Genomic DNA, 115,343 nt, shown 5'->3' on the forward strand with positions numbered 1-115,343 from the left:
TCAAAGGGATCGAGGTGCTGGTGACGAAGAAAGAGTTTGTGCTCGGATCCGCGCAGGTCGTCAATATGCCGCCGATGATTAAACCGCTCATCGCTCGGGGCTACGATCCCGCGGTAGGCGTTGCCTACGAGTTGGCGGACCTCGGCTTTTCACTCGATCCGGAAAATCGCAGTATCAGTGAAATGGTGGACTATCATCTGCCGCGAATCGGTGCCCATTTAAAATCGCTGTTGGCAATGATTCCCCCAGAACTGCGTGCGACGCTGCGCAAGGATGTGAGCGTGGAACAAATCGATTCCGATCACGCGGTGGTGCACCTGCCCGTCAACCAGCAGCCACAAACCCCGGGCGACAACCCGCTCACGGTCAATCCCGTCCCGGAGGAAGTCCGCATGGTTCGTGTCGCCCAACGCTGGGTGCCCGAAGGGCTTGTTGACGCGTGGAACGATTTGAAAGTTAAGCTTGAATCGGGAAGCATTGACGAGACGGTCGAACAGGTTCAATCTGACAACGCTGACCAAACGCAGGGTGCCACCATGATGATGGGCATGTTCAAAGGCATGATGGAAGCCAAGCTGGATTTGATGTTGGCAGCGAAAACGCAAACGCAATTCGATACCGTTCTGGCGCAGGAAGCATCGCCGCCAGACGCTAATTTTGGAGAGCTGGAGTGATTTTGGAGAACTGAAGTTTTCCGATGACTCCACAAGGCAATTCGAAATGAATGCCAGCGATATGCGGGGCGGCAACGAACCGATTCCCAGAGCATCAGGGCCCGTCCCCGAAGCACCGGGGCCCGTCCCCGAAGCACCGGGGCCCGTCCCCGAAGCACCGGGGCCCGTCCCCGGAGCACCGGGGCCCGTCCCCGCAGGATAGCCCCTGGAAGTCGACGCGATCAACATTCCTGAAATATCGGCGTTCGGCTACTTTGGGGGGCCGAAGGGGTCAAGATCGCCACGGCCTCGATCGAAAATCACATTCTGTATTTCTGCGACAGCGGTGCGCACCACTATCAGCCTCCCGAGTACCCCTATCAGCTCTCTCCAAAGCAAGACAGCGTCCAGTGACCTCGAACACAATATTCAGGTGCGTGGGGCCCGCGTCCACAATCTCAAAGATGTCGACGTCGATCTGCCACGCAATTCGCTCGTTGTTTTCACGGGCGTCTCTGGCTCGGGAAAATCCTCACTAGCCTTCGGGACGTTGTTTGCCGAATCGCAGCGACGTTACCTCGACTCGGTGTCACCCTACGCTCGGCGATTGATCGACCAGGTGGGCGAACCCGATGTGGATTCCATTGACGGTTTGCCGCCTGCGGTGGCCTTGCAGCAGCAGCGTGGTACACCGTCGGCACGCTCCTCGGTGGGAAGCGTGACGACAATCTCCAATAGCCTCCGGATGCTCTATTCGCGAGCGGGAACCTATCCCCGTGGTCAGAAAATACTCTATGCGGACGCGTTTTCGCCCAATACGCCCGAGGGTGCGTGCCCTCGCTGCCATGGCATCGGTCGCGTGTTCGAGGTCACCGAAAAGTTGCTGGTTCCCGATAATTCGCTGACGATCCGCGAGGGCGCGATTGCCGCCTGGCCGCCGGCATGGCAGGGAAAAAACCTGCGTGGCATTCTGGTCTCGCTTGGTCACGACATCGATAAACCATGGAAAAAACTGCCCCGTAAAACTCGCGATTGGATTCTGTATACCGACGAGACGCCAGAGGTGCCCGTCTATCCGGGCCTGAACTGCGAGCAGGTTCGCGAGGCAATCAAGCGAAACGAATCGCCCAGCTACCAGGGGACGTTCGCGAGTGCCCGGCGGTACGTGCTGCACTCCTTTGCGACCACGCAAAGCCAGCGGACAAAGCAGCGAGTATCGCGATACATGCAGATTTCTCAGTGCCCTGAATGTCTTGGTAAAAAGCTGAAACGAGAATCGTTATCGGTGAAATTTGCCGGGTTGGACATTGGGGAATTGTCCCAGTTGACGCTGACGGAACTCGCTGGAAAGCTGAAAGCCGCGGTCCATGGACCATCTAGCGAAAGTGACTTGCATCGCGAAAAAACGATCGTTGCCGAGCGTATCACCCGAGACGTTCTCGCCCGGGTAGAAACACTCACCACACTGGGCCTAGGTTACCTGTCACTGGCGCGTAGTACGCCCACGTTGTCGCCAGGTGAACTGCAGCGATTGCGACTGGCGACGCAACTTCGCTCTCAACTCTTTGGCGTTGTTTATGTTCTCGACGAACCGTCAGCAGGCTTGCATCCCGCCGACACGCAGGCGCTGCTCGGAGCGTTCGACGAGCTCAAACGAGTAGGCAATTCCATCTTTGTTGTTGAGCACGACGTCCGCGTCATCGAACATGCCGATTGGATTGTCGACATCGGGCCGGATGCGGGACAACATGGTGGCGAAGTGATTTACAGCGGCCCCATCGCTGGACTGCGGGGTGTCGAAAATTCGCACACGGCCGCATATCTCTTTGCCGACGAGGATGCCACGAAGACGGCAGTGAATGGCGATCTGCGCCAACCAACAGGCTGGTTGAAACTCGAAGAGCTGACGCGAAACAACCTCGATGAATTGAACATTGAGTTCCCACTCGGGGTGCTGACCACCGTGACGGGCGTGTCCGGATCGGGCAAATCGAGTTTAGTCAGCCAGGCGTTGGTCGAGCTCGTTCGCCAATCGCTGGGTCAGAAGCAGGAAGTCGAACTGCCCAGCAGTAGTGAGACCGACCTGCTCGAGCAATCGACTGAGGCGCCCACCGCTGGGCGCATCATCGCCGGCATGCACCTCGTTCGACGCATCGTCACCGTCGACCAGAAGCCAATTGGTCGCACGCCGCGATCAAATCTAGCAACCTATACGGGCTTGTTCGATCACGTCCGCAAGCTGTTCGCGGCAACCCGCAAAGCGAAGGCGCGTCGTTACGATGCCGGCCGCTTTTCGTTCAACGTTGCGAAAGGGCGATGCGAGAATTGTGAGGGAGCCGGTTTTGTCAGTGTTGAGTTGCTGTTCCTTCCCAGCGTGTATAGCCCTTGTCCCGTATGCCACGGCCAGCGATATAACGACCAGACGCTGGAGGTCACCTACCGCGATAAGAACATCGCCGAAGTGCTCGACATGACCGTCGAAACCGCGTCCAAGTTCTTCGCCGACGATACGCCGGTACTTCGCGCCCTCGACGCGTTGCTGCAGGTCGGGCTCGGCTACCTCCGTCTCGGCCAACCTGCCACCGAACTGTCCGGCGGCGAAGCCCAGCGGATTAAACTGGCCACCGAACTGCAACGCGCCCAGCGAGGGGACACGCTCTATGTTTTGGATGAGCCAACGACCGGTCTCCACCCGGCAGACGTGTCCCGGTTGATGTCGCAATTGAATGGCTTGGTCGACGCGGGCAATACCGTCATTGTCGTCGAGCACGATATGCAGGTAGCCCGCAACAGTGACTGGATGATCGACATGGGGCCCGGTGCGGGCGATCTCGGTGGACGTGTCGTCGCACAGGGAACACCCGCAAAGGTCGCCAAGTCCAAGGCGAGTCGCACCGCTGAGTTCTTACGCCGCTAGTCATTGTCAATCTTCCGTGGGATGGAAATGCAATTCCATCACACTGTGCCGGCGGGGCCTACCGCTGGCACGAGCGAAAAAATCTCACCGAAAGTTTTTGTGTGGGAGCAACCTATTCGGGTACGCTGTATGTGGAGAAGGGCTCGATTCCACTCAACCTATTCACGAGATGAAATGATGAGATTTTTCACGGCATTTCTTGCGGTTTCCACACTAGTGTTCGTCTGCCCACCCCTGCGTGCAGCAGACAACGATTACGGCACAATCACGGGTTGGGGCCAGCTGATTGATCCCGACGGAGATTGTCATTTTACGATCGGTCAGGACGTGATGACCATCGGTTTCAGCGGCGCCCTGCATGGCTTGGATGCTGAGGCCGGTCGCATGAACGCCCCGCGTATCGTCCGCTCAATCAAGGGCGACTTCTCCGTTGAGGTCACTGTCGATGGAAACCTGCCGCTTCCTGAGGATGACGGTGTAAGAGCGTATGTCAGTGGCGGGCTGGTACTTTTGAAAGACGATCGGAGCTACCTCCGTTTTGAACGAGCCAGTTTTACATTGGCGGGCCAAGTCAACCACTACGCCAATTTTGAGCAGCGCATCGATGCTGAGCGGACCCGGATGGGACGGTTTGCCGATTTCCCGCTGCAGAATGACCAGCCTGTCGACTTGCGTCTGGAAAAAAAAGCCGGCAACGTCCGGGCCCTGATCCGACATGCGGGCCAGCAGTGGCATCAGATGGGCACGGCAACTGTCGATGAATCGGCGACTTTCCTGGTCGGCGTTTCAGGCGTGAACACCTCACAAAAGCCGGTCGATGTCACGTTTCGGCGATTCCAAGTCCAGCAGATGGACGGTCACGTAACAGCAGCGTCCCGTTCCGAATTGCGACTTTCGACGCCTGTGGAAATGCCAGCAGGGGCCGACGATGATGACCATGCGAAAGCGGATGCCCTCGACGCCCAGAAACAATTGCGCGAGTTCATGATGGCGACGATGGCGATTCAGCGACGCGCCAATGAGATTGAAAAGATGGATGACGCAGCACGCCAGAAATTGATCGAGGATGCGACGAAGTTGGTGGCTGAGGATGAGGGTCAAGCCAGCAGGCGATTGGTACCCATGTTGGCGATGGGCTTGAGCCGCGCCTTTCAAAGTGCCGGTGACGACGACCGATCGATCGAGGTTGTCGATCGCATGATTGCGATCCTGGAAACCAGCGACGACGACGGCATGAAAAAAATGGTCGAGCAATTGAAAGCCAAGCGTGACGACGCCCAATTCAAACGGGACATGATCGGCAAACCACTTCCCCTCGAAGGCAAGACCTTGCTTGCAGATGACTTCGATTGGAGCAAATACAAGGGTAACGTCGTCTTGGTCGACTTCTGGGCGTCGTGGTGTGAACCTTGTCGCCGCGAAATCCCCAACGTCCTCTCGCAATACAAAAAGTATCACGATCAGGGATTCGACGTCGTGGGTATCTGTCTGGATACCGACCGCGAGAAAGCCGAGAGCTATATCGCTGATGCTGAGATAAAATGGCCTTCGTTGTTTGAGAAGGACGCGGGATGGCGGCACCCGATGGCTGAACGCTTCAAAATCCATGCGATCCCGACCGCAATTCTGGTCGATCGGGAGGGCAACGTTGTCTCGCTCGCCGCCCGCGGCAAAAATTTGCAGAGCCTGCTAGCCAAGCAGTTTCCCGACACCGCCGACGGCGTCGAAGAAGAGCCAGCGGAACCATTGGAAGAAGAACCCGGTGACGCTTCCTAACCATATCAAGGGAGATCATTCGGCATGACTCGTCTCAGAGCGCGTCCCTCGGGCCGCGTTTCGCGAACGCGTGCGGGGCGATGCTCACACGGTCAAACTGAAAGACTTGATCGCAGATACTTAGAGGAACGAGCAGAAACAAGTGGCCGAACGCTCCGCGGTCGGAATAGCCGAACGCGGAGCGTTCGGCCACAATATCAGACAGTAACTTTCCGCTCGTTCCTCAGCATCTGCGTCGTTCTAAGCCACGCTCGTGGATTCTTCCACCGATACGAATAGCACGCGGCCACCGACGATGGTGTGGGTGACGCGACCGAACAGTTCGCGGTCTTCCATGGGGCTGCTCTGACAGCGGGACAGGAATTCGCTCGCCCGCACGGTCCACGTCGCGTCTGGGTCGATCAGTGTCACATCGGCGGGGGCGCCGATGCTCAACGTACCCGCATCAAGCTTGGCGATTCGAGCCGGGTTGGTCGACAGGCACTCGATCGCACGTGACCAGCTTAGGATATCCGTGCGGACCATATCGGTCAGGACGGCCGCGAGAGTGGTTTCGAGCGTCGCCGCACCGAACGGGGCGAGTTCAAGATCGTTGCCCTTCTTCTCGCGTGCTCGGGGCATGTGGCCGGACTGGATCGCGTCAATCGTGCCGTCGGCGACAGCTTGTTGCAAGGATTCGACGTGCGCGGGGCTGCGCATCGGCGGATGGACTTTGAAGCGTGAATCGAACGACCGCAGCAGCGCGTCGCTGCCATGCAAATTCTGTGGACAGACCGAAGCGGAGATCGGCACGCCACGAACCTTAACACGGCCGATCATGTCGATCGCACCCATCGTACTGACCGGCCCGACATGCAGTCGCCCCTTCGTTGCTTCGGCCAGGCGAACATCGCGAGCCACCGCGAGATCCTCGGCTTCGGTGGGTAGGCCCTTGAGTCCCAGCACTAAAGAAACCTGGCCGTCGTGCATCACGCCGCCTTCGGCGAGGCCCGGAACTTCTGGGCGATCGAAAATCGGCAGATCGAACATCCGGCAATAGTCGAGCGCTCGCTTGAGCAAGGCGTCATTGGGCATCGATCGCGGCGAGTCACTGAATCCGATGGCCCCCGCTTCGGCGAGTATCGCCAGTTCCGCCATCTGCTTCGCATCGCGTCCCCTGCTCAAACATCCAATCGGATAAACCCGTACGCCGCCGAGGCGCTGGGCGATTTGAGTGACGAGTTCGACCGCGGCGGCAGAGTCAATGACGGGGTTCGTGTTGCTGCAGCAGAGCACCGATGTGTACCCACCGGCCAGGGCCGCGTTGCTGCCCGTTTGTATAGTTTCGTCTTCCTCGCGCCCGGGTTGACGCAGCTCCGCGCCGAGATCGACCAGCCCCGGTGCCACGATTCGCTGCCGCGCGTCGATCCAGTGCGCATCACCCGGGCAATCCCCGTCACTCGGATCCAGGGCGGCAATGCGTCCCTCGGTGATTAACAAGCGGCCGATTCGATCGATGCCGTTGGCGGGGTCAACAATGTGACCGCCCTCGATCACGATTGGCTGGAGGGGTGATGGTGTGGGGAAGGCCATGACGAGCGTACTTCAACTTCAACTAGGTAGGTTGGATTCTGATAAGGCCATATCGCAGGCGCCCGATAACAGCCACAACGCCGCCATTCGCACGGCGATGCCGTTGGTGACTTGCTCCAGGATCACCGAGTGCGGTCCATCGGCGACTTCGGGTGTGATCTCGACGCCACGATTGATCGGTCCGGGTGCCATGATCAAGATGTCCGACTTGGCCCGCCGCATGCGGTCACCGTTCATCGCATAGAGCGCCGCGTATTCACGCACGCTCGGGAAAGGACGAGTGTGTTGACGCTCGAACTGGATTCGCAACAGGTTCAACACATCGCAGCGTTGCACGATATCGTCGAGCCGATGGGCGACCTCGAATCCGATCTCTTCCCACCGCGGGCTGACGAGTGTCGGTGGGCCGCAAATAATCACGTGTGCACCGAGTGCTTTGAGTCCCCAGATATTGCTGCGGGCCGTGCGACTGTGAGCGATATCACCGACCATCGCGACCGTCATTCCCGCCAACAGCTGACTGGCATCGAGTGACGAATTCTGCCAGTCGCGCGGGCCCCGATGCTGCACGATGGTGAGAATGTCGAGCAACCCCTGTGTGGGGTGTTCGTGCGGCCCGTCGCCCGCATTGAGAACGCTGCAGCCAAGTTCGCGAGCGAGCAGGTGTGGCGTCCCCGGTGTCTGGTGCCGCGTCACGACCCAGTCCACTCCCATCGCCTCGATGGTTTTCGCTGTATCAACAAACGTTTCGCCCTTGGCCACACTGCTGCCGGCACTACTGAACTCGACCGTGTCTGCCCCCAGTCGTTTCGCAGCGAGTGAGAAACTATTTCGAGTCCGTGTACTGTTTTCGAAAAAAAGGTTCGCACATGTCTTGCCTGACAGCAGCGACAATTTCCGGCGACAGCCGTTGGTCAGTTCCTTCAATCGCTCGGCTGTACTCAGAATTGCAAACAGCTCTGCTGCTTGGAGTCGCTCGAGATCCAATAGATGGCGGTGACGCCAGATTGATGGGAAGGGGAGCGGAGTGGATTCAGTCATCGTGGCCATGCTCGAAATTGTAGGGCCCAATCAGGCATTGCGGGAGGAGGGTTGAAGGAAGGCGATCAATATCCACGCAACGATCCAGCACCCGCCACCGATGGGCGTGATCGCACCCAACCACGGCGTATTGGTCAATACGAGTAGGTATAGACTGCCGGAAAAAAACAGGATGCCTGCGACGAAAAACCGAAAGCTCCACCGCAGTGCGGCACCCGGTTGCACAGGGAGAGCAATCAATGCCAACAGCACGATCGCGTGGGCGAGATGATAGCGAGCCCCCGTGTCGAACTGGGCTAAACGTCGCGGCAGTGTCGCGGCATCGACGCCGGCTTCCGCCAACCAATCAGGCAGCCCGTGGGCGCCAAATGCGCCGATCAATACCGCCAGTGCGCCCGCAATTGCCGCGAGAATGAGTGGAGTACGAGGGGGATTCATCATTTCACCGCCAGCATCCGTTCCAACGCGATCAAACTCCACTGCATCGTCTCGTCATCAACGCGAATCGGGTTCACGATATTCCCGTCACGCAGGTTTTCGAGTATCCAGCACAGATGCGGCAGGTCAATTCGGTACATCGTCGCGCACATGCACACGACCGGGCTGAGGAAGTGGATCTCTTGCTCGGGATGCTCAGCCTTGAGTCGGTTGACGAGGTGCAGTTCGGTGCCGATCGCCCACTTCGTACCTGGCGCAGCGGCTTGGACGGTGTTGATAATCTTGCCCGTGCTGCCACTGATATCAGCGATATCATTGACCTCGCGGGGGCATTCTGGGTGTACCAGAATCTTGATACCCGGGTGTTCGGCGCGAAATTGGGCCACGTGTTCCGGGCGGAACATCTGATGAACGCTGCAATGTCCTTTCCACAAAATGACGCGGCTGTTTTCGATTTGCTCCTCTGTGTTGCCGCCCAGTTCGAGTGCATAGGGATCCCAAACCGGCATTTGCTCTTCGCTGATATTCATCGTCAGCGCGGTATTGCGTCCGAGGTGTTGGTCGGGGAAGAACAACACGCGTTGGCCGCGTTCAAAGGCCCACTTGAGTACCGCCTGTGCGTTGCTGCTGGTGCATACGATGCCGCCGTGACGGCCACAGAACGCTTTTAAACTCGCGGCGCTATTAATGTACGTCACCGGGATCACTTGCTCGGTATCGATCAACTCGCCCATGTCGTCCCAGGCCGCTTCGACTTGCCGGATGCCCGCCATATCCGCCATGGAACAGCCTGCCGCCATATCGGGCAGCAGCACGTCCACGCGCTCGCCACCGCGCGCGGCAACGCGGTCGGGTGTGTTGGCGAGAATGTCAGCGGTTTCGGCCATGAAATGGACGCCGCAGAATACGATCGTGCGGCACTCGCCGCTCGATGCGGCCATCTCGGACAATTGGTAGCTGTCGCCGCGAAGGTCTGTGTGGGCGATCACGTCGTCTTGCTGATAATGATGCCCCAGAATGAGCAAACGTTTCCCGAACTCCTGACGTACAGACTCAATCCGCTCTCGCAATTCAGGCTCGCCCAGTGTTTTGTAGGACGCTAACGCTCGTATTGACTCTGCGTCACGAGCACACCCCACTGTAGAACCGCTGATTGAATTCGTGCTCGGCAAACTTTGGCGAGGTGACGTGGACGATGTGAATTCAGCCATGGTGATTGCTCAGGTTTACTGCAGCAGAAGGGGAGTGTCGGTTGACGACCTTGATTCTACCCGCCATAGCCCATTTCAGAAACTCCTGCCTCGCCAGACAAGCTCGCCCCCCGGACCGGCGACTCGACCGGCGACTCGACCGGCGACTCGACCGGCGACTCGTCCGGCGACTCGTCCGGCGACTCGTCCGGCGACTCGACCGGCGACCGGATCTCGCATTGCCGAAATGCGTTTTGCAACATCTCGCTCGGTATGGTTACAATAAGTCGTTCCTGCAGCTTCCCTCTCCTCCACTCTCCCACCTGCCCTCCATGGCCCAATCACGCTCTCACTTCTGCGGCCGCACCCGTCGCGAGTTCATCTGGGAATCCGGAGCCGGATTCGGTGCTGCTGCCCTGAGCAGCATGTTTTGCGATGACGGCTTCTTTCCATCCGCATCCGCCGCGTCGGTTGATGGAGGCGCGACGGCAGGACCGATGGCGGTCAAACCACCGCATTTTGCGCCCAAAGCCAAATCAGTGATCTTCCTGTTCATGTACGGGGGGCCGAGTCACATCGACACGTTCGATTACAAACCTGCCATGAAGGGCATGGATGGAAAGACAGTCGACGTCAAGACATTTGGTCGCGGTGGGCACAAGGCGGGCGGCCGAATCGTCGAGCCACGCTGGGATTTCAAACAATACGGTGAGTGCGGGAAATACGTCAGTTCCCTGTTTCCGAATGTCGCTGAACATGTCGATGACATCGCGTTCTTGCATTCGATGACGGCTGACTCGCCGATTCACGGCTCGGCCATGCTGATGATGAACAGCGGCAAATTGCTGTCTGGAAATCCCGCGATGGGGTCGTGGGTGACCTATGGACTGGGCAGCGAAAACCAGAACATGCCCGGGTTCGTCGTGATGCTCGACCCGAGCGGTGGGCCGATCAGCGGTGCCAAGAACTGGAGCAGCGGGTACATGCCGGCTACCTATCAAGGCACCGTCTTCCGCACCAAAGGCGCCCCCATCCTCGATTTAGCCCCACCGAAAGATTTGCCGCCGGGTGTCCAACGTCAACTGATCGATTCGATTCAATCGGCTAACCAGCGACATCTCGTCGGCCACGGCTACGAAGAAGCACTCGCATCGCGGATCAGCAGCTACGAACTGGCGTACAACATGCAGACCGCCGCCCCCGAGGCCGTCGACCTGTCCGATGAAACAGCCGAGACGCTGGCACTCTACGGGGTCGAAGACCCCAAAACAGCGGACTTCGGCCGTCGCTGCTTATTGGCCCGCCGGCTCGTCCAACGCGGTGTGCGGTTTATCCAGCTGTACAGCGGCGGCGCCCATAACGATGCGAACTGGGATGCCCACGGGAACTTGGAATCCAACCATAATCTACACGCCGGCGCAACCGATCAGCCCGTTGCCGCACTGCTGGCCGATCTCAAACGAACCGGATTGCTCGATGAGACGCTCGTCGTCTGGGGCGGCGAATTCGGACGCCAGCCTACGGCCGAATATGCCGAGGGGACCGGCCGTGACCACAATTCATTCGGTTTCACCATGTGGATGGCCGGAGGCGGAATCAAAGGAGGCGTCAGCTATGGCACCACCGATGAACTCGGCTCCGTCGCGGTCGAAAATCCAATGCACGTGAAGAACCTGCACGCGACAATCCTGCATCAGATGGGACTCGATCCCAACCATCTGTCGTACTTTTACAGTGGACTCGATCAAAAACTCGTGGGGGTCGAACATGTCGAGCCCATTCACGCGATTATCTAACCCGGCCTACTCGTCCTGATGCTGGAAGCGACCGGGAGGGCTGGTCGCTTCGATGGCCACCACGGCTTCGATAATCCGGTAGTGATGCGGAGCACCGGCGGGGACGAGCCACGAGTCGCCCGGGTTTATCGTCGCAAACTGCCCGTTAATCTCAATTTCCATTTGGCCGCTGATGAGATAGCCCACTGTCTCGTATTGACGGCAGGTCGATTGACAGGCGTTACCGGCAGACTCATCCCAGCGTCTCAGGCCCACGTGCTTCCCAGTGACGAGGTACTCTTGCCCCATGTCACCGAGGCTGGCGTCGTGCGTGTTGACGACGTGAGGAATGTCCATTTCGTTGCTCTTCGTTTGAGGCGCGATCGGCAGCCCCGATAATGCGGCGGGAATCTCCAGTGATTCCCGATCGCCTATTCGTGCTGCTCATCAAAGATGCGATTGCCGGTCGACAACAGCCTCGCAAATCCTGTTCCACTGATGCCCACGAAATCGGCGAGCGGGCCGCGGCGATCGCCGGCTAGCCCTTGATGCGGTAGCCCAGATCAGCAAGGCACTTGCTCGCCGTCGCGATGTGGTCACCTTGCAGTTCGATAAGATCTTCTTTGCGTTTGACCGTACCGCCAGTGCCGCAGGTGGTTTGCAGCTGAGAGAGCAAAGCGGGCAAATCGTTGGCGGCGGCCGTCAAGCCATTGATGACGGTGACTGTCCGTCCGCCTTTGCGACGTTCGTTACGAACCGTCGCAGTTTGATTTTCGGGAGCGATTCGCTCGGATTCCGACCGCCGTCGGGATTCCGCCTTGTCTTTCTCCGCGGGAGTGCAGGCGCACTCCGCCTCGAGTTGCCCGCACAAGTCGCAGGTCGGCGGGATGTCAAATGGGGTGCCAGCAAAAAGTCGAGACATTTTATTCTTTCTTGATGATCCCTTTCTTCTTGACCGCTTTTTTGGCTGCCTTTTTCTTGGTCGCCTTCTTCTTGACGGCTTTCTTCTTCGCAGCCTTCTTCTTGACCGCCTTCTTCTTTTTCTTCGAAGGTCCCTTGGCGGCGCGTTCTGCGAGCAGGTTCAGTGCGGCTTCAAAGGTGACTTCTTTGGCGTCGGTTCCACGTGGAATCGATGCGTTGGATTCACCGTCGGTCGCATAGGGGCCAAAGCGCCCCTCGAGGATCTTGACCTCTTGGTCGGTGACCGGGCTCTTCTTTTCGAAAGCGACAATCGGCTCTTTGGGTGCGGCGCGGCCGCGTTTCTTGGGTTCCTTCAACAGCTTGATCGCTTCGTCAAAGGTGACTTCGATCGGTGAAACCCCCGGAGGCAAGGAACGCGTTTCTTTCCCGCATTTGACGTAGGGGCCATATCGCCCGTCGTGCGCCAACACGGGCTCGTCGTTCTCTGGGTTCTTGCCGAGATCACGCGGCAAAGTGAGCAGCTGACACGCGATTTCAAACGTCAGGTCTTCGGGAGCGACGCTCTTGGGAATCGATTGATTGCGTTTTTCTTCGTCGTCCTTCTCGCCGAGCTGGATGTATTGCCCGAACCGGCCCGCCTTGATGTAGACGTTTTTGCCGGTTTCCGGATGGACACCGAGCGGTTCGTCTTCGCGAGCGGAGGCGTCGAAGAGCTCCATCGCTTTGGCGAGCGTCATCTCATCGGGCGGTGTGCCTTCGAGGATCGCCGCCTTGCGATCGCCTTGCTCAAGAAACGGGCCGTACTTCCCGACGCGGACGAACACCTCTTCGGAATGATCGCCTTGCTCCGGTGTTCCGAGCGAGAACATTGCCGACACGCGGGGATCAATCTCTTCGATTTTTTCAGCGAGTCGCTTCTTCAGACCCACGGCGGCCTTTTGATTGGGGGCGAGCTCAACGCCTTCTTCATCGCCAAAATAGAAGCCTTTGAGATACGCAAGCGATTCGGCTTCTTGCCGACTGATCGTATCGAGGAAGTCTTCCATCTGCGCGGTGAAGTCGTAGTCGACCAAGGCCTCGAAATGCGTCTCCATCAAGCGAATCACACTGAAGGCGGTCCAGCTCGGCACCAGGGCGCTGCCTTTCTTATAGACATAATCGCGCTTTTGGATCGTATCGATGATCGATGCGTACGTACTCGGCCGGCCGATGCCTTTCTCTTCGAGCGTGCGGGTCAGCGATGCTTCACTGAATCGCGCCGGCGGCTGGGTGGTGTGGCTCTTGGGGTCCATTTCGGCGACCTGCAACGGATCGCTCTCGGACACCGTTGGCAGCAGGCGCTCTTTGTCAGCGAGTTCGGCTTCGGGATCGTCACTGCCCTCGACGTAGGCTCTCAAAAATCCTTCGAAGAGGATGCTGGTGCCTGATGCTGTGAACGTGCACTCGCCACCGCTAACGGTGACGGCAATGCGTTGTTTCTGCGCATCGGCCATCTGGCAGGCGACAGTACGCTTCCAAATCAGTTCGAACAACCGAAATTGGTCAATATCGAGTTCGCCTTGGACCGCCGCGGGAACGCGGAAGGGAGTCCCCGCCGGCCGAATCGCTTCGTGAGCCTCTTGTGCGTTTTTAACTTTGCCTTTGTAGGTTCGCACGCTCTCGTGCAGGAACTTCTCACCGTACTCGCTCCGCACCAATTCACGGGCCGCATTGACCGCTTCGGTCGACAGTGTCGTCGAGTCGGTCCGCATGTAGGTGATGTAACCGTTTTCGTAGAGCCTCTGGGCCGCCTGCATGCAGCGCCGGGCGGTCATGCCGAGCTTGCGGTTGGCCTCCTGCTGCAGCGTGCTGGTCGTGAACGGGGCTTTGGGGCGTTCGACGAACGGTTTGACCTCGACTTTCGTGACCTGGAAATCCCCATTCCGCAATCGCTCGGCAAGCTCTTTGGACTCGACCTCGTCCATCTGCAGGAGTTGCGTATTGATCAGTTTCCCGGTATCCGAATCAAAGTCTTTGCCGGACGGGATTTTACGTCCCGAAACCGTGCTCAGCGTCGCGGGCAGGGAATCACCATTTGCCGTCGTGAAGATCGCTTCGAGATCCCAATATGTCGCGTTGTGAAACGCGATGCGTTCACGTTCTCGCTCGACAATCAGCCGGACCGCGACACTCTGCACGCGGCCCGCCGAGAGGCCGCGGCCGACCTTGCGCCACAGCAACTGAGAGACGTCGTAGCCGTAGAGTCGATCGAGAATCCGGCGGGTTTCTTGGGCCCGGACCAGCCCATCGTCGATCTGGCGGGGCGTATCGAGGGCGTGCTGGATCGCGTCCTTCGTAATTTCGTGAAAGACGAGCCGATGGACGGGCACGGTCGGTTTGAGCAACTCGAACAAGTGCCAACTGATCGCTTCCCCCTCGCGATCCTCGTCCGTCGCCAGATAGAGGCTGTCGGCGTCTTTGAGTGCCTCTTTGAGCTTGTCCACCTGCTTTTTTTTGTCAGCGGGGACAATGTAAACAGGCTCAAAATCCTTGTCGACGTTCACGCCAAGGTAAGCCCATGGCTCTTTCTTATACTTTTTCGGGATATCCTTCGTCCCCCCCGGCAAGTCACGGACGTGCCCCACGCTGGCCTCGACCTGGTATCCACTGCCGAGAAATTTCGAGATCGTGCGGGCTTTGGCAGGTGATTCGACGATCACCAAACTTTTGCTGGTCGGTTTAGCCATGAAGGAACGGGGCGTGGGAGAGAGGAAAACGGCGATAAATCTCGGACACGAATGTTGGCGTTGTGACGGAAACGGCGCCAGACGTCAACATGAGCTAATGAACCAGACGGCAGATTCCACACTCAACGCAACCCCCGACCGCGCAGATATTGAGTTGAAAACGAAGCGATGGCAGCATGCGGCAGGCGACCGCCCTCGCCGTCATGGCACCCTGCCGTTCAGATTGATCATCGACGCGCGATCTCTTGCCACTGACCATCAATGAGGCGCTGCTGAGGCATAAAGCGAGATTTGTAGTTCAGGTGCGGATTACTGCGGACGTACAATCCCAAGTAGATCCATTTTCGCTGTTGCTCAGTGGCCCATTGAATCTGTTTGAGCACAGCGAGCGTGCCGGGGCTGTATCGCGATGCGGCGGGATCGAAATGGGTGTACACCGCGCTGACACTCGTGCGGCCCACGTCCATAATCGAAATCCCAATCAGCTGATCGCCCTTGCGAATCTCCAGTTCGAGCGTCGGCCAGCACGAATCGGTCAAGAAGGAGCGATAGTCCGCCGCGTCGATCGGCGGACTGTCTCCCAGATCCCGTCCGGCGCGGTGGGCGTTATATAGGCGGACTCGCGCGGCATCGACGATGGGAGTTTGCCAGGTCAAGGTGAGCTCCCTCTCTGCCCGGCGGAGCACGCGTTTGTACGAACTGCTGAGATGAAACTCCGAAACGTCCACGCGTGTTGGCTCGCACGCGTGGCAGGGTGCGCATCGGGTGTAATACAACAGCGAACCACTGCGGCGGAAACCGCCCGCCAACAGCCGATCGACGTCTGCTCCGTCGAGCGGTGTGGCGGGGTAGAACAGTGGCATCCGGGCCGTCACGGAATCGATGTAGGGACAGGCCGACGGGCTGTCCTGAATCGGCAACAATCGATCGCGAATCGGCAAGACTTGGGAAGGAAAATCGTCAGCAGAACGTGGCATCGAATTACTGTACCAGCCCCTCGGTGACCTGTAGGAAGACATCTTCGAGACTTTTGCGATGGGAGGCGATTTCCGCGACCGCAAAATGGTGCTCGACCAACCAAGCCACCAATTCCGACTGATCTCGCACATCACCAGCAAACCCGAACCGTAGGAGTTCCCCGTCAACGATGGGCTCACCGAGAACATGGGATGCGGGGGAACCGGCCCCCTGCTCGGCGCCACTGAGCAGCGCGGCCGCTTCGGTGGCCCGGTCGAGAATCCGCACGGTCAGCTCGCGGGTCTGGTTCCGCTGGAGTTGGATCTCATCAACGCTGCCGGTGGCCAGCAGTTGGCCTTGTTCGATAATTCCAACGGCATCGCACATCTCGGCCAGTTCGGTGAGGATATGACTGCTGATCAAAATCGTTTTGCCGCGATCCGCTAACTCGCGAATCATCTTGCGCAGTTGAATCCGAGCCCGTGGATCGAGCCCCGCGGCGGGTTCGTCGAGGATCATCACGGCGGGGTCGTGTACGAGCGCACGGCCCAAACACAGCCGCTGTTTCATGCCTTTGGACAACCCCCGAATCGGCTTATCCTTCATGCCGATTGTGCCCGTGAACTCCAACACCCACTTCAGTCGCTGCGTCCGCTGCCGGCCCACCAAACCATACGCACGGGCGAAAAAGTCCAGGTATTCTTCGCAATTGACGTCCCGATAGGTACCGAACGAATCGGGCATGAAACCGAGTCGTCTGCGCACCAACTCGGGATCGTTGACGACGGAGAACCCGTCGACAAATGCGTCGCCGTAGCTCGGCAGGTCGAGCGTCGAAAGAATTCGCATCGACGTCGTCTTGCCCGCGCCGTTGGGGCCGATAAACCCAAACACATGGCCGCGGGCGACACTGAAGGAGATGTCGTGAACCGCCTTCGTCTTCCCAAAATAACGATAGAGACGCCGCAGCTCGATACAGTCATTGCCGTTGGTGTGAACATTCATGGCAACGTTCCAAATACGTAGTGAATACTGTCGGTGACCTCTGCGGTCGAGATCGCCACAGCGTCGCTGGTCAGATCCGTCAGGCCGAGGAAACTGTTGGCGGGCAAGTCCGCCCGGAGCTGCATTCGCTCTTGCAGTTCGTATTCGAACGCTCCTTCGTTTGGTTTGCTCACACTATCGAGTGTCGATAACTGCTGCGTGAGCAGATCGGTGGTATCGTTCTGGCGGCGCACATTTCGCCGGGTCGCCGCGTTCCCCTGGCCGACAACGCTGCTGATCAACCATTGTCGTTTATACATCTCGCCCATCCGTTTCGAGGCCATCTCCCGACTGATCCGAGTTGCCTGGGCGGTGGCGCCTGCGGCGAGTTTCTCGATGTAGAAATACCGTTTTTGAGCGTCACAGATCAGCAACTCATCCAGCGCGTTCGCTGTCTCACTCGATACCATGACCGACTCCGGACCGGTGTAATCCGTACCGTCTTCAAACTGCTTCGTCGATGTCGTCGCCGATCCGCCGGGAACCGGTTGCAGGCGGATACGGCCCCATCCGTTGCTGGGCCGATGGACAACGAACTGTCGCTGTTGACGGCTGGGCAAAAAGTCACGGTCGAAACGAACCGCTTCGGATGTGGCGGTCACGAGCCCCCGGGTTTCGAAACGCTCATCTTGACGGGACTCCCAACTGCGATTTTGGTTATCCGGATAAAGAGTGATCTCGGCGTCAGCAGCAAACGTCAGCCCATCGGCGGGCCGAATGCCAGCAAAATACGTGCTGCGAGTGCGTGTGAACGCGTCGCCGGTGGCGCCGTCAACCCACGTGATCTGTCGCGTTCGCACGCGGGTGCCAAAACCATCGGCAACGACGCCGTAGCCCAACATGGCACCGGTGGTGGCCAACGCCAGAACCGGGGCAATGGCAAACATCAGATAGCTGCGCCCCGCCCGCGCGGTTTTTCGATAAGCGACCGGCCCCACCAAAATCACGAACAGACCAAGTAGTCCCATGAACGTGTACACCGGTGGCTGCGCCACACCGGGAATCACCCACTGGAAAAAACGCTGACTGCCGAGAATCGGCTCGGCACCGTTCCGGGTCAACCGCGGACGATGCCAACTCATCAAATGATAGACAGCCGCCCACTGCAGGATCTGCACGGGTTCATCGTCTATCCGCGGTCCCAAGAAGATCACCATCCCCGCCAGATCGTCATGGCGACGCACGCCTGACGGTCCGGTTGCCCGCGATACCGGATACTGCTTGAGAGACTGCCGAATCATCTGGGCGCCCGTCGGGAACCAGGCCTGCCACTCTTTGATTCGTTCTGGGGTGAGATCGGCGTACGGGGCTTGGTTCAGAAACATCTGCTCGTCCATCCTGGCATAGGCCTCAAACCTCGCGGCCGTCCCCCCGTTGGCGACCACCTCGAGTGGCTCCTGCGCAGGAGCGATATCCGCTGGCACTCCACTCGCAGCGACCGATTTCGGCGACGCGTCGCGGACGATCACCACCCCGCCGGCGTGCATCCAATCACGAAACGCGACCGCCGCTGGGGAACTGGACGTTTCGACAGCCTCCCAATCCGTGCGGTGAATCATGATCGCGTCAAAGGGACGCAACGCCCGCCAATCCAGCGGCATGTCCTGCATCTTCACCGTGGGGAATCGATTGGGATGCTCTGCCCCGCGGGCGCGTGGTCCGGGAATGCGGCTCCCACCGATTTCAGCCCACTGCTGCGGCGTGCTGGCAACGACAAATGGAGCGGCATTGTTTAACAGTGACCAGAGCTGCAGCGATTCCTGCCGGACCGCTTGATCGACATCTGACTCGATCCATAAAACTCGCCACGCGTTCTGTTGCGCCTCGTCGACATAGGCCGCATACCCAGGATCCGCAATGGGTTCTCCCATGACGACCCTGCCATCGGGAACCTCACGGCCATCCTCTCGCAATTCAACCTGATAGAGATTGCCAAACGAAGTCTTGGGGACATGGCGGCTCCATCGCATTCGGCTTGTGCCCTGCGGAATCGGCAGCGGCAGGGAAATACCGACGCTCGATTGAGGCGGCGAATGCCCCGATGCCAGCGGTGTTAGTCGCACTTCCAATTGCCGTTCCGCGGTCGTCGGGCCGCCCGTGGTTGCGAATTCCATTTCCACCCGCATCGTGTCGGCCGTAGCGAGGGTTGCAGTTCGGATACGGACGGTCCAACCCGTTCGATTCGTAACCGTGGGCAGACGCACCTCTTGACTGGTCTCGTCGTCGAGAAACCGCGGCACCACTGGGGGAACACTCTGCGATGGCGTCTGGGCGTGCACCGTCTCGCTCGCGAGGGCTGCCACCAGGAACGTTGCCACCACCAGGAGACAGCCCAGAGAAAGCAAGGACCTAAGGATGCCATGAACAATAAGTGACGGGTTTACTGTAGTGGATCTTGTTAAAGATCCTGTTCTGGATGGATCTTTAACAAGATCCACTACGCCAGTTATTGATCCCGCGTTCCTAACGGTCTTGCCCGAATTCGCGTAGGCCTGGGTCATCACTGTTCCCGTTCACGTGGTTTGAGCAATTGCGGCGGTAGCTGGTCTTTGGCAAACGGATTCCCTTCGCGGGCGTTGTCGAACTCACCAATCACCAACCGCGCCGTCAGCCACGCCAGCAAGAAAGCGCCTGCGGCGATCAGGAAGAAGAAGCCCAACATTGCCGCGGCGACCACAACGGCTTTGGCCAACGTGGCTCCATCGCCGGCGGCGCGAGCAATGGCCGCGATCAATGCTGCCACCCCGGTCCACAGCATCATGGCGCGAAACGAAATACGTGGCAGCACGCGACTGCGAACAATCGGCTGCATCGACGACGGGGCCGGCGGCGGCGAGGAGGAGGTCGTTGGCATGCTGGTGCTGTCTGGGTAGGTGGATCACGACCGAGCCCGAAACGAAACCGCGAAATGCGGCTATTCGCGCGGTCGATGGGTCTCGAACATCGTTTGTGTGCTCTGTTGCAGCTCCTGAATATCCTTCAGTGCCTTAACCGTCTTTCGATACAAACTTTCCTGCGCTCGAATCCGCTTTTGTTTTTTGCCCGCGACCACCCGCTCGTAAGAACCGTCGCTACGCATGGCCCACGCATTCTGATTGTCACGGAAATACAACTGTAACGTTTCTCGCAGGCGTTTGCGAATTGCGGGATCGATAACCGGCACCAACAGTTCGATACGACGGTCCAGATTTCGAGGCATCCAATCCGCGCTGCTGATGAAAAGCTGCGGATCACCTCCATGGCGAAAGTAGATCACGCGTGCATGTTCCAAAAACCGATCCACGATCGAAACCACTTCGATCGATTCACTGAGCCCCTCGATCCCCGGTCGCAGGCAACACACACCACGAACGTTAAGCTGAATTTTCACTCCCGCTTGGCTGGCCTCGTAGAGCGTATCAATGACTTCCTTGTCCACGAGCGCATTGAGCTTGACCATGATCTGAGCCTTTTGGCCTTGCCGTGATCGCTCGGTCTCGCCGCGAATGAGTCCGAGAATCGTGCGGCGGAGGGTGAGTGGCGCGATCGCGAGCTGTTGCAGTGGCTGCGGATGGCTCGCACCGGTCACCGCGTTGAAAAACATCGTTGCGTCGGAACCGAGCGTTTCGTCTTTGGTGAGGATCGAAATGTCACCATAGAGATTGGCGGTGACCTCGTTGTAATTGCCGGTTCCGAAATGCATGTATCGCACCAACCCGTGTGGTTCGCGGCGGACGATAATGCAGACCTTCGCGTGAGTTTTCAACCCCCGAATTCCGTAGATCACCTGCACACCGGACTGCTCCATCTCACGCGCCCATTCGATGTTGCGCGCCTCATCAAAACGAGCCTTCAGTTCCACGATCGCAGTGACGTATTTGCCACGCTCGGCCGCCCGCTTGAGGGCCGCGACGATGGGGCTGTCGCGACTGGTCCTGTACAAGATCTGCTTCACCGCCAAGACATCTGGATCCGTTGCCGCTTCTTCGATCAATCGGACAACGGGATCGAAAGTCTCGTAGGGATGCATCAGCATGATGTCCCCAGCGGCGATCGATGCGAACATGGGCTCGGCAGGATTCACCGCGGGGCTACGCTGCGGTGGCCAAGCCTCGTCACGCAGTGAATCAAAGCCTTTGGCGCCGTGCAGCCCAAACAGGTAGGTCAAATCCAAGGGCCCGTCGATCCGGAAAACGTAATCGGGATCCACGTAAAAACTCTCCGTCAGGTAGTTGCGGATCTCGTCGCTCGCGGTGGCGTCCATTTCCAGTCGCACCACATCAGAGAGTCGTCTGCTCTCGAGCACCTCCTCCATCCCGCCCAGCAAATCGCCCGCCCCGTCTTCACGTAACTCCACGTCGGCATTGCGTGTAATCCGGAATGGTTTGCACTGCACCACTTCTCGGCCAGGAAAAAACTCGTCAACAAAATGCGACACGAGATCCTCGAGCAGCACGTAGCTGAAACTCGATTCGTGGGCCTCAGAAGGTCCATCGCTGAAGACGTCTGCCGATAAATCCGTCGCGTGCTTGTCGATCGGCAACGGCACGATCCTGGGTAACGTCCGGCCGAGCGGAATGACCGCGAACTGCGGTTCGTCCCGATTCGATTCCGGGTCAGTATGTGGCGCAGTACTCGGCTCATTCGCGGGCAGAATCTGAGGCATGTTCTGGGGCGCCAACTCCGCGGCACCTCGGAGCTGGACGCAGAGGTGGATGCCCAGTCCCGGCAGCATCGGAAACCGACGATCGTGCAACGCCTGCGGTGACAAGACGGCGACGACATCGCCGCGAAAGTGCTGCTCGGCAACCGTTCGCAGTCGTTCGCTGCAACGTTCCAAGTCGACCCGAGTGATTCGGTGCTCGGCGAGTCGGGGCTGCAGATCCTCGAGCAGGATTTTGTATTGGCGGCTAACGTGTCGATGACAACGCGTCGCGACCGCCTGCAATTGCTCGCTCGCGGTCAATCCCGCTGGATCGCGACGCCCACTCGCGCCCTGACCCTGCAGCTTCAAACTGCCGACTCGCACCATCACAAACTCGTCGAGATTCGACGCCGTGATCGCCAGAAACTTTGCTCGCTCGAGCAAGTCCACGCGCCCATCATCCGCCTGATCAAGAACCCGAGAATTGAACTCGAGCCAGGCAAGCTCGCGGTTGAGGTAACGTGGCTCAGCTGCGGCAGTGGACGATGACACGTAGCTATCTCAATTCAAAAGGACGTAAAGGGACAGAGGATCGGCGGGACAGTTGCCGCAGCTATTTTTCTTGCGGCTCCGACGGCGCCGTAGGATCGGGTTCGGTTCCTGGCGATGCCTCCGCAGAGCCTTCCTCAGGTGCCTGATCCGATTCGAGTGGGTGACCAAGCAAAATGCTGATCGCTTTGGGGTAAAACTCCTTGCCGTAGGTCAACTCGCCGCCTTGATGCCCGACGGCACCCACCAGCACCGCGACCAATAATAACCCCGCCTTCCAAGTCGTGGTCAAGCGTTGCGAGCGATTTCGAATTGAAAAATAGGCCACAATGGCGAAAAAACACGATGCGACGGTGACAATGACAGCCGTCCAACGATGCCAAAAAATCTCCGCATCGAAGTCCAACCGATTCCACGAACCGTAGCCCTTCTCGACGCTGAAAGACCATCCCATCAACGTCGCGACGAGCGCCGAAGCAGCACCGATCCACAAGCACGCCAAAGGGATCTGCGTTCCCACCGCAGGCCACTTCCATCCCAACACGACAAACAACGCTCCGATCACCAATAAAGCAATCGGAAAATGAACGGTGGCGGGATGCAAGAAACCCTGGAAGGACCACACACGCGAGGCCAAGCCTCGGTTGTGAGCCAAAATCTCGTCGACAGCGGGCAGCGGGACTCCCGATCCATCGAGCATCGCATCTTCCGGCCAATCAGCACCCTCGTCGATCCACAGCCGAACGATCGCCAGCTCGCCAGGACTGAGTGGCCCCCCATGACTTCGCGGCGGCATCAGCATGTCATCGTCTTGGGTAGTCAGATAGTCCGTGAACAGACTGCTCGAGAGAGCATCATCCGCGGTAACGTAGTCAAACATCAAATCGGGATCATCGACGCGAAAATCATTCTTGGCCTCATCGGGGCCGTGACACTGCATGCAATGTTTCCGCAGGATCGGGATCATGTCACGCTCGAAATTCACGACGCGTCCCTCCTCGTCGACGGGCTGCCGGATGACCGGCTCAACGGCAACGTCTTCCATCATTTCAGTCGTGGACTTCCCCACGATTTCGTCTTCGCTCGCTACCGCGGTGGGGCACCAGAGCGTCAACGCCCCAATGCTGAACGCAACGGCAGCGACCATGGTTTTCGAGAGGTGATAGCGAGGTGGGATATGCATGGTAAATCCGTGCCGTAGAGGCAACCAAGGTGGGAGGCGGGAGAGGTCGGTGGGAGAGTAGGCCAGGAAAGGCAGCAATCGAGCTACATTGTAGTGTGATTTCCACCGCTCTACCAACCACCAGCAACCGACACCGCCGCAGCCGCACGCCCAGTGCCCGCGGTGAGCGATCGCTGCGGTGGGTCGGGTGCCCCACTGGCCCATTGACCATGAGCAGGCGATGGCCTTCAATTGGAACTCCTGCCGTCTCGGGACGCCTGCTAAGATGTGGGAGGATTTCCAGATGTGTGCTGGCGAGCGGCCACGCCACCGCAGGACCGCACAGGACCCGCAACAACGCGGCGGTGGTGAATCTCCTAGTTTCCACTGAGCAGCTTCCACTGAGCATCCGTGAACGTTTGCGAACCCGACTATCAACCTAGACTGCGTGTGAACGTCGTTGAGCCGCTCGCCATCGCCTGCGTCATCATCGTGCTGGTCATCAGCGGCGTCGTCGCGCTGGGGAATATCCATGAACTACAGGAAAACCGCCTGCTGGTCCGGCACACCAATCAAGAACTCTCGGCACTGCGGGAAATCGAATCCTCCGTCATGGATGCTGAAAGTGCACAACGAGGATACTTGATCACCGCCAACGAAGCCTACCTGGCGTCCTTCCACTCAGCGATCATCAACGCGGAAACGTCACTTGATCTCTATGCTCAGCTAACACGCGATAGCCCGAGCCAACAACGTGCCGGAGCCGAACTCCGCAAATTGGTGGAGGATCGTATCGCCGAACTTCGATTCCTCCTCGCCGTGCAAGATCACGACGGGCCCGAGGAAGCCCGCCTGACCGTTGCCACTGACGTTGGGAAACGCACGATGATCCGTATCGCCGAAAATGCGGATCGGATGAGGCAAAGGGTAGCGGATCTGTTGTCCGAGCGAGAGCAACTCGCATCTCACTCCTACCAGAGCGGCCGAACGACCTCGGTGCTATCAACTCTGATCGGACTGATCCTCGTCGGCGGCGTGCTGTATCTCCTCCAGCGAAATCGACGCAAAGCCGAGCAGGCCGCGACCGTGCTCGCCAAGACCCGGGAACGATTGCAGATGGCCCTCGACGCGGCGGAAATGGGATCATGGAATATCGCCCCGGCGACCAATGAACTCATTGGGGATGCCCAGTTCGAAAAGATCTTTGGTTTTCAACCAGGCGGTGTGACCTACCAACGTGCCATCGATGCACTCCATCCCGACGATCGAAGCCGCGTCGAAGCAGCGATTGACGCGGCGATTCGCACCGTTAATCCGCAGCCGTATGCCTCCGAATATCGGGTGGTGCACCCTGACGGGGCCGTGCGTTGGGTACTGGCCAAAGGCGCGGCCCATTTCACGGGGCACGGCCGCGAACGCGTTGTGTCGAGCTTTGATGGGACGATCACGGATATCACGCAGCGCAAAGAGCAGGAAGAACGACTGCGTCAGAGCGAGCGTTCTGCCCTGGCGGCCAGCCAAGCCAAAAGCGAGTTCTTGGCCAACATGAGCCATGAAATCCGCACACCGATGGCGGCGATCCTCGGCTACGCCGACGTCTTGCTGGGCCACCTCCAAGACCCCGATAACCGAAATTGCGTACTCGTCATGAAACGCAATGGACAACACTTGCTGGAATTGATCAACGATATCCTGGACCTCTCGCGAATCGAGGCCGGCAGACTAGACATCGATGTCGATGTGGTCTCGTTGCCGCAGCTCGTTGCTGACGTGCAATCATTAATGCACGTCCGCGCCGCTCAAAAAAAACTCCCCTTTCACGCGCAATTCGACAGCAGCGTCCCTGAAACCATTCGCACCGACGCGACGCGACTGCGGCAGGTGCTGATAAACCTGATTGGTAACGCAATCAAGTTCACCGAGCAGGGCGGCGTTACCCTCGCCGTCGCGTACGATCCCGCCCAACGGCTGTTAATGTTCTCCGTCGAGGACACAGGGATCGGCATCAGCTCCGATCAGCAACGACGCCTATTCCAACCTTTCTCTCAAGGCGACTCGTCCGTCACTCGGTCCTACGGTGGCAGCGGTCTGGGGTTGGCGATCAGCCAACGACTCGTGCACATGCTCGGCGGGGAACTCTCCATGCACAGTCAATTGGGAGAGGGGGCAACGTTCACCGTGAAACTTCCGGTTTCCGCAACGGATGACGTGAACCTCATCCAACCGGATTTGGTGTCCCTGGCGCCCGAACACGACGATGCCCCCGCCCCTGATCCCGTCTTGACGTGCCGCGTCTTGGTCGTTGACGACCGCCGCGACGTTCGACATATCAGTCAGCATTTTCTCGAAAAGGCAGGCGCCGTCGTCTGCACCGCCGAAGACGGACGGCAGGGCGTTGAGACCGCCATGACAGCCCGCGATGCTGGGCGGCCGTTTAACTTGATCGTCATGGACATGCAGATGCCCAACGTCGATGGACTGCAAGCCACCGCGATGCTGCGGTCCGCTGGCGTGCTCGATCCGATCATTGCGCTGACGGCCGACGCGATGAAAGGCGATCGGGAAAAATGCCTTGCCGGTGGTTGCGATGACTACCTCTCCAAACCGATCAACCACGCACAATTGGTTCGCATGGTCGCACGCTACACACAGGACGTTTCTCGAGACGAACTGCAGCAACTCCGACGCGACCGGGCACGCGAAGTGCCATCGCCCCTGCCATCGCCCCTGCCATCACCCCTGCCATCACCCCTGCCATCACCCCTGCCCAAATAGCTCTCCGTCCCAGTGTTGCCCCCCCCCCAGCTTCATCACCCCCCAACACCGAGCAGCGCCACCGCGACGTGACAACTCAGCCCCCCCCCTAGACCGGAGGGCGTCTACGCGTCACTGCCGTTATCAGCTATGTTGTGCAATTCCTTTCCCGAGTCGGGACGAACGCAACAGGTTTTCTGCCGAACGATGAAACTCATCATTGCCATTATTCAACCCTCCCGGCTCGATGCCGTTAAAGAGGCCTTGACTCGCGTCGAAGTCCATCGCTTGACCGTCGTAGACTGCCAGGGGTTTGGCCGCCAACGAGGACAAACCGGTGGCATGCGAGGCCGGGATTACGGCGTCAATCTGCTGCGAAAAGTCCAGTTGCAAATCGGCGTCAACGAAGAATTCGTGCAACCGACGATCGACGCCATACTCGCCGGTGGACGCAGTAGCGAACAAGGCGAACTCGGCGACGGCAAAATTTTCGTGCTGCCCATCGACGACTGCATCCGCATCCGCACCGGCGAACGTGGCAGCGACGCGATCTAAAGTGCCCTCACCGGCCGCGCCTCATTCGAAAACGCCCCCACCCGCTGGACCGCCCGCCTCGCGTTAGCTAAAATCCAGGCTCAGACACTTGGGGTTGTAGCTCAGCTGGGAGAGCGCTGCGTTCGCAATGCAGAGGTCGAGAGTTCAAATCTCTTCAGCTCCACTTTTTAAGTCCTTTCCCGATAAGGACTTGCGTCTTAGTGTCGGTGATACCTTTTTGGCCAACTCACTGTTGATACCTTTCGTGATACCTTGGGGAGGACGGAGGGTAGCTGGGCGACCCTGAAACTGCCTTTCAGCCCAAGCTGCTGAGGCGTCTCGCCACGGCCTGAGCTTCACCGCTTCAACTACGCTCTCGCTATGGCTTGAGACCGCCGTCCTTTCAAGCTTAGCGCCCGGTTAATTGACGGACAGCTCCGAGCCCACATCGGTCCCAACGGGGCAAAGCCCTGCTCCTTTTGCTACGCCAGGACCACCGTCGTAGCCGCCTTCGCCCAGCCGATCTTTGACGGGGTTCCTGACCCGCTCGCAACTCACGATCCGCTCGCAGGCTATATCGTTAGGTTTCAGGAACCCGACTCCGCCGTTTTGGTGAGCACGCGTGCAGTTCTGCACGCACCTTCTTGACCTGCCCGTGCCCGGCGGAAATCACCAGGTACGTCCTGAGGATACTAGCGGCGGATTCCGTGCTTGGACTCAGGGGCTGACTCCCATGGATCTGGGCTTGTTGATGCGGATCTTCGCAATGCAATTCGGTTCTTGTCGGATGAAGTCACTCCCTGCCGCCCGCTTCTCCGCGATTCAGCTCCCACGCTTTTGTATCGCTAATCCACGCCAAGTTCGTGACTTTGCAAAAGGGCCATGGCTATTTGGAGAAGAGCGACGTCATCGATGCCCGAATGATTCGACGTTTTGGCGAGGATGTCGAGATCCATTTGACACAGCAAAGGTGACCCGAAGAGAAACGCCACCAATCGCCTGTGCGTCGGCGTTGCCAAGTCATAGGCTTGCTCAACGCGGAGAGAAACCGTCTTGCGCAAACACATGATTGCTATGCTTGCGAATTGATCGAAATCATGATTTCATACCTGCAAACGCAGCTAAAATCGATTGATGAGCGGCTGGAGGCGTTGCTCACCGAGCGAGCTAAGGATGCCATGAACAATAAGTGACGGGTTTACTGTAGTGGATCTTGTTAAAGATCCTGTTCTGTAGTGGATCTTGTTAAAGATCCTGTTCTGTAGTGGATCTTGTTAAGACGCAACCGACATTAGGTAGCTTTGCTGCGGGCGACTTTTTTTGGTGGTGCAAAAGTTTTTAGCCGGGGGTCTCTGGAGGCCCTGGTTTGACTGTCGAGGAGTCGCAGGCTCTACATGAACCGTCGTCCTAGTCGCCTATTGCCCCTGTTTTTCCTAGTTAATGGCCAATTGGAGCGAATTCTTTCGCTGGCGGCGCATTGCCACCGCTCGAAGCAGATTCCAACCGGCCAGCTTCAGTAGGATCGAAAGCTTCACCGCATTGTGGCCGCGAACGCGGAGCCGACCCAAGCCCATCATTCGCTTGAGGCAACCGTTGGTCCCTTCGATACCCGACCGCCAACGGTACCTATCGCGGAACTCGTCGCTCTGCTCGTGGCGACGACGCGCGTCGGCTCGAACCGCACTGCCGGTAAATTGAATGCGGCCGGTCGGCTGCGCGTTATCCCGATTGCGTTGGACGCGGCAGCGTGCAAGCAGCGGACAGTGCTGGCACTTCTCGGGATCCATCTGTGCGAAAGTGTAGTCGCCTTTGGCGTTGTAGTTGGTCGACTCGGGAGCGTGACCAGCCGGGCAAGACTCCAGTTCACCGGCGCAGTTGAGCTTGAATTGGTCGTAGCCGATTTCATCAGCATCGTACTTCTTCGAGCCTGGCACCGGAGCGACCAATTCGACGCCTTCTTGCTTAGCCGACTCGACGTTGGCGTCGCCACCGTAAGCGGTATCAGCCAGCAGTTCGTCTGGCATGGCGTCCCGCTTTTTCAAGTCCTCCAACACCGGCGAGACCGCATCGGCGTCGTTGTCCGCAGCGGTTTCGACTTTGGCCGAAGTAATCAAGTTCGGCTCGCCGTCTTCGTTGAACGTCTCGGCGATTTGAACCTGGTATCCGGCTCCTTTGTGACCGCTGTAGGTCGCGTCGGGATCCGACGGATTGACGATCACATGGCCGCCGGTTTTCTTGCGAACTTCGACGAATTCTTCCCGAAGTTCGCACTGCTGGTTAAAGATCGTTTGCAGTTGTTTGAAGGAGTCCCAGTCGCAGATCGGCTTGGTTTCGGTTAATTCATTGAGGATTAAGCAGAGGTCTTCGGCGGCTTGCTGCAACGCAATTTTCCGCTGTTCGGTAGTGCGTGCGTCGCCAAAGATTCGGCTGTCGGATTGCTTGCGGTAGCGGGCCAAAAGCTCGTCGTCAAATCGGTCGATCAGCCTAGCCGAACCAGACTGAGCGTCGTGCTTTTCGACTTTCTTGAAGAACCGCCGCAGGGCCACGCCGATCATTTGGGCGCGTCCCAGGGTGGCCATGTCGCTGAGCACATGGGTGGAATCGAGACGCTGTTTTTTGACTTTGACTTCCATGCTTTGCAGCAGGGTGTCGGTAACGCCTGCGAAGATCTCCTCACTGATCTTCTCGTTGCTTTGCATTCGAGCGATGTAGCGTTCAATGGTTCGCTGAGTGACTTCGGTGCTTGGCTCCAGGTTCAGTGCGTACTGGATGTCGGTTCGGAACAGCAGTGCTTCGTGGGCCTGGGGGACAGTCCAACCTTGAAAGTCACGGATCCAAAGGAGCGCGATGATCGCGTGCAACTCAAAGGTTGGTCGTCCTTGATCGTCACTGAGATGCTCACCGACGAGGCCGATGGGCATCTGCTCCAAGAGCACGTCGCGAAGGAGGCCCTGCCATCCGTTGTCAATCATCTTTCGCCCCATGGGGCCGATGACGCCCTCGAACGGGTCGAAAAGTCTTTGCTGCGTAGGTAGTTCGATGGTTTTCACTGACTAACCGACCACTCGAAGAAAAAAGCTAAATCCATACAGCAAAAGGTAACGCATCTCGCCCACGAAAGAAGCCGGTAGCATGAGACTTTTGTCGGGCGCGTCTGTTAAAGATCCTGTTCTGGATGGATCTTTAACAAGATCCACTGCGCCAGTTATTGATCCCGCGTTCCTAAGACGGATCCGAAGGTCAATATTCTTCTGAGCGTACCAGGTGTCGGTAGCAGCACTGCTTCGACCATTCTGGCAGAATTGCCTGAGCTGGGCACTCTCAGCCGGGCACAGATTGCAAAGCTCGTCGGGGTGGCGCCAATCATCAATCAAAGTGGCAAGTCAGACAAGAAACGCCGTGCACGAGGAGGCCGCTCGCAAGTTCGCTGCGTGCTTTACATGGCAGCCATGTCCGCAGCCCAACACAATCCGGTGATTAAGCGATTCTACTCGCGGTTGCGCTCACGTGGAAAACTAGCCAAGGTGGCCCAAACCGCAGCGATGCGAAAGCTGGTCACAATCCTGAATGACATGGTTCGCAATGGGGAATCATGGCGGAAGGCGGACGTAAGCCTATCGAAATAAACGAGGCGACCACAGCACCGTCGTAAAACAGCAACTCTGATCGCCTCACGTGCTCGATACATCATTGAGGCATCGGCGACGGGGTGATCCCTCACGAGGTTGCATCTCTGCAGAGCCTCGATCTGTTTCACCCAACGGGTGCATTGCAATGCTGCGCCCAGAGATTGAAGAATCATTTGAACATCTGGCGCCATGCCTGAAAAATCTCGGGGGTTCGGGGGCTGGCCCCTGACCAGCACGCAAGCTCGGCTGCGGGCGGTACGATCCTCGATGGAGTCGTGTGAGTAGACCGCGAAGGTTTGCTTCGAGATCTGCTTGGTACTCCTCCACCGTGACGTTATCAACACCAGGCACTTTACCTCGTTTGAGTCGGCGAAAGGCATACCACAACAGCTCATGAGTGAGCAGCGAAAAGAGGTTATCGAAAACCCCTTCGTGGTTCGCCTTCGCTCTCTGAGAGATGCGATCCAGCCGGGTTAGCACCGAGTCTCCGTCACTGAGTACGGTCGGTGCCCGGTCTGGACCGCGTGTCATCCCGATCCGCTTCCCTGCTCCGATATTACTCGGCATGTCGCGTCCCGATTGGCATTCGGGCCGCTGCGGTACTACTGGATCGTCCGATTCCCTGAAAGTCATTTGTCTTCGTTGCTTATTCCACTTCTAGGACATACTCGATCGATCGAGATCGGAAGTCGCGAATCGATCAAGAACCTCAGGGCCTCACTGGTTGCCTGATTGACATGGTGTGTAGCGCGAGCGGGGCGCCGACTCCGGATCTCTACTCACAGCTTGCCAGTGACGCTGTGAGCAATGTTACCTTAAGGCATGCACAAACCTTGGGCAGATTCAACAGTTACAAAATTTCGGAGCTAATCCCGTTCACGGTCACAGGGCTACCTGTGATCCATTCACCCTCACTACCTTTCTGTGTACGCTTCAACCAACGACTTCGTCAACACGCCTTATACGTTGGCTGCAACACTCGATACCGGGCGTGTGGCTAGCACTTACCCAGACGGGATTCACACCCGCTTGTCAATCAGACCTTGCCAGTCCGCACGTGCATCGCGTGGTTCCCCGCTCCGCAGCGGAGTAACGCCGACCACCAAGATCGACATCAACCCGATCATATCGAGCAAAACGTACGACCGCAAAGACGACCACAAAAAGCAATCCGTTTCGCGCGTCGTCCACGCAGCTATTGCGACAGCAAGTTGTCAGTCTCAATTCGTCACAGTCGTTGGCAAATCCAAGATGCTCAAATGTAACAGACGACAGTATTATGGCGCTCGGGTTCGGCGGAGAACAGCTACGATTCCCGTCATCGCTAGCCATGCAATGAGGATCGCGAGCGATCCATATGCGAGGATGTTCTCACCGCGTGTGGGTGGACGTTCGCTATGCAGCGAGTAGCCAACGCACGCGATCATGAAGATCGTCAATGCACCGCCGAACCATTCAGATGTGAGAGTCCGCGCTAGCATCATTTCAGTCGGGGAACGGTTGCGATGACCGGGCCGCCGCGGACGATCATCCACTTCAGCAATCACGGCTCGGCGGCTCCGTGTCCATCGCTTGGTTCTGCCTTCGGTAGGTCATCGAGTTCAGTGACACCACATGTGTCACGCAACCACCTATCAGCCGTATCATCATACCTCGCCCCGTTGTTTGACAGCAGGGAGTAGAACTTTTCGTTTAGTTCGTCAAATGGATCGTGTATATCGACGTAATTGGGGACCGGAAACCGTTCCAATGCGCGAATGCGTTGTTCCCTGGACCGCGGGTAAGTGCCATCGGTGAGAGTAGTCATTGCCTCTCGAATCACGTTGGCTACATCCTCAAGTCCAGCCCGATCGCACCATTCAACCATTTCAGGAGCGAACACTCCCGTACCATTGTGAAAGAATTGGTGGAACCCGCCGTTGTCGATGTCGGATTTTCCGTAGTCCATTCCGGATAGAAGTTGGATGTCTCGTGGAAGGTCGGAAAGTGATGGGTCGTATCCATCGTCAGTCCAGCAGTCGAATGGATACACGTCGTGTTCACGTCGCCATCGATCATGAAATGGAGGCTTGTAGTCGCCGAATGACATGCGATCAAAGTCTGAGTTTGTGGTTGATGGTACCCGTGCGATCCGGCCCAGCAGCAACCACACCGCTAGGAAAACGATGCCAAAAAAGCAGAGGACGAGTTGCCGTTGCGTCACGTCACGATCTCAATGGCAGAACGAATTGCGATCTATCCGCATGTCAGGCGTAGAAAAAGCTCAACTTTGTCGGTTGAGCTGCTCGCCTGACGTGCGGATAGATCGTGCGTTGAACTTTGAACGAATTGCGATCTATCCGCATGTCAGGCGTAGAAAAAGCTCAACTTTGTCGGTTGGGCTGCTCGCCTGACGTGCGGATAGATCGTGCGTTGAACTTTGTCGCCACACTGCTGGGCTCGCGTACCGAGTGATGCGGCGGTGGCGACCACGAACTCTATTCTATCGCGTAGTAGCCACCGCATTCTAGTCCTGGGAGCATTGGCTGGCTGCTTGGGGCACTCACTGGATCCAGCGTCGCCGCCGCGACTGCGTATGCACCTTCTACCGGATGTTTCAGGTACCAGTCGTAAAAACCGTCACCATTGGCACCGTCCCAGAACGCTCGATCTGATCCTTGCAACGAACCGGAGTACCAGGCTGGCATCGTTTTGCTGCCACGTGAAAATATCTCTCGCCAAGATGGACGCGGAGTCGTCGATACCACTCGCAGGGTCGCCTGCTCGCAACGCGGGCACGTTGGCTGCGTCGATCTTGGTTCGGTGGCCTCAGGTTCCGCGGGTGGGAACTCCATCGCGCCGGCGGCATACGGTAGCTCGGCGGCGTTGATGTCGTCGATGCAACGCTGCTGGTAACTCGCTTGTTGACTATTGCTCCAACCACCAAAGTATCGTGTCTTCGTCAGCTGATCAGGCTGGATATGGATGCACCAACTACGTACGAATTCGAGTGTGGTGAGCGTCACCGGAACTTGCCTTGACTCACCGCCCTGCTTGGTTCCCTCGCGAGCCATGAACGTCACTTCATATTCATCCGCCGCGACGATGCGTGAATTGCTGATCGGACCGCCCGTTAAGTAGCGAGTCAGGTAACCAATCCAGTGGACTGGGCGTCGAGATCATGTGCTCTCGCCGGCAATGCAGGTAAATCATCGTCGTGACGAAGCTCGCGTGACCGAGCAGCTTGCTGATCGTCAGCAAGTCCACGCCCGCCTCGAGAAGTCCCGTCGCGTAGGAGTGACGAAGCGTGTGAGGTGAAATTCGTTTGCGAAGCTTCGCCATACTGGCCGAGTGCTTGATCGCCTTGAGAATCGACGTGTGATTGTAGGGCCTGTCCGGCAGGTTGCCGGGGAACAGGAGAATGCTCGGTTTGTAGATCTGCCAGTAATCTCGCAGCTCGGTCAAGAGTCTCGGTGAGAGCGGTACTTGTCGATCTTTGCCTCCCTTGCCGTGGCGGATGTGAATTTGCATCCGCTGCGAGTCGATGTCGACGAGTCGCAGATTGGCCGCTTCGGAGAACCGCAACCCCGTCGCGTAGAGCGTCGTCAGGAAAGTTCGCTGTTTGAGGTTCTTGGTGCACGTGAGCAGCTCGTTGACTTCATTTCGGCTGAGCACAACAGGCAGCGTCTTAGGTCGTTTCCCAAACGGCACCATGGAGACCGGCCAGGGGACACGGATCGAATGGGTGTAGAGAAACCGTAAAGCACAAACGGCTTGGTTGAAGCTGCTATATGCAAGATTCCTGTTTTCGATCAGGTAAAGCTGGAAGGATCTAACGTCTTCCGGGGTTGCCTGGTCCAGCGGCTTTTTAATGAAGTCACCAAACCGCTTGGCATGGTAGGTGCAAGCGTCGATCGTGGCGCCCGCCATGTGGCGGATCTTCATGTCTTCGGCGAGCCGCTGGGTCAGTGGGCAAAGGCGTTTTTGGTAGGGAGTCATGCGTGGAATTCAGTAGTAGGCAACCTGCCAGCTCACGAAGTGCGAGTGGTCAAGCAGGAGACCCAGTACAATTGCCGTCACAAGAAGCGCAACCTCTTTAATCCCTTTAATCGTTAAACGGAAGAAATAGCTGTCGGGTACATCCCCTATAACCGGCCCGGTTACCGACGCCCTGATCCGCACCGACTTGACGGTGCAGGTGGAGCATCAGCCAAATGAATGGCCCGCGTGCTGACGGGGAATCGCATCAGGGGGACGCCACGGTGCGTCGGAGGCATCCCCGCGAAGACTCAACGAGCGAAGCTGATCAACTCAGTCCGTGGCTGGCAAGGATGCCAGCCCACCACCCGCAGGAATGCGGCCAGCCAACTGAACACATCACTCCAAGCACTGCACCGGAGCAATTCGATTAAGTTCAACGGTAGACATCACGGGGGACGGACGAAAGACTCTCCACTTCAGAAACCGCGCAAGCCGTCCTCGCGTGCATGTCATGCTTCTGGCTCTTTTTGAAGACAGTTGCGAACCATAGACGTTTAGTATTGTACAAAAGATCAACCGCGTGCGGAGATCAGTAAATCGGCAATTTGGTTGCGAAGCAAGAACGAAGCGACATGAAACGCAATGAGGAGGGACGCAATGAGCAGAAATCGCTGACGACGAACGGCCAACGCAAGCACGATTCCGTAGACTGCAAACTGGGCGAAGTACATCGTGAAAGCGGCAATGTTCTCAGATCGAAGCAGAATGCGGAGAGGACGATGCAACGGAAATAATACGTCGTCGGCGGAACCATCTCCATGCCCGAATCCGTGCGAAAGCACCGCCAGTCCCATCGCGACAGGAGTCACGAGAACTCCAAGTAGGATCGGCCACCACCATCGCGTTGGAATGTCGGGGGCAGAAGATTCCTCGTCGGCGCGTGTTTCGTATGGGTTTTCCATGCAGTGTTTTCGCGGAAACTACTTTATGGCAGAACGCCTGCCGTAACCGGGCACGAACGGAAGACTTTGATTTCAGCTGCCGCATGAATGAGTGCTCCGGGAGAGTAGACCGGGGTCTCTTTGGTTTAGGTTACGCTTTGTGCTCACTGTTTGCCACTGGTTTTCCGTTGTGGTGTCACAATATTTCAACCTTGCCTCATTGACCCTCGGCCCCTCGCAGATCCGGACGTGCCGCGTTACAGCATCCGGCTCCCAGATGTCACTTGTCCCTCGCACTCAGCAACTCACGGTTCATCGCGATCAGGTCCTTCAATTTGGTCGGCCCCGCCAAGGGATGAAGTTCCGTGAAGCGATTGAAATCGTCCCAGTTCACATAGCTCTTCTGACTCCGACGGCTCAAGTGACGCTTCGCCATCCGACGAACCTTGCTACGATACGCCATCAGCATCGGCCAATTGTCATTGATGCCGTAATACTGATAGTGACCGCGAAGTTTCATGTTAAGCGTTTGCCACATCTCGCCGACCGGTGTCGAGAGCTGATGATGAAACCACAGACGCATCTCCATCAACTTCACTCGAAGTTTCTTACCTGACGTTCTCCGCTTCAGCTTGAACTTTCCTGCCCGCGACAGGCCACAGTAATGAGTGAATCCGAGGAAGTCGAACGTGCTCGGCGCGCCTTCGCCACGTCGCTGGTGATCGCGACGTGCAAAACGTCCGATCTGCTTCGTACCCTTCCACCGTGACGTTATCGACACCAGGCAATTTACCTCGTTTGAGTCGGTGAAAGACATACCACAACAGCTCATGAGTGAGCAGCGAAAAGAGGTTATTGAAAACCCCTTCGTGGTCAGCCTTCGCTCTCTGAGAGATGCGATCCAGCCGGGTTAGCACCGAGTCTCCGTCACTGAGTACGGTCGGTGCCCGGTCTGGACCGCGTGTCATCCCGATCCGCTTCCCTGCTCCGATATTACTCGGCATGCCGCGTCCCGATTGGCATTCGGGCCGCTGCGGTACTACTGGATCGTCCGATTCCCTGAGAGTCATTTGTCTTCGTTGCTTATTCCACTTCTAGGACATACTCGATCGATCGAGATCGGAAGTCGCGAATCGATCAAGAACCTCAGGGCCTCACTGGTTGCCTGAATGACATGGTGTGTAGCGCGAGCGGGGCGCGGACTCCGGATCTCCACTCACAGCTTGCCGGTAGCGCTGTGAGCAATGTTGCCTTAAGGCATGCACAGACCTTGGGCAGATTCAACAGTTACAAAATTTCGGAGCTAATCCCGTTCACGGTCACAGGGCTACCTGTGATCCATTCACCCTCACTACCTTTCTGTGTACGCTTCAACCAACGACTTCGGCAACACGCCTTATACGTGGGCTGCAACACTCGATACCGGGCGTGTGGCTAGCACTTACCCAGACGGGATTCACACCCGCTTGTCAATCAGACCTTGCCAGTCCGCACGTGCATTTCATGGTTCGTCGTCAGTATCTGGGTTCGTGGCGCACGACGATGCCGGGACAAAGTTCCTTGAGTTGCGCAACGCCGTCATCAGTCACAAGTGTACCTGATAGGTCAACGGACATCAGATCGTTGATCGACGAAATGGCAGGTATGGCTTCGTCCGTTACATGTGATCCGTTTAGGCGGAGGATTTTGAGTGATCCGACGTTGGCGAGTAATTCAAGCTGTGAGTCAGTGATATCGCAATCCGTCAGATGGATCGCCATGATTCGTTCGAGTCGGGCGATTTTGCGCATTGAAGCGTCCGTCACGTGTGCGCCCGCAAAGTCGATGTGCTCGAACGATTTGTATGTGGCAATTTGAGGAGAACCAATGGGCACTACGAAAGACACCCAATCAGGGTTGTTGTTCTCGTCGAAGCCAACGTGGTACGCACCCATTGAGCGCAAGTCTGACTCAATGCGAAGACGCTTTCGATAGTCGCGGGTCGTCATCGCCACAACGGTAAATACGATCACCACCAAAGCAACAATCAGCAGTGATGCACGGACGCTAAATCGCAAACAATCTCCAGTTCGACGAACGTCGGCCATCAGTGGGTACGGCCGATTGATTTTCTACTTCTAAACGCCTGATGCCGTACTCCACTGCATGGCTTTGTTACCCGCCGACCATCACGGACAAGATCACAACGAGCATCGCAGCAATAACGACGCATGCCGACCCACCAGATCGTCGCCAACATGCAGCAGCAATCCCTGTGAGTGAAGCAACTGCGGATGTGGCCAAAAGGAGCAAAGCGTGACCGAAATCCAAGCCGTAACGGCCAGGTCGATCGAAGCCAATGTCGCCGAACAAAAAAACAAACGAACAGGCCAGTAGGATACCCAATACGATCCATGCAACGACGGAAATCTGTGGAAGGTCCACTTCGTCGATCTCCGACGCGCTGCCAGCATGGGGCGGTTCGTACGGCTCAGGCTTCATCAGGACAGTGGTGCATCAGTGCGTTCAGTCGGGTAACGAATTGCGATCTATCCGCTGGTCAGGCGTTAGAAAAGCCCAACTTTGCGGGTTGAGCTGATCGCCTGACTTGCGGATAGATCGTGCGTTGAACTTTGTCGATCGTGATCGCCACGCTGGCAAAAACGTATGCGGAATCAATCAATTGGACTGACCCGGCGACTCCTTGATTCTACTCCACTGGCCACGCCGACCGCAACTTGTCGCGGCAGATGCTCGCCGCCGACTACCCCACAATCCCCATTTTTAACCTGATTTCTCACTTCGGCGCAGCACTCAACCAACAGCATCTCTAACGAGATACGGTATGACAACGATTTGGGAAATGTCAAACGTGTCGCCGGTCTAGGCATCTTCATACCACCTTGGCCGATACCGACTCGACATCACCTCAGTCCATGAGGGTTTGAGCGACGAAGAGATCAACTCCATTGTTTCACCACAATGCCGACACTTCGGTACCGACTCGTCAGGTTCTTCCTCCGGTTTTTCCTCGGCGACGGTCGGCGGTGTCGATTCCTCGACCGCGCTGAGCCACTCGGCACATTCTTTCATGTAGCGATCGCGATGGTGGTTACTGTAACCGCCATAGCGGCGAGATTTTGTAAAACCCTTGGGCAGAATGTGCATCGACCAGCGGCGGACGAACTCCACGCCGCTGAGGGCGTACGGTGCGCTGGCACCATCGCCACCGCCAGTCTGATTGCCAACCCGGGCCCAAAACTCGACTTTGCCGTCGGCGTGCGAAATTAAGCGACGATCGCTGATCGGGCCGCCAGTCATGTAACGTGCCAAGTATTTCGCAACATGTTCGGGCCGGCAATGCTCGTTCGGCGGGGCTTGGATGAATGACACCCATGTCTTGTTCTCGAATCGACTCAGCCACTCGTCCCAGTTCGCCTGATCCTGCAATGGGCTCCAATCGCCTTCCAGCTTCAGCTTGCCCTTACTCCGCAATCGACGCAGTCCTTTCAAGACAAGTTCGCGGTACAACCTGCGGAGTTCTTTCGCGTCCACCAAATAGGGAGCCGATGAAGGCTTGCCCTTCCGCTTGCGACTATTGATCCAGCCCGGTGCCGAGGGGGCGAGCGACGGTCCGCCACCAGGGACCAACGCGTGTACATGAGCGTGTGCGTCAAGCTTCTGATTCCAAGTATGCAGCACCATCGCAGCCGCCGCTTCAAAACCTTGTTCCTTAGCGATTAGAACGCGCAGGGCTTCCCAAGCGCAGTGGAACAGCAGGTTGTAGATTTCCCGGCGGTTTCCCAATGCCAATCCCGACAATTCCTCGGGCAGCGTGAAGACGACCTGAAAGTACGTCACACCGGGAAGCAGCAACTCGCAAGTCGACTCCAGCCAGTCGGCACGCCGAGCACCGCGACACTGGGGGCAGTGACGATCACCGCAGGAATTGTAAACCGGCGTTTCTGATTGACATCCGTCACAGCGATAGACGTGTCCACCCAGGGCCCGCGTCCGGCACAGCGCCGTCTTGGCAAGCGTGCTCTGCACTTGCGGGACTGCCTGGCCGGAGTGCTTCTTCACGTACTGCGAAGCATACTGCTTGAGCAGTCCAGTAACGGTCAAGCCTGACGGTTGCGATGCCGCCTTGCCGAGTTCTCCGTCTTTGCCACCGGCTTCGCTCTTGGCGTCGGGAACCACAACGCTGGTCGGGCCGGGTTGAGCTGGTGCCAGCTGGCGAAGCTTCCTCAGCCCGGCGGCGATGGGGTTGGCAATCGCCGCGACCAGCGGACTTGCGAGGACACTCATTAGGACTCATCTCATGAACAGACGCGGTCACCCCGCGTCGTCATGTTCAGCACTCAGCGGGCGAAAACCCCAACGCTATTTGCGTGCATGAAAGAATCCAGCCACTCGCTTTCGTTATCCGGGCACCAATTTGGTTATCCAACCCCCCGCAGCAAGAACAATCGCACCGAGGGAACCCACCGAATCGCGTTCGCGGAAAAAGAAGTGCCAGCGCCGATGCAGAACGAGCGGTCTATCGACGGCAGTCCAAGGGCGTGAAGTATCAACCGAGTGACGCATCCAACTCAGGGTGGGGACGTTGCTGAAGCGAGAGACCAGCCTTGCCGTCTCGCCATGGCTCGCCGACTACTGAGTCACCTCCGCACAAATCGAAGCGACCGATCACGATCGATTAAGTTCAACGTTTAGGATCACTGCCCTCGCACGTGGAGGCATTTTTTGTCGATAGGCGTGGATGCGAGCGCGGTGCATCCTATTGTTGTACTGGGCACTATGGGCGGTTGCAAGTCGCGAATCAACGGCTCAGTAATGGCTTTGCGGGCTTAGTGTTTTACCATCGCCGGCAGTGGTGGAAATACAATTTGGCGTCGTTGCTTGATATCGCATCCTCCGCAGCGCGCACCTTCGGTTCCTTGGGGTGTCGCGTTTTGCTTCGCATGGAGGTGTTTTTGAGAGCGCGTCATGCGGCTTGTCCGTGAGTTGATTGACGAAAGGCGGCCGCAGGTGGTGACCGCCCGGCCTGAAATGAATGGTGGCTGACCAGAATCGCACCGCACTTGGGGCACCGGCACGCTGAATCCATGCCAGCCGCCTCGCAGACCTCCTGCCAACTCGGTGGTGCTGACCCCTCGCTCGACAGTGCGGGCTCGCCTAACGCTGCTCTCGCGATCGCCAGTTTGGAATGCGGGTTGCCGCAGTACAGCCCGTAGCCTCGCACGCACTGGTAGGCTCGTGGTGGCACGTGCTCGAACCAACGGGCTAGAAACACGTTGACGGGCAGTCGCATTGCGCCTTGACGCTTGCCGTCGCCGCCCTCGAGTTCACTGAGCCGGTAGCGGAACTTGACGTACCCATCTTGTTCGTTGATCAATCGCGAGTTGCCCATCGGGCCGCCCTTGATATAGCGTGCCAGATAGGTCGTGACGCTCTGGCCATCGCGGTAGGCGTCGTGAATCTTGACATTCCACGCATCGCTGAGCTTGAAGAGCAAGGCATAGAATTGGTTGCGGGTCAACTTCGGTGGCAATCGTAGCTTGCCCTTATTGAGCTTCTCTCGCAGGATGGCTTTGAACTTGCCCCGAAACTTGATCATTAAAACTTTGCGTGGTAGCAGGCATTTCTTCTGCGGCGTAAGCCACTCTCCCGTATCGCTCAAGCCGCCCGCCGTGACGAGGACGTGCAGGTGAACGTGGATATCGAGTTTCTGGTTCCATGTGTGCAGGGCCGCCAGGATACCGGGTCGCCCGCCAAGATACTGTGGATCATCGAGCAGTTGCGAAAGTGCTTGCGAAGCGGCGGCGAAGAGCGTGTCAGCGAACTCGCGTTTGTTGTAACGCCAGAGTTGGTTGAGCTGGTGTGGGACGGTGAAGACGATGTGATGATGGGGCACGCTGAGCAACCGTTGCTTCCATCCATTGAGCCATTTTTCGCGAGGCAGCCAAGCACATTGAGGGCAACACCGGTGCAAACACGAGTTGTAAGCGACTTGGTGGTAATGCCCTTCGGGGCAACTGTTAACGTGACCGCCCATTTCGCGAGTTCGGCAGTGGATGATGCACCACGCCGCGTGCTGCATGTCAGGCGTCAATTTCCTTGTTGACGTAAAAGCGTCGAGATGCCGAGTGAAAAGAGTTTGCATGTCGAGCGACATTAGACTCACCTACCAAAGCGTCAAGCTCGTCAACGGGATTGATGCATTCCCTGCACCTGTATCCCAAAAAAGAAAAAACAGCGAGCGAAGCTCATCAATATAACTGTTGGTTGGCATGGATGCCAACCTTCTGCCCGCAGGGATGCGGCCAGCCACCTGGACCCTGGGTTCCACGCGGTGCTCCGGAGTGGCTGGTTTGAGATCCGCAATCAGCGAGAGATGTCCGACTCGCCAATACAACGGTAAAATACCTTAAGATTCTCCGTGGCCAGTACAACGGCGGCGATATGCGGGCGGCGGCGAGCGACTCAACCACCGCGAGAACGGCTACCAACGCCGCTCAGCATCATCGCATTGTTACCCGCCATTTTCAATGTTTGAGTCGATGAGTTCGTAAGCAACAGGATACCAATACGATTCGATCCAGTCATCACCGATCGGGGCGATGCGATCAACCGTCCAACCGGCCTCGCGCATCGAGAACATCATACTGTCGGCGGCGGGGGCGTTCGTTGAGTGAATAAGAGCGGGGCAAGTCGCGTTTTGCGTGGTGAGAAATGTCGACACGTCGCGTCCGTCACCGGGATCAGGATCATCGGGCGAGTCGACGAACAGGTCATGGTCAAGGCACAACAAGCACGGCGTCGCATCGAGCAACGAATAGGCTGCAATGAAGGCTGGCGCAGAACGATAGACGTCAATTCTAGCGTCGGGATGGTGAAATGCGACGATGGCATTAAATCGCCGGATGCGGTCCCGATCGTCTTCGAGCATCACGAGGTATCGCATCAGCGTTAGGTTATGCGGGAGTCAGTCGGGTAACAATAGTTTCAACCCTTGTCAGTAGGGTCGTATTCGGGAATTTTGCCAATACGACCTGAGTGAGTTGGGGTGTTTGACCAATATCCCGCAGGCCTCTGTGGTGGTAGTCGATGATAGTCTTCTCGGGACGCAAAAGCAACCTCGCTAACTCGAAGGATCATTCTGATGACACTTTTGAAATTTGAGATCGCGGTGGCGTCTGCCGATGGCGTGGGGGAGAGCGACCGGGTTTGGTTCCCGAAGTGGCTGCGGCGGTGTGCGATGACGTTCCCCCAGGGCCTGGTAAACGAGTTGGCTGTCAATCGCGAAACGACGCTGCAATTTTCCCGCATGTTGTTGGAGGCGGGGGCTCCGGCTTGGCAGCGTTGGCAGGCGGTGAGGTCTCTGGAGTGTTATCGCGACTTGGTGCTGGGACGCTCCGAGCCAGATTTGTCGAGCATCCTTGCGAAACTCGCGCAATTGGGCAAGCCAGAACGCAACCTCGCCTTGGAGGTACCGCCGACCGAGGAGGAATTGGCAATTATCCGTGGCAAGATGGATCCTGCCGAGCCCGTGCTGGTTCAGACGATGCGGGGCGACATGCGTGTGCTGCACTACTCGATGGCGACGGAGAAAGCATACGTGCGGTGGGTCAAGCGATTCATGGGACACGTGGGGTCCATGGAACTGGCGCTGTTCAACGAACGGGATATCGAGTCGTTTTTGACCAAGCTGGCGGTCACTGGGCAGGTGGCAGCGAGCACGCAGACGCAGGCGCAATCATCGCTGCTGATTCTTTACGAGTGCATCCTGGGCAAGCGGGTACGAACATCCGTGAGATCCTGCATTTACTTGGACACAACGATGTGAAGACGACGGAAATTTACACGCACCCCCGTAGTCGTGCATGATGTCGTCAAAGGTAACTTCGTCGATCCGGCAATCATTCGCATCGCCGTGTCCATAGATCAGAAAAGCACCGGCGCTGCTCTGAGAGTCTGCGATGAAGCAAGCATTCTCATTGTATTGGTAACAGTCTTCGAATTTCTCGAGGACGCTATACCCGACAATCGCTTCTGATTCCTGGCGTTTCATCTCTTTTCCTGTCTTCGTCGAGGCGACCTGTTAAACCAGCTGGTTTTGGAAGCCTCACTGCCGGATGCACCTTCGGTTCGGTCGGTGACACTGCCGGAGTTATCACCGATTTAAGAGGACAGCAGATCACCGATCGCTCCAGCGGCAATGATTATGAGGGAGGCGAGCCCGCAGGTCAAGCTTTTTGCGGAACGTGTTGACGTCGCAACTGTCATGTTAAGAAATTTGCCCATATGTGCCATCAACACTTACGACGAGATGACGGTCGCCGTGGACTAGACCGCCTCGATGCACGTCCTGGATAGTTTCGGATTTTGGCCTGAGTTAACCGCCCGTCAGCAATGTCGCGACGCCGCCAACATTGGCAGTGGTTTCCTGTCATTGAGCTGATGGGCAATTAGCGTGCGCGGACGCATGATGGCCAGGTGGTTGCGGCATGTTGCCCGGGGAGCGTCGACGGGCTGCGCGATAAGATGTGCAGCTACCCAAGCTCCTTAAAGGTGGGATTGAACTGGTGCACCTCACCTACCATCCTCAGCAACCGAATGAGTCCGTCGCCGCTCCGTTTGGAGATAGCAACGCGTCATAGGCGGCGGTGCCACTTCGGGCAGATCCTGCTTCGATGTGGCCAAAGTGTCGCCACTTGCTTCCTTTCTTCGCCGTCGGGCCAAATCCGCTCTCGATCGCCTGCTCGGCGATACTCTCGCGGGTTGCTCCGACTTTCTCGATGACGTGTCACCGTCGCCAACCCATTGAAACTCAACCGGTCCGCGGCCATGGTCGAGCGAAGTTGTTTACTTGCCGACCGACACCGTCCGCCTAGGTTTAACATCCGGATTTTCACATGGGCTCAGTTGTTCGACGGTTCGCGGTTAACACGGCGAGGAGTCTTTGGCGAACCGTTGGTCGCTGATAGAATCCGGAGCAACTCGCCGACAGACACCGACCTCTGGCCCAGGACCGCAGGCGATCCATGGACTCAGACGCACTGACGGTGACAGGAACCACGTTCTGAGTCGCCAGCTTCAGTGAAAGATCCAACATTGCCGACAGACGACAGCAGGACTTGATCACGGCACCCGTCCAGTTCGTGTCACCGGGAATGTTCTGCGAGGGATCAATTTCATAGAGCCCCCGGTAGATCTTCCAAATCGCGTCCTTCTCTTCACGACTGGGGAGACCAAGAAAGAACACGCCGTCAAAGCGTTCGCTACGACTGAACTTGGGTGGCAGCTTGGAAACGTCGTTCGCTGTAGGTGTCGCTATCCGGCAAAGTGAGAGTGGCTCAAATTCCTCAACCGAGGTTCGATTCTTCATCGCTTCGATTGTACCGGGAGTAGAGAAGTTTGCTCGCTACGTACGCGGTCGCTGAGCGATCGAGAACACGCTTCATTGGTGCCTCGATGTGACATTCCGCGAGGATGAAAATCGAGTCCGCGAGCGAAACACTGCGAACAATATGGCGTGGCTGAAATGCTTCGGCCTGGGCATGCTGAAGCAGCAAGACGGCAAGCACAGCGTTGCGATGAGGCGACGAGCCGCTGGCTGGAACGTGGACTATCTCGCTAAATTACGGGGAATTCCCGTGCTATCGTGTGCGTTTGCCGTGTTCTACAGACTTTGCCGTGCTCTACAGACGTTGACGGACGCAGCACTTTTTACTCGCAACTTCCTCACGGCGATGAACAGCGGCCTCGCAGAAGAACCAAGTCACGGGAAGCTGCAATCTGTCTTTGATTCCGCTCGTTGAAGAGCTAGGTCCTTCAGCGTATTGTCCCTCAGCGTCTTGTCCCTCAGCGTCTTGTCCCTCAGCGTCTGTCGGTGCTCGATGACAGACGCTCCCCTATCGAAGCTCAAACCGGCGTTCTGCCACCGGTGCACCCGAACACTTCCGCCGTGACGTAGCTGGCCTCGGGACTGGCCAGCCAAACGTACAAAGGAGCCAGTTCGATGGGCTGCGCAGGACGCTTGAACAACGTGTTGTCACCGAAATCCTGCATGTGGTCTTGGGGAATCGAGCCTGGGATCAAGGGCGTCCACACCGGCCCGGGAGCGACCGCATTGACACGCACTCCGTGCTCAATGGCCAATTTCGCAAGCCCCTTGGTCATCCCCAGCAGCGCGGACTTGGTCGCAGAGTAGGGCAGCAGATACGCCGACGGGTCGTAGCCTTGGATCGACGCCGTATTGATGATACTGCCTCCGGCGGGCAGCCGTTTCAGCACGGCGCGACACAGCCAAAACGCCGCGTAGACGTTCGTCTTGAAAATGCGATCGAACGTCTCGGTCGACCACTCATCCATTTCTTCACGCGTTTCCTGGTACGCCGCATTGTTCACCAGTATGTCGAGCGTACCGAGTTCATCGAAGGTGCTGTCGATCAATAATTTGCAAAACGCCTCGTCTCGCAAGTCACCGCGAATGACAGCAGCCCTGACGCCAGCCTCTCTCACCAGTTCAGCGGTTCGCTCTGCGTCTTCGCTCTCGGATAGATAGTTGATCGCGACGTTTGCCCCTTCCCGGGCATAGCAGAGCGCAACAGCGCGACCGATTCCGCTGTCACCACCTGTGACCAGAGCCGACAACCCATTCAACTTCCCAGAGCCACGATACGACTGCTCGCCGTGATCGGGCACCGGCTCCATTTGCGATGTCGTTCCGGGCATGTCGATCGTCGGTTGATCTGTGAATGGAGGTTGCGCATAGGCTTCGCGAGGGTCAACTAGCTGAACTCGTTCGGTGGTCTGCGTGGACATGGGAATGGCTCCTGCGATGGCTGAGGTGGATGGGCCGCTTGAGTTGGGATATTTGATACTACGGCCAACGCCAGATTCGCAAACCGCGTTCCAATAAGTCTGCGACGAAGAACTGCTCGACCAATCCTGCCAGGGCAGCGACCTAGCTCGCGATACAAAACCGTCCATCCGGGCTCATCGTGGGTAGAACCAGCACCCTGACTCTGCACTCGGAAGATCGCATCGATGCGATTGTCGTCGCGACTCAGTCCGAAGCACGTTTCGGGCGGGTGAGCCAACAAAACGCGTCGAATTAAATGTGGCTAGTGTCGCCAGACGGTGGAGACCACGTTCTGGCGAACATAGCCACTCGGGCTATTCATTCGCCCTCGCTGAGTGAGTTGACGCAACCCGGGATGGTTTTGTCTGCCCATCGCTCAGCCTGCTCGGTTTTCGTTACGTCGGCGGCTTCTGCCACACGCCGTCCTCTTCTTCCGCGGTACGACAAGCGATGAAACATCGCACATTTCCAGGAATCAACCGGAGGCCAAAGATTCGCGTCGCAAACCGCGGCGTTCTGGCACACGAATCGCATATCCGCATCTCTCCATCGTGCAACTCTACATCCCTTTCAAACGGAGAATTCCAATGACCATGAAAACCCTCGCCGACGCCTTCTACGACGAACTTCGTGACGTCTATAGCGCCGAGAAGCAACTAGTCAAAGCGCTGCCGAAAATGGTCAAAAAGGCATCATGCGAGAAGCTAACCGCTGCCCTCGAAGAACACCTCGCTGAGACGCAAAAGCAAGTTGACCGAGTCGAAAGTGCATTCGAGGACACGGGCAAAGCCGCCAAGGCCAAGACTTGCGAAGCGATGAAGGGGCTCATCACGGAAGCCGAAGACATGCTCAAGGAAGACGCTGATCCGGCCGTCAAAGATGCCTTCATCATTGCCTGCGCTCAAAAGATCGAACACTACGAGATCGCGACCTACGGAACGCTCTGCACGTGGGCCGAGGCACTCGGATACGACAACGCATTAAAACTGTTGAAACAGAATATCGACGAAGAGGAGTCGGCCGACAAGAAACTTTCGCAGCTCGCCCAAGCGATTAACAAAGATGCGTTAACAGTTGGTTAAATCACTGCCGCCTGAAGCCGTGGTCGATTCGGGCCACGGCTTCCTCTTTTTGACACACCACCATCAGGCACAAGCTCATGACCATCCAGGCCGCCATCCCCCGTCGACGGGCATACAGGACTCGCGCTGTTGCGGTGATGAAAGAATGGTTACGCTGCCCGTCGCAGGTCGCTTCGATTATACCCAGCTTTCCGTTTCTTACCGAACAGATTGCTGATCGCGACTGCGTACGATCCGCCCGACGAATCGTCGACCTCGGACCAGGCACCGGAGGGACCACAGAAAGCTTGCTGGAGCACGCGGGCCCCGATTGCCGTGTCCTGGCGATCGAGAAAACCGCAGGTTTCATTGAACCACTAAGAGAGATCGGCGATTCACGCCTGACAGTCGTGCTGGACGACGTCGTGGGCCTGGAACGCGTGCTGATGATGAACGACTTTCAATCGCCCGACGTCATCGTGTCTGGGATTCCGTTTTCGTCTCTGGATTCTGAAACCGCCGAGTCGGCGATAAAGGCAATCCATCGAGACCTCGTTGTCGGCGGCACCTTCATCGCCTACCAACTGCGAAGTCATGTTGTGTCATACGCTGAACCACTCTTTGGACAGCCTTCCGTCAGCGGTGTGCTACTGAACCTACCGCCCCTGCGTGTGTTCACATGGACCAAGGCCGCAGAATGATCGGGCGCGTGACGACAAGCTGCCCGGAACGAATGAACCATCCGTTGCACCTACGTTCCGATGGCGCAGACAAGGGAAGTCATGGAGGGACACAGCACGATTCACACGCAATCTCGCAGTTGCGATAAACACGGGGCGTGGAGAGGAAGCAATGCCTAGGAGAAATGCGAATTTTCGTTGATGTACCACTCGGTAAAGTGCTAGGTCACTCGGAACCTTTGGGTTCCTCTTAGTGACGAGCGGCAAATCAGTGGCCGAACGCTCCGCGGTCGGAATGGTCGACCGCGGAGCGTTCGGGGGCGATATCAGACCGCAATTTTCCGCTCGTACCTTATTGACGAAATCACGGCAGGCGACAGCCCCGGACGTCAGTCCGGGGAACCGGTTGCGAACAACGGCCGCGTAGTCCTGGAGGGACGGCAGGTGTTTTGCACGGCAAACGATTCGCGGGAATAACGCGAACAACACCTGCCATCGCTTCGCGATTTCGAATGGCTGAGCGCTGGCGTCCCCGGACTGGCGTCCGGGGCTATCGCATACCACCGCTTTGCGGTTCCGGAGACACGCCGCTCCAGCTGACCACTTCCAAAACCGCCCCCGTCGATGTTTCCAGACGGAGATCTGCTCACGGGCGCGGCGCGATTGAGCGTTCGCTGCAGAACGCTGCAACCGCGTCTTGAGTTCGTCCTAGTGACGAAGTCACGGCAGGCGACAGCCCCGGACGTCAGTCCGGGGAACCGGTTACGAACGACGGCCGCGTAGTCCTGGAGGGACGGCAGGTGTTTTGCACGGCAAACGATTCGCGGGAATAACGCGAACAACGCCTGCCATCGCTTCGCGATTTCGAATGGTTGAGTCCCCGGACTGGCGTCCGGGGCTATCGCATACCACCGCTTTGCGGTTCCGGAGACACGCCGCTCCAGCTGACCACTTCCAAAACCGCCCCCGTCGATGTTTCCAGACGGAGATCTGCTCACGGGCGCGGCGCGATTGAGCGTTCGCTGCAGAACGCTGCAACCGCGTCTTGAGTTCGTCCTAGTGACGAAGTCACGGCAGGTGACAGCCCCGGACGTCAGTCCGGGGAACCGGTTACAGACGACGGCCGCGTAGTCCTGGAGGGACGGCAGGTGTTTTGCACGGCAAACGATTCGCGGGAATAACGCGAACAACACCTGCCATCGCTTCGCGATTTCGAATGGCGGAGCGCTGGCGTCCCCGGACTGGCGTCCGGGGCTATCGCAGGCCACCGCTTTGCGGTTCCGGAGACACGCCGCTCCAGCCGACCACCTCCAAAACGGCCCCCGTCAATGTTTCCAGACGGCGATCTGCTCGCGGGCGCAGCGAGATTGAGCGTTCGCTGCAGTCGCGTCTCGAGTTCGTCTTGAGTGCGTCCTAGTGACGAAATCACGGCAGGTGACAGCCCCGGACGTCAGTCCGGGGAACCGGTTGCGAACAACGGCAGCGTAGTCCTGGAGGGACGGCAGGTGTTTTGCACGGCAAACGATTCGCGGGAATAACGGGAACAACACCTGCCATCGCTTCGCGATTTCGAATGGCTGAGCGCTGGCGTCCCCCGACTGACGTCCGGGGCTATCGCATACCACCGCTTTGCGGTTCCGGACAACGTGCCTTGTCCCTCTGCCTTGCCCCTCTGCCTTGATTGTCCGCCAGCCACTAATGGTCAATTAACTGCCGTTGAGGACCCCGAATGACCTCGGCGTGCGCACCGCAGGCGGCCTGTGGCCCCCATTCGGTCAGGCGACTCGATCGCGCCCGCCCAGCATGCACTCGATATTACCAATAAGTATCGAATTACTGTTGAAATTGCTCTCACGCCAGAGTCGTTGCCGGCCGCGTTCTTCTTTCATCGAGAATGCCAGTTGAGGGCAGCAGGGGGGGGTTAGCGAAGACGGGGTAAATTCTCTGGTAGTTTCAGTTAAAGCGTTGCCTCGGCCCATTAAGATGGTAGGATAGGATAGCTGTTACGGGGTCGGCTTGGAACATTTGTCGAGCGGCTAGCCATGGAGCCATTGCCGCGAAAAATTTAAAATGATCATCCGAATATTTCAGTCCGTGACGGCGTTTGTGGTGGCCTCTCTGGCCATGGCAGGACAAGGCCAGGCAGCGCTCATCACGACCATATTCGCCAGCAATAATGGTGGGAACAGCGGTGGACTTGTCTATTTTGACATCAATGTCCTCAGCCCCACTGGGATTTCTATTCAGAAAATATTTTCCAACACCCAAGAGTCATTCACTGCAGGAAGCATGAATATCTACACTCGGACGGGAACCTACTCAGGGTTCACGGGTAGTGGTGCCGGGTGGACGTTGGCCAGTTCCGGCCTGGGGGATTCAGGAGGGTTCGACTCTCCCTCTGAGTTTGATGTCGCGGATTTCATTTTGGGACCAGGCGTTACGGGTATCGCCATCGAATCGGAGTTCGACGTTTGGGGGCACAGTTACACAAACGGGACTGGCGGCAATCAATTCTACAGCAACGGCGACCTAACCATTTCGCTGGGGGCTGCCACCAACGGCGCATTTAATAACGGCACCCCTTTCACGCCACGGGTTTGGAACGGAAGCATCCAATACATCGACGCGTCTTCCGTGCCGGAGCCTTCGTCGCTGGCTCTGATCGGCGTGGGTGTCTGCATTGCAGCAGTCAGGGCTCGTCGCCGTCGACGTCAAACGCAGCAAAACGTCTGAACTGCGTGGCAGCGATGGCTCATGTTGTGATGCACGTCTTCTTGCTGGCAGAGAAGCTCGTTGCGAACGTTCTCTGGCACGTCAACGCGGACACATTTAGGGGCGCCCAACTGTTTCACCACGTGGACATCGCCCCGCACGAGGTCGCCCAACGCGGCCCATCGGTCACGCCGTGAAATGAGCGATGCCGAGTGATGTCCCCTGATGTGTTCGTTGATCCGAAGCTGTCCCACTGTGGTCGGCGAGCTTCGGTTTGCCGAGGACGTTTTTCGAGAAAATCATCGGACCGTTGAGCGATGCTCGCCAAACTCCAGTCACCACGGAAGCACGCTTCCGTCGGATGAGCCAAAATTGTTCGAATCGAAAAGCGTGTTAAACCGCATCAAGAACGAGCGTTTGAAAGCGTACCATGGCGATATTCGCCAGTCTCGCACACGCGTCGGGCTTGACCGTGTCCGTGCCGAACAGGTACCAAGTTGCCTGAACTCTCGATTTTCCCGAACTCTCTTTTTGCTCGAAGGTCTGTGTTTCATGTTTCGATCCGTATTAGTTGCCCTGGCGGTCACGCTCGTATCTCTGGGGTTTGTGAACAGCCAAACGGCTGCTGCCTCTGAAGTCGTCTCGTACCGCTGCGAAAAATGGACGACCCGGCATGAGCATGACCAAAAGCAGGCCGACCAAATCGTGGACACGCTCAAGAAGCTCAAGTGCGAGGTAGAGCAACACAGTCATGGCAACCACTCAGACATCAAATATCGCTGTCCGAAGTGGCTCAGTCACAAGACCAAGACCCACGAAGATGCCCACAAACTGCAGGCGTGGTTGAAAGCGTTGAAGTTTGAGACGAAGCACGAGCACTAACACGAACCGGCCGGCGAAAGCCGACGTGAAGAACCGTGATATGATCAACGCGTGGGCATCCCACCGCCCTTGCTCGCAGGACCGCGGCGGATGAGCAACGCGGTTCAACGAATACCGGGAAAACTCGTTTCCCGGCTCGTTGATCTATTCCAAAATCCCCCTACTGAACACCGAATCTCATGTCCAAATCAGCCATCACTGTGAGTCTAGTCCAGGAGGCCCGCGGCGGGCCGTTTGTATTTTGGGACGGATTGCCAGATGCCTTTGCACGAGCTGCCGCACTCGGTTTTGATGCAGTCGAGATCTTTGCCCCCGGTCCTGACGCGGTTGATCGGACGGAACTGCAACAACTCGTCGACAGCACCGGGCTCGATGTGGCGGCAGTCGGGACGGGAGCCGGAATGGTCAAGCATGGTCTAAGTTTGACGGATCCGGATGCGGGCCGGCGGGCGGCGGCGCGAGATTTCGTGGCCTCGATGATCGACTTCGGCGGCCAGTTTTCGGCTCCCGCGATCATTGGTTCCATGCAAGGCCGCTACGGTGGTGACGTCGGCCACGAACAGGCACTCGATTACCTTGCCGAATCGCTAGAAACGCTCGCCTCGCAAGCTGCCTCGTACAACGTGCCGCTCATCTACGAGCCACTGAATCGTTACGAAACCAACCTGATCAACACGGTCAACGACGGCGTTGCATTCCTCGGTCGGCTCTCGACTGATAATGTCAAACTGCTGGCGGACCTGTTTCATATGAACATCGAGGAAGCAAATATCGCCGAAGCGATTGTGGCGGGTGCCAAGCACATTGGGCATGTGCACCTTGTCGATTCCAATCGCCGGGCCGCTGGCTTGGGGCACATGGATTACTCACCGATCGCCTCGGCACTGCGAGCGATCAACTACGAGGGTTACCTGTGCGCCGAAGCGTTTCCGCTCCCCGATTCGCAAACAGCGGCAGAAAAGACGATCGAACTGGTCCAGCAATACTTTGCCTGAGAGCAGTCTCGATGAGATTCACTCACAGCCCTCTGGACCGTGTGTGAGTGGCCCAACGCAGTCGGCTCGGCAAACCGAGCGCGCCCCCTGAACCCTGAACCCTGAACCCTGAACCCTGAACCCTGAACCCTCCCCCTCTTCGCTACTCCAATACGTGTGCCGGTACGGCAGCATGCGATTGCTGGGTGTCATGACGGCAAAGGAATCATTCCGCTATGGGGAGGAAATTGTCATCCATAGTGATCGTGGCACTGAGATTGGCACAGTGCTATGCGAAGCCACACCGGCGGCAATCGGTGGTTTACACGAACCGACGAGCGGTCGCATTCTTCGCCGTCTCGATTCGACCGATCGTGGTGATTGGTCTCAAATGTCCGCAATGACGCGGCGAGATCTTGCCGCCTGCCAACCGCATGTGGAGCAATTGAAGCTGCCGATGCAGTTGATCGACGTCGAGCGTTTACTTGGTGGCGAACGGGTAATTGTTTATTTCGTATCCGAAACGCGGGTCGACTTCCGGGCCCTGGTCAAATTGCTGGGCAAGCAATTTCAAACTCGCATTGAGATGCGCCAGATCGGAATTCGCGAGGAGGCGAAGCTGCTGGCGGATTTCGGTGATTGTGGACAAGAGGTCTGCTGCAGCCGTTTTCTCAGCAAGATGCCGCCGGTATCAATGAAAATGGCCAAGTTGCAGCGTGCTTCGCTCGACCCCACCAAGATCTCCGGTCGCTGCGGGCGACTGAAATGCTGTTTGCGATATGAGTTCGACACCTACGAGGCGCTGGCGGCGGAACTACCGCCGATCGGCAGCAAGATCTTGACCCGTGACGGGACGTGCCGCGTGATCGCTCAGGACATCCTGGCCGGTCAACTGATTGTTCATACCGAGGACCAACGCCGGATCATGGTCCCCCGCGGCGAGGTGATCCAGGTTCTCACCGTCGGTACTGGACCGCCGGTTCGAGCGAAAAAGAAACCACGCAGGACTTAGATAAAACGCTCTCAGGAGTGTCACCCCCCGCCGATCACGAGTACAATTCAAATGAATCGGAGCGATATTTTTCCACGGCAATCCGGTTCATTTTAGTCCTGCTCTCAATTTTTCTCTTGCCGAACTCACGCCCATGACCTCGCCCCTCAAAGCCATGCGGGATCTTCTTCGTGACGATCCCCGTTACAAGCTCGAAGCCTATCAATTCATTCGTGAGTCGCTGCAATACGCCCATGAGAACCTTGATCGGATCGGACCACTGGGGTACTGCCAGGGCGACGAACCCGATGTCAATGCGCCCCGGCACCTGACCGGCCAACAACTCTGCGAAGCGTGCCGTTTGTACGCGATCGACCAATACGGATACCTCGCGCACATGGTACTGGGACGCTGGGGACTGCATTCCACCAGCGATTTCGGTGAGCTGGTTTACAACCTGATCCGCATCGAGCAAATGCGAAAGAGCGAAACCGACCGCCGCGAAGACTTCAACAATGTCTATTCGTTCGATCAAGCGTTTCAACCGCAATTTGAACTGGTTACCGATGATGCGGAGTAAGCATCCGGTGGACAGCGGCAGTCTCATCTCGCTCCGCAGCAGTTGCGTTCGAGTATGCTTTCGCAGAGCGAACGTCGACACACCAAGCCCCGTCCACCGCGAGCATCGAGCGACTCCGGGCGTGCTGTTGACCTGCCTGCTGAGCGCATTGATTTCGATAGGGTATGGCCCGGTCACCGCGCGATCAGATGATCCGGCGACGTCCCTGCGTGGTAACACGGTCGCGACGCAGCCAAGCGATGCAGGAAGTGCGACGACCGACCAAGCAGATCCGCCCCGGCCCGACGAGCGGGCGCGCCGCACCTACATGGGCCGGATCGTGGCGCAGCCAATGTCGCATCTCGGTGCGAACTGGCTGATTCGTCCCGAGCGGAACGACGAGGAAAACGCACTCGAAGCACTCGGTGAACTCCAAATCAAACCCGGCATGACGCTCGTCGACCTCGGTTGTGGCAACGGGTACTGGACCTTACCCATGGCTAGGAAGTGTGCGATCCAAGCAGCGGCGACTAAAACCGATGCGACCGTCGATTCCAATCTCGAAACCAGCACTGATGCCGGGGAGTCGCTCGCGGGCCAGGTGCTGGCCGTCGACATTCAGCCTCAGATGCTGCAGAAATTGCGTCAGAACATGCTGCGTCAGGGCGTCGACAATATCCAACCGATTCTCGGCACAGTCGACGATCCGCGACTGCCGGCGGGCCAAGTCGATCTGGTGCTGCTCGTCGATGTGTACCACGAGTTCTCCCATCCAGAGTCAATGCTGTGGGCGATCCGGCGGAGCCTGAAGCCCACCGGCGTGATCGCGCTGCTTGAATACCGAGCGGAAGATCCTGAGGTTCCGATTAAACCTCTGCACAAAATGCCAAAAGCCCAGATCATGAAGGAGTATGCGGCGTCCAACCTGAAGCTCGTCCGAGAATACAACGAACTGCCCTGGCAGCACCTCATGTTCTTCGCCCGCGACGACAGCCCGCTGCCCGAGATCGAGCCGAAAGGGCCAACCGAAACTGAATAGACTGACTCGACACGTTAGCCAAAACGTGGCCCCCACCGCGCCTGGTCAGCAGTGGCCGCGAAGTCAATCGCCCTGCCGACATCCAGTAAAATTTTCGACTAGCCAAACGCTAACTGTCGAGTCGACCAAGTGACTCCCCCCAAAAGAGTACGTGTCATCAAACTGGGAGGCAGCCTGCTCACGCTGCCCAATCTCAAAGAGCGATTTCAGCGGTGGTGCCGTGAGAACCCGCACCCGCTGAGCTTGATCATTGTCGGTGGTGGTGGCATCGTTGACGCTGTACGCGAGATCGATCGGAACCATGCGCTGCCCGAGGATTTTGCGCATTGGCTGTGCATTGACCTGATGCGGCAGAGCGCACGTTTGGCGCACCAGATCCTCGGCAACGTCGATCTATTCGAAACACACGAACAGCTTCAGCGGTCCCTTGCTGGACCAACGTCGCCTCCGACCAGTCCGATCCTAGCGATCGTCCAGGTGGGCCTCTGTTTCGACCGGGCGTATCCGAATCGAGGTCTGCCCGAGAACTGGGAAGTCACGTCCGACGCTTTGGCGGCGGCATTTTCGCAGATGTACGCAGCCGAAGAGCTGGTGGTGATGAAGTCGAGCGATGCCCCTGGCGATGCATCGCAGCTTGAAAAGCTTGCCGCCGCAGGCTTCGTCGATCCGTACTTTGCGGATTTCGCAAAAGCGATCGACAAGGTCACGTTCGTTAATTTACGAACCGAGGGCGTTTCCCAACAGGCATAAAAAAACCTCGCAACACACAAGGTTTTGCGAGGTTCTTTTCGTTGTAGCGGAGGACACGAGACTCGAACTCGCAGCCCCTTACGGGGTACCTCAGTTCCAGTGAGGCCGCTCACCAATTCGCTTATCCTCCTCTTTGATTCCGCATTCAGCGGCGTGTTGATCTTCAATATCGAGACCAACGACCCGCCCGTCACGGAATCGTGCCCGTCCAAAAGGTGACTTTGAACGTGCAGGCCATAGTTTGCAGTACGAGCCCGATTTTGGCAACACCCGCCCGCATTTTCGAACGTAAATAGGCCCGTGAAGGAAGAAAAAGTAACTTTCATGCGATTTTGGTGTGGTCATTTCGCTACAATCATGGTGTCGGACCGGGGCGGTCCGACTGAAACGGGCGATCTGACAGCGAGTCGTGAGCGCCGTGATAGGGGTTCGCAAACTCAAAAATTGAAGGATGGCACTTATGCGGGATGAAACGTCGCCAACGCCTCGCCAAGCTGAACCACGCCAAGCTGAAACACGCCGAGAAAACGCTCGCGACGAAATCGCGAATACACGTGAACTCATCGCGTTTCGAGTTGCCGTCGCTCGGCCAGAAAACGGGTCGCTGCTCCCCGCCCAAGAGATGCCCCCCAAATCGATTGAAACCGTCGACATCGAACGCATCGACAGCCAACATGTCGACAATGCCAAGAGCGACGATGAAAAAACAGGGATCGCGACCGCTACGGTGGCCACCTCCCAACCAGCGATTGTCGGGGCCACCGACAACCTGGCGCGGCGCGAGCACGACGCACCCTGCCCACCGCCTATCGCCGCCCCCCTGTTCATCCCCACGCCACCGCCCGTCCTCAGCACAGATAGCGTCAATGAGGTGCCGGAGGAGAACGTCGACTCCAGTGCCCGGAGCGACAACAGCCCGATCATTCAAAGCCTGACGCTGATCGCATCGATGATCGTGATGCTGCTGATCGCACGATTCAGCGTCCCCCGAATTGTCGAAGAGGTGCGATACTCTTGGCACCGCGGCGAATTGCGAGCCGAGTATGAAATGGGTGGCGAGGGCTTAAAAAATGTCTCCCTCGATTCGCTCAGCCGCGCCTACGAAATGGTCACGTCCGTCGTGGCACCATCGGTCGTACACATCGAAGTCAAACGCAAACCGACGGCGACGGACGAGCAGATGCACAAGTTGCTTGGCGGCGATTTCTTCGGGATGTCGGATCAAGGCAGCGGAGTCGTCGTCGATAAAGACGGGTATGTGTTGACGAATCGACACGTCATAGCCGGCGGAGAATCCATTTCACTGACGTTGAGCGATGGCCGTCGATTGCCCGCGCGGGTCGTGGGCAGCGACGCGTTGACGGATCTCGCCGTCCTCAAAGTCGAAGCGGATCGCTTGATGCCGATCCGCTGGGGTGACAGTGACAAACTGCGAGTGGGATCGCCGGTGTGGGCCGTCGGCAGCCCCTTCGGACTCGATCGCACGATCACGTTCGGTATCCTCAGCGGCAAACACCGGTTGGTTCGCGCCGGTGAGCAACACGGCGCCAGCGGGAGCTACCAGGATTTCATGCAGAGTGACGTGGCCGTCAACCCAGGCAACAGTGGCGGCCCGCTCGTCGATGCGAAAGGCACCCTCGTGGGGATTAACACCGCGATCGTGGGTGATACCTACCAGGGCGTCAGTTTTTCCATTCCCAGCAATCTGTCAAAACAGATCTATGAGTCCATTCGCGCTACCGGGCGAGTGCAACGAGGGTATCTCGGCGTGAGCCTGCAGCAGGTCCCTGATGAGCTATTGATGAGTGAAAACACCCGTGTACGCGGTGCCATGATCAACGCCATCGCCAGCCCCGCGTCGCCCGGCGGCTTAGCGGGCTTGATGAGCGGCGACATGGTACGCCGCGTCGATGGTGTCGAGATCCAGGACGTCGGTCACTTAATGCGGATCGTGGGCGCCGCTGGCTCGGGCGCGGTCATTCAGTTGGATGTCCAGCGTGGCGACGAGGCGCTGCAACTGACCGTGAACCTGGGCAACCGCCCCTTTGAACTCGATCACTAAAAAGGGCCCGACGAGAGCCTCATGTCCAGCTCCGCCGATCCTTCCGAGTGGACAACGAAGCACCTGCGAATAGGCCCTTGGAGAGACCCCCGAAATTAGCCGCTGGGCGTTTGACGGCAGTCGACCGCATCCGCCAACGCGAAAAACAGAGAGAAATCAGCTTCTCCGTGGTGACGGGCATGGACCCAACCATGAACGACACGAAATAGATCCACGCTGACTTTTTGTGTGATTCATGGTCTCAAAAAACACATCGGAGACACATCGTGTCTGCTGATCCAGGAAGACTGCACGAAACACTGAACATCCCAGCGAGGTGGAACCGCTCGGATTGGTGAACTACGCCAGCACGTAGCGTGGGTCACTCAATCTTGCTTGAGCTCGGTAGGCTTTCGCGGCGGCTTCGGGGTAGATCGCGTTGATCATGGCACCGGTCGAAAGCTCAAACCCAGCCAACCGCGAGACCCGCGGGAAGATGTCCATCGCCCAGTGCTGCGATTCGGTGGCGCCATTGAACGCGACGGGGCAAGTATGAATGAGCATGTTGTAAGCGGTGCCGGGGCGAAGTGCTTCGAGCCAGCGAACGATCCGCAGCGTCAGCCGGGCCAATTCGGCGAGTGGCCGGGCGCGCAGATCGCTGAAGCAGGGCAAGTGTTCTTTCGACGTGATGCGAACCTGCATCGGAAAGCGACTGGCGAAGGGACAGTAGGCAACGAACGAGTCCGTTTGGCTGACCACGCGGTTTTTCTGCTCAATTTCGGCCCGCAACAGGTCGCATTGCAGGCACGATCCGACGCGTGCATGGTGAGCTTGCAAGCGACGTGTTACTTGCTGGACGAGTCCCGGCACCCGATTCGTCGCAATCAGTTGCGAGTGACTGTGCTGCAGCGATGCGCCCGCATCCCGACCCACGTTTTTGAAAATGCTCACGTGCTGCACGCCTGGAACGTTTCGCCAGTAGCGAACGCGTTCAGCATACGCGGCAAAGACGAGCGAGACTTCCGCGGTGTTCAGTTCTCCAAGTGACTCCGTGTGACGAGGTGATTCAATGATCACCTCGTGTCCGCCTCGGGCCGCGTCACATGGAAACAATTTGCTGGCCGATGAGGCACGGCGGCGTGATCCAATTGCAGGATGAATCGTTTGTGCGTGTTGGTACGACGTCAGCGCCGTACTGGAGCGGTGCATTCGTGCCGAAACAGGCATCGCTTCGTTCTCAGAGCGGTTATCTCCAGCATCCGCATCCGGAGTGCGTACGCCCGCATCCTCAAGACGCGTCACGGCGGGATACAGATTCGGAACCACCCGCACCGACCAAGCATCCGCCTGATCGCCGGCGACGGAAGTGGCGACGGCGTGTGAGCCGCTTACATCGTCCAGTCTCGCGACCCACACCGGGTCCGGTGTTCGGTCTTCCTTTCCACAACAGAAGGGACAATCGAGCTCCACTTTGGGTTTCGCCGCACTGTTGGCATATTGATCGGGGCGTTGCGAACGGGTCGTGGCGAACCACGTCCATTCGCCCGTAATCAGGTCCAAGCGAGATTGCCCTGCCTGTGGATCGTGTGTTTGCGCCGGATTCGCCATCAGGCTGGAGATGGACTGGGCCTCGGGATCCGCGGATTGCAAATGAATCGCCTCGGCGGACGCGCGAGAATCGACGCCTGCTCGATCAACGATCGCTGGGATTTCTCCCGAGTCACTCAACGAATCGTCCGTCGGGCACTGCGTGGGCGCTTCCGCCGTCGAACACGGACCCGAGAAAACAGCTTTCAGATTGCACAGCCGGCTGTCCGTTCCGCCCAAATTCGTTGTCGGCACCTGATCCTGGCCATCCCCAGCGGCGCCGTCGGCCTGCGGCTGATCCGCATCGGGACCGATCGCCGGCAGCGTCTCTGCCACGGATTGGGTCTGGGTGTCCCCCTCCTGAACTCGCGATGGTCGATCGCTCAGACGGAGCTGTCGGCTGTCACGACGCGTTCGTAGGCGTCTGCCGTTGAGATCAACGTGCGAGATAGGCATGATGGATTCCGTTGGGTCAGAGACAGGTTCGCAGGAGCATACTCTGGGGTTATCGCGGCGTTGTGCGATAGTCAACCGCTTATTCTACGGAAATTTTACATCCTGATAGGGGGTGAGTTGCTATCAAAACGCATCTCAGGTGCGGTTGGCTTCAGACTGGAGATCCCGCATTCTGTTTAAGGGAGATCGTTTTCGCGTAGAGATTGATGTACTGGGATGCACTAGCCCCCCATGACCAATCGCACGCCATGCCGCGTTCGACAATTTTTTTCCAGATTTCTTTTTCATGGAATCGCAACCGCAACGCATCACCAATGGCGATCTCCAACGATGCCGCATCGTGAGACCGCATATGAAACCCGGTCGCTGTTTCATCCGCGATCGTATCTGGCGTGGTGTTAACAATCGTATCGGCCAATCCGCCCGTTTTTGTCACAACACAGACGGTCCCGTATCGCAGGCTGTACAACTGGTTCAAGCCACACGGCTCGTACCTGCTGGGCATGAGAAACAGATCGCTGGATGCTTCGATACGATGCGCCAGAGCATCACTGAATCCGATGTAGGCAGCAATTTGGTCAGCGTGTTCAGACGCCAGCCACGCCAATTCACTCTCGATGACTGGATCCCCACTGCCCAGCACCGCCCACTGCGTGGGGCGTCCTTCCCGCAGATGCTGACGCATCACCGGTAAAATCAGATCCCAGCCCTTCTGGTCGGCGAGCCGGCCGACCAATCCGATCAACGGAACGTCCGGGTTACTCGGCAATCCCAGTTCCGCTTGCAGAGCGAGCTTGTTCTCGAGCTTGCCCTCCTCCCAGGTGGTGGTGTCGTAGTTGCGGACGAGATTAATGTCCTTCGCTGGGTTCCAGATTTCGGTGTCGATCCCATTGATAATTCCACTGACGCGGTCGCCCAAGCTACGGAGGATCGCATCGAGGCCGCAGCCGTGCTGCGGAGTCTTGATCTCGTCGGCGTAGGTGGGGCTGACGGTGCAGACCTGATCGGCGGTGACGATTCCTGTTTTGAGAAAATTCATGCCGCCGTAGTACTCGAAGGAGTCACTGCGAAAGCGATCCCACGGCAGACCAGTCGACTCAAAATTCCCCGCGGGGAACGCGCCCTGATAGGCCAGGTTGTGGATCGAAAGCACCGTAGGCGTATCCTGAGGAAAACCGTTGGTACCGTTCTGAACGAGTGCGGGAACCAACGCCGTTTGCCAGTCATTGCACTGGATCAAGTCGACCGGCATGTGCATCCGCTTCATCACCTCGATCGCGGCGCGGCAGAAAAAAATGAATCGTTCGGCATTATCGCGATAATCGCCGTGTTTGTCGCCATACAGGAACGGGCGTGAAAAGTACTGCGGCTGATCAATGAAATAGACAGGGACGTCGCTACCGGGCAGCTGGCTCCGCAACACACGGCCACCGACGACGCGGGCGCCGGGCATCTCGATCGCGAAGCTCATGTCGGTTTGCTCAATCGACATGTGGGAGCGTCGAATTGAATCGAAGGCGGGCATGATCACAGCGCAGCGGTGACCAGCTTCTGCGACAACGCTCGGGAGTTTACCGCAAACGTCAGCCAAACCACCCGTTTTTGCAAACGGGACCGCTTCGGTAGTAAGATAGACAATGTTCAATTCAATACCCAGAGTTGGCAAATCAAGTCCTGACGTCGTACGGATGCCACATGGCGGCACCGCACACAATAAACTAAAGCAAACATACAATGGGAAATTCGCCCAAGACGATTTCCCCATCACCCTTTTTTCGTTCGTTATTCGATCTTCTTTCATGCCGCTGCCCCTCGTCGATTTTTGGAAACGCTTACTCAAGAGCGGTCTGGCAGATGCGACGACCCCGAGACTGTGGGCGGCAGATTTCGCCAACGACCATGACTCAACGCCTCCCTCCGACCCATTAACTCTCGCCAAATGGCTGGTCCAGACCGACCGCCTGAAGCCATTCCAAGCAGCCTGTTTGACGCGACCGAATCCTCACGCGGATTCAGAGGGCGAACAAAATCATGAGTTTCGATTTCCGGTATTGCGGATTGCACCGCTCACGCAGGTGGCCGAGCAATCGCGGCCGACTTTCGCGAGCTGGCTGCCGGTCACCCATGATTCGTATCCTGGGGAATCAGGCATCGTCCTGCAGATCTCACCCGCAGGGCTGAAACCGCACGACGGTGATCGGTTGCGATGGATTGCCGAGCTTCGACATGCTGGACTGCCCCAGTATGAATTGATGGTTCTGCCGGGGGCACCGCTGGGTAATTATTTCACGACGATCCCGTTGGAGACTTCGCTCGATGCCATTGGTCTATTTGCACGGGTGCCTCCCGGTGAGTCGCTGGCGGAAAAATGCGTCCGCGAGCCGACGTCTCGCTGGACGGCCGACCAAGTGGTGCCCCTGCTGCAGACACTGATCGGCGCCATGCAGCTGCTCGCCGGTGGCCAGCTCACCTCCCCACCGATGCCCTCGCCCGATCGCATCTGGATTCCGCATGATGCTCGGTCGCCCGCAATTTTATGGATCGACCCTGCGGAATATCTCTCACCGAATGCTCTTGCCTGCTCGAGAACGATCGCCAGCAACGATTCACCGTTGCTCTACACCGCTCCTGAAATGATCGCGGGCAGTATGCCCCAACCGAGTTCGTGGGAGAGCCGAGCGGTCTACGCGTTGGGCTGCCTCGCGTACCGCCTACGGTTCGGACAGCATGCCTTTGCGGCGGCGAAGGACGAACAGATCCGCTCCCGCCAACTTCGTTTTGAACCGCCCGAATTGAGCGAGGCGGTCGCCCAAGGCGCTGCGGGAGATCCGCTACTTCGGGTTTTAGCCTATGCGCTGGCCAAAAATCCCCAATCTCGTTTCGCCAGCCTCGAGGCGTTCGCGCAAGCACTCGCTGCGACACTGCCCCTCGCCGACCAAGTGTCCACGCCAGAGGTGCCCCGCGGAGAGGTATCTCAACGTACCAAACCGCCGGAAAAATCGCCGCCGCGGAAATCCACCCCGCGACCTGAGCAGCAACCCGCCGCTACGTCGCCCAAAGCCCCTGCCCCTGCCCCTGCCCCTGCCAAAGTCGCCGCCAAAGTCGCCGCTACTGCCGAAGACAAGGCCGAGGTCAAGGCGGAGGACAGTGCTGCGGATCGTCAACCGGCCAAGCCAAGGAGTGGCACAGCCCGGGGGCGAGATGGCAATCGGACTGCTATCGCGTCTACCGCTGCGGCCCGGGCAGAGCCCTCCCAAAAGGTTGAGCAGCCTGCCCGCGAATCCGCGGCTGCGGAGGACCACCCTACCCAGGCGCCTCCCCCTACCCAGGCACCGGTCGCGGGAGCAGCACAGTGCGCCGCTGAGCAGCCACGCGTTGCTGCGGTAGCGACCGCGAGCGTCAAGGCGTCGGCGGCTGAAGCGTCACCCCTTGCCGCAGCATCCTCTCGCAATGAAGCGACCGCCGAAGTCGAAGTTTCATCAACAGCGGCCGCTGAAACAGAAGCGACCAGCGGTTCCGTACCCGCGGCGTCGCTCCCGGACACGCCCCAACGGGCCCCCCGACGGCCGAGTCGGCGACGGACGGCGTGGTTGGTTCTGGGCGGCATGTGGATCCCCATTTTGCTGCTCATCGTGGCCCTCGCCCTGCAGGACCCCGACGCCCCACAACCGGTCGCCCAACGGATACGCCCCCCCATGCCTGCGGTGATCCCATCGGTCACGGGAAGGCGTCCGGCGCCACCACGGCCTCGGCCTCGCCCCAGCACCGACGCGGGATCGGGTAACGCAGACAGGATCGAAATCGTCTCGGACGATCGCATGCTGTGGGCCCCCCCCTCTGCACTCGCTGCGGCCGACGTCGCCGATGAGCGTGTGCGGGCAACCATGTTGCTGCCGCCCGGACCGGCGGCGCTGACCACATTCAATTTGCCCAATCTAGACGCGACGGGTCTGAGCGAGATCTTTGATCCGGAACTATCGCCACTGTGGGACCAATTGCAGAAACGGATCGCCGTGCCCATCGAGGACGTTCGGTTACTCGCCTTGGCATGGTTCCCGGGCCGCGACGGGGTGCCCGAATTCGCGATGGCAGTGCATTTAAAGTCACCGCGCACACTCGATGAACTCACCGACTCGTGGGAGGCATCTTTAGCAGTCGTCCCCGGTGGTGCGAGAATCTATGCGGGCGACGATGCCGACAGCGACGCCTACTACCCGCATTTCGTGGCGAGCGATCAGTCGGAGGACGAATCCGCCCAAAATTCCGCCGGTACACGACAAGTGGATGCGTTTGCGGTGGGCTCGATCGCACGCGTGACGCAGGTGGCCGAGGTCGAAGGTGCGCCGGTGCTGCTGCCCCGACAGCTCGAGGAACTGTGGCAAACGACACGGCCCACCGATGCGGTTGCGATGCTAAGTGTCCCGTACTTTTTAATCGCGGACTCGCGCGCGTGGATCAACCGAGCAGCCCCCCCATTGCTGGACTGGATCCGCTCGACGCTGACACCAGAGTGCGGAGGGCTGCTGGTACGAGTTGTCGCCGCCCCCGACGCGTCGACCGGCAGCGACACCGCAGCGCACCGGCAAGGCAGCTACGTCGAACTCCGTCTGGCGATGGCACCGGGTCAGAATCCAGCCGCACTGAAATCAAAGGTCCTAGCTCGAATTGACGAGGCTTCCATAACAGCGGAGGATTTCTTGGTCAGCCGCGAAATCGATCCCTCGTGGCGACTTCTGGCGGCGCGGCTGCCGAGCATGTGGATGTTCACGGGCGAACAAATTCGCTCGGCGGCAATCCGGCGTGAGGTTATTTTCAACGCCTACCTACCGCCGCTGGCTCTGCCACAACTCGCCCTGGGTACCCTACTTGCCGCGAATACCACTGCCACAACGGCAGCTGCAAGCACGCCTCCATCGATGGAGAAACTCACCATCGAGGAGATGCTGGATCGGCCCATGTCTGTCAGTTTCGGTCAGGAATCACTGCAATTCGCGATCGACACCATTATCAATGAATTTGCGGCCGATCTGCCCGAGGGCACCCCGGCGCCCGCAGTGGAGATCATTGGCGGCGACCTGCAAAAGATGGGAATCACACAAAATCAGCAGGTTCGAGATTTCTCAAAAACGGACCTCCCCCTGCGAACGGTGCTGACCGATTTGATGCTCGGCGCGAACCCGGATCGCACCGCCACCGGGCCCGACGACCCGAAACAAGCTTTGATCTGGGTCGTCGTTGGCGAAGGCGACTCGGCAGAGATCAAAGTCACAACCCGCGAAGCCGCCCAAGGGACGTACGAACTGCCTAAGGAGTTCCAGATTCAGGAGTAGTGGTGGCGATGGACATTGTTTCGATCGACAGGTCGCTGGCCCCGGGGTACAATGCCAGTGACCTCTCAGATGATCAAAATCACGTCGCTGCGTCTGCCAATATGGCGGCGAAAGGCGTTTGGCAAGCAATTTGCTATACTCGTTCGATCTGTTAGGTTGTCAGCGTTTGGTATTGATCTCTATCGAGGTTAGCCATCACACTTTCAATCGTCGACAAATCCCCCCGTCTCACATTTTCGCATTCGTCCTTGACAGGAGTTCATCTCACGATGGCCATTAAACTTACAGAACGCGCCGCCGAAGAAGTCCTTCGCTTCCGCAAAGAGCACAATTTCGACGACACGATGCTACTGCGAATCGGTGTCGCTGGCGGCGGTTGCAGCGGTTTCAACTACACGCTGAACTTCGACGACAGCTTCGATGAAAAAGCTGACAGCAAGTATGACCACCACGGCGTCAGCGTGGTCGTGGACAAGAAAAGTGCTTTGTACCTCGACGGGACCGAAGTCGATTGGTTCGACAGTCTCGAAAAACAGGGCTTCACGTTTAACAACCCCAACGCGGTCAAGAGCTGCGGTTGCGGAAGTTCCTTCCAAGCCTAAACGAGGCTTCGAAGTTTGCTCGTTTCGGGGCCCATTCTGGGCCACTGAAACGTGGGTGTCACGGAGGGCTTGACCGCTTTCGCTGGTTTCAGCTCTTCGTACATACACGCACTCGAATTAAACGTTGCTGAACCTCGTGCCGATGGGACCGTGAGATAATCGGTCGAGGCGCGGGGGGTAGATGCTCACGCGGTTAAACGCGAAGACGTGACCGGGATAGGCGTTGCATCCTCCGGCTCAGTTCCCCAGTGTGAGTTCCCCAGTGAACGTAGAGGGCAGTGAATGCTGGGGATATCGGCCCCGTCGCCGTCCAAGCGATCTCACTCACTGACCCCCGTACGCGGCTTTCTGCATCGCGTCGGAGCGGTTCATCCAGATTTCGGTGCGGCTGCCGTCGCGACGATCGGATGCCGAACGCATCACGCCCCGGATCTCGTGCGTCCACCCTTGGGCTTGAGCAATCGAAATGGCAAGCTGCAATTGGTATCTCGCCTGCGGCAGGATCGGCACGCCTCGGGCTGAGAGCGATAGCTTGCCAAGATCCAATCTGCACCATGAGTCGCCATCGATATCCTCGTCGATCGCGGACTGTAGCGGCGCGGGAAGTGAATCAATTGCCCCCGCGTAGACCTCAACATCGACGCGGCTGTTGTGGGGAGAATACAAGGCCCACGAGGTCCAGTGATCCCAGTGCCATGCGTTGCGATCGTATCGGCCACGCCGCTCCGTCAGCGGCAATAAAACCGCCAGCAGTACCAACGCTCCAGCAGCGATCACGCCGAGCGAGCGAAACCTGCCGGCGACCTCTTCGCCAGCATCGACGCTCCGTTGACGGACAAACAACCAGTACGCCTGCCCCGCCAAGACAGCGTTCCACATCATCACACCGGCGCTGTGATGCATGCCCCACGGCGACAAGAGAATAATCAAACCGAGATGCATCGTGATTGCTAGGCAACCACCGACACGGCGTGTGCGCGGGAAGCATAAAAGGAGCGAGATTGAAAGTTCAACGGCAGGAAATCCCGCCGCCATGATCAACCGGCTGCGATCGCTCCAGCGGCCGATGTCGAGATGGGCAAACTTGGCCGCCGTGGCCAAAAACTCCTGTCCAACGGTGTGTAGAAACTGATAGTCAAACTTGCCGATCGAGCTGTAGAAGTAAATGCTGATCGTAATGACTCGAAAAGCAGTCATGCGCATGCTCGCGGGCAGGAGTACGAACATCCAGGCATACAAAAACGTTTGGTAGGCCCATGGCTGAAGGCGGTGCTGATCGGTCAGCCCCCCGGCGGCCAAGGCTACGGCAACGCACAGCCATCCCGCGCGCTGCCAGCGTGAAGTTCGGGGCCCCAAGACGATCACCGCCACGGCGGCAGCCATGACTGGCACGAGTAACATCGACAGGCCGTTGGATAACCAGTGCGGCATCGCTACGGACGGAATCGAAGGGTAGTACCCGGTCTGCGTCCACTCGGCGGGCAACCACAGGCGGTAGGTCACCAGCACCAATAGGATTGAGGCAATTGCCCAGTATCGCGAGAAACGCTCCCAATCAGGGCGTGGCGAAACGTCGGTGCGAGTTAAAAAAGCGAAAATGAGAACTGCAAAAGTAAAAATGGACGGGCTGATGAACGGTCAAACGCCGGCGTGACGCGAGAAAAGACGAAAAGTATCCGTGACGTTTTGGTCTTCATCAACCGCCACAGATCACTTTGCGTTTTCGAATTCGCCAGTTAGTTCTTGGGGGCCGTGGACTGCCCGAGTCCGCGCCGAAACGCCTCAAAGACGTCACGAACATCGGCCGGTGCAGGGCGGCGGTTACCAGAATCGCGGAGGCTGCGGAGGCTATCGGCCGCCTCCCCGCGAGTCGTTTGGGTCGTTTCGCCAGGACGCATTCCCAGGCTGCGCAGTGCCTCCTGGATTTCATCGGTGGTGGCTGCGTCTGTTCGTGGACCGCTGTCGATCGGCTTGACGTTTTTCCAACGATCGCGGAACCGTCGCAGGTCCTGTTCGCTCCATTTGAGCCGCTGCAGTAACCCCGGATCGGGATCGGTACGTGTTTCATCGATGTAGTCGAGAACCATGTCAGTGGCTGCCTTCGTGTACTCCAAATCGACAGGATCGGGAAGCTCGTCATCGATCGCGCCCTCGGTCCCCTCACCGCCGCCGGATTGCCCGCCACCACCGCCCCGTGACGACTCACTTCCATCCGCCTCGGTATCTGACGGCGTCGACGAGTCACCTGCTCGATCGGATTGCCCCGACGTTCCCGAGGGACTGGATTGTTCCTGCGAGCCGTTTGAGTCCGATGAATTGGGGGCCTTGGCCCCGCTTTCTGAGCCGCCCGCGGAGTCACGGCTGTTCTGATCACCGGACGACTCGCCATTCTTATTTTTCGAGCCCTTGCCTTGCTCGCCCGCCTGACCTGCATCGCTGCGTCCTGCGTCGTTGGACGACTCGCCGGCTTGATCGCCCTGGGCACCTTGGGAGTCCTCGCCGCGGCCAGGGTCGCTGCCACCGGCACTTCCCGCCTCGCTCGCCCCCTCACCGCCGGCATCACGATCACTGCTGCCATCTTCACCGTGCGGCTCGTCGCCTGTCGAGGATTGTTCGTCGCCAGCCATTTGCTCGGGTGATTGCCCACTCTTTTCCTGCCCAGGGTCACCGGGTTTCTCCTCGGCAGCTTGCCCGGCACCGGACTGATCATCGCTGGATTGATCGGCACCCGTCTGTCCATCGCGGCGCCGATCGTCGGCTGAGTCGCCTCCGCCGCTCTGACCCTCGCTGCCTTGGCCTTCGTTGCCTTGGCCTTCGCTGCTCTGCCCTTCGCTGCCTTGACCCTCGTTGCCAGACTCACCCTCTCCAGAATCGCCGTCACCTGGGTCAGCACCGCGTTCGTCGCTGCCCTCACCCTTCTCCCCCGCCCCGTCTCCCTGCTCGCCACTACCACCTGGAGGTTGCCCGGATGCCTCGCCACTGGAGTCACTTTCCCCCGACTTAGGGTTATCGGTTTGGGTTGGTTCCGCTTGTTCGTCACCGTTCTTAGGTTGACCTGAGTTCCCCTCATCGGCTTGATTTTGATCTGAGTTCGCAGCGTCGCTCGACTCGTCGCTCGACTCGTCGCTCGACTCGCCGCCGCCTTGAGCCCCATCCTTGCTGGGTTCACCTTGCGTTTGTTTGAGGTATTCCTGGATCCGTTCAAACGCCTCCGCATCGTCTTGAGGAGGTTGGGCTGATTGCCCATCGGGGGAATTCCCGCTTTCGCCGGAACCCGGACCAGTACTTTCGCTCTGTGGCTGCCCCTGCTCACCCGATGGACCATCCGCAGCTTCCGACTCGCCGCCGCTGGAAGGGTCCCCCGGACCAGATTCGTCATCTCCTGCTTGCTGATCGTCCGCCGGATCACCATCGCGAGGGCTGTCACCTCCCTGCTGACCCTCGCCTTGTTGTCCTTGTCCCTGCTGACCTTCTCCCTGCTGACCTTCTCCCTGTTGTCCTTCTCCCTGTTGTCCTTCTCCCTGTTGTCCTTCTCCCTGCTGTCCTTCTCCCTGCTGTCCTTCTCCCTGCTGTCCTTGTCCCTGCTGCCCTTCTCCCTGTTGTCCTTCTCCCTGTTGCCCTTCTCCCTGCTGCCCTTCTCCCTGTTGTCCTTGTCCCTGTTGCCCTTCTCCCTGTTGACCTTCTCCCTGTTGACCTTCTCCTTGCTGTCCTTCTCCCTGTTGACCTTCTCCCATCCCACCCTGCTCTTGCTCCTGCCCCTTCGGCTGCTGTACAGCGGCAGTAATTTTCAATCGCACGGGCTGTGTTTTTGAAACACCGGGAGCGATCTTTTCGTCGTTGGGGTCAAATCGGTTGTCGGTCGCGATCGCGACGACTTCGACTTCGTCACCCACGTTTAGTCCCGCACCACGCCGCGCTCCGGCGCCAGCCACGACGATCATCCGCGACGGCTGAAAACGATATTCGATGACTTGATTGCCCTGTTTGCCACCTGGTTCTTTCCACAGACTCGAGCGAGCGATCACGTCGATACCGCGTCGGACTTCCAGTTCAACTTCGGCGAGCCCATAGTCAATATCGGTGGCGTGGATCTCAAAGTTCTGCACGCCATTGATCGGTACGTCGACTGGCGACTGCTGTGGAACAACGATGGTAATCTCAGGTGGCAGGTCCTCGACGATTTCGATGGGATAGACGATCGGGTCGGAATTAAATTGTCCTGCATCGTCCCAAACACGCAGGCGATAATCCTGCAGGGCGATCGCCGCACCTCCCCGCAATCGCAGCGTAAAAGCAAACTCGACGTTGGTCCCATCAGGAGCGACCTGCATTTCCCGAACACCCGCGGTCGCCTGGATATCGCGGCCGACCTTGCGAGGATTGAACTCGATGACGGCGCGTGTGATCGGTCGATTGACTGCGGCAACCAATTTGACACGCGTTCCATCGCCCGCTCGCAAGGCTCCGGTGTGACTGGTGTGGCGAGGTTTCCCGGTATAGGCGGGCGGTTCGTAGACGACTTCGCGAATCTGCACGACCGGTGTGTCGCGAATTGACACGCGGAAAGGGCCTACGCTGGCATCCCCAGCGACGATGCGATACCGACGTGTCCCGTGGGCATGATGCGACACCGGGATACTGGCGCGGAACCGATCGGGACCGTCGTCCTCCTCGCTGGGTAACAACCGAACCTGCCTCTGAGTTTCGTTCGCAGTTGCCGCGGAGGAGGCGGACGAATGTTCGCTGCCAGGTGAGCCGGATTCCCAGCGAAAGTAGACCGGTTCGTCGTCATGAAGATTCACCACCGTGGCGGCGACTTCCAAATTCCGCCCGGCCAAACTTTCGGCATGGCCCGGCGAGACATCGGTAATTTGTACGCGTTTGGGTGCTTCCAAGGAGGACATCGGCAGTGCCAACCGAGCGACTGATTGGATCGAGTTCTTGGGAGACGCCAGCGTGTAGATCGCGACCACCGCGATCATCACGATCGTCGCGGCCCACCAAGCCGCCATTCCCGTTGCCTCGCTGGGCGGCGCGTCGATGTGCCGGAGTTTCGCCGCGGCGCTGCTACCGACGGACTGCACGACACGCTGGGCCAACTGCCCCTCCGGGTGCTCAGCACGCTGGCGTCGCAGGCTGACGTAACTTGACAGCGCGTGGCCGAGTTCGGGATGGTCACGTTCGAGAGCGCGGGCAGCGTAGTCTTCACCAATACGCAGATGCATCACTGGCCATAGTCGCAGATAGACGTACGTGACTACCGCCCCACAGAACCCCGCAGCAATCAGGCTGCGACCGATCGGGCCAGGGGAAAACACCCACTGGTCGACCGCGATCCACACCAGCCCAATGGCCAACGCCGCGATGAAGAAGGCTAGAAAACGACGCGTCAACTCGGCTCGCCAAAGCGCAGACTGAGCCGCTTCGATCCGCGAGAGCACAAAGACTTCCGTCGCGTCGCGGGACCTTGTACGAGAGCTCGCGGCGCCATCGGAGTCGGCGTGACGGCGCGCAGGATTCGGGCGTTTGGTCGCCAGGACAGAAGGAGGCGTCGACTCGGGCAACTTGTTTCTCGGGTGAGGGACAAAGAGATACGGATAGTGAGACGGCGATCGGCGACAGTGAGATCGCCCGTTCTAAATTTTACGGTAACGGAGCGATCCCCAAGCTTCATTCTACCGCGATTGCGAGCGACGGGCTTCTTCGAAGACGACGATTCAGGGGATTTCCTCCTGCCCAGGCTCGGATTTTGTCGCCTGGAAAATGCTCTTCGTGTCCGAAACGTTGCCTCCTCAACAGCATCGGTCGGCAAAATTCACCGTGGGTCACGCCACAAAGCGAGTCACGCCGAATGGCGTCCCCTGATGTGCTAAGGACCGAGCGGGAAATTACTGTCTGAAATGGTGGCCGAACGCTCCGCGGTCGACCATTCCGACCGCGGAGCGTTCGGCCACTTATTTTCCGCTCGTTGCTAAGGCGGCGGACCCGGCGGCAATGCCTGATGCCGTTACGGCACTTGACTCACCATGGCGTCGCCAGAGCGGCTCCCCTCAGCCGCCCGGGCGAGAAAAAACACGTCAAAACCTGGGGATCGGCAACGGAATCATGCACCGGCCCCTCTCAATCGAATAAAATCAACGCAGGCTTCGCCACGGATAGACCAGTGACAGATCACTTGGTAGGGTGAGGCTACTTGCCCTTACGGGATCGCTGGCGCATCATGCGGGCGGACGCGATATTGGTGAATGGGTGAACTTTACCCTTAAAAGATTATCAATCTTGTGCGGTCGATGGGTTTTTCACCTCGCGCGACTCGGTTTCTTTTCTCTTCTCCTTATGCTGTAAAAGAGCACCTATGAGATACGCCTTTCGGCTTGCCGAACTCCTCGGCCACACCCCTGACCGTCGCAAACGGCCGGGAACGATCAAAGCGATCGTCGAGCACACCGGCCTCGACCGCCATCAAGTGGCTTCGCTGCTCAAAAACGAAGCAAAATACATTCCTTTGGACGCGCTCTCGCGTCTATGCGACTACTTGATCGATCAAGGTCACGCCACGGCCGACGAGTTGCCTGGTGCGTTGTTCGCCATCAATGCGGAAAACTTCTGGGAGCTCTTGGCTCGCCGCAGCGATATCGAGATCGTTGTGGGTGTTCGCCAAGGCGAGGGCGAAGCGTCGCCGGAGAATGCCATGGTCGTGGCCAGCGATTCGGTGCTGGTGGGTGAGTTGCTCAACGGTATCTCCACGCTCGGTGGCGTGGCCAAGCATCTCGGTGATAAATCGGCGACGGATGGATCGACACGAGCTGCCGAAGTCCCCAGTCCCGATCGCATTCAACAATCACTGGTATGGAGCCCGGGCCAAGTTTCCCTCGAAGATGCCCGCGAGCGAGCGACGGAAGTTTTCGATGGCTTTCAAAACGGAGCTGGTGATCGCGGCATCATCTGCATCGGTAGCGTGAAGAGCAATCCAACCGTCGAACTGCTGTTTTCCGAAGCGTTCGGATGCACGCCGTTTGTCACCGAAGACGACGTCGATGACGTCTCCGCTCGCTCATGCCCGTTCTTCTTGCGGTACCGCGATAACGACCCGAAACCTGATGGTGCGTCGGCGGGGATGCGATTGAGCAAAAACGAAGATGCCCCGCACCCGGGCTTCTACTACGAAAAAGACAACGGCACTTGGGAATTTGCCGGCGGCAGCGGCAAGGATGTGGCGTTGGTGTTTTACCTGTTCCGCGAAGCACTCGGTCGACTGGACATGGTGCTCAGCGGATTCTCGGGCCGCGCCACCCGTTTGCTCGCCAAAACGTTGGCCATCCGCGGCGAAGAGTTTTGGCCACCGGTCTACGAAGAAAGCGGAATCCAGGTCGGGGCGTACTTGGTGCAATATGAAGACGCCGAGGGGAAACCCGATCGCGCCGATCTCCTTCACAATACCGGCGGAGCGGCGAAGATCATGCCGCTACCCCGCGAGGCCATCGCCCGCCGATTTGCAAGAAGGTAAAAACGAGGGTTCAGAGAAAGGAGGGTTCAGGGTTCAAAAACAAACCAGGGGTCCGCTTTTTCCTGAACCGCTCTCTACCGATTCCCAGACCCCTTTTTTCTCTGAACCGTTTTTTCAATGTTTGATTGCGTAGCCCTCGTTGGTGCCACCGGCGCTGTCGGCCGAATTGTCCTTGATCAGCTCCACGCCCGGAACTTTCCGATGCGTCGGTTGCGGCTGCTCGCCTCGGCGCGCAGTGCGGGATCCAAGGTTCGATTTGGTGACGAAGAAATCACGGTAGAACTGCTGGAACCGTCGGCGTTCCAAGGTGTTGATTTGGTGATCGCCAGCACACCCGATGAGGTGTCCGCCGAATTCGCACCGTGGGCTGTCCAGGCGGGAGCGGTCGTGGTTGACGAAAGCGGTTATTGGCGGATGGACCCGAAGGTGCCGTTGGTGATCCCGGAGGTCAACCCGCGCGCCGTGGAGAACCATCATGGCATCATCGCGAGCCCGAACTGCAGCACCACGCAGATGGTTGTTGCCCTCGCGCCGCTACACGCCGCGGTCGGCATTCGCCGCGTCGTGGTCAGTACCTATCAAGCAACCAGTGGTGCCGGACTAGCGGGCAACCGCGAACTCAACGCGAGTATCGAAGCGTCGCTCAAAGGCCAGACGCATGCCCCGGCGACGTTCCAGCACCCGATCGGATTCAATCTCATCCCCCAAATTGGATCCCATAAGCATCTCGGCTATACCAGCGAAGAGATGAAGATGGTGTACGAGACCCGCAAAATCCTCGGTGACGATTCGATTGCGATCTGCCCCACCGCGGTGCGCGTTCCCGTGGCCACCGGACACAGCGAATCCATCTTGGTCGAAACCAAACAACCGCTCACGGTCGAACAAGCCCGAGAGCTATGGGACGCCGCCGAAGGCGTCACGGTGGTCGACGATCTCGACAGTCAAATCTATCCCATGCCCCGCGATTGCGAGGGTCGTGATGACGTGTTCGTGGGCCGAATTCGAAAGGACATCAGTTCGGATTCAGGCATCGCATTTTGGTGCGTGAGTGATAACCTGCGAAAAGGTGCTGCCACCAACGCGGTGCAAATCGGCGAACTCCTCGCCCGCAACGCGGTAGCGAGTTCCTGAAGAAGCGGTATAGAATGCGCAGTGAAAGTTGATTCGACTTTCGTGCCATGCCCTCCTCCGTCAAGAATGCGATGAAGCAAGTCGTCACCGTTGTCGCACCGCACCTCGCTGAAAAGGTCTTGATGGCCCTGCAGCGGGCGCCTCTGGAGGGGCTCTCTGTTCATGAGGTGAAAGGGTACGGGCGCCAAAAGAGTTATCTCGACCAGTACCAGGATACGGAGTACTCTCAAGTCTTCCTGCCCAAAGTTGAGATCACCCTTTGGGTGGACGATGCTCGGCTCGATGGCGTGCTGGAGAAAATCGTCGAGGTGACTCGAACGGGCCGAATTGGGGACGGTAAGATCATGGTGCTACCCGTCGATAGCTTGCGGTAAGAACAGAAATCAATGGTGGCTGATTCATCGCAACAGACAGGCGAACAGGAGATTGCCTGTCAATCCTGCGGTGCAGTCTTGCATGTGGATGCAAACATCCGTTCGACCACGTGTCCCTACTGTGCGTCGCCGTCGATCATCCATCGCCCGCCCAGCCACAATCGCCCCCAACCCGCTTTCCTAGTGGCATTCGTGGTCAATCATGACCGCGCATCGGCAGCCGTCCGGAAGTGGATTTCAGGTAGCAGCATCTTCGCCCGCTCCGATTTCAAACGTGCCGTGCCCAAGCTGACTCACGGCGTCTATTTGCCTGCATATTTGTACGGTGCCGTAACCAGCTCTCAGTATTCGGCTCGGATTGGCGAGAACTACACCGAGACGGAAACCTATACCACGACCGACTCGAACGGGCGTACGGTCACACGCACGCGAACGGTTACCAAGACGGAATACCGCTCCCTGCAAGGCCATCACGAATGCTATATCGTCGACGTCCTCGTCACCGCCTCGAGCGGTGTCAGCAATGCGGCGCTCGAAGCGATTGAACCCTTCAATCTGCGTTCCCTGCGTCCTTACGCGGACTCTTTCATATCCGGTTGGCTGTCCGAAGAACCCTCCCGCAGCAAACAGGAGTGTCTTCAATTCGCTCACAATGAAACGCTCGCGATGGTCAATCGAAAACTGGCCAGCTTCATGCCGGGCGATAGCTCTACGCTGCTGCACACAGACACGAACGTTTCCAATGAAGTCATCGACCTCGTGTTGCTACCCGTCTGGTCGTATGCGATACGCTACGCCGACGATCGCCCCCCGATCCAGATTCTTGTGAACGGACAAACGGGCCGCGTGGGGGGCACCGTCCCGGTTTCAACTACCAAGATCGCCTTGACGGTACTTGGGGTAGTAGTCGTTTGCCTTGTCTTGTTTATCTTGATTTCGATGATGCAATGACGCATGCTCCACCGCCCTCCGACTCAACCATCGACCGCTGCTGCCCACGGTGCGATTCACCGCTCGAGGCCGGCGACCTCCGCTGCGCCATTTGTGGCGCGGCCGCTCCCCGTGTAGCGACCACGGATCGAGTCGAAACGGCGACCACGCTGCTGCGCTGCCAGGGATGTGGTGCCGCGATCACGTACGATGCTGACCTCCAAGCTCCTGCGTGCTCCTTTTGCGGCGACGTGCTCAAGGTGCAGACGATCACCGATCCCGTCGAGCAGACCGAGGTGTATCTGCCGATGACCGTCACGATTGACCAAGCCCGTGCAGCCCTCCGAACCTGGTTGGGGACGCGGGGCTGGTTCACTCCTTCGGATCTCCTGGCGACCTCCCAGCTGACGGAAATTAAACCGCTGTGGTGGGTCGCTTGGATTTTTGATGCCGAGGCGTTCGTCAGTTGGACGGCCGATTCCAATGCGGGTTCAGGCCGTTCCGCCTGGGCACCTCACGCTGGCCAAAACCAAATTCGTTTTGACAATATCCTCGTCTCCGGTTCACGCGGTCTATCGGACGCGGAGGCCGAGGCGATTACGCCCGGTATGCAATTGGCCAGCGCCGCTGACACTCCCCAAGGCGGCGGTGACCACCCGCTGCTCGAACGGTTCGACATTCCCCGCAGCCAAGCCCGTCAACAGGTTGCGGCCGTGATCGACTCATCCGCCGCTCAGCAGATCCAGCAAAATTACATCCCGGGCACGCGGTTTCGCAACGTTCACGTCAGCATTGTATTGCGACGGCTCATCACGAGGCGTTATTCGCTGCCCGCTTATGTGCTCGCCTATCGCTACCGCAAGCAACTCTACCGCGTCGTCATCTGCGGTCAGGACACCCGCTATATCATCGGCACGTCACCGTTCTCGTACGCGAAACTGTTCGTGCTGGTTGCCGGCATCGCACTTGGGGTTTTGGTTTTGCTGGGCGTCGTGTCGCTGCTGAACTGACCGATGCAACGCGGTGTCGTCTCGGGCCATTGATTTCGCCGAAGCTCGACCGGAAATGGTGAGCCGCATGGCGTCAGACATCCTGCATGGCGTCAGACATCCTGCGAGGAAAACTGACGTTGCGATACGCGTCCGAGCGTGGGGGCCGACCGCCTGGCGACGGTGGCTACGGAAAACTTCTCACCCGTTGGTCACGCGATGCTAACGCAGACTCTTGCCGAAGGCTGTTTGCAGTTTGCCAAGATAGCTGTCCGCATCGCCGACTTCGGCCAGCACTTTCTGGCTCATTTCCTCGATCGAACGATCCGCCGATGCGAGCAGAGACTGAGCTTCATTCTGTTGCTTGGACATCCATTCACGTAGCTGCAGCATTTGCTCACGATGAGCATCATCGACCTTGGCCGCGAGTTTCGCTTTACTTTCGTCGAGTTGCTTGGCGATCGCATCGTGGACGGCATCACCGAAGACGTCGCCGAGATTTGTCTTGAGGTCGAGGTTGAGTTTCTTCCAATCGCCATGGAAAGCAGCGTCTACCTGGATGTTGTCGACACTGGCCAACGACTGGTTCATCGACAACACGGCAGCAGAGTTGGCAGAATCGCCATCCACGTCGAGGTGCATGTTCACGCCCACTTGCTTGCTGACCAGACGCCCTTGGACCATGTCGCCCTGACTATCGAGTTGGACCCACACCTCACGTTGACCGCCGCTGATGGCAACGGCCACGTTTTTGCCGTCGCCCAACCGCATCGGATCGGCACGCATCTGTGGCCAGTGCAAAGTCAAACGATCATTGAGCGAGCCATGGCGGCGGTCGCGGATGTAGTCAACTTGCACGGTTTCAGGACCTTCGAGCAAGAGTCGAGCGCGAGTGGGCTCGTCCAGATACTCTGGCTGCGGGGTCATGTTTTCGATCATGCCCGTGAGCGAGTACGTCTTGCCACTGGCACGCATCAATCCGTCGACTTGGCATTGTTCGACCAGCATTTCGGGGCGTCGATGCTTGCCGAGGAAATCGAAGTTCTCACCGCGAACACGATCGGTGTCAGGAGCGACCACGGTGTAATTGGCGAGCGTCCGACCATTATCAAGATACCCACGGAGCTGTGTCAGGTAACTGTGAATTTGCGCTGAGATCAGATCGACGCCAAAGTTCTTCGATTCACTCAGGTCGCCGGGTATGTAGGCGTCGAGTTTTGCCAAGTCAGCTTGTCGAGCTTCTTCCAGCTTGACCAGGTCGCCACGTAGTTGGTCGGGCATTTTGTCCATCGCTTCGCGAACGCTAAGCAGTTCTTCGCGTGCGGTTCGTGCTTCGGCGAGCGTTCGCTCGAGTTCCGGCCAATCCCGGAGTGGGTTGTCGATCCCCTTGGCGGCTTCTTGAATCGTCTTGACGCGTTTCTCGAGATTGCGAGCTTGCGTGACGAGCGTCTCGTACTGAGTTTTCCAGCGACGACGAATATCTTCGCCCGTCTTCACGGTTTCTAAGTCGCCACCGATCTCTTCAGCTTGATCGGCCAGCCCGTTGGTGGCCTTCGAGAGCATCTGTCCGATCATCGACGGCCCCGCCGCTTCGTCGGCCACTTCAGGCTCGGCGTCGAAGTGTCCCGAGGTTTCCCGCTGCGAACCGATCTGCAGACCGCTGATCTTGCCTTCCCGGATCACCCAACGACGGCGTAGAAGCGCGTCGCCATCAATGGTCAGTTCGATTGAATCAGCAGCGAACGCATCCCGCAGCTCTTTGCCGTCACGTGGGTCGGCGACGCGCACGTTCGTGAATCGTATCGAGGGCGGATACAACCGGACCGAGGTGGATTCAATGTCGGCTCGTGCACCCGTCGATGCCTGTAGACCCGCCACGGTGATGTAGCTCGCCACCGGGCCCAGACCCAAGGTGAGGATCATCAAGATCGCAACTGCGAGAATCAGACGTGTCAATAAAAATCGCCAACGAATCATGCTGCATCCTTATCTTTGGAATCACGCAACTGCCGAAGCAAGTAACTAAGCGCTTCATCGATTTTGTGTTGTTCATCGGCGGGCGATCCATGCGAATCGACTGCCGTCTTGGATTGTGCGTTGCGGGTCGCAACCATGGTTTCGGTCGTCGTCACCGGTCTCGACACCGACGTACCAATCGCGATGCGAGTAGGGCGTGGTTGGAGAGGCGGCGTGGCGAGCTGCGGACTGGGCCTCGAGTGCCCCGGGTCCTGTGCCGGACGAGGCGTCGCTGGCAATGCCGCCGCTTGTCGCGAATCGGAGTGACGACCGCGAACATCCGGCTGACCGGCCTGCTCGGTCGCAACCTCAGCGATCGGACTCAACGCGTCCACCTTCGGCGATTCCACGCCAGCGACGTCGCATGTCTCGACGTGGCTGCTATCGCGACGGGAGTGACTGGTATCGATTCGTTTCACGATTGGATTCGTGTCGCTCGGCTCCCCCGACTTCACGCCCTCGGCGAGCACGGATGCTTGATCGCTCTCCGCACCATCTTCGGCGTCCTCGTCAGCGTCCGCATCGACGGGTGCCCAGGCTCGGAATAGCGGATAGGTGATCATGTATAGCGGGCCGACCGAAGCCAGACCGATCATGAAACTGCCCATGACGATTGTATTGTTTAAATCCGTCCAGGCCACGAGCGGATATTGCCATGCCAAGGACAGTCGATCAGCGACCTGCGGTTGTTCGAAAATCCAGCGGCCCAGTGCATTGAAGGTTGGATCTAACCGTGGTGCCAGAAAAGTGACCGCCACGCCGACCAGCGCCACCATGGCGTGATTGATCTGCAACATCAACACGAACAGCACCAAGGCAACGGCCAACAGGTTGCCGTGTGGGATGATCCCAACGAGGGCACCGAGCGCGACGCCCCAAGCGAGTTGGCCGGGATGCTGCCTTCCCGCAATCGCCTTGCGAACGCTGCTGATGAGCTTGATCGTCCAGAGAATCATGGTTTCCGCCTCTTGCGGTAAAACGCAGCACAAATCGATAACGTGAGCGGTCTGCGGAATGACCTACTCGAAATCGATTGCACTCTATGCGGTGGTGGGAACGGCGCAGTCGGTTTGGTAACGCGCTATCCCATTCAATCGGCACAATTGGCCAAGAGATTGAATACAATCCGCAAATTCGTCGCTGCCAGCCCAATACGAAGCTTTTGCTCAGACGGTACTAAGCCCGGCGCACATGGACAACGTGGCGAGGCCATAGAACGTGTACTCCACGTCGGCTGTCTGATCGAAGGCGAAACCGACGAACCCACCGTCGATCGGCGACTGCATCGACTCGGCGTATTGAATCACACGGGGAATCGAAAGTTCCTCAGACGCTTTTAAATCGACCAGCGTGGTCAGCCCCGTGAAACTGCTCAATAGATCCGCAAACGGGATCCGCGTGTTCGCCGTCAGCCCACCCTCGTCACCCTGCATCTCCAACAAAAATCCCACGGTGTCGAACTCGCGGGCAATATCGAGCCGGCCGAGGGCTTTTAGCATCCCGATCGCTGCGGCAGTGGGATTCACACCGGGACGCTTCGCAGCTCGGATTTCCAAGTAGCCGCCATCGGCGTGCCGCTGCGATTCGATGAACCCCAACAACCCATCGACGTCCGGGACAGGCACCTCCATCAGCTCATGGCAGAGCACACAGAGAAATGATTGGTACGTACTGCCCGCACGCCCCTCAGGCGTTTTCGCAAACCCACCATCGCTGCAGCGCAGTTCGCCCAACAGTCCCGCCACATTGCTTCGCCATGTCGTGTCCTCATCCGCAATCACCACCTCGCCAGCAGCCATTTCCAAAATGGCGGCACCGAAAATCAGTGAGATCATGTCAATCACACTGTCACGCTGGGTGAGACGCTGGCGCAGGAACATCCCAGCACGTTCGGCTACGGACGCGTCGAGCCGGTCGAGGATCCACAGCGAACGCAACGCGAATGCCGAATAGTACGGATCACTCTCGCCCTCGCGACCGGCGAACCCGCCGTCGTCCCGCTGTTGGCGGAGCAACCAGCGGGCATGTCGATCGCGGAACTCCGGCGGTAGCGCCGACGCACCAATCGCTAAGCGCAGAGTGAGTTCGTGTAGATATCCGCTCATGAAACGATGACGTCTTTCCAACGTCCGGGGACGCCTTTCCAAGTCGCGTCATACGTGGCTTGAAGTGGCACGTTGACATACACGTCGGGCGTCAGGAATGCTGGCATATCAATCAACGTCTTACTAACTGCGATAGGTTCAAAATAGGAAGTGAGCGATAACTTGCTGCGATAAGCAGATCATCCCAAAGGATACTCCGCCGTGACACCGGGCGCGGCACCCTCGCCGCACGGTCCCGCCAAAATCTCGCAGATCCTCCCTCGAGGATCACCGGAACTTGGCCCATGTGCCGGTCGAGCACAAGCTGGTGCATCGAGCACTGCCACGGGCGAAAGTGCGGCCGGATAGGAGACTGGGCTCGATCGAGACGCATCACTGCGAGCGATCGGTCGCGTCCGACGTCTCCGCTCCGAGGTATCTGTCCCCAGGTCTTCGGTCCCAGGTCTCCAGCCCCAAGTCACGAACGTCTGGGACCGGCCCGCTGAACGACGTGCTCGGCGAGGGCGTCGAAATGGTCCCGGGGTCGCCCCGCGTTCCAAGTCTGTCGGGTTTCGACAATCCGAGACCGATAAAAATCGTGGACGATTCCCGCTCCCACATGGCTGCCATCGTGAATTGCCATCACGTGCTCGCGGCGGTGGGTGGCTCGGTAGATGACTGGGTTGAGTCTATCTCCTCGAGGCCGTCCATTTAATGGGCAGTTCCCTTTTCTGACATCTTGCGTAGAGTGAAAGGGAGGAGCGGCCTCGCAAATTGCTCGCGAAACCACCTGCCCGGCTTACTCCTGTCGCCCATTCCTCTTCGCCAAACGATATCTCCACGCCGATGCCCCACCCGCAGGACAATCCCAACGATCAAGACATCTACCAAGAGAACGTGCTCGACCACTACGAGGACCCCTACAACCGGGGGGCTTTAGCGAGCGCAACTCATGCTCACGATGGCAAGAACCCGCTGTGTGGCGACAAAATCCACATCGATCTCTTGCTCGATGACCAGGGGCGTGTCGCCCAGGCGTGGTTCAATGGAGATGGCTGCGTGATCAGCCAAGCGTCGGCATCGATGTTGCTCGAAGAACTCGAGGGCAAGTCCATCGAGGAAGTCAAGAAATTTTCCGCCGATGACATGCTCAAACTCTTTGGCCCGCAATTGACTCCCAATCGTCAAAAGTGCTGCCTCCTCAGCTGGAAGGTACTGCAGGGAGCGCTGCAGCGTCCGATTGGTACCGACGCAGAAGCGAGTGTGACGGAGAACGACGACGAATTGGATACCGATCCGTCGACCTCCTTTGGTGGACCGTCCCTGGAGGAAGAACAATGAGTTTACTCGATACCGACCGTATCCGTCAGGATTTCCCAGTACTTGATCGCACCGTCACGAGTGGATTGCCACTCGTCTATCTCGACAACGCAGCGTCGACCCAGCGGCCGCGCGCGGTGATCGAGGCGATGGATGACTGCTACCTGCGGTATTACAGCAACGTCCATCGCGGCATCCACACGCTCAGCGAAGAATCCACTCGCGCCTACGAGGCGGCCCGCCGGACGACTGCGGCATTCGTGAACGCCTCTTCGACACGGGAAATCATATTCGCCGCGGGCACGACAGCCGCGATCAATACCGTTGCCCGCTCGTGGGGTGACTCCCAGGTTTCCTCCGGCGACGTGATCTTGGTGCTGATCAGCGAACATCACGCTAATATCGTCCCCTGGCACCAACTTGCCGCCCGCACGGGCTGCCGCGTGGAGTTTGTGCCGCTGGATGAAAACTTTGAAATCTCGGATGAGATCGTCGCTGAGTACCTCGACCGATATCGGCCAAAAATGTTTGCCTTCGCCGCCGCCAGCAACACGCTCGGCAGCGAGTACCCGGTGCAGCGTTGGACAGCGATGGCTCATGATCGCGGTGCGACCGTGTTGATCGATGCCGCTCAAGCCGCACCTCATCAGCGGATCGACGTGCAGGCATGGGACGCTGATTTCTTGGTCTTTAGCGGCCACAAAGTCTGCGGGCCAACCGGTATCGGCGTGCTCTATGGGAAACAGGAATTACTCGATGCGATGCCGGCGTTCCTCGGTGGCGGTGGCATGATCCTCAATGTCACCACGGCGGGTTTCACGACTCATGAACTGCCGGAAAAATTCGAAGCGGGGACGCCACCGATCGTCGAAGCGATCGGCCTGGCCGCCGCTCTCGATTATCTCACCGCGATTGGGATGGACCGCATCCATGCTCACGAACGGGTGCTCGGCGAACGCGTCGATGCGGGATTGCGAACCATTGAGGGCGTGCGCGTGATCGGGCCCGCGGCCGACAAGAAGGCGGGCATCAATAGTTTTCTGATCGAGGGCGTCCACGCACACGATGTCTCCCAGTTCCTGGACGGACGCGGCGTGGCCGTGCGGGCGGGCCATCACTGCACGATGCCGCTGCACCAAGCCATCGGCGTGACCGCGACGACGCGGGCGAGCTGCTATTTGTACAACACGCCTGCCGAGGTTGACCAATTGCTCGAGGCCGTTGCGGATGTACGGGCGAAATTTGCCAAGTCGGGGCGGCGACGACGGTCGCGGCGATCCGCCGAGTTGCCTTCATGACAGGCGGCAACCAACAGATTCCGTTTGATTTTGGCGGCGATGATTTTTCCGGCGAGGATTCAGCGTCTGCGCCATCCGCCCAAGCGAAACCAAGTGTAAAGAAGAAATCTTCGACACTGAAGAAATCTCCACGCAGCAACCCTGCCACTAAAAAGCCCGTGGCGGCGACCGCCGAAGAAGCCCTTAGCATCAGCGAAGTCACGCTGCGAATCAAACAGGCAGTCGAGTCGTCGTTGTCGAGCATGTGGGTGGCTGGCGAGATCACGGACATCGCGCGGCCGCGTAGCGGGCATTTGTATTTCACCCTCAAAGATGAACGCTCGCAATTGCGAGGTGTGATGTGGCGGAGTGTGGCCGAGCGTTTGCCCTTTGATCTCGATGATGGTCAAAGTGTGCTTTGTTTTGGCGATATTGAAGTTTACGCGGCGCGGGGCACCGTCCAGATGGTTGTACGCAAGTGCCAACCGCAAGGCATGGGCGCCCTCCAGCTCGCACTCGCTCAACTGCAATCGAAACTCGAATCCGAAGGCTTGTTTGCACGGGAGCGGAAACGGGTATTGCCACGCCTGCCGCGAAAGATCGCGATCATCACCAGTCCCACGGGCGCGGCAATTCGTGACTTCCTGCAAGCCGCAGCGGCGCGGCACGCGGGCGTCGAAATCGTGCTGATCCCCGCCAGCGTTCAGGGGCCAGGCAGTGTCGACGCGTTGATCGCCGGGATCGCTGCGGCGCACCAGCTCGAGCCCCGTCCTGACGTGCTGATCGTCTCACGCGGCGGCGGGTCACTCGAAGACCTATGGTCGTTCAATGACGAGCGATTTGTCCGTGCACTCGCCCGTTCGCGAATCCCAACCGTCTCGGCTGTCGGTCACGAAATCGACGTGACGCTGTCGGATCTCGTTGCGGACGTCCGCGCCCTGACGCCCACTGACGCGGCGAGTCGCGTGCTGCCCGACCGGGAAGTCCTCGTCGATGTCCTCGAAGCACTCGAGGCCACCATGCGGCGGTCATTGTTTCAGCGAATCGACGGGTCACGTCAACGACTCGGCTGGATCGAATCACGACCGATCTTCCGCAACCCGTTTGAACTCGTCCACAACCGCAGTCGCTTGGTCGACGAACTCGATGAGCGTGCCCGCTCAACGATGTGGCGGCGCGTCGAGCAACAGCGCAGCCGTCTACAACAACTCGCCGCCGCAGTCTCCGCTCTCTCCCCACTCGATGTCCTCGCACGGGGCTACAGCGTTACACAGAACGAGCAAGGCGATGTCATCCGCGTCTGCGGTGACGTGCAGCCCGGCCAAACTCTCCGTAGCCGAGTGACCGACGGAGTGATCCAATCGATCGTCGTTGATCAGCAAGACTAAAGAGATCAGAGGGACAGAGATCAGAGAGAGGGACGATCAGAGGGACAGAGCATCTTCTCAAGAAAACTGCCGCAAGCATCCAGATCACCGTATCAGCTCGATAGAGAAGTCGAAATTCTCCACGAAGTGCTGTGTCCCCCAAGCACCCGAAGTGCTGTGTCCCCCAAGCACCAGCAACTTCTGTCATGAAGAATTCAACGCAGAGACGGGGAGACGCAAGGACGCAGAGAAAGCCAGCCACTGCCTTCTCACCCTCCACTCTTCTCTGCGTCTCCCCGACTCTCGCGTCTCTGCGTCAATTTCCTTCATTCGAAAGCTGAGGGGACACAGCACTGCGAGGAGGAGACTCGCTTCTCAAAACCCGCAAACCTCTCGTTTTAAGCACTCTGCCTCGCATCGGGACATTGTCGAATACCTCAATGTCAAGCTCTGTCCCTCCCTGTCCCTCCTCTTCGGTCGCCTGTATTTCGTTGTGTTGACAGTCGTCGTCGTGAAACTACACTGACGAGCGAAGCAGATAATTGCTTTCACCATTTTCTGCGTGGCACGCATGTTACCGAAGTTCGTTCGCTCGCCTGTTCCCATGTTGACGGAGATGATCCTTCTCGCGTTGATGATGTGGCCTGCGCCGATCCCAGTGGGGCATCGACATAGTGAATACTCTTCCCGAGTATCCGATCAGCAGATGGCTCAGCACCTGCAGTGCTACCATGGCGGGTTTTCCAACGCTGAAAACTGGCCAAACGACTGGCATTGGCATTGGGTCTACCCGACCGAGCATGGTGGTCAATGGGACGCTGATAACCTCCGTCTGAGCACAGCCCCGATGGTGTTGGGTCGTCCCCTCGCCCCATCCGTTTTGCCGCAAATTTCGTTGTTGGATTGCGTTGAGTCCAAGATACTCTTGGTCAGGCCCAGCATACCTTTCGAACACCGGCATTCCTTCCAAAGCGTGGCGCTGCTGCACAGCCGCCAATCTCTGCCCGAACTCTTGGGCGTCATCCGCTGCTAGACGGATGAATAGTCGTGGATCGCTCTGACGATCCAACGTTCTCGTGATCCGCTAGTCCCTAGCGTCTGCTCCATCGGTGCCCAAAAGGCAACTGATTGGCGACTATTCCCGTCGTGGAATCCACAGTCTCGCGACGGCAGCTACGACAACCGAAAATCCATCCTCTGAATCCGCCCCTCGGAAGCACGCTCCATGAACCAATCATTCCCCGCGATCAAGCCTCGTCTCTTCCTGCAACGTCCCTGGATGATCACCCTGATCGTCATCGGTATGTTCGTTACCCGCTCGCCCGCGTTCGCTCAGCCGCCGTCGAATGATGCGGCCGTCGCGCCCTCTGCAAACGCCTCCGTCGTGACGCTTCCCCAAGACCAGTGGCGAGCCGCAGGAATCAAGCTCGCCCCGGTCACACTGGGGCTGTTTGAGAACACTCTCCGATTGACGGGCAAGATTTCGCTCAACGAAGATCGTATCGCGCATATCTATTCCATGGTCGAAGGGACCGTCAGTGAGGTTCCGGTCAGCTTGGGCCAGCACGTTCATGCCGGCGATCTGCTCGCAGTCATCCACAGCCGAGAAGTTGGTGAGGCCAAGCTCCAACTCTATCAAGACCGTTTGCAAGTGGAACTGGCAAACATCCAGCACCAGATGCAAACCAAAGTCGCTAGCAACGCCAGCGAATTGCTCGATGCACTTCGTAAAGCTACGGGAATCGACGAAATCGAACGCCAGTTTCGCGATCGACCGATGGGCGACTTTCGCGAACGAGTTGTCGCCGCGTATGCGGCCTATCTCAAATCCGCAGCAGATGTCGTACGGCTCGAAGGAATCTCTCAGACCGGTGCGGTTTCAGGAAAACAATTGTTAACGGCCCAAGCCAATCTCAATTCAGACCAGGCCACGTTTCAGTCTCGTATCGAACAGATTCAGCACGAGCTGCACACGTCCACCATCATGTCGTCTCAAGCCGTGAAAATGGCCGAAGCAAAAGCGTTGGTTTCCGCAACCAGTTTGCGAATACTGAACGTTCCTACAAATGAAATCGACCAGATCGATCCAGTCAGCCGAGGTGAAACGATATCGCATTATGCAATTCGGGCACCTTTCGACGGCACGGTACTTACCAAAGATGTCGTGTTGAGCGAGCAGATTCGCCCCGACGTTCTCCTGTTCAGCATTGCGGATCTCTCGACGGTTTGGGTGACAGCCAATATCTATGAGGAGCACTTGCCACTGCTCAATTCGTTTAAGAACCAAACCATCCAACTACACAATGATGCGTTGCCCGACCGCGACTTCACCGCCAAAGTTTTCTATACGGGTGATGTCATGGACGAAGCCACACGAACGATCTCGCTGCGAGCGATCGCGGACAATGCTGGTCATTATTTGAAGCCGGGCATGTTCGTCAATATCGAACTGCCAACGGCACAGCCAACCAAATCAATCTTAATCCCTTCGTCTGCGGTGCAAGAACACGAGGGTCAGACTTTTGTATTCGTTTTCCAAGGGACGAACACGTTTCACCGCCGTGATATCCAACTCGGACTCGCAAACGAAACTTCTGTGGTTGTGCAACAAGGCTTGCATGAGGGTGATTCCGTCGTCGTTCAAGGCGGTTTTATTCTTAAATCGCAGTTGCTCGCCGATTTGATGGGAGAGGAATAATCATGGTTAACCACTTAATTGATTTCTCACTGAACAATCGCTTTATCGTCATACTCATGTCCTTGGCGATCTTGGGGATGGGCGTGTTCGCCGCATCGACGATCCCGCTCGACGCAGTGCCTGATTTAACGAACGTGCAGGTACAGATATTGACGAATTCGCCCTCGCTCGGCCCGGTGGAGGTCGAACAATTCATCACGTTTCCAATCGAAAACGCGATGAGCGGGATCCCCAAGGTGGACGAAATTCGCTCGATCAGCCGCTTTGGATTGTCGGCCGTGACGGTCGCCTTTGAGGATGGCACGGATATCTATTGGGCCCGTAATCTCATCAATGAAAGGTTGCTAAAAGCGCGTGAAGAGATTCCACCCGGCATGGGAACGCCTGAGTTGGGGCCGATCGCAACCGGGATGAGCGAAATCTATCAGTTCGAAGTTCGCGCCGATCCGGGCTCTGAGCACTCACTGACGGATCTGCGAACCATCCTCGATTGGCAGATCGCATTTCAATTACGGAGCGTTCCAGGCGTCATCGAGGTCAATACGTTTGGGGGCAAATTGAAGACCTACGAGGTCCAGATCGATCCCGACAAGATGCAAAACTACGACATCTCCTTGTCACAAATCACAGACGCTCTGGAGCAGAACAACGGGAACGCGGGCGGCGGCTATATCGCTCACAACGCCGAACAGCGACTCATTCGCGGTGAGGGCTTGGTTGGCTCTCTCGATGACATTCGCACGATTGTCGTTGACAACCGTGACGGGAAACCGATTCGGATCGCCGACGTGGCCAACGTTGCATTTGCTCCCATGCTGCGCCAGGGAGCCGTGACTCGCGACGGGGATCGTGAGGCAGTCGTGGGGATGGTGATGATGATCATGGGCGGCAACTCACGGCAGGTCGTCGGCGATGTGAAAGCAAAGATCGCTCAGATCCAAAAGTCCTTGCCCGCAGGTGTGAGCATCGACACCTTTTACGACCGAACTGAACTGGTTGCCAAAACCATCCATACCGTCGGTGAGAATATCGGCTTGGGCGTGCTGTTGGTAATTGTGACCCTGTTTGTTCTGTTGGGTGATGTGCGGGCGGGATTGATCGTTGCTGCGGCGATCCCACTGTCGGCAATGTGCGCGCTCATCGCCATGCGTTACGCGGGCGTGTCTGCCAACCTGATGAGTCTGGGGGCGATCGACTTTGGTGTGATCGTCGATGGTGCCGTCGTGATGGTCGAAAACTGCGTGCGGCGGGCAATGCAGTATCAAAAAACCCACGATGGTGAGAGGGTTCCCGAAAGTGTCTTTCGGGAATCGGCGAAGGAGGTCGGCAAGCCGATTCTGTTCGCCGGTCTGATCGTGATCATTGTGTTCTTGCCCATCCTCAGTTTACAGGGCATGGAAGGAAAAATGTTTCGCCCCATGGCGTTTACGTTCATGTCCGCACTCACAGCAGCTCTGATCTTGTCAGTGACCGTCATGCCGGTGTTGGCATCGTTGTTTCTCGCCCGCCGGGTGAAGCAGAATGAAACATTTGTGGTCCGCACGCTGAAGCAAACCTACCAGCCGATGTTGATGTTTGTGATGAAGCGGCCGCTGGCCATGTTCTCGGGGTCGGCGGCCCTGTTTGTTGGCAGCGTCATCCTGGCCAGCGGTTTCGGGGTCGAGTTCGTCCCCACCCTCGACGAGGGCGATATCGCGATCCAAGCCGTGCGCCTACCGAGCGTGTCCCTGGAGACGTCGGTCGAAATGACCAAAGCCATGGAACGGACTCTGCTGAAATTCCCCCAAGTCGAAACGGTCGTCTCTAAGACCGGACGCCCGGAAATCGCCAATGATCCGATGGGCGTCTATCAAACCGACATACTCATTCGAATCGATCCGAACGCTCAATACACCGCAGCAGAATCGAAAGCCGACCTCATCGAAAAGATGAAGGCGGCGCTGATCCGTGAGGTCCCCGGCAACTCGTATAGCTTCACCCAGCCGATCCAGCTGCGTGTCCAGGAACTGGTCGCGGGCGTCCGGTCGGACATTGGGCTGAGCCTCTATGGCGACGATCTGGAGACACTTAAAACCAAGGGCGATGAACTGGTCCGTGCATTGAGCCAGGTGCCGGGGTCCGCCGATGTCATGGCCCAGCAGATTGCGGGGCTGTCCTACTTTCGTGTCAAGGTGCGCCGCGGCGACCTGGCACGCTACGGAATCAACACCCGCGATGTACTCGATGCCGTCAGCACGGTTGGCGGGATGCCGATCGGTCAAGTGTTCGAAGGACAGCGGCGGTTTCCGCTGCAAGTCCGACTGCGCCCGGAAGCTCGCGAGAATACCGCACAATTGCTGAACCTTAAGATTGACGATTCCCAGGGACGCCCCATCCCAATCTCTCAGGTTGCGGACATCATTACCGAGGACGGCCCTGTTGAGATCAGTCGCGAAGCGGTTCGCCGCCGGTTACTGGTCCAGTGCAACGTGCGCGGGCGAGACTTGGCCGGGTTTGTTGCCGAAGCTCAACGGGTTGTCGATGACGAAGTCGAGCTGCCAACCGGTTACACGCTTCGTTGGGGCGGGCAATTTGAAAACCTGCAACAAGCTACCCAGCGATTATCCATTGCCGTTCCAGTCGCATTGATCCTCATCTTTGCGTTGCTGTACATGACATTCAACTCCGTCAAGTTAGCCCTGCTGATTTACCTCAACGTGCCGATTGCTGCGACCGGCGGGGTGCTCGCGTTGTGGGCACGGGACCTACCGTTTTCGATCTCGGCGGGCGTTGGATTCATCGCACTCTTTGGCATCGCGGTGATGAACGGAGTTGTTCTGATCGAACATGTCCGGCACCTACGCCATCGTGGTGACTCGCAGCGTGACGCAGTGATCCACGGTGCCATGGATCGATTGCGCCCGGTCCTGATGACTGCATGCTGCGGTGCGCTCGGCTTTATTCCGATGGCGGTCTCAGCAAGTTCCGGTGCCGAAGTGCAACGCCCGCTGGCAACGGTGGTCATCGGTGGCTTGATCACGTCGACAGCACTCACCTTGCTCGTGCTGCCGACCATCTACCGATGGTTCGAACCGCGACAAGCCGATCCGCAGGTGAATCGTTAATCACCATCGGATCTCCGAGTATTTCCAGACGATTCAGTCGGTCGCGGTGTGTTGCCGCGACCGGCAAGGTTCCCGGTCTTGCCTACGACTAGCCTCGTGAGGCCGGGAACCGCTTTTACATTGCAGAGCAGATCAGAGGGACAGAGATCAGAGAGATCAGAGATCAGAGATCAGAGGGACAGAGCATCTTCTCAAGAAAATCGCCGCAAGTTTTCAGATCACCGTATCAGCTCGAAAGAGAAGTCGAAATTCTCCACGAAGTGCTGTGTCCCCCAAGCACCCTCTTCTCTGCGTCTCCCCGACTCTCGCGTCTCTGCGTCAATTTTCTTCACGATTTCGCAGCGAGCAAGATAGAGGGACAGAGCATTTCGTCTCCGTGTCCGATTAGATTTCGGATAGGTCATACCGCTCCCATATCGGTATCGCAAACGTGTTTTGGCGTTCGCACGCCGCCAATGATGCGGAATGGGGCTACTTGCAGCCCACCGGGCGCGCACCTTCATCGCTGGGCCATCGCAACCACCACTTCGGAGGTATCGAAAGTCGCAACTAATCCGTGGCCGTCAGCAACTCGCGGGCTCGGCGGCGCAGATGATACCGCCGCTGCGTCCGATGACAGCGCATCGAATCGACGCACTCAGGCCGTCCGGCCACGCTGCAGAACAACTTCCCGAAATCTCGGACCACTTCACACCAGGTCTCCGCATCGAGCCCCAGGCGGACCAGCACCGGTGAGAGCGTCTTCGGCGTGCAACCACTCTTGCCAGGGGCCACCTGTCTCGCCGTCCAGTCCAGCAGCTCCAGGTATCTCTCAAGCGGCATCGCCAAGAATCCCTTGTCGCTACACCGTTTGCCCGACTCGCTCGCACAGGGACCCACCGGATCGGATGCCTCGTCGATCGTTAGCGGCGACAGAAACTCATCGCCCAGCATTGTCGACCGACGACTCCGCCCGTCCCGAGTCTCCCCACCGCCACCGTCTTCTACCCGCCCCGGATTTTCCTCGGGGACCGCTTTCACCAACGCACCGATTCGTCTTTGTACCGATGTGTGATCGCTCTGCTCGATCGTCTCGCAGATCGCTGCTCGGATCGGGTTCAAGTCCACATAGGCGGCGCAGGCCAGCAGCGAGGCCTCATCGGCCAACCGGGTCGCCCGGTACCGATCTTGGAAAAACCTCCCGTTTTCCTCTTCCTCCCTATTTGCCCGCATTGCCACACGCTGGCACAGCAACCGCATCCACCAACTGAAACTACTCAAACGTTTGCGAATTTCGGCACGTCGAATAGGACACCCTGCAATCGATTTGATCTCGGGCTGCGATGGCGTCATCGGGGAACCATCCGCTTTACGGCGATGGGGACAGAGCATCAACCACCGCCGCGCCACCTCTTCATCGTTCCAAGTCGCCACCACATCGGGCCGGGATCTTAAAATCAGATGAAAATGGTTCGAAAGAATCGAGAACGCCAGCAGGTCGATCCCAAAACAGGCGGCAAATTGCTGCAAGTACTCTTCGATCCAGACCTTGCGGTGATCGAAGTTTTTCCCGGAAAACTCATCGTTTCCGAGGAGGTAGCAGCGACGGCATGTCCTTGAAATGACATTCCCGATGACCACCTCATCAGGATCAAACACTTCACTCCGCGCCAAGCGAACCATCTCACACCTCTCGAGGGAAGAGAACCGGCAAACTCATCTACTGAAGGCTATACCTCGTGTTGGGATAAGTCAAATACCTCGGTGTCATGCTCTGTCCCTCATCTTTGTGGGCCACGTTCTGGGGAACGTAGCTACAAAAGGTGTGGTGGACTGACTATCCTGCATTGCTACCGACGGTGAGCGCGCCGGTCGACGGTCGTACCAAACCACTGCTCCGTTTTCACGAGAAATCCTTTGATATTTTCACTTTGGCGTTCGCGTTTGCTGGCTGTGATCGGCGTGTTGATGGTCTGCAACCTCAGCGCAACGGCGGATGGGGTGCGCGACGTCGCGCCGACGGTCGGGCTGCGCGAGAATCCTCCCCACAGAGCAAGATAGAGGGACAGAGCATTTCGTCTCCGTGTCCGATTAGATTTCGGATAGGTCATACCGCTCCCATATCGGCATCGCAAACGTGTTTTGGCGTTCGCACGCCGCCAATGATGCGGAATGGGGCTACTTGTAGCCCACCGGGCGCGCACCTTCATCGCTGGGCCATCGCAACCACCACTTCGGAGGCATCGAGGGTCGCGACTAATCCGCGGCCGTCAGCAACTCGCGGGCTCGGCGGCGCAGATGATACCGCCGCTGCGTCCGATGACAGCGCATCGAATCGACGCACTCAGGCCGTCCGGCCACGCTACAGAACAACTTCCCGAAATCTCGGACCACTTCACACCAGGTCTCCGCATCGAGCCCCAGGCGGACCAGCACCGGTGAGAGCGTCTTCGGCGTGCAACCACTCTTGCCAGGGGCCACCTGTCTCGCCGTCCAGTCCAGCAGCTCCAGGTATCTCTCCAGCGGCATCGCCAAGAATCCCTTGTCGCTACACCGTTTGCCCGACTCGCTCGCACACGGACCGATTGGATCCGATGCCTCGTCGATCGTTAGCGGCGACAGAAACTCATCGCCCAGCATTGTCGGCCGACGACTCCGCCCGTCCCGAGTCTCCCCACCGCCACCGTCTTCTACCCGCCCCGGATTCTCCTCGGGTACCGCTTCCGCCAACGCACCGATTCGCCTTTGTACCGATGTGTGATCGCTCTGCTCGATCGTCTCGCAGATCGCTGCCCGGATCGGGTTCAAGTCCACATAGGCAGCGCAGGCCAGCAGCGAGGCCTCATCGGCCAACCGGGTCGCCCGGTACCGATCTTGGAAAAACCTCCCGTTTTCCTCTTCCTCCCTATTTGCCCGCATTGCCACACGCTGGCACAGCAACCGCATCCACCAACTGAAACTACTCAAACGTTTGCGAATTTCGGCACGTCGAATAGGACACCCTGCAATCGATTGGACCTCGGGCTGCGTTGGCGTCATCGGGGAGCCATCCGCTTTACGGCGATGGGGACAGAGCATCAACCACCGCCGCGCCACCTCTTCATCGTTCCAAGTCGCCACCACATCGGGCCGGGATCTTAAAATCAGATGAAAATGGTTCGAAAGAATCGAGAACGCCAGCAGGTCGATCCCAAAACAGGCGGCAAATTGCTGCAAGTACTCTTCGATCCAGACCTTGCGGTGATCGAAGTTTTTCCCGGAAAACTCATCGTTTCCGAGGAGGTAGCAGCGACGGCATGTCCTTGAAATGACATTCCCGATGACCACCTCATCAGGATCAAACACTTCACTCCGCGCCAAGCGAACCATCTCACACCTCTCGAGGGAAGAGAACCGGCAAACTCATCTACTGAAGGCTATACCTCGTGTTGGGATAAGTCAAATACCTCGGTGTCATGCTCTGTCCCTCATCTTTGTGGGCCACGTTCTGGGGAACGTAGCTACAAAAGGTGTGGTGGACTGACTATCCTGCATTGCTACCGACGGTGAGCGCGCCGGTCGACGGTCGTACCAAACCACTGCTCCGTTTTCACGAGAAATCCTTTGATATTTTCACTTTGGCGTTCGCGTTTGCTGGCTGTGATCGGCGTGTTGATGGTCTGCAACCTCAGCGCAACGGCGGATGGGGTGCGCGACGTCGCGCCGACGGTCGGGCTGCGCGAGAATCCTCCCCACAGAGCAAGATAGAGGGACAGAGCATTTCGTCTCCGTGTCCGATTAGATTTCGGATAGGTCATACCGCTCCCATATCGGCATCGCAAACGTGTTTTGGCGTTCGCACGCCGCCAATGATGCGGAATGGGGCTACTTGTAGCCCACCGGGCGCGCACCTTCATCGCTGGGCCATCGCAACCACCACTTCGGAGGTATCGAAAGTCGCAACTAATCCGCGGCCGTCAGCAACTCGCGGGCTCGGCGGCGCAGATGATACCGCCGCTGCGTCCGATGACAGCGCATCGAATCGACGCACTCAGGCCGTCCGGCCACGCTGCAGAACAACTTCCCGAAATCTCGGACCACTTCACACCAGGTCTCCGCATCGAGCCCCAGGCGGACCAGCACCGGTGAGAGCGTCTTCGGCGTGCAACCACTCTTGCCAGGGGCCACCTGTCTCGCCGTCCAGTCCAGCAGCTCCAGGTATCTCTCAAGCGGCATCGCCAAGAATCCCTTGTCGCTACACCGTCTGCCCGACTCGCTCGCACACGGACCGATTGGATCCGATGCCTCGTCGATCGTTAGCGGCGACAGAAACTCATCGCCCAGCATTGTCGGCCGACGACTCCGCCCGTCCCGAGTCTCCCCACCGCCACCGTCTTCTACCCGCCCCGGATTCTCCTCGGGTACCGCTTCCGCCAACGCACCGATTCGCCTTTGAACCGACGTGTGGTCGCTCTGTTCGATCGTCTCGCAGATCGCGGCCCGGATCGGGTTCAAGTCCACGTAGGCGGCGCAGGCCAGCAGCGAGGCCTCATCGGCCAACCGGGTCGCCCGGTACCGATCTTGGAAAAACCTCCCGTTTTCCTCTTCCTCCCTATTTGCCCGCATTGCCACACGCTGGCACAGCAACCGCATCCACCAACTGAAACTACTCAAACGTTTGCGAATTTCGGCACGTCGAATAGGACACCCTGCAATCGATTGGACCTCGGGCTGCGTTGGCGTCATCGGGGAGCCATCCGCTTTCCGGCGATGGGGACAGAGCATCAACCACCGCCGCGCCACCTCTTCATCGTTCCAAGTCGCCACCACATCCGGGCGGGACCTCAGAATCAGATGAAAATGGTTCGAAAGAATCGAGAACGCCAGCAGGTCGATCCCAAAACAGGCGGCAAATTGCTGCAAGTACTCTTCGATCCAGACCTTGCGGTGATCGAAGTTTTTCCCGGAAAACTCATCGTTTCCGAGGAGGTAGCAGCGACGGCATGTCCTTGAAATGACATGCCCGATGACCACCTCATCAGGATCAAACACTTCACTCCGCGCCAAGCGAACCATCTCACACCTCTCGAGGGAAGAGAACCGGCAAACTCATCTACTGAAGGCTATACCTCGTGTTGGGACAAGTCAAATACCTCGGTGTCATGCTCTGTCCCTCATCTTTGTGTTCTGGGGAACGTAGCTACAAAAGGTGTGGTGGACTGACTATCCTGCATTGCTACCGACGGTGAGCGCGCCGGTCGACGGTCGTACCAAACCACTGCTCCGTTTTCACGAGAAATCCTTTGATATTTTCACTTTGGCGTTCGCGTTTGCTGGCTGTGATCGGCGTGTTGATGGTCTGCAACCTCAGCGCAACGGCGGATGGGGTGCGCGACGTCGCGCCGACGGTCGGGCTGCGCGAGAATCCTCCCCACAGCGTGCTACTTCGCGGTGCGACGTTGATGACCGGCCCGGAAGATTATTCTGATTCGTCATCGAACGATGCTGAGACTCCCAAGCAAATCGAGAGCACAAAGGGCGATGTACTGATCCAAGGCGGTGCGATCGTTGCCGTCGGACCATCGATCGAGCCCCCGCCCGGGTGCCAGATCCTCGATTGCTCCGGCAAGACATTGTCGGCGGGCTGGATCAATGCCTGGCACGAAGTAGGAGCGGACCAATCCACGCCCGCGGGATTGGATGATGATTACTGGAACGCAAATATCGTCGTCAATCGACGCATCCGTGAATTGTCAGCGGTGCCGGATGCGGGGAAACTTCGCAGCCAAGGATTCACGACCACCGTTTTGGCGCCACGCGGACGAATCCTCGGTGGGCGTCCTTCGGTGTGGTCGTTGAACGAGTCAAAAGGCAATGCCACCGGACCGCAGCGACTGGCCGAGACGACTTGGATGACGGCGGCGCTGAGCGTCCCGAGGCCGAATGATGCGGGCGAGCGTTATCCCAATTCGCCCATGGGAGCCGTCGCGTTGTTACGCCAGGCGTTCTACGACGCCCGCTGGTACGGCGAAGCAACAACGGCTTATCAATCCGATACGACGCTGCCCAAACCCAACCTCTCGGCGACCCTCGCCGGACTGCAGCCCGCCATCGGCTCAGCGACGTTTGTGTTCGATGGCTCGAACGAGCGGATGGCATTGCGTGCAGAAAAAATTGCGACGGAGTTTTCCTTACGAGCAATCATTCGCGGCTCGGGGATGGAGTATCGCGATGCCGACGCGATCGCTGCGACCGGTCGACCACTCTTGTTGCCCGTCAACTTCCCGAGCGAACCGAGCGTGGCGACTCCGGAAGACGCTCGCGAGGTGGATTTGATCGATCTGCTGCACTGGAAGTTCGCCCCCTCGAACCCGGCCGAGATGATCGAACGTGGCGCAACGGTTTGCCTGACGACGGACCGACTCGATGACGTGGGCAAGTTTCGATCTCAACTTCGAGACGCTGTTCAAAGCGGCTTGTCTCACCGAGATGCGATCGCGGCACTGACGACGACGCCCGCGCGGATGCTGGGAATCGATGCCACCCATGGCCGCATCGCTGTTGGCATGACCGCCGACCTGATTCTCAGCAATGGAGACTTGTTCAACAAAGACACCGACGTGCTCAAGGTGTTTGTGGCCGGTCAAGAATTTGAAATCACCGCCAAACCAGGCGATGAATTGACGCCAATCGTGGGGACATGGCGGTTGGAGACACCGGGGCACGACAAGCAAACAATTGACCTCGTCGTCAACCAGAAAGACGGTCGCGTGTCAGCGGAGCTGGTCACCAAGCAAGAACCCGAAAAGCCCGTCACCACCGAACTCAAGAAGCTCGTCCAACGGACTGATCAGTTCGCCGCTCAAATCAACTGTGCCGACGGCGCGTCGTCTACCTGTGCCGCCTTGGGTCTACCAGCGGGAACGCACCGCATCGTGGTCAGTTCGCCCGGAAAATCACTTGGCGATGTGTCGGCTGATGCACCCTTGGTCGTGCAAATCTATCCCACCTCAGGCCCTACCCGTCGTTTTGCAACGGATTGGATCGATCCGGAAAAGGCAAAAACCGAGGCCGAGAATGCAAAGGCTGAAGACGCCGAGCCCAAAGATTCAGATCAGAACAGTGTTGAATCCGATTCAGCCACAGAGGAATCTGATCGCAAAACAGAGGAACAAATTGCCGAGTCAGATGCCTCACAGGAAACCGCCGATCCCATCGAGATCGTTTTCCCGCTCGGTGCCTATGGGCGTGAACACCCCGTGCCACGTCCCCATCGCGTGCTATTTCGCGGTGCGATGGTGTGGACGTGCGAAGATCGTGATGACCTAGACGTTCCTGACAATCCGCAAGATGTCTTGATCGAAGACGGCAAGATCGCCGCGGTGGCCGATCACATCGAACTCGAGAAGGGCGATGACTGCGTGGTCATCGATGCTCACGGCAAGCACCTCACCCCTGGATTGATCGATTGTCATTCGCATGCGGCCACCGATGGGGGCATCAACGAATCGGGTCAAGCGATCACCTCTGAGGTGCGTATCGCTGACTTCATTGATCCGACGGACATCACCGTCTATCGGCAACTCGCCGGTGGCGTCACGACGGCCAACATCCTGCATGGATCGGCCAATCCCATCGGTGGACAAAGTCAAGTCGTCAAGTTTCGCTGGGGTGATTCGATGGACGATTTTCGATTCACGGGAGCCCCCGCGGGAATCAAATTCGCGCTCGGTGAAAACGTCAAACGATCCACGTCGCGATACCCCAACACACGGATGGGCGTGGAACAATTGCTGCGTGATCAAATGCTCGCCGCCCGCGAGTACGCAGTTGCCCACCGTCGCTGGCAGGCCGGCGAGCGGGGGACGCTACCGCCGCGAATCGACCTACAGCTCCAAGCGATCGCCGAAATCCAGGACGGGAAACGCTGGATTCACTGTCACAGCTACCGGCAAGATGAAATTGTCGCGACGCTTGACGTGCTCACTGAGTTCGGTATCAAAATCGGTTCGCTGCAACACATCTTGGAAGGCTACAAAGTGGCTGATGCCATGGCCGAGCATGGCGCGATGGCATCAACATTCGCCGATTGGTGGGCATACAAGTTCGAGGTCTACGACGCGATTCCCTACAACGGCGTGCTGATGCATCGAGCCGGCATCGTCGTCTCCTACAATAGCGACGATCCCGAATTGGGACGGCACCTGAACACCGAGGCCGCCAAAGCGGTCAAGTACGGCGGGGTGCGGCCCACCGAAGCGCTCAAGTTTGTGACGCTCAATCCTGCGAAGCAACTGCGAATCAATGACCGCGTCGGGTCGATCGAAGTTGGCAAAGATGCTGACGTGGTACTGTGGAGTGGACCGCCACTATCGACGACGACTCGTTGCGAACAGACGTGGATTGACGGACGACCGATCTTCGACATCGATAGCAACGCGAAATTGCGGAAACGCGATCAAGCATGGCGAAACGCACTGATCCAGGAGCTACTCGATGGCAAGCCCAAAGCAGCGAATTCCGAAAAGGAAACAGACTCCTCAGAATCAAAACACGCAGTTGCGATGTCCGCGAATGGCCGAGACACTCAGACGCATCCGACCCCTGCGGCGGCCGTTGACGAAGCCGACAGGTGGCTTCGATATGACGAATTCTGCAACTCACGAGGCGCCCAACAAGCCACGATCGAACAACGTACAGGAGATTCAAAATGAAAATTTCACGTCGTAGAGCACTGCTACTGTCGATCGCCTGCTCACTACTCACCAATGGCGTCGTGGACGCGCATGATATCGTACCGGGACGACCACAGACGCGTCCCATTTTGATCGAGAACGCAACGCTGCACATCGGTGACGGCTCGGTGAAAAAGAATACGTCACTACTATTCGATCAAGGCGTCATCACTCAGATCGGACGCGGGGGCGACCGGCCGCACCAGACCCTCGTCATCGACGCTCAGGGCAAGCATGTGTACCCAGGCTTGATTGACGCGTTCACCGACCTCGGCCTCCGTGAGATCACGGCGGTCGATGTGACCGTGGACAGCACCGAACGCGGTGACGAAAATCCGAACGTGCGTTCATGGATCGCATTCAATCCTGACAGCGAGTTGATCCCGGTGGCGCGGGCGGGCGGCGTCTTAGTCGCCCACGTCGTTCCCGGTGGTCGGTGGATCCGTGGCCAATCCGCCGTCATGCAACTCGACGGCTGGGCTGCCAAAGACATGTCGCTCAAGGCGCCCGCCGGATTGTGTGTTGACTGGGAAACGATGGTCCCACGCGGTCGCGATGCCAAAGAGAACGCGAAAAAGTACGATGAGCAAATTGCAAAAATCGACGAACTGCTCGCTCAGGCCCGTCGCTACCGAGACCAACGCGCCGCCGATCCGGCGACGCCCACGGACGTGCGACTGGAGAGCTGGATCCCGGTTGTCGACGGACAGCGGCCTGTTTTTGTGCAGGCCGATCGCATGGCGACCATTGAGTCTGCGATCCAGTTTTTCACAACCCGCGAGATCCCCATGGTCCTATGCGGTGGCGCCGATGCCATGCACTGTCTCGATGCGATCAAGACCAACGACGTCCCCGTCATCCTGATCGGGACGTACCGTTTACCCCGCCGGCGACATGATGCGTACGACGCACTCTATGAACTGCCTGCCCAGCTACACGAAGCGGGCGTGAGATTCGCGATTGCGGGCGAAGGTTCGGGATATCCCGGGGGCGCGTCGAACCTTCGCAACCTGCCCTATCACGCTGGCATTGCCGTCGCGTACGGGCTCGATCGTGAACAAGCCGTCCACAGTATCACTGGAGCCGCGGCAGAAATCCTCGGAATTGCCGATCGAGTCGGCACCTTGAAGGCAGAAAATGACGCCACGCTCATTATTGTGGACGGGGACGTACTGGAGTCGGAAACGAACGTGGTCGATGCCTACGTCCAAGGCCGGAAAGTGGACCTGAGCAGCCGTCATCGCCAGCTCTACAAGAAATACCAGCAAAAGTAATCGATGTGGTTGCCTGTCGCGGGACCGCATCAGAATCCCGCCCGCCCAGGTCCCGTTATCGCTATTGCTTCAATCCTGCCGGTCGTTTTGGGTAACTTGTCCGAATTTTCCCGTTTTGCTGTGGCCAAAACTTGATAAATCGGAAATATTTAGGAGCACAAGTTTTTTGGTTTAAATTCCCGCACGGATTGGGTATCTATGACTGCTTATTCACCGATAGCACCTGGACACTACACACATCGCATCGAGGAGCAAACGCTCCGCATCAGCGCCGCGGCGGGATCGCCAGTGGAGTGCAGCGGGGCCGCCAGCGCTGTCGTTTCGGTGCTCGCCCAGAACGCCGTCGCAGAACTACGCCGTCTGCATGTCATTGAATCCGACCAATCGATCTATCTGAGCGGCCGGGTCCGCAGTTTTTATCACAAACAGCTCGCCCAAGAAGCGATCCGGCCCGTCGCGGACGGCCGACAAGTGATCAACCGCATTCACGTTTGCGAGACTGCCTAAGTCAGTGGACGTCGCCTCGCGTGTCCACCGCTGACGCCTGGGCACGCGGTTCAATGACATTTTGCCTGATGACAGGTACGGGGGTGCTTGGGAACGAGCGGGAAATTACTGTCTGAAATTGTGGCCGAACGCGGAGCATTCGGCCATTCCGACCGCGGAGCGTTCGGCCACTCCGCGGAGCGTTCGGCTACTTATTTCCGCTCGGAATTGAGTGGCACCCAGGCGATTACTCAGACCGATCCAGCGCGGTGGACTTTCGAAGGCATGTTCTCCTGCGCCCGGTGATTTTGCCGTGCATCCTCGATTCACGCACCATTTAAGTGCCCGAACTCACGGACTCAAGCCTTGCGGGCACGCAACGGGGGGGATCCTCCGGTCGATCGCGAGTCTGCGGTACAGTCAACCCTCGGTGTGCATGCACGTGCCGGGGTTCCTGTTTGCTCGCTCAGCGCAGCGACTCATGTTGCGAACACCCCGCCGCCTGGAAGACAGCCGATCCATTTCTAGAAAACCAAAAAAAAGGCAGTGCTCTGGAAGCACTGCCTTTGAATTGTTTCTCGACCTGCGGGTCTTAGAACTTAGATCGCATCTTCGTCAATCACGTACTCTTGCCATGGCACATCGCTGGATTTACCGCGTGGCGTCATCAGAGCTTGGTAGACCCGATAATCGATCCCGGCGGTGATGTAGCGAGTTCCGCCATCAGCCGTTCCGATATTAACACCATCAACGTGGGCTGACGAAGGTCGTGCCAGGTCATAAGGTTCCGTTGTGCCGACGCGGTTCGTCATCGTTTCAACAAAAATAGCTTCACTAGCCAACGGACCACGCCCGTTGATCTTGTGTTTCACATTCACTGGATTCGGCGCTCCATGGCTCCAGGGAATCGATGCGGAATTTTGAGGGTCTTCATAAAACCAAACCATCCCTTGCGCGTAGCGAGATTCCGGTGGATAGGCAACCGGGGACGATGTCAGGTCCGTGGCGTTCATGAAACCAGGACGATTCCATGGCAACGCTTGGACATTCTCGCTGAACAGCATTGTGTAACCTTGGCCGTCCTTGAAGTCATCGAGTCGCATCTTCGCACCGACGGGAGCGGGAACGGAGGCCGATACTGGACCATCGAACTTGTTGTTGAACGCACCGTTGGCGCGCTCCATCGACTGGGCGAAGGACACGAGCGTTCCTGCCGTTGTGCCGCCACCGGTTGATGTTGGCAACGCAAACATCCCATTATTCGTGACGTAGCTGTTCCGAGCGAACTCACCGTCGCTGTTGGGATTGCTGGGGCACTGCATGATTGCCAAGTTCGGTGCCGAGCGTTGGTGGAAACCGACCCCAGCACCATTTGCTTCGTTGGTTGGCGAAAGTTCCCCACTGCCTCCCGAAATGATTGGATAACGATCTTCGGTCCAAATCTCGTAGGTGGGTTGTGCATCGAGGAATGGCATCAGAGCCACGACCCAGGTACCCAACTTGAGGTGCGCTGAGGGAGGGGTAGCGGTCGGATCCGACGGATCAGTGCTACCGGTGTAAGTACCATAACTTTTCAAATACCCGGGCAGTTCGCCTTTCGTGTTTTCGTGCTGGATCGCAGCCAACGACAAGTTCTTCATTTGGGTGGCGCACTGATTCCGCCGGGCGGTTTCACGAGCAGCGTTGACAGCGGGGATGAGCAGGCCCATCAGAATGCCGATGATCGCAATGACCACCAACAACTCAACGAGCGTGAATCCGGGACGGTTATTTTTCATCTGGCGTGGGTCCGGGGCTGGGAGAAAGAATAGGAGGACAGACGCGGGATGTTTTCCAAATCCCCCCTGGCTGTCACTGTAGGTCACGGCTGATTATATCCCACGGGCGCCCTAACATGCAACCAGTTTTTCGCATTGTCCCGCTCAACAGGCTGTTATTCCCACCCTATGGAACCCTCGTTTCGATTGGGCTGGCAATGCGAGGGTGATCGGCCCGGCACGACGCGACTCCGCCCGCCTGGCCGGCTTCCAAGTGCTCGTTCGAAGTGCTCGGTGGCCGAGCCAGTTCACCGGCCAACGAGCCCGCACACACTCAATCGCTACCAACAAAAATTGGCACAGAATTCGCTCTCGATTCGTCATCGTACGAACTGGACATTTAGTAACGATTTTTCCGTCGACGTGGCGGACAAAGGCGATCTTTGTTCATTTTCGTGTTAACGTTCGAGACGGATGGGCTGCGCACTCACATCAGTGAGCGTGGAACCATTCGCTCCCCCCCTCTTCGCCACGCTTCATGGAGAAGCCTAGTATGACTCGTTTTCTGTTTTCCCTCGCCGCCCTGTGCATGTTGTCCGCTCCGATTGCGACCGCTGCCGAACCCACCAAATCGTCCCAGGACGCTACTTCCAAGGGGTTGTGCGCTGGCGACGGCGTTGGTGCCTTCCTTGTGACCAAAGTGGGTGGTGCTGCGAACGACGGCGTCGATGATGGTTCAACGCTCTGCTATCGCTGCAAGTACGGCCAACGCCCGATGGTGATGATTTTCACCCGTACGACCGACGGCTCGGTGCCGAAGTTAATCGAGCAAGTCGACGCTGCCGTTGCCAAGCATTCCGGCGAGCAGCTCAAAGGTTTAGTCACGCTGATTGGCAAGGAACCCAAAGAGTTGACCGGCCAAGCCAAGGCGTTGGCCAGCAAACTCAATGAAAAGAACCTTCCCATCGCAGTTGCGAAGGACTCCAAGAACGGTCCTGCCAACTACAAACTTGACGCCAACACCGCTGTCACGGTCCTGCTGGTGAATCACTCACAAGTTGTCTCACGGCACGATTTCGACGCTGACAAAGTCGACGTGGCCGCCGTGATCAAGCAAGTCAACGAGATGTTGAACTAGTTTTCCGCGTAGCGTTTGAGTTTTCGATCGAGCGTACTTCGCTCGATTCCGAGAATCCCGGCCGCTTTGCTTTTGTTACCGCCAGTACTCTGCAAGACTTGCTCGATGTGCTGGCGTTCGAGCATCGCGAGCGAGACGTTTGGCGGTGCCGGTGACGCGGCTGCGTTGGGCGGCGCCGCGACGCCCCCCTGCATCGCGGGGGCCATCAACAGGTCGTCGGGGCCGATTTCGTGTGGTCCGCGGATATCCAGCGGTGCCATCACGACCGCCCGCTCGAGCACATTGCGTAGCTCGCGGACATTCCCGGGCCAGGAATAATCCAGCAATTTTTGCTTGGCCGACCGCGACAGACTCATCGGCGCGCGGCCCATCGACTGCACAAAAGAGCCGACGAAGTGCTCGGCGAGCAGCACGACATCGCGACCGCGGCTGCGAAGGGGTGGAACGACGATCTCGATCACGTGCAATCGATAAAATAAATCTTGCCGGAACTCTCCCCGACTGACCATGGCTTGCAGATCCCGGTGCGTCGCCGCGATCACACGGACATCCACGCGGACGGGCGATTGTCCGCCAACACGCTCAAAAGGATGCCCCTCGAGCACGCGGAGCAGTTTGGCTTGCAAGTCGAGGTTCATCTCGCCGATTTCGTCGAGCATCAAGGTGCCGCCCGAGGCGGCTTCAAATTTTCCTTTTTTGGAATCCGTGGCACCGGTGAAGGCACCTTTCTCGTGACCAAACAGCTCGCTCTCGAGCAAATCTTTCGACAGAGCGGCACAGTTCAGGCACACCATCGGCCCATCAGCACGACGGCTGGCGAAGTGGATCGCCGAGGCGACCAATTCCTTGCCCGATCCCGATTCACCGCGCAGCAGCACCGCGGCATCGGTCCGGGCAACCTGGGCGATCTGAACCTGCACGTCCGCAATCGCGTCGCTGCGGCCAAGAATCTCGACGCGTCCTGCGAGTTGCGTCCGGAGGCGGCTGATCGTCTGTTTGGACTGGTGCAGCGTTTTTTCGAGTTGATGTCGCTGATGCAATGATCGGCAGGCTTCGCAAAAAATTTCGCAGGCGGTAACGATCATGGCGAGATCACGTTCTTGCAACGAGGCATCGCCTGCGCCGGTGGTGACGTGGACGAGGCCGCCAGCGGGACGGGCATGCGCCGCAACTGATTTCGGATCGCTTGTTGGCACGTGCAGTGGTGCTAAAACGAGCGACTCGACATCAATCTCTCCACGCGTGTCGGCGGTGGCCAAATGGCGATCGCCTAAAATGTTTCGCGCCAGTAGCGCCGCCGCACCGGGAGCGAGGATCTGTTGGACGAGGTTCTCCGGCGGTCGGCGATAGCGGTGTCCGGGCCGCTGATGGACGTGGCGGGGCAGCGGCAGGTCGCGGGCCTCATCAAATAAATACAACGCGATTTCAGCGGCAGGTAGTTGGCTGGACAGAGTCTGCGTCAGCAGCGTGCTGGCGGGTTCCCAATCGCCTTCGGCGCTGTCCAGTCGCCCCATCGCGAACGCCATCTGCAGCAGCGAGAGGTTGGCTGAGTCGGAATTGCCCGACTGTTGCGGCTGGATTTCTCTCGATTCCAGCGTCCGCGCGGGTGACTGAGAGACAATATCGAGCCAGGGCGACTCCATTTCTGACGCGAAGTCATCGCCGAGCAGCATGCCGTCCTCGGTCGCCCCCTCGTCGAGGCCTGGCCCCATCCCATCATCCACCGCGGTTGCCGTGGGCGGCCCCGCCCAGCGGGCCAGATCATGGGTGAATCGCATTTCAAACCCCGCCACCTGCAGCCGATCGCCTTCGCTGAGCGGTACCGGATGTTGCGTATTTACCCGCGTGTCGTTGACAAAAACGCCATTCCGGCTGGCCAGGTCCTCAACGAACCAGCCTGCGGGCTGGCCGAAGATCCGGGCGTGCCGGCGACTCGCTCGACCGCTGCGGAGCACAATTTGGTTTTGCGATGATCGCCCCAAAAACACCTCTTCTGAGCCCGCGAGTCGGTAGACGTCGGTCCAGCGGGCACCGCGGTGGAGTACCAGGTAGGCATCCATTGTTGAGGAAACTGCGGCAGAATGGTTGGTCTTGCTTGTCACTGGAAAATACCACAAGTATTCTAGACACTTGCCGCCATGTTACGAAACTTTTCACCTGAGCAGGAATCTGTCTCGATGCGTTCTCTCATCCAACGCCCGTTTGCCCATTCGCACCGTGACGGAACCCCGTTCGCGAACGGAACCCCGTTCGCGAAATGCGGCGTGTTCGTCTCTCTCGTCTTTCTCGTTTTCATCAGTACTCCGCTGCACACGGCCCATGCTGGCCTAGGTTTTGGAAACCGGCAAGCCGTCGGGGGAGTGATGATCGATCCCGAAGGCAATGTACGAGCGGCGACCGAGGCTGAACAGAAAGAGATGGCCGAGAAGGTACGAGCGGCCATTCGCCAACCCGGCGGCGATTTAGGCCAAGCCACCGAGAGCCGTGTCATTTCGCTGGCGCGTCTGCAAGATGCCCTGCGTGAGATGCACGAAACGGGCCGCGACCTGGACGACGAAACCGCATTCCTGGCTGGATTGCAGCGCATCGAATACGTGGTCGTCGATCAAGAGAACCATGACATCCTGCTGGTCGGTCCCGCCGAGCCTTGGGAAGTCCGCGCCGACGGCACCGTTGTGGGCACGAAATCGGGCGGTTCGGTATTGCGTCTGGACGATTTGGTGACGGCGTTTCGTAGTGTCGAAGAAGCTCGTCGTGACGGCGGCATTCTGTGCTCGATCGAACCGACCGCCGAAGGTCGCCAACGATTGCAGGGTTTCCTGAAGAACATCGTGCTTCGCCCAGGGCAAAACCCAGCGTTCCTCGAAGCCGGGATGCGACAAGCCTTCGGGCCACAGATGATCAAATTGGCGGGCGTGCCCACACAAAGCCGCTTTGCTCGGACACTCGTCGCGGCGGATTTCGAAATGAAACGAATCGCCATGGCGCTCACACCTTCCCCCGTAAAGGGCTTGCCCAGCTATTTGGAAATCGCCCGCAATAAGCGGCAATCGGCAGCACAGAGCCCACGCTGGTGGATGGCCTGCAATTATGACGCGATCGCTCATGATCCCGACGAACAGATCTGGAAAATCAGTGGTCAGGGCGTCAAGACGCTGACCGAAGAGGACATTGTCTCCGCCGATGGCACTGTCGCGTCGGACGGACGCCAGGATCCCTTGGCACTGAAATGGGCCGATACGATGACGGACAAGTATGACGCATTGTCCAAAGAGCTGCCTATTTTCCGCGACCTTCGCAACGCCATGGACTTCGCCGTTGTCGCCACACTGATCACCCAAGAACAACTCGATCACCGTAGCGGTATCGACCTGGGCGTTCTACGTGGCAGCGACTCGTTGATTGAAACACCGAGTTTTGACCTGCCGCGTTCGCTCAGCCCACAGTGCAGCTTCATTCACGGGATGGCCGGTTGGACAGTGACAGCATCCGGCGGCGTGAATATCAATGCTTTCGGAGTGGTCGAAAATCAAGTCGAGCAGCCTGAATTGCAAACCCTCGTCAGCGTGAAAAACGGTAACGATTCGGGTAGTTGGTGGTGGAACGGCGAATAGGTTTCACTTGCCGCGGCGGGTGACATTTTGGTAGGACGGATGCTTCCTCAGCAGGTAGCCATCCGTTTTGGGTGTTGTCGCCGATGGGCGGATGTCGCCACGGTGTCGTCGGTGGGGAGCCTGTTTCTGCGGCTCCACCTACCATCGGGCGACAATCGCGAGATGGCTTCACGTCTCGCGGCGGTAGCGACCAGAGCCACCGTTTGGCGACGGAAGCGACGTCCTCAGAGCCCACGTCTGGCGACGGAAGCTGCTTGGCTGGGGGCATGTGCCTTGAAACCGTTCCGCCAGCCCCTCGTCCGCCGCCATGAGTCAATTCCGTCGTCAGGACGACCGACGCCGCCGCGTTCTGATGACCACCGCGTCGGCGACCGCCGCCAGCCCCACGAGTGGATCTCGCAGCCGAATCGACTCACTGCGTGAAGCGCGGCGACCCACGCTTGTGTATGGGACCCGCGTTCGCGAAGGCCTCCGCGGCCGCTGGTTCTCGCTGGTTCCCGTCGACCGATCCGCAGTCGCGAAATTGATCGCCGTCCTGACAGCCGCCGTTCTGGCGATTGTGCTGATGAATGATGCGACGGTGCGATTTGTGTCCATCCAAAGCCGCCCAGCATTCGTTGACGTTTTTCAAATAGCTCGGCTGGGAAGTCTCGGTCGATACGCAATTGGCGTGATGTACCTGGCGATGGCCGGTGCAGCCTGGATGATCTATCAACTGCGCCGCTTCCGCAACGATGACTTTCGCGGCAATTACCGGCTGTGGCAATGGATCGTCGGCGTATCCTTGGTCGCCAGTGTCGCGACCGTCATACCGCTGCTCGCCATGCTCGGTGCCACGGTCGAACTGTTGATGGGGCGTCGGATCGCCTTGTCCGGTCATGACTGGATCGGTCTGTTCCTCGTCGTCGGCGGTGCCGTGTTGGCTCTGCGGACGGTTGCAGAGACGTGGCACTACCGGACGAGTTTAATTTTGCTGGTTGGCGGTTGGCTCTGCGTGGCGATCCCGGTGGCGGCCCAGTGGAATATGATCGCGGTCGATACGATTTTGCGATGGTCCATCATCACCTCGGCCCCGTTACTCGCGGTGATGCTGTGGTTTTCCGCTTCGGTAATCTATTTGCGTTCGCTCTATTGTGAAGTCCGCGGCATCGAACCGGCGATTGGGTTTCTCCAGCGATTGCGAGACGCTGCTCCACGAGGATTTTCCCTGCGTGGCTCGCTCGAGCCCGGCGACACACCAACGGCGGCTGACCCCAAGCCCGCTCGGAAACCAGCGAATAAGCCAGCCGCAAAACCGAGCAGTCCATCACGAGTCGCCGCGAAAACAGTCACCAAAGCCAAAGTGGACGTCAAACCGGAACCGGACGAGGACAGCGATTCGGACAACGCACCCGCGAAACGACGCTGGTTTGGACTACTGCCAGCCGCAAAGGCACGGCCCGCTGAATCCGATTCAACCGATGCCAGCCCAGAGCGGACACCGGCTCCCCAAGAGAAGCTCGACGACAAGCCCGCCAAAGCGGCACCCACCCAAAAAGATCGCTCGGGCGAGGAATCCGACGACGAAGCCGACACCGAACAGGCACCCCGAGAGCGCCGGCGATGGTGGCCCACCCTGCGTGGCCGCACCAAGTCTGAAGCGAAACCTGATGTCGCCGAAGAAGAGACCCAGGACACGCCGCAACGGGCTGAACCGGACACCACCGAGGAGCAGCCCAAGAAACGCCGCTTTGGGCTTGGCTCGCTGATGAAGCGCAAAGCAAACACTGATTCGGACGCCGCCGAACCGGAAGAGGAAAACAAGCCTTCGTCGAATCCACGCGGCGCCTCCGGCCCGCCTCCGAAAGGCGGTGCCACCGCTGACGAAAAGGATGACGAAGACGATGACAACGACGAAGAGGGCTTCTCTGATGATGACATCGACTGGTCGAGCATGAACAAGGCGGAACGCCGCCGCATGCGAAAACAGCTCAAACGGGGTGATCGGGCGGCCTAGGACCGGTTCCAACAACACGCCTGACATGAAACAATTCCGAAATGTCGGCGGTGGATCGTGTTAACCGGCTGTCGATGGAACCGAGACGCGTTAAAGCCCCGGCGGGTGTTGCTGCCCGGGATCATGACCGCACTTGGCTCACAACGGCGCCGACGATGCCAATCCAGTCGACAGCGCGTTGACCTGATCCACTGCCGCGTGTCGACGATGTTTTTTTACACTTCTACTTGTCAGCCCCCCAAGTCCCTATGAAATTTGCTTCGCTGCACGGCGCCCATTGTCTCGTCACCGGGGGCGCTGGCTTCATCGGTTCCCATATGGTCGGCAAGTTGCTTGACGCTGGCGCGAGGGTCCGCGTCGTCGACAATCTCTCGACCGGATATCCCGCAAACCTGCACAGCTTCCAGCAGGGTGAGTTCGCCGACCGACTGGAATTTATCGAAGCCGACGTGTCCGACGCGGACACCGCCACGGAGGTTGTCGACCAGATCGATCATGTCTTCCACCTCGCTGCGATGGCGAGCGTGCCACGCAGCATGCGAGAACCTGCGTTGTGTCACCAGTGGTGTGCCACGAGCACGGTCCAGTTGCTGACGGCGGCGGCGAAGGGGGCGACGAAGCGGTTTGTTCTGTCGTCAACGAGTGCAGCGTATGGGGACTCGCTGTTTGTTTCTAAGCGAGAAACCGATGCCCCCTCTCCATTGTCACCCTATGCGGCATCGAAACTCGCCGCCGAGAGCTACTGCGCCGCCTTCAATCGCGAGTTCGATATCGAGACCGTTGTGCTGCGTTACTTCAACGTGTTCGGTCCACGCCAAGATCCGCAGAGTGAATACAGTGCGGTCATCCCCCGATTTGTTTCCATGATTCTCTCGGGAGAGCGTCCGGTGATCTACGGCGACGGGCACCAATCACGCGATTTTGTGTACGTGGGCGATGTCGCCGACGCCAATTTGCTGGCCGCGACCCAACCGGAGGTTGCGGGCGGTACGTTCAACATCGCGCGGGGCGAGCGAACGACGCTACTCGAGCTGCTCGAGACACTGCGTGAGCTGCTCGGCCGCGACATCCAACCGATCCATGAAGCCGCTCGGGCCGGTGACGTTCGCGACTCATTGGCCGATATCATCCAAGCTCGCACACGATTGGGCTTTGATCCCTCCGTGACCATCGCCGAAGGACTGCGGCAAAGCATCGACTATTACCGCGAGATCTGCTCGGTATCGTAGTGGATCATGGATCGTTGCCCGTGTGAGGACGTGTCGCCACGTCCAGCGCGGGATGTGGGTGCCTACATGCCGTCGGTCAAGATTTTTCTTGCATCTTCGGGGGATGCCAAATCCAGACGTTCCCGCTGCTCGGGCGGCATCGATTCGTACTGCTCGGCCAACGACAGTGGTTTGGATTCACCACGGACCTTGCGCCGCACCGCTTCGTGGGCCCAGTCCCGGAGGATCATGCTTTGCATCCACGGATCGGACACATATTGCTGCAGCGTATCCAAATCTTTCGTGGGCAACATCGATCGAATCGTATCAAGTTCCTGGTGGCTCAGCGGCGGAATTCTCTGTTGGGGCGATTCATCGCGTGAGGAGCGCCCGTCTCGACTGTGCCAATTGGGATCTCGAACGAGCGTTGCCAAGGCGAAAGCTCGATAGGCGATTTGAGGGTCGTCGCCGCGCCGGGCCTGTTTCTCAAACCACTCCAGCAACTTTTGGGAGGACGAGGGTTCACCTCCACCTGCCTCATCGTCGCGCAACCGCGATTTGACGAGCTGGATGACCGTGAAATCAATCCGCTCGATCGCGTCTTCACTGAGATTGCGTCGGGTGATGCGGCCGATGGATGTGATCATCTCTCCGATGGCCGCATCAATTGCGGGAAAGCGTTCCTCTCCCGAACCGGTTTCGATTTGAGCGACCAGTTGATCACTGAGCTGTTCACGCATGCGGACGTATCGCCGCAGCGTGTCGAGCCGTTTGGCGGCATCCTCGTTGGCCTGCAGTCGCGCGGCCAATTCGCGGAGTCGCTCCTTCGATGGCTCGTCCAATCGATCAAAGCGGTCCCATCTCGCCAATGCGATCATCCGTTGCTCGGCAGGCACCTCCCGCAACCGGTCTGCGAACTGCGTCGGCGATGGCTCCAAATCCTCGCCGTCTGGACCGCTGTAGATGGATTGCGCTGACTGTCGATCGATCACGGCATCCACGCCTGGGGTGATGGATCCGCCCACGACGGAACTCCAACGCGGCGCCGCCATGAGATCGTCGACCAAACCGGGCTTCTCACTGAGTCGGTATGCGTCCATGTCCAGCGCGATCGGGAAATCGGCGACCTGGCGGCGAAGCTCACGCTGCTGTTGCCAGCGCACCATTGCGAACATGATCGCCGCTGCGAGCAGCGGCACGCCCAACAAAAGCAATGCTCGGCTCCAATAGCTACTGGCCGATTTCCGCGTCTCCTGGGGATGCAGGGGGGCCAGCGCGGCAAAATCCTTGCCGGTGCTGCTGGCGCCGTTTTGGGTCAGATCGGCGACGACGAGTTGCAGCGTCGTTTCCACCGAATGCTCATTGACCACGGGGCTTGGCAGCCAATCGAGCAAGTCCCAACTGCGTTGGAGATTCCGCAAACGCACACGCAGTGAGTCGTCGGCAACTAACCGGTTTTCGATCCGATCGCGTTCCTCTCGGGATACTTCCCCATCGAGGTATGCGACCAGCAATTCGTCATCGGCATCGATCATCTTGGGATCTGTCATGAGTCACCGCCCGACGGATCACCCGTCGATTTGTCTTTCGGATCAGGTTTTGATCGCTCTGAGCGATGTGGCTCCTGAAACTGCTTGAGCATTCCCGATGTCGACGGCAGCGACTGGGAGATATGGAGTTCGTCGTCCAGCACGCCGCTTTGCATATAGGAATCGAGCGTCTCTTTGAGACCGACACGCGCTCGACTGAGTAGCGATTTCACCGCCTTGGTGGTCAGTCCCATGGTCTCGGCGATTTCGACGTAGTTCATGTTTTCAAAACGCGACAGAATCAGCGCCATCCGCTGGCGTTCACTCAGTGACGCGACTGCGGCGCGAACCAATCGTGCGCGTTCATCACCTTCGACCAGTCGCACGGGCATCAACCCGCTCGCATCGAGCGCCGTCGTGGCCAGTAGCGGACCACTCTCATCGGCCCCCCCGAGGAACCGCGGTGCGTCCATCTCGCTGATCTCGTGCCGCCGCGAGGCCGTGCGTTTCGCATTGCGGGCAACGTTGCCCGCGATCGTAAACAACCAAGTCGAAAATTTCGCCCCGGGCTCATATCGTTGGCGGGCCCGATAAACCCGCAAAAATGTTTCTTGAGCAAGGTCCTCCGCGAGGTCCGTGTGGGGCGCCAAGGTTTGCATCAAGCGAACTAAACGCGGTTGATAACGGCGCACCAATTCTTCGAATGCCCCCGCGTCATCGTCGCGCACCCGCAGCATCAACCGAACATCAGGATCGGTTTGCGTGTAACGAAGTACAGTAGAATCGGAAGCAGGCAATAGAGTTCAGAAAAAGTAAGGCAGGGTTCAGGAAGCCAGCAGCGAATCGCTAGAAGCTGGTAGCTATCTTCCCCGGCATCAGAATGCCGTAAACTTCGATCGTATGGTTATTCTCGTCGAGCACAGGGCGACCGCGTGTCAGCAGGCTACGGTAGTGCCCATCGTCGTCGCGGCGACGAAATTGGATTTGAAACGCGGTGCCGGTTTTCAGAGATTGTTTGAGCACTTGACGAAACCGGGTTCGATCCTCGGGGTGGACTTCAGCCAAAAATTCTTCGTAATTCGGTTCCGCTTTGCCGGGATCACGTCCCACCACGCGGAAAGTCTCCTCGGACCAGTGCACGGATTGTGTGTTCGGATCAAAGGACCAAGCACCTAACCCCGCCAGCCGCTGCAGGTCTCGCAGGCGTCGCCGACTTTGCTCTAAGTTACGCTCGGCATCACGTCGCTCAGAGATATCCCGGATCGTGGACATCAACATCTCGGTACCATTGACCGTCACCGTCCGGGCACTGATTAACACGTCAATTTCACCATCGATCGACTCGGTTTTCCGCAAAAACTGAGTTTCGAAGTTCTCGATGCGACCTTCACGAGTGAGCGTCTCGATGAACCGTTCTCGCCGCTCGGCGGAGGCCCAAATCTCCAGCTCAGCGATGGATTGCCCCACCAGATCGCCCAGTCCATAGCCCAGCAAGGCTAGGCAAGCTGGGTTGGCTTCCAGCACAATGCCGTCTGACCAACGAATCAGCAACCCAGCTTCGGGCGATTGCGTGAACAACGCAGAGTACTTTGCCTGACTTTCCTGCATCTTGTCCCGCTGATCCCGATCGCGGCGAACTCGAACAGCGGCCTCGCAGTCGCCCTGTCCCGCCGCGTCATACAACCTCAACGATAAGTCGAGGTCGCCTTGGCCGGCGGCAAATCGAGCAAACTCAAGTTGGACCTGGCCGAGTGTCCGCGTCGCTCGCGCATTTTCGGGCCATAATTCGATCGCCTCATGCAACAACGCTTGACCGATTCGGAATCGCTCGTAGGTCTCCTCTGGCGCATCGCCACGTTTCGCCAGTGCCGCGTCATCAGGCCATACCCGCCGCTTTGCTCGGCGAACCAACCGCTCGCTCTCCTCGTGGATACGGTGGTCCTTGATCGACTGCACGAAGCCCTCGACGCTGGGGAACCGCTTGGCGACATCGGTCGCCATGGCTCGCAATGCTGTGTCCATCAACTCGCCAACCACCTCGGTCGGCTGGATCTCGTTACGCGCCGCCGCTTTGATGCACTGCAGCAGGTTTTTGCCATGATGCGGCGGGCATCCCGTCAGAATTTGGTACAGGATCGCCCCGAGTAGGTACACGTCCGTTGCTGAGGTAATCGAGTCGAGCCTGCCCATTGCCTGCTCGGGGGCCATGTAGGCGGGCGTGCCGCCAATCGCACTATTGCTATCCGGAACCGCGCTGGCGACTGCCCCGCGGACGGTACTGCCGAGCTGGAGCGCCAACCCCCAATCGGCAACCAAGGCCTCGCCGAAGCGACCGAGCATCACGTTCTCTGGCTTGATGTCTCGATGCACCAGGCCGCGTGAATGAGCGTATCGAATGGCATCGGCGACCCGCAACAGGACCGTCAGGTTCTCCTCCACACTGAATTGGTCGATCTGTTGGTCCCAGCTCGTCCCGTCAATACGTTTCATCGCATAGAACAGATGCCCGTCACCGTCGATGCACAAATCATGCAGCGCGATCACATTGGGGTGGTCGAGCGAACCGATCACCCGGGCCTCGGCGAGGAAGCGTTGTCGCGATTGCCGGTCACCGGCGAGCTCGCGTCTCAACACCTTGACGGCGACTTCGCGATCGATCGCACGTTGATGAGCTTGGTAAACGACCCCCGTGCCACCGCTGCCGAGTTTGCCGATCAGGCGATACTCAGCATCGGCAGTGTCCGCCACCGAACAAACGTCCGGCGCCGCCTCAGACGACGGCTTGCCCCACGTGACCACTTTGCGACAGGGGACAAAACCTTCGTCACGACGCAGATCCGGGCCATCCGCGGGCGTGTCAATGGTGTCCTGCAACTGGTGGTCGACGGATGCATCGACGGACCAGTCAGGATGCTGCAAATTAAATCCGTGGTTGGCGAACGACAAAGTCAACGTCTTCGAATCCGCTGGCATTTCGGCCAACCGTTGCGCCAAGGAATCATCGTCGGATATCGTGTCGAGCAGCGTCGCCATGGAACTCATTCATTCCTCTAAAGTGTCAAACTCTTGGAGAGCCGCGTGCCGAAAGGCATCCCGCGGCACCCGCCACAGCCCGACCGCTTACGCCGCTCGGCTGAATCAACCGACAGCCCCGCTGGCGTCGGACTGCAAA

General features: G+C 58.2%; 83 protein-coding genes, 2 tRNA genes and 1 pseudogene (1 of these 86 cut by a window edge). 43 read left to right on the forward strand and 43 right to left on the reverse strand.

The annotated features are described in order from the left end of the window. The 4 genes from SH410x_RS16125 to SH410x_RS16140 form a co-directional block, all read left to right on the forward strand. Positions 1–674, forward strand: partial view of an SHD1 domain-containing protein gene (locus tag SH410x_RS16125; protein WP_473668848.1) — the 3' portion only. The gene continues 565 nt to the left of window position 1, outside the view; only the last 674 of its 1,239 coding nucleotides appear in the window; its start codon lies off the left edge, out of view; its stop codon occupies positions 672–674. 46 nt (positions 675–720) lie between these two features. Beyond that, positions 721–876, forward strand: a complete 156-nt coding sequence (locus tag SH410x_RS16130; RefSeq protein WP_473668850.1) for a hypothetical protein — start codon at positions 721–723, stop codon at positions 874–876. Between the two features lie 123 nt (positions 877–999). After that, the gene (gene uvrA, locus SH410x_RS16135) at positions 1,000–3,570 is read left to right on the forward strand and encodes an excinuclease ABC subunit UvrA (RefSeq protein ID WP_473668852.1); all 2,571 of its coding nucleotides are present in this window, start codon (positions 1,000–1,002) and stop codon (positions 3,568–3,570) included. Positions 3,571–3,747: 177 nt separating this feature from the next. Continuing rightward, positions 3,748–5,346, forward strand: coding sequence for a thioredoxin-like domain-containing protein (locus SH410x_RS16140; RefSeq protein WP_473668854.1), 1,599 nt, complete (start codon positions 3,748–3,750; stop codon positions 5,344–5,346). Positions 5,347–5,586: 240 nt separating this feature from the next. Here SH410x_RS16140 and SH410x_RS16145 read toward each other — a convergent pair whose 3' ends face one another. The 5 genes from SH410x_RS16145 to SH410x_RS16165 are packed head-to-tail and all read right to left on the reverse strand — an operon-like array spanning position 5,587 to position 9,850. Continuing rightward, positions 5,587–6,918 carry a dihydroorotase gene (locus SH410x_RS16145; protein WP_473668856.1) on the reverse strand — a complete coding sequence of 444 codons (1,332 nt, stop codon included), beginning with the start codon at positions 6,916–6,918 and terminating at the stop codon, positions 5,587–5,589. Positions 6,919–6,936: 18 nt separating this feature from the next. After that, positions 6,937–7,968, reverse strand: coding sequence for an aspartate carbamoyltransferase catalytic subunit (locus tag SH410x_RS16150; RefSeq protein WP_473668858.1), 1,032 nt, complete (start codon positions 7,966–7,968; stop codon positions 6,937–6,939). A 21-nt stretch (positions 7,969–7,989) separates the two neighbouring features. Then, positions 7,990–8,397 (reverse strand): DUF423 domain-containing protein, encoded by a 408-nt coding sequence (locus SH410x_RS16155; protein WP_473668860.1) that lies wholly within the window; start codon positions 8,395–8,397, stop codon positions 7,990–7,992. Further along, on the reverse strand, positions 8,397–9,608 hold the full coding sequence (nadA, locus tag SH410x_RS16160; RefSeq protein ID WP_473668862.1) for a quinolinate synthase NadA: 1,212 nt from the start codon (positions 9,606–9,608) through the stop codon (positions 8,397–8,399). The genes SH410x_RS16155 and nadA overlap by 1 nt, the downstream gene beginning before the upstream one ends. Positions 9,609–9,664: 56 nt before the next feature. Beyond that, positions 9,665–9,850, reverse strand: a complete 186-nt coding sequence (locus tag SH410x_RS16165; RefSeq protein ID WP_473668864.1) for a hypothetical protein — start codon at positions 9,848–9,850, stop codon at positions 9,665–9,667. A gap of 69 nt (positions 9,851–9,919) precedes the next feature. On the opposite strand from SH410x_RS16165, the gene SH410x_RS16170 reads away from it, so the two are divergent. Continuing rightward, positions 9,920–11,383, forward strand: coding sequence for a DUF1501 domain-containing protein (locus SH410x_RS16170; RefSeq protein WP_473668866.1), 1,464 nt, complete (start codon positions 9,920–9,922; stop codon positions 11,381–11,383). Between the two features lie 6 nt (positions 11,384–11,389). Here SH410x_RS16170 and SH410x_RS16175 read toward each other — a convergent pair whose 3' ends face one another. Further along, positions 11,390–11,719 carry a cupin domain-containing protein gene (locus tag SH410x_RS16175; RefSeq protein ID WP_473668868.1) on the reverse strand — a complete coding sequence of 110 codons (330 nt, stop codon included), beginning with the start codon at positions 11,717–11,719 and terminating at the stop codon, positions 11,390–11,392. A gap of 59 nt (positions 11,720–11,778) precedes the next feature. Here SH410x_RS16175 and SH410x_RS16180 point away from each other — a divergent pair, with 59 nt between their 5' ends. After that, the gene (locus SH410x_RS16180; protein WP_473668870.1) at positions 11,779–11,904 is read left to right on the forward strand and encodes a hypothetical protein; all 126 of its coding nucleotides are present in this window, start codon (positions 11,779–11,781) and stop codon (positions 11,902–11,904) included. Here the strand turns inward: SH410x_RS16180 and SH410x_RS16185 are convergent. From SH410x_RS16185 to SH410x_RS16220, 8 genes are all read right to left on the reverse strand, one after another. Then, positions 11,901–12,284, reverse strand: coding sequence for a translation initiation factor (locus tag SH410x_RS16185; protein WP_473668872.1), 384 nt, complete (start codon positions 12,282–12,284; stop codon positions 11,901–11,903). The genes SH410x_RS16180 and SH410x_RS16185 overlap by 4 nt on opposite strands. A 1-nt stretch (position 12,285) precedes the next feature. Further along, positions 12,286–15,009, reverse strand: coding sequence for a type I DNA topoisomerase (gene topA / locus SH410x_RS16190; protein ID WP_473668874.1), 2,724 nt, complete (start codon positions 15,007–15,009; stop codon positions 12,286–12,288). A 227-nt stretch (positions 15,010–15,236) separates the two neighbouring features. Next, entirely contained in the window at positions 15,237–15,986 is a 750-nt protein-coding gene (locus SH410x_RS16195; RefSeq protein ID WP_473668876.1) for an arginyltransferase, read from the reverse strand. A gap of 4 nt (positions 15,987–15,990) precedes the next feature. Further along, complete coding sequence (locus SH410x_RS16200; RefSeq protein WP_473668878.1) at positions 15,991–16,971, reverse strand: ABC transporter ATP-binding protein; 981 nt, start codon at positions 16,969–16,971, stop codon at positions 15,991–15,993. After that, positions 16,968–19,328, reverse strand: a complete 2,361-nt coding sequence (locus SH410x_RS16205; protein ID WP_473668880.1) for a hypothetical protein — start codon at positions 19,326–19,328, stop codon at positions 16,968–16,970. The genes SH410x_RS16200 and SH410x_RS16205 overlap by 4 nt, the downstream gene beginning before the upstream one ends. A 182-nt stretch (positions 19,329–19,510) precedes the next feature. Continuing rightward, positions 19,511–19,864: a hypothetical protein gene (locus SH410x_RS16210; protein ID WP_473668882.1), complete on the reverse strand. Its 354-nt coding sequence runs from the start codon at positions 19,862–19,864 to the stop codon at positions 19,511–19,513. Positions 19,865–19,924: 60 nt separating this feature from the next. Further along, positions 19,925–22,186, reverse strand: coding sequence for a polyphosphate kinase 1 (ppk1, locus tag SH410x_RS16215; RefSeq protein ID WP_473668884.1), 2,262 nt, complete (start codon positions 22,184–22,186; stop codon positions 19,925–19,927). A 61-nt stretch (positions 22,187–22,247) separates the two neighbouring features. After that, positions 22,248–23,231: a c-type cytochrome domain-containing protein gene (locus SH410x_RS16220; RefSeq protein ID WP_473677326.1), complete on the reverse strand. Its 984-nt coding sequence runs from the start codon at positions 23,229–23,231 to the stop codon at positions 22,248–22,250. Between the two features lie 525 nt (positions 23,232–23,756). Here SH410x_RS16220 and SH410x_RS16225 point away from each other — a divergent pair. The 3 genes from SH410x_RS16225 to SH410x_RS16235 all read left to right on the forward strand — a co-directional run bounded on the left by SH410x_RS16225 (position 23,757) and on the right by SH410x_RS16235 (position 26,817). After that, positions 23,757–26,120 carry a hybrid sensor histidine kinase/response regulator gene (locus tag SH410x_RS16225; RefSeq protein WP_473668886.1) on the forward strand — a complete coding sequence of 788 codons (2,364 nt, stop codon included), beginning with the start codon at positions 23,757–23,759 and terminating at the stop codon, positions 26,118–26,120. Positions 26,121–26,306: 186 nt separating this feature from the next. After that, positions 26,307–26,654 carry a P-II family nitrogen regulator gene (locus SH410x_RS16230; RefSeq protein WP_146409662.1) on the forward strand — a complete coding sequence of 116 codons (348 nt, stop codon included), beginning with the start codon at positions 26,307–26,309 and terminating at the stop codon, positions 26,652–26,654. 90 nt (positions 26,655–26,744) lie between these two features. Beyond that, positions 26,745–26,817 (forward strand) — tRNA-Ala (locus tag SH410x_RS16235). Between the two features lie 1,249 nt (positions 26,818–28,066). On the opposite strand, the gene SH410x_RS16240 is transcribed toward SH410x_RS16235, so the two are convergent. Then, a complete protein-coding gene (locus SH410x_RS16240) occupies positions 28,067–29,683 on the reverse strand; it encodes a transposase (protein ID WP_473668888.1) in 1,617 nt (538 codons plus the stop codon). A 186-nt stretch (positions 29,684–29,869) separates the two neighbouring features. Between SH410x_RS16240 and SH410x_RS16245 the strand changes: the two are divergent. Next, positions 29,870–30,259: pseudogene (locus tag SH410x_RS16245) on the forward strand (transposase); the annotation flags it as partial. 1,546 nt (positions 30,260–31,805) lie between these two features. On the opposite strand, the gene SH410x_RS16250 reads toward SH410x_RS16245, so the two are convergent. The 10 genes from SH410x_RS16250 to SH410x_RS16295 all read right to left on the reverse strand — a co-directional run bounded on the left by SH410x_RS16250 (position 31,806) and on the right by SH410x_RS16295 (position 42,109). Beyond that, on the reverse strand, positions 31,806–32,465 hold the full coding sequence (locus SH410x_RS16250; RefSeq protein ID WP_473668890.1) for a DMP19 family protein: 660 nt from the start codon (positions 32,463–32,465) through the stop codon (positions 31,806–31,808). A gap of 274 nt (positions 32,466–32,739) precedes the next feature. Further along, a complete protein-coding gene (locus SH410x_RS16255) occupies positions 32,740–33,399 on the reverse strand; it encodes a transposase (RefSeq protein ID WP_473677327.1) in 660 nt (219 codons plus the stop codon). After that, positions 33,332–34,240 (reverse strand): tyrosine-type recombinase/integrase, encoded by a 909-nt coding sequence (locus SH410x_RS16260; protein ID WP_473668892.1) that lies wholly within the window; start codon positions 34,238–34,240, stop codon positions 33,332–33,334. The genes SH410x_RS16255 and SH410x_RS16260 overlap by 68 nt, the downstream gene beginning before the upstream one ends. Positions 34,241–34,794: 554 nt before the next feature. Further along, positions 34,795–35,184, reverse strand: coding sequence for a hypothetical protein (locus SH410x_RS16265; protein ID WP_473668894.1), 390 nt, complete (start codon positions 35,182–35,184; stop codon positions 34,795–34,797). 259 nt (positions 35,185–35,443) lie between these two features. Beyond that, positions 35,444–35,944 (reverse strand): RNA-dependent RNA polymerase family protein, encoded by a 501-nt coding sequence (locus tag SH410x_RS16270; RefSeq protein ID WP_473668896.1) that lies wholly within the window; start codon positions 35,942–35,944, stop codon positions 35,444–35,446. A gap of 733 nt (positions 35,945–36,677) precedes the next feature. After that, a complete protein-coding gene (locus SH410x_RS16275) occupies positions 36,678–37,250 on the reverse strand; it encodes a leucine-rich repeat domain-containing protein (RefSeq protein WP_473668898.1) in 573 nt (190 codons plus the stop codon). A 67-nt stretch (positions 37,251–37,317) separates the two neighbouring features. After that, positions 37,318–37,644 (reverse strand): hypothetical protein, encoded by a 327-nt coding sequence (locus tag SH410x_RS16280; protein ID WP_473668900.1) that lies wholly within the window; start codon positions 37,642–37,644, stop codon positions 37,318–37,320. A gap of 381 nt (positions 37,645–38,025) precedes the next feature. Further along, positions 38,026–39,450 (reverse strand): IS91 family transposase, encoded by a 1,425-nt coding sequence (locus tag SH410x_RS16285; protein ID WP_473668486.1) that lies wholly within the window; start codon positions 39,448–39,450, stop codon positions 38,026–38,028. A gap of 679 nt (positions 39,451–40,129) precedes the next feature. After that, positions 40,130–41,320 (reverse strand): IS91 family transposase, encoded by a 1,191-nt coding sequence (locus SH410x_RS16290; RefSeq protein ID WP_473668902.1) that lies wholly within the window; start codon positions 41,318–41,320, stop codon positions 40,130–40,132. Between the two features lie 357 nt (positions 41,321–41,677). Continuing rightward, positions 41,678–42,109, reverse strand: coding sequence for a cyclic-phosphate processing receiver domain-containing protein (locus tag SH410x_RS16295; protein ID WP_473668904.1), 432 nt, complete (start codon positions 42,107–42,109; stop codon positions 41,678–41,680). A 198-nt stretch (positions 42,110–42,307) separates the two neighbouring features. On the opposite strand from SH410x_RS16295, the gene SH410x_RS16300 reads away from it, so the two are divergent. After that, the gene (locus SH410x_RS16300) at positions 42,308–42,991 is read left to right on the forward strand and encodes a site-specific integrase (RefSeq protein ID WP_473668906.1); all 684 of its coding nucleotides are present in this window, start codon (positions 42,308–42,310) and stop codon (positions 42,989–42,991) included. A gap of 1,065 nt (positions 42,992–44,056) precedes the next feature. Here SH410x_RS16300 and SH410x_RS16305 read toward each other — a convergent pair. Beyond that, positions 44,057–44,533 carry an AAA family ATPase gene (locus SH410x_RS16305; RefSeq protein WP_473668908.1) on the reverse strand — a complete coding sequence of 159 codons (477 nt, stop codon included), beginning with the start codon at positions 44,531–44,533 and terminating at the stop codon, positions 44,057–44,059. Between the two features lie 88 nt (positions 44,534–44,621). Between SH410x_RS16305 and SH410x_RS16310 the strand changes: the two genes are divergently transcribed. Further along, positions 44,622–44,966, forward strand: coding sequence for a hypothetical protein (locus tag SH410x_RS16310; protein WP_473668910.1), 345 nt, complete (start codon positions 44,622–44,624; stop codon positions 44,964–44,966). Between the two features lie 103 nt (positions 44,967–45,069). On the opposite strand, the gene SH410x_RS16315 is transcribed toward SH410x_RS16310, so the two are convergent. Continuing rightward, positions 45,070–45,972 (reverse strand): SDR family oxidoreductase, encoded by a 903-nt coding sequence (locus SH410x_RS16315; protein ID WP_473668912.1) that lies wholly within the window; start codon positions 45,970–45,972, stop codon positions 45,070–45,072. 627 nt (positions 45,973–46,599) lie between these two features. Between SH410x_RS16315 and SH410x_RS16320 the strand changes: the two genes are divergently transcribed. The 10 genes from SH410x_RS16320 (at position 46,600) to SH410x_RS16365 (ending at position 55,660) form a co-directional block, all read left to right on the forward strand. Beyond that, positions 46,600–47,094: a YciE/YciF ferroxidase family protein gene (locus tag SH410x_RS16320; protein WP_473668914.1), complete on the forward strand. Its 495-nt coding sequence runs from the start codon at positions 46,600–46,602 to the stop codon at positions 47,092–47,094. A 137-nt stretch (positions 47,095–47,231) separates the two neighbouring features. Then, positions 47,232–47,774, forward strand: a complete 543-nt coding sequence (locus SH410x_RS16325; protein WP_473668916.1) for a class I SAM-dependent methyltransferase — start codon at positions 47,232–47,234, stop codon at positions 47,772–47,774. A 2,049-nt stretch (positions 47,775–49,823) separates the two neighbouring features. Next, complete coding sequence (locus SH410x_RS16330; RefSeq protein ID WP_473668918.1) at positions 49,824–50,486, forward strand: PEP-CTERM sorting domain-containing protein; 663 nt, start codon at positions 49,824–49,826, stop codon at positions 50,484–50,486. 14 nt (positions 50,487–50,500) lie between these two features. Next, complete coding sequence (locus SH410x_RS16335) at positions 50,501–50,662, forward strand: hypothetical protein (protein WP_473668920.1); 162 nt, start codon at positions 50,501–50,503, stop codon at positions 50,660–50,662. A gap of 355 nt (positions 50,663–51,017) precedes the next feature. Next, complete coding sequence (locus SH410x_RS16340; RefSeq protein ID WP_473668922.1) at positions 51,018–51,347, forward strand: hypothetical protein; 330 nt, start codon at positions 51,018–51,020, stop codon at positions 51,345–51,347. A 179-nt stretch (positions 51,348–51,526) separates the two neighbouring features. Continuing rightward, positions 51,527–52,342, forward strand: coding sequence for a TIM barrel protein (locus SH410x_RS16345; protein WP_473668924.1), 816 nt, complete (start codon positions 51,527–51,529; stop codon positions 52,340–52,342). Between the two features lie 172 nt (positions 52,343–52,514). Continuing rightward, positions 52,515–53,333 (forward strand): PSP1 domain-containing protein, encoded by an 819-nt coding sequence (locus SH410x_RS16350; RefSeq protein ID WP_473668926.1) that lies wholly within the window; start codon positions 52,515–52,517, stop codon positions 53,331–53,333. Between the two features lie 133 nt (positions 53,334–53,466). Continuing rightward, the gene (locus SH410x_RS16355; protein ID WP_473668928.1) at positions 53,467–53,892 is read left to right on the forward strand and encodes a Minf_1886 family protein; all 426 of its coding nucleotides are present in this window, start codon (positions 53,467–53,469) and stop codon (positions 53,890–53,892) included. Positions 53,893–54,097: 205 nt separating this feature from the next. Further along, positions 54,098–54,910: a class I SAM-dependent methyltransferase gene (locus SH410x_RS16360; protein WP_473677328.1), complete on the forward strand. Its 813-nt coding sequence runs from the start codon at positions 54,098–54,100 to the stop codon at positions 54,908–54,910. A 129-nt stretch (positions 54,911–55,039) separates the two neighbouring features. Continuing rightward, positions 55,040–55,660: a hypothetical protein gene (locus SH410x_RS16365; protein WP_473668930.1), complete on the forward strand. Its 621-nt coding sequence runs from the start codon at positions 55,040–55,042 to the stop codon at positions 55,658–55,660. A 47-nt stretch (positions 55,661–55,707) separates the two neighbouring features. On the opposite strand, the gene SH410x_RS16370 is transcribed toward SH410x_RS16365, so the two are convergent. Further along, positions 55,708–55,790 (reverse strand) — tRNA-Ser (locus SH410x_RS16370). Positions 55,791–56,120: 330 nt separating this feature from the next. Between SH410x_RS16370 and SH410x_RS16375 the strand changes: the two genes are divergently transcribed. Next, complete coding sequence (locus tag SH410x_RS16375; RefSeq protein ID WP_473668932.1) at positions 56,121–57,722, forward strand: S1C family serine protease; 1,602 nt, start codon at positions 56,121–56,123, stop codon at positions 57,720–57,722. A gap of 339 nt (positions 57,723–58,061) precedes the next feature. Here SH410x_RS16375 and SH410x_RS16380 read toward each other — a convergent pair whose 3' ends face one another. Together SH410x_RS16380 and glgA are read right to left on the reverse strand one after the other, a co-directional pair. Then, positions 58,062–59,744 (reverse strand): galactose-1-phosphate uridylyltransferase, encoded by a 1,683-nt coding sequence (locus tag SH410x_RS16380; RefSeq protein ID WP_473668934.1) that lies wholly within the window; start codon positions 59,742–59,744, stop codon positions 58,062–58,064. 151 nt (positions 59,745–59,895) lie between these two features. Then, positions 59,896–61,389 (reverse strand): glycogen synthase GlgA, encoded by a 1,494-nt coding sequence (glgA, locus tag SH410x_RS16385; protein ID WP_473668936.1) that lies wholly within the window; start codon positions 61,387–61,389, stop codon positions 59,896–59,898. 154 nt (positions 61,390–61,543) lie between these two features. Here glgA and SH410x_RS16390 point away from each other — a divergent pair, with 154 nt between their 5' ends. Both SH410x_RS16390 and SH410x_RS16395 read left to right on the forward strand, forming a co-directional pair. Next, the gene (locus tag SH410x_RS16390; RefSeq protein WP_473668938.1) at positions 61,544–65,074 is read left to right on the forward strand and encodes a serine/threonine protein kinase; all 3,531 of its coding nucleotides are present in this window, start codon (positions 61,544–61,546) and stop codon (positions 65,072–65,074) included. 269 nt (positions 65,075–65,343) lie between these two features. Further along, complete coding sequence (locus SH410x_RS16395) at positions 65,344–65,676, forward strand: HesB/IscA family protein (protein WP_146391898.1); 333 nt, start codon at positions 65,344–65,346, stop codon at positions 65,674–65,676. A gap of 324 nt (positions 65,677–66,000) precedes the next feature. On the opposite strand, the gene SH410x_RS16400 is transcribed toward SH410x_RS16395, so the two are convergent. Together SH410x_RS16400 and SH410x_RS16405 are read right to left on the reverse strand one after the other, a co-directional pair. Continuing rightward, a complete protein-coding gene (locus tag SH410x_RS16400; RefSeq protein WP_473668940.1) occupies positions 66,001–67,179 on the reverse strand; it encodes a MauE/DoxX family redox-associated membrane protein in 1,179 nt (392 codons plus the stop codon). 233 nt (positions 67,180–67,412) lie between these two features. Further along, positions 67,413–71,240 (reverse strand): circumsporozoite protein-membrane associated protein, encoded by a 3,828-nt coding sequence (locus tag SH410x_RS16405; protein ID WP_473668942.1) that lies wholly within the window; start codon positions 71,238–71,240, stop codon positions 67,413–67,415. A gap of 791 nt (positions 71,241–72,031) precedes the next feature. Between SH410x_RS16405 and SH410x_RS16410 the strand changes: the two genes are divergently transcribed. From SH410x_RS16410 to SH410x_RS16430, 5 genes are all read left to right on the forward strand, one after another. Further along, positions 72,032–73,183, forward strand: coding sequence for a helix-turn-helix domain-containing protein (locus SH410x_RS16410; RefSeq protein ID WP_473668944.1), 1,152 nt, complete (start codon positions 72,032–72,034; stop codon positions 73,181–73,183). 117 nt (positions 73,184–73,300) lie between these two features. Further along, the gene (locus SH410x_RS16415; RefSeq protein ID WP_473668946.1) at positions 73,301–74,317 is read left to right on the forward strand and encodes an aspartate-semialdehyde dehydrogenase; all 1,017 of its coding nucleotides are present in this window, start codon (positions 73,301–73,303) and stop codon (positions 74,315–74,317) included. 71 nt (positions 74,318–74,388) lie between these two features. Next, positions 74,389–74,691 carry a P-II family nitrogen regulator gene (locus tag SH410x_RS16420; RefSeq protein WP_473677329.1) on the forward strand — a complete coding sequence of 101 codons (303 nt, stop codon included), beginning with the start codon at positions 74,389–74,391 and terminating at the stop codon, positions 74,689–74,691. Positions 74,692–74,706: 15 nt separating this feature from the next. Next, entirely contained in the window at positions 74,707–75,642 is a 936-nt protein-coding gene (locus SH410x_RS16425; RefSeq protein ID WP_473668948.1) for a TFIIB-type zinc ribbon-containing protein, read from the forward strand. Continuing rightward, positions 75,639–76,631, forward strand: a complete 993-nt coding sequence (locus tag SH410x_RS16430; protein WP_473668950.1) for a hypothetical protein — start codon at positions 75,639–75,641, stop codon at positions 76,629–76,631. The genes SH410x_RS16425 and SH410x_RS16430 overlap by 4 nt, the downstream gene beginning before the upstream one ends. 201 nt (positions 76,632–76,832) lie before the next feature. On the opposite strand, the gene SH410x_RS16435 is transcribed toward SH410x_RS16430, so the two are convergent. The 3 genes from SH410x_RS16435 to SH410x_RS16445 form a co-directional block, all read right to left on the reverse strand. Then, positions 76,833–78,587 (reverse strand): TIGR03545 family protein, encoded by a 1,755-nt coding sequence (locus SH410x_RS16435; RefSeq protein ID WP_473668952.1) that lies wholly within the window; start codon positions 78,585–78,587, stop codon positions 76,833–76,835. Further along, entirely contained in the window at positions 78,584–79,582 is a 999-nt protein-coding gene (locus SH410x_RS16440; protein ID WP_473668954.1) for a TIGR03546 family protein, read from the reverse strand. The genes SH410x_RS16435 and SH410x_RS16440 overlap by 4 nt, the downstream gene beginning before the upstream one ends. A 210-nt stretch (positions 79,583–79,792) precedes the next feature. Then, the gene (locus SH410x_RS16445; RefSeq protein ID WP_473668956.1) at positions 79,793–80,731 is read right to left on the reverse strand and encodes a prenyltransferase/squalene oxidase repeat-containing protein; all 939 of its coding nucleotides are present in this window, start codon (positions 80,729–80,731) and stop codon (positions 79,793–79,795) included. 825 nt (positions 80,732–81,556) lie between these two features. Between SH410x_RS16445 and SH410x_RS16450 the strand changes: the two genes are divergently transcribed. The 6 genes from SH410x_RS16450 to SH410x_RS16475 all read left to right on the forward strand — a co-directional run bounded on the left by SH410x_RS16450 (position 81,557) and on the right by SH410x_RS16475 (position 90,476). Next, positions 81,557–82,051, forward strand: coding sequence for an iron-sulfur cluster assembly scaffold protein (locus SH410x_RS16450; protein ID WP_473668958.1), 495 nt, complete (start codon positions 81,557–81,559; stop codon positions 82,049–82,051). After that, positions 82,048–83,328, forward strand: coding sequence for an aminotransferase class V-fold PLP-dependent enzyme (locus SH410x_RS16455; protein ID WP_473668960.1), 1,281 nt, complete (start codon positions 82,048–82,050; stop codon positions 83,326–83,328). Before SH410x_RS16450 ends, SH410x_RS16455 begins: the two co-directional genes overlap by 4 nt. Further along, the gene (gene xseA / locus SH410x_RS16460) at positions 83,325–84,695 is read left to right on the forward strand and encodes an exodeoxyribonuclease VII large subunit (RefSeq protein WP_473668962.1); all 1,371 of its coding nucleotides are present in this window, start codon (positions 83,325–83,327) and stop codon (positions 84,693–84,695) included. Before SH410x_RS16455 ends, xseA begins: the two co-directional genes overlap by 4 nt. Before the next feature lie 550 nt (positions 84,696–85,245). Further along, positions 85,246–85,707 (forward strand): hypothetical protein, encoded by a 462-nt coding sequence (locus tag SH410x_RS16465; protein ID WP_473668964.1) that lies wholly within the window; start codon positions 85,246–85,248, stop codon positions 85,705–85,707. A 192-nt stretch (positions 85,708–85,899) separates the two neighbouring features. Next, positions 85,900–87,372 carry an efflux RND transporter periplasmic adaptor subunit gene (locus SH410x_RS16470; protein ID WP_473668966.1) on the forward strand — a complete coding sequence of 491 codons (1,473 nt, stop codon included), beginning with the start codon at positions 85,900–85,902 and terminating at the stop codon, positions 87,370–87,372. A gap of 2 nt (positions 87,373–87,374) precedes the next feature. Then, positions 87,375–90,476, forward strand: a complete 3,102-nt coding sequence (locus tag SH410x_RS16475; protein ID WP_473668968.1) for an efflux RND transporter permease subunit — start codon at positions 87,375–87,377, stop codon at positions 90,474–90,476. A 549-nt stretch (positions 90,477–91,025) separates the two neighbouring features. On the opposite strand, the gene SH410x_RS16480 is transcribed toward SH410x_RS16475, so the two are convergent. The 3 genes from SH410x_RS16480 to SH410x_RS16490 all read right to left on the reverse strand — a co-directional run bounded on the left by SH410x_RS16480 (position 91,026) and on the right by SH410x_RS16490 (position 95,510). After that, positions 91,026–92,138: a transposase gene (locus tag SH410x_RS16480; RefSeq protein ID WP_473668970.1), complete on the reverse strand. Its 1,113-nt coding sequence runs from the start codon at positions 92,136–92,138 to the stop codon at positions 91,026–91,028. Between the two features lie 573 nt (positions 92,139–92,711). Beyond that, on the reverse strand, positions 92,712–93,824 hold the full coding sequence (locus tag SH410x_RS16485) for a transposase (protein ID WP_473668972.1): 1,113 nt from the start codon (positions 93,822–93,824) through the stop codon (positions 92,712–92,714). 573 nt (positions 93,825–94,397) lie between these two features. After that, positions 94,398–95,510 carry a transposase gene (locus SH410x_RS16490; protein ID WP_473668974.1) on the reverse strand — a complete coding sequence of 371 codons (1,113 nt, stop codon included), beginning with the start codon at positions 95,508–95,510 and terminating at the stop codon, positions 94,398–94,400. A 227-nt stretch (positions 95,511–95,737) separates the two neighbouring features. On the opposite strand from SH410x_RS16490, the gene SH410x_RS16495 reads away from it, so the two are divergent. The 3 genes from SH410x_RS16495 (at position 95,738) to SH410x_RS16505 (ending at position 100,950) form a co-directional block, all read left to right on the forward strand. After that, the gene (locus tag SH410x_RS16495; RefSeq protein ID WP_473668976.1) at positions 95,738–99,148 is read left to right on the forward strand and encodes an amidohydrolase family protein; all 3,411 of its coding nucleotides are present in this window, start codon (positions 95,738–95,740) and stop codon (positions 99,146–99,148) included. After that, complete coding sequence (locus SH410x_RS16500; RefSeq protein WP_473668978.1) at positions 99,145–100,443, forward strand: amidohydrolase family protein; 1,299 nt, start codon at positions 99,145–99,147, stop codon at positions 100,441–100,443. Before SH410x_RS16495 ends, SH410x_RS16500 begins: the two co-directional genes overlap by 4 nt. A gap of 198 nt (positions 100,444–100,641) precedes the next feature. Then, positions 100,642–100,950 (forward strand): BON domain-containing protein, encoded by a 309-nt coding sequence (locus SH410x_RS16505; protein WP_473668980.1) that lies wholly within the window; start codon positions 100,642–100,644, stop codon positions 100,948–100,950. A gap of 578 nt (positions 100,951–101,528) precedes the next feature. Here the strand turns inward: SH410x_RS16505 and SH410x_RS16510 are convergent. Then, positions 101,529–102,707 (reverse strand): DUF1559 family PulG-like putative transporter, encoded by a 1,179-nt coding sequence (locus SH410x_RS16510; protein WP_473668982.1) that lies wholly within the window; start codon positions 102,705–102,707, stop codon positions 101,529–101,531. Between the two features lie 532 nt (positions 102,708–103,239). Between SH410x_RS16510 and SH410x_RS16515 the strand changes: the two genes are divergently transcribed. Beyond that, positions 103,240–103,824, forward strand: coding sequence for a hypothetical protein (locus SH410x_RS16515; RefSeq protein ID WP_473668984.1), 585 nt, complete (start codon positions 103,240–103,242; stop codon positions 103,822–103,824). On the opposite strand, the gene SH410x_RS16520 is transcribed toward SH410x_RS16515, so the two are convergent. Continuing rightward, the gene (locus SH410x_RS16520) at positions 103,821–105,926 is read right to left on the reverse strand and encodes a sigma 54-interacting transcriptional regulator (RefSeq protein ID WP_473668986.1); all 2,106 of its coding nucleotides are present in this window, start codon (positions 105,924–105,926) and stop codon (positions 103,821–103,823) included. The genes SH410x_RS16515 and SH410x_RS16520 overlap by 4 nt on opposite strands. A 75-nt stretch (positions 105,927–106,001) precedes the next feature. Between SH410x_RS16520 and SH410x_RS16525 the strand changes: the two genes are divergently transcribed. From SH410x_RS16525 to SH410x_RS16535, 3 genes are all read left to right on the forward strand, one after another. Beyond that, the gene (locus tag SH410x_RS16525; protein WP_473668988.1) at positions 106,002–107,438 is read left to right on the forward strand and encodes a DUF1598 domain-containing protein; all 1,437 of its coding nucleotides are present in this window, start codon (positions 106,002–106,004) and stop codon (positions 107,436–107,438) included. A gap of 307 nt (positions 107,439–107,745) precedes the next feature. Beyond that, positions 107,746–109,434: a hypothetical protein gene (locus SH410x_RS16530; protein ID WP_473668990.1), complete on the forward strand. Its 1,689-nt coding sequence runs from the start codon at positions 107,746–107,748 to the stop codon at positions 109,432–109,434. Positions 109,435–109,682: 248 nt separating this feature from the next. Further along, a complete protein-coding gene (locus SH410x_RS16535) occupies positions 109,683–110,663 on the forward strand; it encodes an SDR family oxidoreductase (protein WP_473668992.1) in 981 nt (326 codons plus the stop codon). Between the two features lie 62 nt (positions 110,664–110,725). On the opposite strand, the gene SH410x_RS16540 is transcribed toward SH410x_RS16535, so the two are convergent. Genes SH410x_RS16540 through SH410x_RS16550 form a run of 3 tightly spaced genes read right to left on the reverse strand, consistent with a single transcriptional unit; the run spans position 110,726 to position 115,213 of the window. After that, complete coding sequence (locus SH410x_RS16540; protein WP_473668994.1) at positions 110,726–112,192, reverse strand: anti-sigma factor family protein; 1,467 nt, start codon at positions 112,190–112,192, stop codon at positions 110,726–110,728. Next, positions 112,189–112,968 (reverse strand): RNA polymerase sigma factor, encoded by a 780-nt coding sequence (locus SH410x_RS16545; protein WP_473668996.1) that lies wholly within the window; start codon positions 112,966–112,968, stop codon positions 112,189–112,191. The genes SH410x_RS16540 and SH410x_RS16545 overlap by 4 nt, the downstream gene beginning before the upstream one ends. Before the next feature lie 49 nt (positions 112,969–113,017). Continuing rightward, complete coding sequence (locus SH410x_RS16550) at positions 113,018–115,213, reverse strand: protein kinase domain-containing protein (RefSeq protein WP_473668998.1); 2,196 nt, start codon at positions 115,211–115,213, stop codon at positions 113,018–113,020. Between the last annotated feature and the right edge of the window lie 130 nt (positions 115,214–115,343).

The sequence above is a fragment of the Rhodopirellula sp. SH410 genome, assembly GCF_055811895.1.

Bases quoted from the DNA above. Each gene is read 5' to 3' on its own strand.
- SH410x_RS16200 (WP_473668878.1), bottom strand. From the start codon at position 16,971: ATGAATGTTCACACCAACGGCAATGACTGTATCGAGCTGCGGCGTCTC.
- SH410x_RS16535 (WP_473668992.1), top strand. From the start codon at position 109,683: ATGAAATTTGCTTCGCTGCACGGCGCCCATTGTCTCGTCACCGGGGGC.
- SH410x_RS16475 (WP_473668968.1), top strand. From the start codon at position 87,375: ATGGTTAACCACTTAATTGATTTCTCACTGAACAATCGCTTTATCGTC.
- SH410x_RS16490 (WP_473668974.1), bottom strand. From the start codon at position 95,510: ATGGTTCGCTTGGCGCGGAGTGAAGTGTTTGATCCTGATGAGGTGGTC.
- SH410x_RS16285 (WP_473668486.1), bottom strand. From the start codon at position 39,450: ATGAGTGTCCTCGCAAGTCCGCTGGTCGCGGCGATTGCCAACCCCATC.
- SH410x_RS16465 (WP_473668964.1), top strand. From the start codon at position 85,246: ATGTTACCGAAGTTCGTTCGCTCGCCTGTTCCCATGTTGACGGAGATG.
- SH410x_RS16195 (WP_473668876.1), bottom strand. From the start codon at position 15,986: ATGCCACGTTCTGCTGACGATTTTCCTTCCCAAGTCTTGCCGATTCGC.
- SH410x_RS16485 (WP_473668972.1), bottom strand. From the start codon at position 93,824: ATGGTTCGCTTGGCGCGGAGTGAAGTGTTTGATCCTGATGAGGTGGTC.
- SH410x_RS16290 (WP_473668902.1), bottom strand. From the start codon at position 41,320: ATGTCGCTCGACATGCAAACTCTTTTCACTCGGCATCTCGACGCTTTT.
- SH410x_RS16335 (WP_473668920.1), top strand. From the start codon at position 50,501: ATGGCTCATGTTGTGATGCACGTCTTCTTGCTGGCAGAGAAGCTCGTT.
- SH410x_RS16375 (WP_473668932.1), top strand. From the start codon at position 56,121: ATGCGGGATGAAACGTCGCCAACGCCTCGCCAAGCTGAACCACGCCAA.
- SH410x_RS16530 (WP_473668990.1), top strand. From the start codon at position 107,746: ATGAGTCAATTCCGTCGTCAGGACGACCGACGCCGCCGCGTTCTGATG.
- SH410x_RS16480 (WP_473668970.1), bottom strand. From the start codon at position 92,138: ATGGTTCGCTTGGCGCGGAGTGAAGTGTTTGATCCTGATGAGGTGGTC.
- SH410x_RS16330 (WP_473668918.1), top strand. From the start codon at position 49,824: ATGATCATCCGAATATTTCAGTCCGTGACGGCGTTTGTGGTGGCCTCT.
- SH410x_RS16230 (WP_146409662.1), top strand. From the start codon at position 26,307: ATGAAACTCATCATTGCCATTATTCAACCCTCCCGGCTCGATGCCGTT.
- SH410x_RS16145 (WP_473668856.1), bottom strand. From the start codon at position 6,918: ATGGCCTTCCCCACACCATCACCCCTCCAGCCAATCGTGATCGAGGGC.
- SH410x_RS16340 (WP_473668922.1), top strand. From the start codon at position 51,018: ATGTTTCGATCCGTATTAGTTGCCCTGGCGGTCACGCTCGTATCTCTG.
- SH410x_RS16510 (WP_473668982.1), bottom strand. From the start codon at position 102,707: ATGAAAAATAACCGTCCCGGATTCACGCTCGTTGAGTTGTTGGTGGTC.
- SH410x_RS16355 (WP_473668928.1), top strand. From the start codon at position 53,467: ATGACCTCGCCCCTCAAAGCCATGCGGGATCTTCTTCGTGACGATCCC.
- SH410x_RS16345 (WP_473668924.1), top strand. From the start codon at position 51,527: ATGTCCAAATCAGCCATCACTGTGAGTCTAGTCCAGGAGGCCCGCGGC.
- SH410x_RS16305 (WP_473668908.1), bottom strand. From the start codon at position 44,533: ATGAAGAATCGAACCTCGGTTGAGGAATTTGAGCCACTCTCACTTTGC.
- nadA (WP_473668862.1), bottom strand. From the start codon at position 9,608: ATGGCTGAATTCACATCGTCCACGTCACCTCGCCAAAGTTTGCCGAGC.
- SH410x_RS16505 (WP_473668980.1), top strand. From the start codon at position 100,642: ATGACTGCTTATTCACCGATAGCACCTGGACACTACACACATCGCATC.
- SH410x_RS16175 (WP_473668868.1), bottom strand. From the start codon at position 11,719: ATGGACATTCCTCACGTCGTCAACACGCACGACGCCAGCCTCGGTGAC.
- SH410x_RS16260 (WP_473668892.1), bottom strand. From the start codon at position 34,240: ATGACTCCCTACCAAAAACGCCTTTGCCCACTGACCCAGCGGCTCGCC.
- SH410x_RS16515 (WP_473668984.1), top strand. From the start codon at position 103,240: ATGACTCGTTTTCTGTTTTCCCTCGCCGCCCTGTGCATGTTGTCCGCT.
- SH410x_RS16130 (WP_473668850.1), top strand. From the start codon at position 721: ATGAATGCCAGCGATATGCGGGGCGGCAACGAACCGATTCCCAGAGCA.
- SH410x_RS16390 (WP_473668938.1), top strand. From the start codon at position 61,544: ATGCCGCTGCCCCTCGTCGATTTTTGGAAACGCTTACTCAAGAGCGGT.
- SH410x_RS16415 (WP_473668946.1), top strand. From the start codon at position 73,301: ATGTTTGATTGCGTAGCCCTCGTTGGTGCCACCGGCGCTGTCGGCCGA.
- SH410x_RS16210 (WP_473668882.1), bottom strand. From the start codon at position 19,864: ATGCCAACGACCTCCTCCTCGCCGCCGCCGGCCCCGTCGTCGATGCAG.
- SH410x_RS16430 (WP_473668950.1), top strand. From the start codon at position 75,639: ATGACGCATGCTCCACCGCCCTCCGACTCAACCATCGACCGCTGCTGC.
- SH410x_RS16525 (WP_473668988.1), top strand. From the start codon at position 106,002: ATGCGTTCTCTCATCCAACGCCCGTTTGCCCATTCGCACCGTGACGGA.
- SH410x_RS16315 (WP_473668912.1), bottom strand. From the start codon at position 45,972: ATGTCCACGCAGACCACCGAACGAGTTCAGCTAGTTGACCCTCGCGAA.
- SH410x_RS16540 (WP_473668994.1), bottom strand. From the start codon at position 112,192: ATGACAGATCCCAAGATGATCGATGCCGATGACGAATTGCTGGTCGCA.
- SH410x_RS16265 (WP_473668894.1), bottom strand. From the start codon at position 35,184: ATGGAAAACCCATACGAAACACGCGCCGACGAGGAATCTTCTGCCCCC.
- SH410x_RS16420 (WP_473677329.1), top strand. From the start codon at position 74,389: ATGAAGCAAGTCGTCACCGTTGTCGCACCGCACCTCGCTGAAAAGGTC.
- SH410x_RS16295 (WP_473668904.1), bottom strand. From the start codon at position 42,109: ATGCGATACCTCGTGATGCTCGAAGACGATCGGGACCGCATCCGGCGA.
- xseA (WP_473668962.1), top strand. From the start codon at position 83,325: ATGACAGGCGGCAACCAACAGATTCCGTTTGATTTTGGCGGCGATGAT.
- SH410x_RS16185 (WP_473668872.1), bottom strand. From the start codon at position 12,284: ATGTCTCGACTTTTTGCTGGCACCCCATTTGACATCCCGCCGACCTGC.
- SH410x_RS16470 (WP_473668966.1), top strand. From the start codon at position 85,900: ATGAACCAATCATTCCCCGCGATCAAGCCTCGTCTCTTCCTGCAACGT.
- SH410x_RS16165 (WP_473668864.1), bottom strand. From the start codon at position 9,850: ATGTTGCAAAACGCATTTCGGCAATGCGAGATCCGGTCGCCGGTCGAG.
- SH410x_RS16350 (WP_473668926.1), top strand. From the start codon at position 52,515: ATGCGATTGCTGGGTGTCATGACGGCAAAGGAATCATTCCGCTATGGG.
- SH410x_RS16550 (WP_473668998.1), bottom strand. From the start codon at position 115,213: ATGAGTTCCATGGCGACGCTGCTCGACACGATATCCGACGATGATTCC.
- SH410x_RS16300 (WP_473668906.1), top strand. From the start codon at position 42,308: ATGACACTTTTGAAATTTGAGATCGCGGTGGCGTCTGCCGATGGCGTG.
- SH410x_RS16170 (WP_473668866.1), top strand. From the start codon at position 9,920: ATGGCCCAATCACGCTCTCACTTCTGCGGCCGCACCCGTCGCGAGTTC.
- SH410x_RS16440 (WP_473668954.1), bottom strand. From the start codon at position 79,582: ATGATTCTCTGGACGATCAAGCTCATCAGCAGCGTTCGCAAGGCGATT.
- SH410x_RS16435 (WP_473668952.1), bottom strand. From the start codon at position 78,587: ATGATTCGTTGGCGATTTTTATTGACACGTCTGATTCTCGCAGTTGCG.
- SH410x_RS16395 (WP_146391898.1), top strand. From the start codon at position 65,344: ATGGCCATTAAACTTACAGAACGCGCCGCCGAAGAAGTCCTTCGCTTC.
- SH410x_RS16220 (WP_473677326.1), bottom strand. From the start codon at position 23,231: ATGATGGAAGACGTTGCCGTTGAGCCGGTCATCCGGCAGCCCGTCGAC.
- SH410x_RS16155 (WP_473668860.1), bottom strand. From the start codon at position 8,397: ATGAATCCCCCTCGTACTCCACTCATTCTCGCGGCAATTGCGGGCGCA.
- SH410x_RS16280 (WP_473668900.1), bottom strand. From the start codon at position 37,644: ATGAAGCCTGAGCCGTACGAACCGCCCCATGCTGGCAGCGCGTCGGAG.
- SH410x_RS16320 (WP_473668914.1), top strand. From the start codon at position 46,600: ATGACCATGAAAACCCTCGCCGACGCCTTCTACGACGAACTTCGTGAC.
- SH410x_RS16445 (WP_473668956.1), bottom strand. From the start codon at position 80,731: ATGAGCGGATATCTACACGAACTCACTCTGCGCTTAGCGATTGGTGCG.
- SH410x_RS16140 (WP_473668854.1), top strand. From the start codon at position 3,748: ATGAGATTTTTCACGGCATTTCTTGCGGTTTCCACACTAGTGTTCGTC.
- SH410x_RS16150 (WP_473668858.1), bottom strand. From the start codon at position 7,968: ATGGCCACGATGACTGAATCCACTCCGCTCCCCTTCCCATCAATCTGG.
- topA (WP_473668874.1), bottom strand. From the start codon at position 15,009: ATGGCTAAACCGACCAGCAAAAGTTTGGTGATCGTCGAATCACCTGCC.
- SH410x_RS16325 (WP_473668916.1), top strand. From the start codon at position 47,232: ATGAAAGAATGGTTACGCTGCCCGTCGCAGGTCGCTTCGATTATACCC.
- SH410x_RS16380 (WP_473668934.1), bottom strand. From the start codon at position 59,744: ATGCCTATCTCGCACGTTGATCTCAACGGCAGACGCCTACGAACGCGT.
- SH410x_RS16410 (WP_473668944.1), top strand. From the start codon at position 72,032: ATGAGATACGCCTTTCGGCTTGCCGAACTCCTCGGCCACACCCCTGAC.
- SH410x_RS16450 (WP_473668958.1), top strand. From the start codon at position 81,557: ATGCCCCACCCGCAGGACAATCCCAACGATCAAGACATCTACCAAGAG.
- SH410x_RS16275 (WP_473668898.1), bottom strand. From the start codon at position 37,250: ATGGCCGACGTTCGTCGAACTGGAGATTGTTTGCGATTTAGCGTCCGT.
- SH410x_RS16455 (WP_473668960.1), top strand. From the start codon at position 82,048: ATGAGTTTACTCGATACCGACCGTATCCGTCAGGATTTCCCAGTACTT.
- SH410x_RS16500 (WP_473668978.1), top strand. From the start codon at position 99,145: ATGAAAATTTCACGTCGTAGAGCACTGCTACTGTCGATCGCCTGCTCA.